Source organism: Algoriphagus iocasae (assembly GCF_014206875.1).
In the GTDB taxonomy this organism is placed as follows: Bacteria; Bacteroidota; Bacteroidia; order Cytophagales; family Cyclobacteriaceae; genus Algoriphagus; species Algoriphagus iocasae.
Map to the genome: position 1 here is coordinate 57,672 of NZ_JACIJO010000002.1, position 115,343 is coordinate 173,014.

General features: G+C 39.8%; 110 protein-coding genes and 4 tRNA genes (2 of these 114 cut by a window edge). 42 read left to right on the plus strand and 72 right to left on the minus strand.

The genetic code is table 11. The features are described 5' to 3' along the window. Both FHS59_RS07630 and FHS59_RS07635 read left to right on the plus strand, forming a co-directional pair. On the plus strand, positions 1-603 hold the 3' end of the coding sequence (locus tag FHS59_RS07630; protein ID WP_184494571.1) for a hypothetical protein. The gene continues 2,103 nt to the left of window position 1, outside the view; the window shows 603 of its 2,706 coding nt (coding positions 2,104-2,706); its start codon lies beyond the left edge, outside the window; its stop codon occupies positions 601-603. A gap of 60 nt (positions 604-663) precedes the next feature. Further along, positions 664-2,325: a mechanosensitive ion channel family protein gene (locus FHS59_RS07635; protein WP_184494572.1), complete on the plus strand. Its 1,662-nt coding sequence runs from the start codon at positions 664-666 to the stop codon at positions 2,323-2,325. Between the two features lie 13 nt (positions 2,326-2,338). On the opposite strand, the gene FHS59_RS07640 is transcribed toward FHS59_RS07635, so the two are convergent. From FHS59_RS07640 to FHS59_RS07655, 4 genes are read right to left on the minus strand one after another with little or no spacing between them, the layout of a single operon-like run. Continuing rightward, on the minus strand, positions 2,339-3,937 hold the full coding sequence (locus tag FHS59_RS07640; protein WP_184494573.1) for a hypothetical protein: 1,599 nt from the start codon (positions 3,935-3,937) through the stop codon (positions 2,339-2,341). Position 3,938: 1 nt separating this feature from the next. After that, a complete protein-coding gene (locus FHS59_RS07645) occupies positions 3,939-5,096 on the minus strand; it encodes a DUF4249 domain-containing protein (protein WP_184494574.1) in 1,158 nt (385 codons plus the stop codon). Then, the gene (locus FHS59_RS07650) at positions 5,096-7,834 is read right to left on the minus strand and encodes a TonB-dependent receptor (RefSeq protein ID WP_184494575.1); all 2,739 of its coding nucleotides are present in this window, start codon (positions 7,832-7,834) and stop codon (positions 5,096-5,098) included. The genes FHS59_RS07645 and FHS59_RS07650 overlap by 1 nt, the downstream gene beginning before the upstream one ends. Beyond that, a complete protein-coding gene (locus tag FHS59_RS07655) occupies positions 7,831-8,553 on the minus strand; it encodes a hypothetical protein (protein ID WP_184494576.1) in 723 nt (240 codons plus the stop codon). Before FHS59_RS07655 ends, FHS59_RS07650 begins: the two co-directional genes overlap by 4 nt. A gap of 109 nt (positions 8,554-8,662) precedes the next feature. Between FHS59_RS07655 and FHS59_RS07660 the strand changes: the two genes are divergently transcribed. Then, complete coding sequence (locus FHS59_RS07660; protein ID WP_184494577.1) at positions 8,663-9,571, plus strand: sugar phosphate isomerase/epimerase family protein; 909 nt, start codon at positions 8,663-8,665, stop codon at positions 9,569-9,571. On the opposite strand, the gene cysM is transcribed toward FHS59_RS07660, so the two are convergent. The 40 genes from cysM to FHS59_RS07860 form a co-directional block, all read right to left on the minus strand. After that, a complete protein-coding gene (cysM, locus tag FHS59_RS07665) occupies positions 9,572-10,450 on the minus strand; it encodes a cysteine synthase CysM (protein WP_184494578.1) in 879 nt (292 codons plus the stop codon). It lies immediately after the preceding gene. Then, positions 10,437-11,282 carry a serine O-acetyltransferase EpsC gene (gene epsC, locus FHS59_RS07670; protein ID WP_184494579.1) on the minus strand — a complete coding sequence of 282 codons (846 nt, stop codon included), beginning with the start codon at positions 11,280-11,282 and terminating at the stop codon, positions 10,437-10,439. The genes cysM and epsC overlap by 14 nt, the downstream gene beginning before the upstream one ends. Positions 11,283-11,304: 22 nt before the next feature. Beyond that, positions 11,305-11,850 carry a hypothetical protein gene (locus tag FHS59_RS07675; protein ID WP_184494580.1) on the minus strand — a complete coding sequence of 182 codons (546 nt, stop codon included), beginning with the start codon at positions 11,848-11,850 and terminating at the stop codon, positions 11,305-11,307. Beyond that, complete coding sequence (locus FHS59_RS07680) at positions 11,831-12,118, minus strand: FtsB family cell division protein (RefSeq protein ID WP_184494581.1); 288 nt, start codon at positions 12,116-12,118, stop codon at positions 11,831-11,833. The genes FHS59_RS07675 and FHS59_RS07680 overlap by 20 nt, the downstream gene beginning before the upstream one ends. Positions 12,119-12,212: 94 nt before the next feature. Beyond that, positions 12,213-13,490: a phosphopyruvate hydratase gene (gene eno / locus FHS59_RS07685; protein WP_184494582.1), complete on the minus strand. Its 1,278-nt coding sequence runs from the start codon at positions 13,488-13,490 to the stop codon at positions 12,213-12,215. A gap of 22 nt (positions 13,491-13,512) precedes the next feature. Continuing rightward, on the minus strand, positions 13,513-14,610 hold the full coding sequence (gene carA, locus FHS59_RS07690) for a glutamine-hydrolyzing carbamoyl-phosphate synthase small subunit (protein WP_184494583.1): 1,098 nt from the start codon (positions 14,608-14,610) through the stop codon (positions 13,513-13,515). Between the two features lie 118 nt (positions 14,611-14,728). Beyond that, positions 14,729-15,259 carry a 50S ribosomal protein L17 gene (gene rplQ / locus FHS59_RS07695; RefSeq protein ID WP_184494584.1) on the minus strand — a complete coding sequence of 177 codons (531 nt, stop codon included), beginning with the start codon at positions 15,257-15,259 and terminating at the stop codon, positions 14,729-14,731. 6 nt (positions 15,260-15,265) lie between these two features. Next, on the minus strand, positions 15,266-16,255 hold the full coding sequence (locus FHS59_RS07700; RefSeq protein WP_184494585.1) for a DNA-directed RNA polymerase subunit alpha: 990 nt from the start codon (positions 16,253-16,255) through the stop codon (positions 15,266-15,268). 38 nt (positions 16,256-16,293) lie between these two features. Beyond that, positions 16,294-16,899: a 30S ribosomal protein S4 gene (gene rpsD, locus FHS59_RS07705; protein WP_074226896.1), complete on the minus strand. Its 606-nt coding sequence runs from the start codon at positions 16,897-16,899 to the stop codon at positions 16,294-16,296. 18 nt (positions 16,900-16,917) lie between these two features. Then, positions 16,918-17,316, minus strand: a complete 399-nt coding sequence (gene rpsK / locus FHS59_RS07710; RefSeq protein WP_074226895.1) for a 30S ribosomal protein S11 — start codon at positions 17,314-17,316, stop codon at positions 16,918-16,920. A 14-nt stretch (positions 17,317-17,330) separates the two neighbouring features. Next, on the minus strand, positions 17,331-17,708 hold the full coding sequence (gene rpsM, locus FHS59_RS07715; protein ID WP_008202997.1) for a 30S ribosomal protein S13: 378 nt from the start codon (positions 17,706-17,708) through the stop codon (positions 17,331-17,333). Positions 17,709-17,712: 4 nt separating this feature from the next. Further along, a complete protein-coding gene (rpmJ, locus tag FHS59_RS07720; RefSeq protein WP_184494586.1) occupies positions 17,713-17,829 on the minus strand; it encodes a 50S ribosomal protein L36 in 117 nt (38 codons plus the stop codon). Between the two features lie 6 nt (positions 17,830-17,835). Continuing rightward, complete coding sequence (infA, locus tag FHS59_RS07725) at positions 17,836-18,054, minus strand: translation initiation factor IF-1 (protein ID WP_008202999.1); 219 nt, start codon at positions 18,052-18,054, stop codon at positions 17,836-17,838. A gap of 1 nt (position 18,055) precedes the next feature. Beyond that, a complete protein-coding gene (gene map / locus FHS59_RS07730; RefSeq protein ID WP_184494587.1) occupies positions 18,056-18,829 on the minus strand; it encodes a type I methionyl aminopeptidase in 774 nt (257 codons plus the stop codon). Position 18,830: 1 nt separating this feature from the next. Then, the gene (secY, locus tag FHS59_RS07735) at positions 18,831-20,153 is read right to left on the minus strand and encodes a preprotein translocase subunit SecY (protein WP_184494588.1); all 1,323 of its coding nucleotides are present in this window, start codon (positions 20,151-20,153) and stop codon (positions 18,831-18,833) included. 4 nt (positions 20,154-20,157) lie between these two features. Beyond that, on the minus strand, positions 20,158-20,604 hold the full coding sequence (gene rplO, locus FHS59_RS07740) for a 50S ribosomal protein L15 (protein WP_184494589.1): 447 nt from the start codon (positions 20,602-20,604) through the stop codon (positions 20,158-20,160). A 2-nt stretch (positions 20,605-20,606) separates the two neighbouring features. Beyond that, positions 20,607-20,786, minus strand: coding sequence for a 50S ribosomal protein L30 (rpmD, locus tag FHS59_RS07745; protein WP_074226890.1), 180 nt, complete (start codon positions 20,784-20,786; stop codon positions 20,607-20,609). A gap of 5 nt (positions 20,787-20,791) precedes the next feature. Further along, complete coding sequence (rpsE, locus tag FHS59_RS07750; RefSeq protein WP_184494590.1) at positions 20,792-21,310, minus strand: 30S ribosomal protein S5; 519 nt, start codon at positions 21,308-21,310, stop codon at positions 20,792-20,794. A 6-nt stretch (positions 21,311-21,316) separates the two neighbouring features. Further along, positions 21,317-21,667 carry a 50S ribosomal protein L18 gene (gene rplR, locus FHS59_RS07755; protein WP_184494591.1) on the minus strand — a complete coding sequence of 117 codons (351 nt, stop codon included), beginning with the start codon at positions 21,665-21,667 and terminating at the stop codon, positions 21,317-21,319. Between the two features lie 6 nt (positions 21,668-21,673). Beyond that, positions 21,674-22,231, minus strand: a complete 558-nt coding sequence (gene rplF / locus FHS59_RS07760) for a 50S ribosomal protein L6 (protein ID WP_184494592.1) — start codon at positions 22,229-22,231, stop codon at positions 21,674-21,676. Between the two features lie 9 nt (positions 22,232-22,240). Further along, positions 22,241-22,636 carry a 30S ribosomal protein S8 gene (gene rpsH, locus FHS59_RS07765; RefSeq protein ID WP_184494593.1) on the minus strand — a complete coding sequence of 132 codons (396 nt, stop codon included), beginning with the start codon at positions 22,634-22,636 and terminating at the stop codon, positions 22,241-22,243. 83 nt (positions 22,637-22,719) lie between these two features. After that, entirely contained in the window at positions 22,720-22,989 is a 270-nt protein-coding gene (gene rpsN, locus FHS59_RS07770; RefSeq protein ID WP_008203013.1) for a 30S ribosomal protein S14, read from the minus strand. 2 nt (positions 22,990-22,991) lie between these two features. Then, positions 22,992-23,552 carry a 50S ribosomal protein L5 gene (gene rplE, locus FHS59_RS07775; RefSeq protein WP_184494594.1) on the minus strand — a complete coding sequence of 187 codons (561 nt, stop codon included), beginning with the start codon at positions 23,550-23,552 and terminating at the stop codon, positions 22,992-22,994. Beyond that, positions 23,545-23,889, minus strand: a complete 345-nt coding sequence (gene rplX / locus FHS59_RS07780) for a 50S ribosomal protein L24 (protein ID WP_221444475.1) — start codon at positions 23,887-23,889, stop codon at positions 23,545-23,547. The genes rplE and rplX overlap by 8 nt, the downstream gene beginning before the upstream one ends. A gap of 2 nt (positions 23,890-23,891) precedes the next feature. Beyond that, the gene (gene rplN / locus FHS59_RS07785; RefSeq protein WP_057939449.1) at positions 23,892-24,260 is read right to left on the minus strand and encodes a 50S ribosomal protein L14; all 369 of its coding nucleotides are present in this window, start codon (positions 24,258-24,260) and stop codon (positions 23,892-23,894) included. Between the two features lie 2 nt (positions 24,261-24,262). Next, the gene (gene rpsQ, locus FHS59_RS07790) at positions 24,263-24,526 is read right to left on the minus strand and encodes a 30S ribosomal protein S17 (RefSeq protein ID WP_074226883.1); all 264 of its coding nucleotides are present in this window, start codon (positions 24,524-24,526) and stop codon (positions 24,263-24,265) included. Between the two features lie 19 nt (positions 24,527-24,545). Next, positions 24,546-24,728, minus strand: coding sequence for a 50S ribosomal protein L29 (gene rpmC / locus FHS59_RS07795; protein WP_184494595.1), 183 nt, complete (start codon positions 24,726-24,728; stop codon positions 24,546-24,548). Between the two features lie 7 nt (positions 24,729-24,735). Continuing rightward, positions 24,736-25,155: a 50S ribosomal protein L16 gene (gene rplP / locus FHS59_RS07800; protein WP_184494596.1), complete on the minus strand. Its 420-nt coding sequence runs from the start codon at positions 25,153-25,155 to the stop codon at positions 24,736-24,738. Between the two features lie 24 nt (positions 25,156-25,179). Then, positions 25,180-25,911, minus strand: coding sequence for a 30S ribosomal protein S3 (rpsC, locus tag FHS59_RS07805; protein WP_184494597.1), 732 nt, complete (start codon positions 25,909-25,911; stop codon positions 25,180-25,182). 9 nt (positions 25,912-25,920) lie between these two features. After that, a complete protein-coding gene (gene rplV, locus FHS59_RS07810; protein ID WP_184494598.1) occupies positions 25,921-26,313 on the minus strand; it encodes a 50S ribosomal protein L22 in 393 nt (130 codons plus the stop codon). 2 nt (positions 26,314-26,315) lie between these two features. Next, complete coding sequence (gene rpsS / locus FHS59_RS07815; protein WP_074226879.1) at positions 26,316-26,594, minus strand: 30S ribosomal protein S19; 279 nt, start codon at positions 26,592-26,594, stop codon at positions 26,316-26,318. A gap of 2 nt (positions 26,595-26,596) precedes the next feature. Further along, positions 26,597-27,421 (minus strand): 50S ribosomal protein L2, encoded by an 825-nt coding sequence (gene rplB, locus FHS59_RS07820; RefSeq protein ID WP_184494599.1) that lies wholly within the window; start codon positions 27,419-27,421, stop codon positions 26,597-26,599. 13 nt (positions 27,422-27,434) lie between these two features. Further along, positions 27,435-27,722 carry a 50S ribosomal protein L23 gene (rplW, locus tag FHS59_RS07825; protein WP_184494600.1) on the minus strand — a complete coding sequence of 96 codons (288 nt, stop codon included), beginning with the start codon at positions 27,720-27,722 and terminating at the stop codon, positions 27,435-27,437. Positions 27,723-27,726: 4 nt separating this feature from the next. Next, entirely contained in the window at positions 27,727-28,356 is a 630-nt protein-coding gene (gene rplD / locus FHS59_RS07830; protein WP_184494601.1) for a 50S ribosomal protein L4, read from the minus strand. A gap of 4 nt (positions 28,357-28,360) precedes the next feature. Then, on the minus strand, positions 28,361-28,993 hold the full coding sequence (gene rplC, locus FHS59_RS07835) for a 50S ribosomal protein L3 (RefSeq protein WP_184494602.1): 633 nt from the start codon (positions 28,991-28,993) through the stop codon (positions 28,361-28,363). 237 nt (positions 28,994-29,230) lie between these two features. Further along, positions 29,231-29,536, minus strand: coding sequence for a 30S ribosomal protein S10 (gene rpsJ / locus FHS59_RS07840; RefSeq protein WP_008203035.1), 306 nt, complete (start codon positions 29,534-29,536; stop codon positions 29,231-29,233). A 12-nt stretch (positions 29,537-29,548) separates the two neighbouring features. After that, positions 29,549-31,669, minus strand: a complete 2,121-nt coding sequence (gene fusA / locus FHS59_RS07845) for an elongation factor G (protein ID WP_184494603.1) — start codon at positions 31,667-31,669, stop codon at positions 29,549-29,551. Positions 31,670-31,674: 5 nt separating this feature from the next. Beyond that, a complete protein-coding gene (rpsG, locus tag FHS59_RS07850) occupies positions 31,675-32,142 on the minus strand; it encodes a 30S ribosomal protein S7 (protein WP_074226873.1) in 468 nt (155 codons plus the stop codon). Between the two features lie 22 nt (positions 32,143-32,164). After that, positions 32,165-32,548, minus strand: a complete 384-nt coding sequence (gene rpsL, locus FHS59_RS07855; RefSeq protein ID WP_014772291.1) for a 30S ribosomal protein S12 — start codon at positions 32,546-32,548, stop codon at positions 32,165-32,167. A gap of 97 nt (positions 32,549-32,645) precedes the next feature. Then, positions 32,646-33,338: a protein kinase domain-containing protein gene (locus FHS59_RS07860; protein ID WP_184494604.1), complete on the minus strand. Its 693-nt coding sequence runs from the start codon at positions 33,336-33,338 to the stop codon at positions 32,646-32,648. A gap of 62 nt (positions 33,339-33,400) precedes the next feature. Between FHS59_RS07860 and FHS59_RS07865 the strand changes: the two genes are divergently transcribed. From FHS59_RS07865 to FHS59_RS07880, 4 genes are all read left to right on the plus strand, one after another. Then, on the plus strand, positions 33,401-33,628 hold the full coding sequence (locus FHS59_RS07865; protein ID WP_184494605.1) for a hypothetical protein: 228 nt from the start codon (positions 33,401-33,403) through the stop codon (positions 33,626-33,628). A 79-nt stretch (positions 33,629-33,707) separates the two neighbouring features. Further along, a complete protein-coding gene (locus tag FHS59_RS23425) occupies positions 33,708-34,343 on the plus strand; it encodes a DUF4221 family protein (protein WP_317168197.1) in 636 nt (211 codons plus the stop codon). Further along, a complete protein-coding gene (locus FHS59_RS23430; RefSeq protein ID WP_184496075.1) occupies positions 34,315-34,842 on the plus strand; it encodes a DUF4221 family protein in 528 nt (175 codons plus the stop codon). Before FHS59_RS23425 ends, FHS59_RS23430 begins: the two co-directional genes overlap by 29 nt. Positions 34,843-34,858: 16 nt before the next feature. Continuing rightward, complete coding sequence (locus tag FHS59_RS07880; RefSeq protein WP_184494606.1) at positions 34,859-35,236, plus strand: hypothetical protein; 378 nt, start codon at positions 34,859-34,861, stop codon at positions 35,234-35,236. Positions 35,237-35,363: 127 nt separating this feature from the next. Here FHS59_RS07880 and FHS59_RS07885 read toward each other — a convergent pair whose 3' ends face one another. The 15 genes from FHS59_RS07885 to FHS59_RS07955 all read right to left on the minus strand — a co-directional run bounded on the left by FHS59_RS07885 (position 35,364) and on the right by FHS59_RS07955 (position 51,610). Continuing rightward, the gene (locus FHS59_RS07885) at positions 35,364-35,684 is read right to left on the minus strand and encodes a DUF3467 domain-containing protein (RefSeq protein ID WP_184494607.1); all 321 of its coding nucleotides are present in this window, start codon (positions 35,682-35,684) and stop codon (positions 35,364-35,366) included. Positions 35,685-35,747: 63 nt separating this feature from the next. Beyond that, positions 35,748-40,058, minus strand: coding sequence for a DNA-directed RNA polymerase subunit beta' (gene rpoC, locus FHS59_RS07890; protein WP_184494608.1), 4,311 nt, complete (start codon positions 40,056-40,058; stop codon positions 35,748-35,750). A gap of 50 nt (positions 40,059-40,108) precedes the next feature. Further along, the gene (gene rpoB, locus FHS59_RS07895) at positions 40,109-43,984 is read right to left on the minus strand and encodes a DNA-directed RNA polymerase subunit beta (RefSeq protein ID WP_184494609.1); all 3,876 of its coding nucleotides are present in this window, start codon (positions 43,982-43,984) and stop codon (positions 40,109-40,111) included. A gap of 156 nt (positions 43,985-44,140) precedes the next feature. Beyond that, complete coding sequence (gene rplL, locus FHS59_RS07900; protein ID WP_184494610.1) at positions 44,141-44,521, minus strand: 50S ribosomal protein L7/L12; 381 nt, start codon at positions 44,519-44,521, stop codon at positions 44,141-44,143. A gap of 50 nt (positions 44,522-44,571) precedes the next feature. Then, positions 44,572-45,114 carry a 50S ribosomal protein L10 gene (rplJ, locus tag FHS59_RS07905; RefSeq protein ID WP_184494611.1) on the minus strand — a complete coding sequence of 181 codons (543 nt, stop codon included), beginning with the start codon at positions 45,112-45,114 and terminating at the stop codon, positions 44,572-44,574. A 2-nt stretch (positions 45,115-45,116) separates the two neighbouring features. Further along, positions 45,117-45,815: a 50S ribosomal protein L1 gene (gene rplA / locus FHS59_RS07910; protein ID WP_184494612.1), complete on the minus strand. Its 699-nt coding sequence runs from the start codon at positions 45,813-45,815 to the stop codon at positions 45,117-45,119. 10 nt (positions 45,816-45,825) lie between these two features. Next, positions 45,826-46,269 (minus strand): 50S ribosomal protein L11, encoded by a 444-nt coding sequence (gene rplK, locus FHS59_RS07915; RefSeq protein ID WP_074226865.1) that lies wholly within the window; start codon positions 46,267-46,269, stop codon positions 45,826-45,828. Between the two features lie 3 nt (positions 46,270-46,272). Then, a complete protein-coding gene (gene nusG / locus FHS59_RS07920; protein WP_184494613.1) occupies positions 46,273-46,830 on the minus strand; it encodes a transcription termination/antitermination protein NusG in 558 nt (185 codons plus the stop codon). An 18-nt stretch (positions 46,831-46,848) separates the two neighbouring features. After that, positions 46,849-47,037 (minus strand): preprotein translocase subunit SecE, encoded by a 189-nt coding sequence (gene secE / locus FHS59_RS07925; RefSeq protein ID WP_091652792.1) that lies wholly within the window; start codon positions 47,035-47,037, stop codon positions 46,849-46,851. Positions 47,038-47,051: 14 nt separating this feature from the next. Continuing rightward, a tRNA-Trp gene (locus FHS59_RS07930) sits at positions 47,052-47,125 on the minus strand. A gap of 111 nt (positions 47,126-47,236) precedes the next feature. Beyond that, positions 47,237-48,424, minus strand: coding sequence for an elongation factor Tu (gene tuf, locus FHS59_RS07935; RefSeq protein ID WP_184494614.1), 1,188 nt, complete (start codon positions 48,422-48,424; stop codon positions 47,237-47,239). 60 nt (positions 48,425-48,484) lie between these two features. Continuing rightward, positions 48,485-48,556, minus strand: a tRNA-Thr gene (locus tag FHS59_RS07940). Between the two features lie 33 nt (positions 48,557-48,589). Continuing rightward, positions 48,590-48,662, minus strand: a tRNA-Gly gene (locus FHS59_RS07945). Between the two features lie 67 nt (positions 48,663-48,729). Further along, positions 48,730-48,815, minus strand: a tRNA-Tyr gene (locus tag FHS59_RS07950). A gap of 152 nt (positions 48,816-48,967) precedes the next feature. Then, complete coding sequence (locus tag FHS59_RS07955) at positions 48,968-51,610, minus strand: M1 family metallopeptidase (protein ID WP_246388369.1); 2,643 nt, start codon at positions 51,608-51,610, stop codon at positions 48,968-48,970. A 65-nt stretch (positions 51,611-51,675) separates the two neighbouring features. On the opposite strand from FHS59_RS07955, the gene FHS59_RS07960 reads away from it, so the two are divergent. The 3 genes from FHS59_RS07960 (at position 51,676) to frr (ending at position 53,583) form a co-directional block, all read left to right on the plus strand. Continuing rightward, positions 51,676-52,170 (plus strand): acetyl-CoA carboxylase biotin carboxyl carrier protein subunit, encoded by a 495-nt coding sequence (locus FHS59_RS07960; RefSeq protein ID WP_184494615.1) that lies wholly within the window; start codon positions 51,676-51,678, stop codon positions 52,168-52,170. Positions 52,171-52,301: 131 nt separating this feature from the next. Next, positions 52,302-53,012, plus strand: a complete 711-nt coding sequence (gene pyrH / locus FHS59_RS07965; RefSeq protein ID WP_184494616.1) for a UMP kinase — start codon at positions 52,302-52,304, stop codon at positions 53,010-53,012. A 10-nt stretch (positions 53,013-53,022) separates the two neighbouring features. Then, positions 53,023-53,583 carry a ribosome recycling factor gene (frr, locus tag FHS59_RS07970; RefSeq protein WP_184494617.1) on the plus strand — a complete coding sequence of 187 codons (561 nt, stop codon included), beginning with the start codon at positions 53,023-53,025 and terminating at the stop codon, positions 53,581-53,583. A 108-nt stretch (positions 53,584-53,691) separates the two neighbouring features. Here the strand turns inward: frr and FHS59_RS07975 are convergent, their stop codons facing one another. Then, positions 53,692-56,343 carry a DUF5686 and carboxypeptidase regulatory-like domain-containing protein gene (locus FHS59_RS07975; RefSeq protein WP_184494618.1) on the minus strand — a complete coding sequence of 884 codons (2,652 nt, stop codon included), beginning with the start codon at positions 56,341-56,343 and terminating at the stop codon, positions 53,692-53,694. Positions 56,344-56,866: 523 nt separating this feature from the next. Here FHS59_RS07975 and FHS59_RS07980 point away from each other — a divergent pair. The 8 genes from FHS59_RS07980 to FHS59_RS08015 all read left to right on the plus strand — a co-directional run bounded on the left by FHS59_RS07980 (position 56,867) and on the right by FHS59_RS08015 (position 75,687). Beyond that, the gene (locus FHS59_RS07980; RefSeq protein ID WP_184494619.1) at positions 56,867-59,860 is read left to right on the plus strand and encodes a SusC/RagA family TonB-linked outer membrane protein; all 2,994 of its coding nucleotides are present in this window, start codon (positions 56,867-56,869) and stop codon (positions 59,858-59,860) included. A gap of 19 nt (positions 59,861-59,879) precedes the next feature. Further along, positions 59,880-61,370, plus strand: a complete 1,491-nt coding sequence (locus tag FHS59_RS07985; RefSeq protein WP_184494620.1) for a RagB/SusD family nutrient uptake outer membrane protein — start codon at positions 59,880-59,882, stop codon at positions 61,368-61,370. Between the two features lie 66 nt (positions 61,371-61,436). After that, the gene (locus FHS59_RS07990; protein ID WP_184494621.1) at positions 61,437-64,721 is read left to right on the plus strand and encodes a VCBS repeat-containing protein; all 3,285 of its coding nucleotides are present in this window, start codon (positions 61,437-61,439) and stop codon (positions 64,719-64,721) included. Further along, positions 64,690-65,274 carry a hypothetical protein gene (locus FHS59_RS07995; RefSeq protein ID WP_184494622.1) on the plus strand — a complete coding sequence of 195 codons (585 nt, stop codon included), beginning with the start codon at positions 64,690-64,692 and terminating at the stop codon, positions 65,272-65,274. The genes FHS59_RS07990 and FHS59_RS07995 overlap by 32 nt, the downstream gene beginning before the upstream one ends. Continuing rightward, entirely contained in the window at positions 65,271-68,573 is a 3,303-nt protein-coding gene (locus FHS59_RS08000) for a VCBS repeat-containing protein (RefSeq protein WP_184494623.1), read from the plus strand. Before FHS59_RS07995 ends, FHS59_RS08000 begins: the two co-directional genes overlap by 4 nt. A 5-nt stretch (positions 68,574-68,578) precedes the next feature. Further along, positions 68,579-71,833, plus strand: coding sequence for a VCBS repeat-containing protein (locus FHS59_RS08005; RefSeq protein WP_184494624.1), 3,255 nt, complete (start codon positions 68,579-68,581; stop codon positions 71,831-71,833). 137 nt (positions 71,834-71,970) lie between these two features. Then, complete coding sequence (locus FHS59_RS08010) at positions 71,971-73,314, plus strand: vanadium-dependent haloperoxidase (RefSeq protein ID WP_184494625.1); 1,344 nt, start codon at positions 71,971-71,973, stop codon at positions 73,312-73,314. Between the two features lie 198 nt (positions 73,315-73,512). Beyond that, a complete protein-coding gene (locus FHS59_RS08015) occupies positions 73,513-75,687 on the plus strand; it encodes a bifunctional alpha,alpha-trehalose-phosphate synthase (UDP-forming)/trehalose-phosphatase (protein ID WP_184494626.1) in 2,175 nt (724 codons plus the stop codon). 39 nt (positions 75,688-75,726) lie between these two features. Here FHS59_RS08015 and FHS59_RS08020 read toward each other — a convergent pair whose 3' ends face one another. Then, entirely contained in the window at positions 75,727-76,623 is an 897-nt protein-coding gene (locus FHS59_RS08020; RefSeq protein WP_184494627.1) for an N-acetylmuramoyl-L-alanine amidase, read from the minus strand. A gap of 252 nt (positions 76,624-76,875) precedes the next feature. On the opposite strand from FHS59_RS08020, the gene FHS59_RS08025 reads away from it, so the two are divergent. Beyond that, a complete protein-coding gene (locus FHS59_RS08025) occupies positions 76,876-77,232 on the plus strand; it encodes a DUF6567 family protein (RefSeq protein WP_184494628.1) in 357 nt (118 codons plus the stop codon). A 45-nt stretch (positions 77,233-77,277) separates the two neighbouring features. On the opposite strand, the gene FHS59_RS08030 is transcribed toward FHS59_RS08025, so the two are convergent. The 6 genes from FHS59_RS08030 to FHS59_RS08055 all read right to left on the minus strand — a co-directional run bounded on the left by FHS59_RS08030 (position 77,278) and on the right by FHS59_RS08055 (position 82,756). Then, positions 77,278-79,062 carry a glycoside hydrolase family 15 protein gene (locus FHS59_RS08030; RefSeq protein WP_184494629.1) on the minus strand — a complete coding sequence of 595 codons (1,785 nt, stop codon included), beginning with the start codon at positions 79,060-79,062 and terminating at the stop codon, positions 77,278-77,280. A 114-nt stretch (positions 79,063-79,176) separates the two neighbouring features. Beyond that, positions 79,177-80,262 carry a BF3164 family lipoprotein gene (locus FHS59_RS08035; protein ID WP_184494630.1) on the minus strand — a complete coding sequence of 362 codons (1,086 nt, stop codon included), beginning with the start codon at positions 80,260-80,262 and terminating at the stop codon, positions 79,177-79,179. 466 nt (positions 80,263-80,728) lie between these two features. Continuing rightward, positions 80,729-81,295, minus strand: coding sequence for a nicotinate (nicotinamide) nucleotide adenylyltransferase (gene nadD, locus FHS59_RS08040; RefSeq protein WP_184494631.1), 567 nt, complete (start codon positions 81,293-81,295; stop codon positions 80,729-80,731). Between the two features lie 4 nt (positions 81,296-81,299). Beyond that, positions 81,300-81,872: a guanylate kinase gene (gene gmk / locus FHS59_RS08045; protein ID WP_184494632.1), complete on the minus strand. Its 573-nt coding sequence runs from the start codon at positions 81,870-81,872 to the stop codon at positions 81,300-81,302. 2 nt (positions 81,873-81,874) lie between these two features. Continuing rightward, complete coding sequence (locus FHS59_RS08050; RefSeq protein ID WP_184494633.1) at positions 81,875-82,144, minus strand: anti-sigma factor; 270 nt, start codon at positions 82,142-82,144, stop codon at positions 81,875-81,877. 12 nt (positions 82,145-82,156) lie between these two features. After that, on the minus strand, positions 82,157-82,756 hold the full coding sequence (locus FHS59_RS08055) for a sigma-70 family RNA polymerase sigma factor (RefSeq protein WP_184494634.1): 600 nt from the start codon (positions 82,754-82,756) through the stop codon (positions 82,157-82,159). Between the two features lie 118 nt (positions 82,757-82,874). Here FHS59_RS08055 and FHS59_RS08060 point away from each other — a divergent pair, with 118 nt between their 5' ends. From FHS59_RS08060 to FHS59_RS08120, 13 genes are all read left to right on the plus strand, one after another. Further along, entirely contained in the window at positions 82,875-83,711 is an 837-nt protein-coding gene (locus tag FHS59_RS08060; RefSeq protein ID WP_184494635.1) for a lysophospholipid acyltransferase family protein, read from the plus strand. Positions 83,712-83,938: 227 nt separating this feature from the next. After that, positions 83,939-86,209, plus strand: a complete 2,271-nt coding sequence (locus FHS59_RS08065) for an ATP-dependent helicase (protein ID WP_184494636.1) — start codon at positions 83,939-83,941, stop codon at positions 86,207-86,209. 66 nt (positions 86,210-86,275) lie between these two features. Beyond that, positions 86,276-86,935: a DUF4290 domain-containing protein gene (locus tag FHS59_RS08070; RefSeq protein ID WP_184494637.1), complete on the plus strand. Its 660-nt coding sequence runs from the start codon at positions 86,276-86,278 to the stop codon at positions 86,933-86,935. After that, positions 86,935-88,242 (plus strand): UDP-N-acetylglucosamine 1-carboxyvinyltransferase, encoded by a 1,308-nt coding sequence (gene murA / locus FHS59_RS08075; RefSeq protein WP_184494638.1) that lies wholly within the window; start codon positions 86,935-86,937, stop codon positions 88,240-88,242. The genes FHS59_RS08070 and murA overlap by 1 nt, the downstream gene beginning before the upstream one ends. Positions 88,243-88,386: 144 nt before the next feature. Then, positions 88,387-89,364: a glycosyltransferase family 61 protein gene (locus FHS59_RS08080; RefSeq protein WP_184494639.1), complete on the plus strand. Its 978-nt coding sequence runs from the start codon at positions 88,387-88,389 to the stop codon at positions 89,362-89,364. Between the two features lie 78 nt (positions 89,365-89,442). Next, a complete protein-coding gene (locus FHS59_RS08085) occupies positions 89,443-91,161 on the plus strand; it encodes an IlvD/Edd family dehydratase (RefSeq protein WP_184494640.1) in 1,719 nt (572 codons plus the stop codon). A gap of 6 nt (positions 91,162-91,167) precedes the next feature. Next, complete coding sequence (locus FHS59_RS08090; protein WP_184494641.1) at positions 91,168-91,929, plus strand: SDR family NAD(P)-dependent oxidoreductase; 762 nt, start codon at positions 91,168-91,170, stop codon at positions 91,927-91,929. Between the two features lie 848 nt (positions 91,930-92,777). Beyond that, complete coding sequence (locus FHS59_RS08095) at positions 92,778-93,419, plus strand: hypothetical protein (RefSeq protein WP_184494642.1); 642 nt, start codon at positions 92,778-92,780, stop codon at positions 93,417-93,419. Between the two features lie 429 nt (positions 93,420-93,848). Beyond that, positions 93,849-94,817 (plus strand): restriction endonuclease, encoded by a 969-nt coding sequence (locus FHS59_RS08100; protein WP_184494643.1) that lies wholly within the window; start codon positions 93,849-93,851, stop codon positions 94,815-94,817. Between the two features lie 162 nt (positions 94,818-94,979). Continuing rightward, a complete protein-coding gene (locus FHS59_RS08105; RefSeq protein ID WP_184494644.1) occupies positions 94,980-96,200 on the plus strand; it encodes an AAA family ATPase in 1,221 nt (406 codons plus the stop codon). Then, positions 96,197-96,841, plus strand: a complete 645-nt coding sequence (locus FHS59_RS08110; RefSeq protein WP_184494645.1) for an HNH endonuclease — start codon at positions 96,197-96,199, stop codon at positions 96,839-96,841. The genes FHS59_RS08105 and FHS59_RS08110 overlap by 4 nt, the downstream gene beginning before the upstream one ends. Before the next feature lie 86 nt (positions 96,842-96,927). Then, positions 96,928-97,422 (plus strand): nuclear transport factor 2 family protein, encoded by a 495-nt coding sequence (locus FHS59_RS08115; protein ID WP_246388371.1) that lies wholly within the window; start codon positions 96,928-96,930, stop codon positions 97,420-97,422. 544 nt (positions 97,423-97,966) lie between these two features. Continuing rightward, complete coding sequence (locus tag FHS59_RS08120; RefSeq protein ID WP_246388372.1) at positions 97,967-98,860, plus strand: Nif3-like dinuclear metal center hexameric protein; 894 nt, start codon at positions 97,967-97,969, stop codon at positions 98,858-98,860. Between the two features lie 647 nt (positions 98,861-99,507). Here FHS59_RS08120 and FHS59_RS08125 read toward each other — a convergent pair. Together FHS59_RS08125 and FHS59_RS08130 are read right to left on the minus strand one after the other, a co-directional pair. Further along, on the minus strand, positions 99,508-100,101 hold the full coding sequence (locus tag FHS59_RS08125; RefSeq protein WP_184494646.1) for a gluconate 2-dehydrogenase subunit 3 family protein: 594 nt from the start codon (positions 100,099-100,101) through the stop codon (positions 99,508-99,510). A gap of 3 nt (positions 100,102-100,104) precedes the next feature. Beyond that, complete coding sequence (locus FHS59_RS08130) at positions 100,105-101,811, minus strand: GMC oxidoreductase (protein WP_184494647.1); 1,707 nt, start codon at positions 101,809-101,811, stop codon at positions 100,105-100,107. A gap of 146 nt (positions 101,812-101,957) precedes the next feature. Here FHS59_RS08130 and FHS59_RS08135 point away from each other — a divergent pair, with 146 nt between their 5' ends. From FHS59_RS08135 to FHS59_RS08150, 4 genes are all read left to right on the plus strand, one after another. Further along, complete coding sequence (locus FHS59_RS08135; RefSeq protein ID WP_184494648.1) at positions 101,958-102,413, plus strand: DinB family protein; 456 nt, start codon at positions 101,958-101,960, stop codon at positions 102,411-102,413. Between the two features lie 75 nt (positions 102,414-102,488). After that, positions 102,489-103,775: a M20/M25/M40 family metallo-hydrolase gene (locus FHS59_RS08140; RefSeq protein ID WP_184494649.1), complete on the plus strand. Its 1,287-nt coding sequence runs from the start codon at positions 102,489-102,491 to the stop codon at positions 103,773-103,775. 42 nt (positions 103,776-103,817) lie between these two features. Next, positions 103,818-104,612: a glycoside hydrolase family 25 protein gene (locus FHS59_RS08145; RefSeq protein WP_184494650.1), complete on the plus strand. Its 795-nt coding sequence runs from the start codon at positions 103,818-103,820 to the stop codon at positions 104,610-104,612. 39 nt (positions 104,613-104,651) lie between these two features. Then, complete coding sequence (locus tag FHS59_RS08150) at positions 104,652-106,154, plus strand: sulfatase family protein (RefSeq protein ID WP_184494651.1); 1,503 nt, start codon at positions 104,652-104,654, stop codon at positions 106,152-106,154. A gap of 5 nt (positions 106,155-106,159) precedes the next feature. Here the strand turns inward: FHS59_RS08150 and FHS59_RS08155 are convergent, their stop codons facing one another. Beyond that, complete coding sequence (locus FHS59_RS08155; protein WP_184494652.1) at positions 106,160-107,806, minus strand: sulfatase family protein; 1,647 nt, start codon at positions 107,804-107,806, stop codon at positions 106,160-106,162. A 113-nt stretch (positions 107,807-107,919) separates the two neighbouring features. Here FHS59_RS08155 and FHS59_RS08160 point away from each other — a divergent pair, with 113 nt between their 5' ends. The 6 genes from FHS59_RS08160 (at position 107,920) to FHS59_RS08185 (ending at position 112,640) form a co-directional block, all read left to right on the plus strand. Next, on the plus strand, positions 107,920-108,876 hold the full coding sequence (locus tag FHS59_RS08160; RefSeq protein ID WP_184494653.1) for a Na/Pi cotransporter family protein: 957 nt from the start codon (positions 107,920-107,922) through the stop codon (positions 108,874-108,876). Between the two features lie 135 nt (positions 108,877-109,011). Beyond that, complete coding sequence (locus FHS59_RS08165) at positions 109,012-110,526, plus strand: Gfo/Idh/MocA family protein (protein WP_184494654.1); 1,515 nt, start codon at positions 109,012-109,014, stop codon at positions 110,524-110,526. Between the two features lie 45 nt (positions 110,527-110,571). Further along, on the plus strand, positions 110,572-111,522 hold the full coding sequence (locus FHS59_RS08170; protein ID WP_184494655.1) for a sugar phosphate isomerase/epimerase family protein: 951 nt from the start codon (positions 110,572-110,574) through the stop codon (positions 111,520-111,522). Positions 111,523-111,579: 57 nt separating this feature from the next. Next, positions 111,580-111,942, plus strand: a complete 363-nt coding sequence (locus FHS59_RS08175) for a VOC family protein (protein ID WP_184494656.1) — start codon at positions 111,580-111,582, stop codon at positions 111,940-111,942. Positions 111,943-111,971: 29 nt separating this feature from the next. Beyond that, positions 111,972-112,358, plus strand: a complete 387-nt coding sequence (locus FHS59_RS08180) for a VOC family protein (RefSeq protein WP_184494657.1) — start codon at positions 111,972-111,974, stop codon at positions 112,356-112,358. 51 nt (positions 112,359-112,409) lie between these two features. Further along, the gene (locus FHS59_RS08185) at positions 112,410-112,640 is read left to right on the plus strand and encodes a VF530 family protein (RefSeq protein WP_184494658.1); all 231 of its coding nucleotides are present in this window, start codon (positions 112,410-112,412) and stop codon (positions 112,638-112,640) included. 161 nt (positions 112,641-112,801) lie between these two features. Here FHS59_RS08185 and dnaN read toward each other — a convergent pair whose 3' ends face one another. Continuing rightward, positions 112,802-113,926 carry a DNA polymerase III subunit beta gene (gene dnaN / locus FHS59_RS08190; protein ID WP_184494659.1) on the minus strand — a complete coding sequence of 375 codons (1,125 nt, stop codon included), beginning with the start codon at positions 113,924-113,926 and terminating at the stop codon, positions 112,802-112,804. 120 nt (positions 113,927-114,046) lie between these two features. After that, positions 114,047-115,343, minus strand: the 3' portion of a protein-coding gene (gene gldG, locus FHS59_RS08195) for a gliding motility-associated ABC transporter substrate-binding protein GldG (RefSeq protein WP_184494660.1). It continues 392 nt past the right edge of the window; the window shows 1,297 of its 1,689 coding nt (coding positions 393-1,689); the start codon falls outside the window, past its right edge; it ends in the stop codon at positions 114,047-114,049.

The window sequence follows — 115,343 nt, forward strand, 5'->3', positions numbered from 1 at the left end:
GGAAATGGCGATTTCATGGCCGCATTAGGAGAAAAAGGTAATCTTTTCCTATTCAACCGAAGAGGAGAAAAACAAAGTGGAACGCCGATTAAACTGGGCGATGCAATCAAATCGGGTGGTATGGTTTGGAGAGATCCAAAGTCAAGATCTTTCAAATTTGTTACGATCACTTCCAATGGAGAGATCATTCACACAAATTTCAATGGGGAAGTAACCTATAGAAATCAATTGGTCAAAGAAGACCGAGACAGTGAATTTATGCTGGTTCCTGACCAAAAAGAGAATGACTTCATTTTCGTTTCAAAACAATACAATGAGGTAGCTGTTTTGGATCGATCCGAGCAGGAATTGATGAAAATACGAGTTGCAGGCGATGATCTCATTTACCAATATTTTGATTTCGGTGCTGACCGTCAAATCTTCGCTTTGACAGACAAAACTCAGGAATTTAGCTACTTATATGATTTGAATGGAAATTTATTGACCACTATGCCACTGGAAAGCAGCAATGCAGTTCAAATCACCTATCAATCTGCAAAAAGTCAATATCTAATCAGGACGATCAATGGTTCTAGAGTCACAGAATTCCTTCTGGCAGACTAAGAATTATCAATCATTTGGGCTGGGAAAATTGAAAAGCTAACTTGCGAAAAATCACAATCCATGTTTAAAAAGCAATTCCTATTTGTTTGGTTCTTTTCTTTAATTACTTCTGTCGCATTTGGACAGTTGATTACAGAGCAGGATGATTTACGGGAAATATCTGAAGAGGTTAATTTAAGTTCTCCTTATCATACGACGTTGAGCTTTTTTCACAATCTGGAAGAAACCAATTTCCATCCGGATAAAGCTTCGAAAACCCTGAATTTAAAAGGAGTTGACCCTGCAAAGGGAAATCAGATGAGCATCAAGCTCAAGCAGATTTTGGAAGGGAAAGGGATCATCATCCGAACCAGTGATATTCCAAATGAAAACAACTATAGGGATACCTCTTCTAATTCTGATCAGATTTTCTATTTTGATAAGCAGAAAATCCCAGGTGTTTTTTTAGAAAAAGTGGGGAATCAGTGGAAATTCTCTGCATTCACGGTGGGACAGATCAACAACCTTCACAGAGAGACCTATCCTTACAGCACCGCCAAATTATTGGATCTTTTACCTAAGATCGGGAATCAGGAATATTTTGGATTCCATCTATGGCAGCTAATCGGTTTCCTGATTTTAATTTTCCTTGTTTTCCTCAGTCATGCCTTATTTACTTTTCTGGTGGACAAAGGACTGCTTTACCTCCTAAAAAGAACCGGGTATGGATATATAGGAGAAAATTATTTGTTGCCTGTTGCCAGGATTACAAGTTTCTATCTGATAGTCTTAATGCTGGCTTTGTTTCTACCAGTATTACAGTTGCCGACAGAAATCTGGGCTTGGATTGTCGTAATCATCAACACGCTGAAACCATTCTTAATCACAGTGATCTTCTACAAGATCGTGGATGTGGTAGCTGCGTACTTCTCTAAGCTGGCCGAAAGAACCGAGTCTACTCTGGACGATCAATTAGTGCCATTGATTAGAAAAAGTCTAAAGGCAGTGGTCGTAGTGATCGGAACGCTCTTCGTCCTTAAGGAGGGATTAGACTTGGATATTATTCCATTCCTTACAGGATTATCCATTGGTGGTGTGGCAATTGCCTTGGCAGCCCAGGACACCATCAAAAACTTCTTTGGATCCATCATGATCTTTTTGGATAGACCCTTTCAAGTCGGTGACTGGATCACATCCGGAGACTTGGATGGAACTGTAGAGGAAGTGGGATTCAGATCAACAAGAGTTAGGACATTTCGTAATTCTGTCATGTACATTCCCAATGGGAAAATCGCAGATGCGACGATAGACAATCATGGATTGCGTCAATACAGAAGGTTCTATTCAACTATCACAATCACCTATGATACGCCTCCTGAACTGATCAATGAGTTTGTCAAAGGCTTACGTGAGATTGTGATTTCGTATCCTAAAACCAGAAAAGATGCATTCCACGTCTATTTCAACAATCTTTCTTCATTTAGCCTAGACATTATGTTTTACGTCTTTTTTGAGGTTCCAACCTGGGGCGAAGAACTGGAATGTAGACATGAAGTATTAATTCAAATCATGAAGTTGGCTGAAGCTTTGGGAGTAAGATTCGCTTTCCCTACTCAAACGGTACACATGGAAACGTTCCCAGAAAAGAAAAGTCTTTCACCGGAATTCGATCCAGACGCAAAAACCTATCAGGCAAAGTTGAATCAGTTTTTGCAACAAGAATTGAAAAAGAAGGATAATTAAACTAGCGAGTCGGCTATTTCACCTCAAAAGTTCTGGAATAAGTTCCGTTTGGCGATTTTACAGTTACTTGATAAGTCCCTTTCAGTTCAGGTGCTTTCAATTCTATTTTATTGGATGTTGGAGTTGTTTCAGGGACTTTTGACCAGAAAAGAATCGTTCTCCAATCCATTGTTAAATCGTCTGCTGGCGGATTGAACAAAGTCGAAGCCTCACTGATTTCGGGCTGAATCCCCTGATAATCCAGATAAATCCCATTTGACGGAATAGGAAAACCTCCAAAATCATTCTTGTAAGAGGTAAAGCTCAAAACGCCTGGATAGGCCTCTTCATTTAGATAAAAAGTCCGGGTCAAAATCTCCAGTGTTTTAAATCCTTTCGGATCAAAAGCCGCTAATTCATCCGAATCAAATATAGGCATTGCATCCACCAACATAAGAGGGTTGGAATCAAAAGCAAAGCTCCTTAGAGCATTGATCGCTCTAAATTCTTTTTTCTTCTGAATAGTCTTGACAGAAACTTCCGGGACATATTCTTTAATGACAGTCTCAACCGTTTCAAATCGGGTATAGTCATCCAATTGATAAACGCGATCCTCCACAAACCCAGTCACTACAGGGAAATCAAACGCCTCAAATTCATGGACAAAATAACCTTCTACTTGTCCTCCTTTTAGAAGCTCTCTAAGAATTGGCTCATCTGAAGGCATTATTTCCAACACTGGAATTTTAAAATCAGATTTAAAATGCGTTTTTGGCGCAGGAGATACGATATTAAAATCTATCAAACTTTTATTTCCTTCAGCCTGAGCCACTAGATACTTCCAGTTTTTCATCCCTCCAGCATCAAAAAACATACTTCCATCCGCATCAGGTTTATCTGTAAATAGCGCAGATTTCTCTCCATGAACAGAAATGTAATAGAGTTGGGTAGTATCCAAATCCGCAGGTTCTACTTTTGCTTCAATGATATGCCCAAATAACTCAGGCAGCATTTGTTTTGGATCGATTGATTCATAAATCAATGAGGAAGAAACCTTCTCAGCATTTGACAAAAATGGATTTACAACTGCGATTCCCACTTCACTAGTACTGAATCCCTCTGGAACTTCCACTTGAAAAACACTTCCTGAACTCAGACTTTCTTGAGAAATCCTGATTTTGTCAGAATTACTGTTGGGTTGGGTTGGGTAGACAGTTCTTTTTTCTACAACAGCAGGTGGGGCTACTCTATTGAAAACTGTCACAAACTGTTGTGACAATCCAGATTCAAGATCCTGATAAGGACTTACTCTAGTAAATACTCGTAGCAGGTAATTGTCGGAAGGCAAATCAGTAGGAAGCTCCAAAAAATTGAAACTTTCTCCATCTATCAAAGGCATTTTGGCTATCGCCACAGATTCATTGTATCTGTTCAACAGCTCTGCGTAGATAATTTTAGAGCTTATTTTGTCACTTTCACTAGTCACATTTCCAGAAACCCATATTCTTTCACCCCCAAAATAAATCGTTTTTGGAATGGAAAAACTCACTGATTCGGTGGATTGTGAGTAAGCAACCTCTGAAAAATTCAGAATCAATACTGCCAAAAGTAAATATCTCAATAACTTTCTCATCCTACTCTTCCCAGAAATCAGGTTTTACATTTGATCCTCTTAGTGTGCAATCCACACATCTCCTTTCAGCCTTTTGAAACCCTATTGGATCGTAGCAGGTATCACAAAATATTGGAACTGCGGGCATATACCCTCCAGATTTAAAAGCCACTTCATAGTCTTTAATTAAAATTGTATCTGGTTCGACAAGACAACCAAAATATTCAGGAACATCTAGCTTAGACCAAGGAATTACATCTCTGAAGTCGATCCAAAGTCTTTCTTGTTTCACTGTCCCCAAACTCACGAACCCAACTACAGGGGCATCTGGATTTTGATCATTCTTGATGTTGCCACCTATATTTGATGGCAAAGGGCTAAAAATAGAACCAAGGTCATCCGTATTTTTTCTCATGACTTCCCAGAATTCGGAGGCATTTTTATCTAATGCTTTTTGGGAAATCAGGATACTATATCTTACTGTTAATCGCTCATCTCCTGTAGGTATTTGAGCAATAGATTGTCTAAATACAAATTGATCCTCAAATCTTGAGGATGTCTCCAAAATTAAATCCGAACTCAGTTGATCCCGATAGCAAAGACTCGTTTGATTTTCTTCTGTTGCCAATACCACTGTTTTAAGATCTGGATCATATCGATAAGCTGTAGGGAATTTTGGTCGGAAAGCATAGGTTTCCTGATAAGTCCAGAGAAAATCATCTGCATTTTCATCACCTTTTGTAGTCAGGTAGACCTCTATTCCATTTTCGTTTCTTTCAAAACCCACATCGATGATTTCCGGTGTCAAAATCGGCTTTAGCAAATCTGATGAATAGCTATTTCCATCATTGGTGAAGATTCGCAATCGATAATTTTCTTGTTCCGAAATGTCTTGAGCAAACTCAAACCTACCACTATCTAATGGGGTCAGTGAAAATTGATTTCCAGATTCAGATTCCAAAAACACATTCGCCTCAGGAAATGTCTGTACAAAGCCTTCTTCAGTATTGATATTTCTGGTATAACTCAATTTCAGGACACTCGGGATTCCTTCTGTATCCAAATACCCTTCGACCACCAAAACCTTCTCATCTGTTGGCTCTATTTCAGGCTCAAAAGGCTCCCGGCAACTAACAGCCAAAATCAATATTATCCAGTATAAACGTGAAACCTTCATCATCAAAACCTAAAATTATACGTGATAAATGGGATTGGCCTTGCAAAAATAGAAAGCTGGTATCCTCTTAATTTTCCTCCTTCTGGCACATAATAGACAGAATAAGGGTTGCTTCTTCCCAGCAAATTGTAAACTCCAAAAGACCAAGAAGCATGAGCCAATTTCCTTACTTTATGATTTCCTTCCAGATTAACTGAAAAATCCATTCTGAAATAATCCGGAATTCTATAAGCGTTTCGATCAGAGAAATAAACTCTTTCTGATCCGGCATAATCAAATTTAGAAATCGGTAGTGTTATCGGACGACCTGTGCTATAATTCAGGTTGAGCGAAGTATTTATCCTTTTACTCAATTCATAATTTGCAACTAACACCACATGGTGCGGCTGGTCAAAATTGCTGGAATAAAAATCCCCATCATTAATCTTTTCCACACTTGGTTCATCCGAGGTTTTCATGAGAGACCTAGAATAAGTGTAGGCCAAAGATCCCTTTAAGGCACCGGTGTTCTTTTTAAGTAAAAACTCAACCCCATAAGCTTTGCCATCAGAATTAAGCACATCCTGCTCGATGTCATCGTTCAGAACAATTTTTGCTCCTGAGCGATAATCAAGCAAATTATTCATGTATCGATAATAAACCTCTGTAGAAAACTCCAACTTGTTATTTGCCAGGTTTCGGTAATACCCAACAGAGCCTTGTCCACCGGTCTGAGGTTTAATATAGCTGTCACTTAACTTCCAGGAATCAGTAGGTGAAATCGAAGAAGAGTTAGACAAAAGGTGAATATTTTGGCGCATGGTGTTAAAGCCAATTTTCACAGAAGACTTATTATCCAATATATATCTCGCAGATGCTCTGAATTCAGGGCCATGATAGGTTTTGACATTTTCACCTTTCCCAAAAGTCTTTTCACCGATTACGTTACTTTCCGTGATAGGAGCTCCATCCACATATTCATTGATGGTCATTGGTCCCAACATCTGGTATAACATATACCTACCACCATAACTCAAAGACAGCTTATCACTCAATGTAAATTCATCTCCAAAATACACGGAGATTTCCCTTGCATTTTCTTCCTGAAGTTGATCCTCGATGACAATCGATTCTGGGCCATATGGTTTATTGACTCCAGGGTTGATGGCGTATTGGATCCCGTGAATACCGAATTTAAAAATATGATTGCTGTTTTTCCTGTATTCAAAATCCGCTCTCGCAAATAGCTGGTTGACATCAAACCCAAAATCAAATGAATTTAAAGGATTATCCTGTCCAATGATTCCGAACTGGTAGCCATCTTTTCCAACAGTGAAATTCCCTTCCAACTGGTCATTAAAGAAGTGTCTCCAACCTAAAGACAGGTTTAAATTTTTGTAGGAATATGCTGTATCTGGATCAAAACGGAAATCATCCTGACTTAGATAGCCAGAAAACTCTAGGATGTTTTTGTCATTTAGATTATGCTGCACATTGAAATTCACATCATAAAAGGAAATTTTGCTTCCGTTTAGGTCAGCTTCGTCTTCCAGTAATTTCAGTGCCCAATCTGAATAGGTCGTTCTTGCTCCGACAATAAAGGTAGTTTTATCTCCTACCGGGCCTTCAAGGCTTAGTCTGCTTGTTAAAATCCCTATACCTCCGGAACCACCGATTTTGTCTTTTCTACCAAATTTCGGATCGACTTGAAGAACGGAAGATAATCTTCCACCATAATTAACCGGAATAGAGCCTTTATATAACTCTACACCTGATACTATATCAGCGTTGAATGCTGAGAAGAAACCAAAAGCATGAGTTGGATTAAACACTGTAGAATTTCCGTAAAGAATCAGGTTTTGATCTGCAGCTCCACCTCTCACATTAAAACCTGTTGTGGCTTCACCAACGGTATTTACTCCAGGCATGGTAAGAACTCCCCTCAAAACATCCACCTCGCCCATCACGGCTGGTAATCTTTTCACTTCTGCAATACTGATCGATTGCACTCCCATGTCCAGTTTATTGATGTTGGAAAGAGCTCCTGAGCTTACTACTACTTCATCTAAAGACATGATGGTCTCTTCAATACTCATATTAAGGACTCCATCTCCTCTTAAATCTATTTGTCGCTGCTCTTGAAATCCACCGATATTTTGTACCCAGATCGTATGTCTTCCTTTTGGAAGCGTCAGTTGGTAACGGCCATTTCTATCTGTGGCTACTTGTGTATACTTTACTTTTTCCAAAACCACTGCTCCATTCATAGGATTCCCAGACTCTATACTGGTTACGACCCCCGAGAGCACCGCTGTGCTGGATTCTGGATTATCAGAAGCTTTACCAATTACAAAACGCTTGTTTTTTTCAAATTCGCCTAAGGAATCTCCGGCGTTGACCAATAATTCTTGTCGCTCTTGAATCTTAAAATACTCCTCCGGAAAATCAATTAAAATCCGATTCCCTTTTGACACCCAAATTCTTTTGGAGCTATCAATTGAATAGGTTAATCCTGAGTTCAAGAAAATCTCATCCAAAATCAAACGAATCTCGGAATTAGAAGCTTGGAGGTTTACTTGGATATTTTCAACATCAGATTCTTTATAAAAAAACTTATAGGGAGTTTCAGATTCCACTTTCTCCACAAATCGCTCAAAGGACATTCCCAGGTAAGTGCCAGTTAGCTTAGTAGATGTATTGGTTTGTGCAAAACTTCCAAATGTCAACAGGATTCCAAAAAACAGCAGGTAAAGATGTTTCATTTAACAAATCCTTTAAATTCCTCCGCTTGATTTTCCCTAAAATCCGCCAATTCCAAAATGTATTGTTCCTTCTCCAAGGCAAAATAAACGTCTATTTGCTTCATGTGCTTTTTTACCTCTCTTTTGCTTAATCCAAGACTTTTAATAGCTTGTTTCTTTTTTCTAATCGGGACAAATTCCCCATTGAACCAATAAAAATATTCGTTATCCTCAACGAATTTGTAGGGGTATTTTCCCACCTCTTTGGTAGCTTCTATGATTTTGTAGTGCTTTTGTAAGACTTTAATCTCTCCGTCTTTCTTTACTTGATAAAACCCATTATTATGATGGGGATAGGAATTATTTCCTTCAAACCTCCTGAAGATATGATCCTTGTCCAGCTGAAACTCTTCGATTTTTTCGGATTTGATCAAAATCTTCTGTTTGTAAATAGGGTGAAAAGTGACAACTACGTCGGCATTTTCATCATATAACAACTGTACATCTGTATAATCAATCTTATTGATAGAAAGCAAGCCCTCTTCAAATACTCTTTTTTCGAAATACGGATGACCTTCATAATTGAGAGGAGCTTCTCCATATTGGCCACCAGTAATTAATTCCTGAAAGTATGGGAGTTGTTCTTTATACAGGGAAATAAAAGGCTTGGACTGAGCAGAAATTTCTGCAGTCCATATAAAAAACAATATAAAAGGCCCGAAAAAGTTTATTTTTAGCATAAGATCACTACGATACTAATTCTGTTTTGATTCTGATTTTCAGGGAATAATATAAGCGGTAAATTAAAAAGATAATCGGAAGTAATTTGACTAAAACCATAAACCTAAAATGAAACGAAGAAACCTTCTAAAATCCATTGCCCTCGCCCCACTTACGTTGACTACCGGAGTCACTTTGGCAAATCCAAAACCAAAAAAGAAGGCTGATTTTAAATATTGCCTTAATACCAGCACTATTAGGGGCCAAAAACCAACTCTACCCGAAATGATCAATATCGCTGCTGAGGCAGGATATGATGGGATGGAAATATGGATCAATGAAATTGAAGGATATGTATCCTCAGGCAAAAGCCTGGCTTCATTAAAAAAGCTTTTTTCAGATGCGAAAATTTCACCTTTCAATGCAATCGGATTTGCACCTTGGATGGCACAAGATCCTGAAAAGTCCAAACAAGGGTTTGCTCAGATGGAAAGGGAAATGGGCATGCTTGCAGAAATCTCCTGTGTAAGAGTTGCTGCACCGGCAATTGGCGCAGAAGGACAGATTAATGTTGAAGATTCAGCTGAGAAATTTAATCGATTGATCGACCTTGGAAAAAGAATGGGTGTTATGCCCCAACTGGAATTCTGGGGTTCTTTTGGCCCATTTCATAATTTAAGTCAATGTCTATCAGTGGCCGTGGCAGCTAATAATCCTGATGCAAAAATACTTCCTGACGTTTATCACCTTTATAGAGGTGGATCAGGATACAACGCTTTAAAACTTCTGAGTGGAGATGCTTTTGATGTCATCCATGTGAATGATATCCCTTCAGGAAAACCACGCGAAGAACTTGCTGATAAAGACCGTGTTTATCCAGGAGATGGCATTGCTCCTTATCAGGAAATTGCAGATTTGCTTGACCAGATGGGAGGAACAAAGATTCTTTCTTTGGAGCTATTCAATGAAACTTATTGGGCTCAAGATCCCCTAGCAGTCGCAAAAACCGGTATAGAAAAGATTAAGAAGTTTTTCTAATTAACCAAAAAGATCAGAACTCAAATATCGATCGCCACGATCACAGGTGATGCAAACGATTAGTCCTTCCTTCAAATTTTTGGAAAGTTCTATAGCTGCATGAAGTGCTCCTCCGCTGCTCATCCCAGCGAGAATGCCTTCTTCTTTGGCCATTCGTCTAGTCATCTCCGTGGCCTGATCTTGACTGACATCTATCACTTGATCTACTCTAGATGGATCGAATATTTTTGGAAGAAACTCAGGAGACCACCTTCTGATACCAGGAATACTTGATCCATCTGTAGGTTGGGTACCTACAATTTGGATGGAAGGATTCATTTCTTTCAAATACATGGACACTCCCATAATAGTACCTGTTGTTCCCATTGCTGAGACAAAATGAGTGATTTCCCCATCCGTCTCATTCCAAATCTCAGGACCAGTGGTTTTATAATGGGCGAGATAATTATCAGGATTAGCAAATTGATTCAACATAAAATACCCTTCCTCCTCTTGCATTTTTTCAGCTAAGGTTCTGGAATATTCAATTGTTTTAGCCGCAGGAGTCAAAATCACTTTGGCACCATATGCCTCCATGGAAAGGACACGCTCCTTGGTAGAATTATCAGGCATGATTAAGGTCATATCCAAACCTAGAGTTTTGGCCACCATAGCCAAAGCAATTCCGGTATTTCCACTAGTAGCCTCTACCAATTTATCACCTGCTTTAATGTCACCACGCTCCAGAGCGGATTTAATCATATTGAATGCTGCCCGATCTTTTACAGACCCTCCCGGATTTTGGCCCTCCAGTTTGCAGAGGATCTGAACATTGGGATTGGTAGGGATTTGATCAAGTGAAATAAGTGGGGTATTTCCAATCAGTTCAAATAGCTTCATCCTGGTCATTTTTAAAAATGTATAAATCGGTTACCGCAGTATCAGTGTGATACATTTGAGTTTGATAGTAAACTTTGCTTCCTGCAGGCACACTTTTCGTCAACCATACGTTTCCTCCGATTACGCTATTCTCTCCTATGATGGTCTTTCCTCCTAGTATTGTCGCACCAGAATAAATCACAACATGGTCCTCGATGGTTGGATGCCTTTTGATATCTGCATCTGCCTTATTCACACTCAAAGCTCCCAGAGTTACCCCCTGATAGATTTTGACATGATTTCCAATGACAGTGGTTTCTCCTATTACTACGCCAGTTCCGTGATCAATGCAGAAATATTGACCTATTCTCGCACCTGGGTGAATTTCAATTCCAGTTTTACTGTGAGCAAACTCTGTAATTATTCTGGGAATCAATGAAACTCCGAGTTGATGAAGTAAATGCGCAATTCTATAAGCTGCAATTGCATAAAATCCCGGATAGCTTCGCAAAATTTCAGTTCGTGATTTTGCAGCGGGATCTCCAGCGAAAATCGCTTCTACATCCTCCTGTATCCAATCGTAGACCCTTTCCAAACCTTTAAAGAAATCCCTTGCGATATGGTCACCATCCCCTGAATGTAAGTGTAGATTGCGAGAGAGAATAGAGGCTAAAGTCTTTTCCAGATTTGAAAATTTCTCTTCAATCAGCTCTTTATCTTTTATTTTCTCAGGAGCAAATTCAGGAAAAAGAAGTCCCAAAACTTCCTCAAAAAACTTCTGAATCACCTTAGGGGAAGGGCAATCTGAACATTCCAGATGAGCTTGGTGAATTTTGGAAATAAAGGAATTCATAGTTGAGGATTTTGCCCACTAATTAAAGTACAAAACCAACCCTTATCACATAAGGTTCACTGTAAGGTGATCTTAAGTTATCGTGAAGGACATTGTATAAAAAGGTGAAGTTGGCACCTCCTCTAGGTCCAAATGGAGCAAAATAACCACCTCCAAGGAAAAGAGAATTAGCCCAGATCCGTTCAAAACGATCCGCTAAAATATTATAATTATCAAAATTGATAGTCTCTAATTCGGCATGAGCAAAGATATTGGGAAGTACATTGTAGCGGGAAAACACCCTACCTCCATAAGAGGAAGTCTCTCCTCCAATATATCTTCGATCATTAAAGTATTGATATGTCAAGCCAACTCCGGATGAAAACCTGGGAGTAATCATCACTCCTACCAAAGGGGACACATCTAATAAAGTGACAGTACCAAACTGCATTCCGAAATTACCTCCGAAGTACAAACGATCTTTAAACGCGATGGAATCTTGGTAAATCTCCCGTTGGGCAGTTGCCACAAAGTGCAGCGAAAAAACTAATAGAAAAGTGACAAAAAACTTATTTTTCAACAATAACATAGAGATCTTCAGTCTTCTTCTTCATGAGATATTTTTCACGTGCAAACTTCTCCAAAAGTTCAGGATTACTCATCAATTCTTCCCTTTCAGCTTTTATTATCTCTTTTCTTTCCTGATAAAACTCCTTTTGATCCTCTAATTCTCCCAACTTACTGCTTAACCTAAACTGATTTACAATATTATTGGAATCAATAAAGGACATCCAAAAAATGAAAAAGATCATTCCTAGCACGTAGAAGTTTTTGGTGTATTTGAGGTATTTACTCATGAGTTTTCAAAAAGATTATCTTTTAGCCAAGGTACAAAAATGATGCAAAAAAAAGCAGTCCAAAAAGGACTGCTTTAAACTTGGTTATTGAACCTTATTTTTTTGGAAAATAAGCTGTATCAGCAAGTAATTCCTCGATTCTTAACAATTGATTATACTTAGCCATTCTATCAGAACGGGAAGCAGAACCAGTTTTGATTTGACCACAGTTACAAGCTACTGCTAGATCAGCGATGGTTGAATCTTCAGTTTCACCAGATCTGTGTGACATTACTGCAGTGAAACCTGCCTTGTGTGCCAAATCAATAGCATCCAAAGTTTCAGTTAAAGTACCGATTTGGTTTACTTTGATCAAGATAGAGTTTGCAGACTTCTCTTCGATTCCTCTTTTTAGGAATTTCACATTGGTCACGAAAAGGTCATCTCCTACCAATTGAACTTTATCACCAATTTTAGCAGTCAACATTGCCCATCCTTCCCAATCTTCTTCAGCACAGCCGTCTTCGATGGAATCGATTGGATATTTCTCAGTCAATCCAGCCAAGTAATCAACTTGCTCAGCTCTTGATCTAACTTTTCCAGTTTCTCCTTCGAATTTAGCGTAGTTATATTTTCCGTCTTCAAAGAATTCAGAAGAAGCGCAATCTAGAGCGATAGTGATGTCAGATCCAGCTTTGTAACCAGCTTTTTCGATAGCATCTAGGATACAAGCCAAAGCTTCTTCAGTACCACCAGAGAAATTTGGTGCAAAACCACCTTCGTCTCCTACTGCAGTACTCAAACCTTTATCATGAAGGATTTTCTTCAAATTATGGAAAATCTCAGCACCCATTCTCATCGCTTCAGAGAATGAAGGAGCGCCAACTGGGCGGATCATAAATTCCTGGAATGCGATTGGAGCATCAGAGTGAGAACCACCATTGATGATATTCATCATTGGTACAGGTAGAGTTTTCGCGTTTACACCACCTACATATCTAAACAAAGGAATACCCAAATCATCAGCTGCAGCTTTGGCTACTGCCAAAGAAACACCAAGAATTGCGTTTGCTCCTAATTTTGATTTTGTATCTGTGCCATCCAATTTGATCATCAAATTGTCTATTCCTCTTTGATCAAAAACTGATTCACCGATCAATTCAGACTGGATGATTTCATTTACATTTTCAACTGCTTTCAAGACACCTTTGCCAAGGTATTTACTTTTGTCTCCGTCACGAAGTTCTACGGCTTCATTGACACCTGTAGAAGCACCACTAGGTACTGCCGCACGACCAAAAGCACCAGAGTCTGTCAGTACATCTACTTCGATAGTAGGGTTCCCTCTGGAGTCTAAAATTTGTCTTGCATGAATTGCTTGAATTAATGTCATAGTATTAAAAGGTTATTGAGATTTAATTTTTATTGATTAAAGAAATAAACTCATCAAAAAGATAACGTGAGTCGTGAGGACCTGGAGAGGACTCCGGGTGATATTGGACAGAAAATGCAGGTTTGTTTTTCAACTTGATACCAGCCACGGTATTGTCATTTAAATGAACATGCGTGATTTCTACATCCGCATTATTCTCAGCATCTTCTCTAGTGATATTGAAACCATGGTTTTGAGAGGTTATCTCACTTTTACCAGTGATCAAGTTTTTGATTGGGTGATTCAAACCTCGGTGACCGTGGTGCATTTTGTAGGTAGAAATACCGACTGATTCTGCCAAGATCTGGTGACCTAAGCAGATTCCAAAAACCGGCTTACCAGTATTCAGGATATCTTTTGTAGTTTCTACTGCATATTCCATCACAGCAGGATCACCTGGACCATTTGAAAGGAAATAGGCATTTGGAGACCAAGCTTCCATTTCAGCAAGTTTAGTTTTTGCTGGGAATACTTTGCAGTAAACACCGCGATCAGAAAGATTTCTAAGAATATTCTTTTTGATACCAAAATCAAGGCATGCTACTTTAATGCTGGAGTTTTCATCGCCGACAAAATAAGGCTCCTGAGTACAAACCTGAGAAGATAATTCCAAGCCATCCATGTTTGGAACTTTATCAAGTTCTGCTTTTAAGCCATCAAGGTTTCCTTCAAATTCAGAACTGATGATTGCATTCATTGCACCTTTGGAACGAAGATGTCTTACCAGCTTTCTGGTGTCCACATCTGCAATTCCAGTGATTTTATTTTTCACCAAATAATCCTGAAGAGACCCTGATGCATCTATTCTTGAATAGATATCAGAGAAATTATTCACCACGATTCCGGCTACTGTAGGGAAATCTGATTCCACTTCAGAGTCGATCACCCCATAATTTCCAATATGAGGAGTGGTAGTTACTACAATTTGCCCGGTGTACGATGGATCGGTGTAAATTTCCTGGTAACCAGTCATACCAGTATTAAAGCAAATTTCGCCGCCATTGGTACCGGCATTTCCGATGAGGGATCCATGGAACACAGTTCCATCCGCTAAGAGTAAAGTCGCTTTTTGTCTAATCATTTTCTAGAAAGTTGCCCAAAGTTAAAGATTTATTGGGAAGGAGAATAAATGGATGGGGTATAAAAAAAGGATTGAACGAAAGTCCAATCCTTTTACAATATCTAAGTCGTTAATCAACTTATTTTTCTTCAGTTTCACCTTCAGTTGAATCAGCAGAAGCTTCTGGAGCTTTTGGCTCTTCAGTTTTAGCTTCAGCAGCTGGTGCAGCAGGAGCATCAGCAGATTTACCAGTACCTCTACGAGATCTTCTGGTAGTCTTCTTAGCTGGTTTCGCATCCTTCAACATTAATTCATTAAAGTCTACAAGCTCAATAATACACATCTCAGCATTATCACCTAGACGGAATCCAGTTTTGATAATACGAGTATAACCTCCTGGACGTGTACCTACTTTAGAACTGATTTCACCGAAAAGAGCGATGATAGCCTCTTTGCTTTTCAGGTAAGAGAATGCAATTCTTCTGTTATGAGTAGTATCTTCTTTAGATCTTGAAACCAATGGCTCCACATATTTCTTCAATTCTTTAGCCTTGGCAAGCGTAGTTGAAATACGCTTGTGAAGAATCAGGGAAGTTGCCATGTTGGAAAGCATGGCCTTCCTGTGAGCGGCTTTCCTACCAAGGTGGTTAAATTTCTTACCGTGTCTCATCGTTATTTATTCTTCATCAAGTTTATACTTAGAAATATCCATCCCGAAGGTCAGACCTTTCTCTTGGATCAGTTGCTCCAGCTCAGCAAGAGATTTCTTACCGAAGTTTCTGAATTTCATCATGTCAGAAATTTCAAGTTTGGCAAGATCTCCTAGAGTCTTCACATCAGCAGCTTTCAGACAGTTGAATGCACGAACAGATAGATCTAGATCGCCCAAAGATGTCTTCAACAATTTTCTCATGTGCAAGAACTCCTCGTCAATTGGCTCTGGTTCAGCGATTCCTGTGGAGTCAAGGACCATAGTTTGATCAGAGAACAACATGAAGTGTTGGATCAGGATTTTAGCAGACTCCTGAAGTGCTTTCTCCGGGTGGATAGAGCCATCAGTAGATACTTCCAGAATCAACTTTTCAAAGTCAGTTTTCTGTTCAACACGGGTATTCTCAACGCTGTACTTTACATTTTTAATAGGAGTAAAGATTGCATCGATGGCGATTTGCCCGAATACCTGCTCTTTTGGTTTGGATTCTTCAGCTGGTAGATATCCTCTTCCTTTTTCGATAGTGATCTCGATCTCAAAGTTTTTAGTCTCGTCGATATGACAGATAACCAAATCTGGATTTAAGATTTCGAAAGAAGAAGTGAACTTAGCAATGTCCCCTGCGGTGAACACAGACTGATTTTTGATTTCCACTGTGATTTTTCCGTCAAATGCTTCATGCACTTTCTTGAATCTCACCTGCTTCAAATTCAAAATAATATCGGTCACATCTTCAACAACACCTTCGATGGTAGAAAACTCATGCACCACTCCTGGGATTTTGATAGAAGTGATGGCATAACCCTCCAGCGAAGAAAGCAAAATTCTTCTTAGGGCGTTACCTATAGTAACTCCATAGCCTTTTTCTAGTGGTTTGAAAGTAAACAAGCCATGGAAGTCGTCGGCCTTTTCCATCACCACTTTTTCGGGCATTTGAAATGCTAGTATGGACATATATCTTGTTCTTTTTTTAAAAGCTGAAAATAGTAAAATTACTTAGAGTAAAGTTCGACAATGAGTTGTTCCTTGACATTCTCTGGAATATCATCTCTGGAAGGTACACTGACGAATTTGCCGGACAAAGAAGCGCTATCCCACTCTAACCAGGAATATTTATTAGCACCTCTACCAGCCAAACTATTGGTAATAGCTTCCAAAGACTTAGATCTTTCTCTTACGGAAACAATATCACCAGGCTTCAAAGAATAGGAAGGAATGTTTACTACTTCACCATTTACAAGCACGTGCTTGTGAGAGACCAATTGTCTTGCACCTCTTCTGGTTGGAGCGATTCCCATTCTGTAAACAGTGTTATCTAATCTAGCTTCAAGAAGCTGAAGTAGGTTTTCACCGGTAATTCCAGATTTTCTGGAAGCAATATCAAACATCTTAGCGAATTGTCTCTCCAACACTCCGTAGATGTATTTTGCTTTTTGCTTTTCAGCAAGCTGAATAGCATATTCTGATTGCTTCTTTCTTCTACCTCTACCATGTTGTCCTGGAGGGTAGTTTTTCTTTTGAAGCGCTTTGCTATGCCCTTCGATAGGCTCACCAAATTTTCTGGCGATCTTTGCTTTAGGACCTGTATATCTAGCCATTCTATTACAAATTTAAAATTAAACTCTTCTACGCTTAGGAGGACGACAACCATTGTGCGGCATAGGAGTTACGTCTGTAATAGTCGTTACATCCAATCCTACATTTTGCAATGTTCTGATCGCTGATTCACGACCAGATCCTGGACCTTTTACAAAAACTTCGATTTTTCTCAAACCTAAGTCATAAGCCACTTGTCCGCAGTTTTGCGCAGCCATCTGTGCAGCGTAAGGAGTATTTTTCTTAGAACCTCTGAATCCCATTTTACCGGCAGAAGCCCAAGAGATCACTTGACCTGCATTATTGGTAATAGAGATGATGATATTGTTGAAGGAAGCTCTGATGTGAACTTGCCCTACAGCTTCTACCTTAACAACTCTTTTTTTACCTTTTGCTTTATCGTTTCTTTTCTGAGCCATAATCTAATCAGGTTTTATTTAGTTGCTTTTTTCTTGTTAGCAACTGTCTTTCTCTTACCCTTCCTTGTTCTGGCGTTGTTCTTGGTATGCTGACCACGAACTGGAAGTCCTTTTCTGTGTCTCAAACCTCTGTAACAACCGATGTCCATCAGTCGCTTGATGTTCAATTGGATCTCTGACTTCAAAACACCTTCTGTTCTGAATTCTTCGGCAATAATGTTACGGATAGCAGTTGACTCATCGTCATCCCACTCACCTGCTTTTTTGTCGAAGGAGATACCGGCTTTGCTCAGGATCGCCTTGGCGGAGCTTCTTCCAATTCCGAAGATATATGTAAGCCCGATTTCGCCTCGCTTATTGTCTGGTATATCTACACCTGCAATTCTAGCCATAATCTTAACCTTGTCTTTGTTTAAACTTAGGATTCTTCTTGTTGATGACGTAAAGTTTTCCGTTTCTTCTGATCAACTTACAGTCAGCACTTCTCTTCTTAATAGATGTCTTTACTTTCATATCAGTCTATTTATAACGATATACAATTCTACCTTTTGATAAATCATAGGGAGACAACTCTAATTTGACACGATCTCCAGGAAGGATTTTGATGTAATTCATTCTCATCTTACCTGAAATATGCGCGATCAACTGATGTCCATTTTCTAGTTCCACTTTAAACATTGCGTTTGACAATGCTTCGATAATGGTACCGTCTTGCTCTATAGATGTCTGTTTAGCCATATTAGAATTTAAAATTCTCTTCTATGTATTTATGGGTTGTCAAAACCTCTGTTTTATCTTCAAATATTGCCACTGTGTGCTCATAGTGTGCAGAAGGTTTACGATCAGCTGTGCGGATCGTCCATCCATCGCGCTCCTGTACAATATTTCGTGTACCTAGATTCACCATTGGCTCAATTGCAATCACCATTCCTGCCTTTAACAGGGGCCCGCTACCTTTTTTGCCATAATTGGGAACTTCGGGGGATTCGTGAAGATTACGTCCAATGCCATGTCCTACAAGCTCTCTGACTACTGTGTAGCCTTTAGCTTCTACGAATCTTTGGATGGTATTCCCAACATCTCCTATTCTATTTCCAAATACAGCCTTTTCAATACCCAGGTACAATGAATCTCGGGTGGCTTTAAGTAATGCTAAGACAGAAGGGGAAACCTCACCAATTGGGTACGTATAAGCGGAATCGCTATGAAAACCTTGGTGAAAGACTCCACAATCTACTGAGATTATATCGCCATCTTTCAATTCATAATCGCTGGGAAAACCATGAACAACTACTTCGTTCACAGATATACAGAGTGAAGCAGGGAATCCATTGTATCCTTTAAATGAAGGAACTCCTTGGTGATCCCTGATAAACTCTTCAGCAACTTTATCCAGGAATGAGGTCTTTACCCCTTCCTTGACATACTTGGCTACTTCCCCATGGGCTCTGCCAAGTATATCGGCACTTTCTTTTATTATATGAACTTCTTCTGAAGTCTTATAATGAATCATATTATGCTACTTGGTAATTAGAAGGATTATTCTTCATATTACCGCTTTTCATCATTCCTTCGTAATGACGCATCAACAAGTAGCTTTCGATTTGTCTCAATGTATCAAGGATAACACCTACCATAATCAATAGGGAAGTTCCTCCATAAAATTGAGCAAACTCTCCACCTACACCAGCGATGATTGCCAAGGCAGGTAAAATAGCTACTGCAGCTAAAAGGATAGATCCTGGCAACGTGATTTTAGAGATGATGCCATCAATAAACTCAGATGTAGGAGCACCTGGCTTGATACCCGGTACAAATCCTCCATTTCTCTTCATATCTTCTGCAATTTGCTCAGGGTTAACTGTGATAGCAGTGTAGAAGAATGTGAAAAGGATAATTAAGACTGCGAATAGGAGATTGTACTGCCAAGACGTAAAGTCACTGAACGTATTCCCGATGTAGTTAGCGATATCACTTTCTGAAGCCCAGATTCCTGAAATCAATGCAGGTAGGAACATCAATGATTGAGCAAAGATAATCGGCATTACCCCAGAAGCATTCACCTTAATAGGGATATACTGTCTCTGGCCACCGTAAACTTTACCGCCAACAACTTGCTTGGCATACTGAACAGGAATTCTTCTTGTCGCTTCAGTAAGTGCAATAACACCAACCACCACAAAGAACAATACAACTGCTTCTATAATCAAAAGTAACATGCCTGAAGTCCCTTTCTCTAAACCTTCAGCGATAATAGCGCCTGGGAATCTAGAGATGATACCAATCATGATTAGCATAGAGATACCGTTACCGATACCTTTCTCAGTGATTTTCTCTCCCAACCACATACAAAACATGGTTCCGGCAGATAATAATACCAATGAACTAAACATGAAAAGGGAAGTACTAACCATCACAGCACCTGTAGGAAGAATAGTGGCACTTACGTAACCAATACCTTGCGCAATAGTGATAAGAATTGTCAATACTCGAGTAATCTGGTTGATTCTTTTTCTTCCAGACTCACCCTCTTTCTGCATTTTTTGAAAGTAAGGTACTCCGACAGTCAACAGCTGCAACACAATTGAAGCAGAAATATATGGCATGATGCCAAGTCCGAAGATGGAAGCATTACTAAATGCACCACCTAGGAATGTATCTATCAGTCCGAAGATGCCTTCAGCGGAACCTTCACCAAGACGGGAAGGGTCAACACCTGGAAGTACAACGTAAGAACCCAATCTGAAGATAATTAGGAACCCGACTGTGTTCAGGATCCTAACTCTCAGATCTTCGATAGAGAAAATATTCTTAACCGTCGAAATAAACTTTTTCATTTACTTAAATCTTGTTTACAGAACCACCGTTTTTCTCAATTGCTTCTGAAGCAGAAGCGGAGAATTGATGAGCGGTTACGTCTAATTTGGCTTTCAATTCACCTCCACCGAGGATTTTGATTTTGTCGTTCTTAGAAGCAACACCATGAGCTACTAAAGCTTCCATGTCAATCGCCGCTAAGTTAAACTCCTCAGCAAGTTTTTGCAAGGTATCCAAATTTACTGGTTTGAACTCAACCTTGTTCAAGCTTTTGAAGCCAAATTTAGGAACTCTTCTCTGAAGTGGCATCTGACCACCTTCAAATCCAGCCTTAGACTTATATCCAGATCTAGATTTAGCACCTTTGTGACCTCTTGTAGAAGTTCCACCTCTTCCAGAACCAGTACCTCTACCGATTCTTTTACGATTTTTTGTAGACCCTTCTGCTGGTTTTAATGTATGCAGTTTCATAATTAAGCTTCCTCCACTTTTACAAGGTGATTAACTTTATTAACCATACCAGCGATCTGTGGAGTATTTTCAACTACAACAGACTTACTGATTCTTCCTAGACCCAAAGCAGTGATAGTTGCTTTTTGATCCTTCGGACGGTCGATAGTACTTTTAGTTTGTGTGATTTTGATCTTTCCCATGATGATTATCCGTTAAAGACTTTAGACATTTTCACACCTCTTTGCTGAGATACTGCAATAGCATCTCTTAATTGAGTCAAAGCATCGATTGTTGCTTTCACTACGTTGTGAGGGTTTGATGATCCTTTAGATTTTGCCAATACGTCAGTAACGCCGGCACTTTCCAATACAGCACGCATTGCACCACCAGCGATAACACCGGTACCTGCCGCAGCTGGTTTGATCAATACAAAACCTCCACCGAATTTACCAATTTGCTCGTGAGGAATGGTTCCTTTCAAAACTGGTACTCTTACCAAATTCTTTTTAGCATCTTCGATACCTTTGGTGATTGCGTCAGTTACTTCGTTAGCCTTACCTAAACCGTAACCAACCACTCCAGCACCGTCACCTACTACAACTATTGCAGAAAAAGAGAATCTTCTACCACCTTTCACCACTTTGGCTACTCTGTTAATAGCAACTACTTTTTCTTTAAGTTCTGTATCTGTAGCCCTGATAGGCTTTTTTCTTAGTTGAGACATAGTTGATTAAAATTTAAGGCCTCCTTCTCTGGCACCATCTGCCAAAGCTTTCACTTTACCATGGTACAAGTAGCCGTTTCTATCGAATACTACTTCGCTAACTCCATTTGCAACAGCTCTTTCAGCTAATTTCTTACCTACTTCTGTAGCAATTGCAATGTTGGTGTTGGCTTTCGCTCCTAATTCTTTGGAAGATGCCTGAGCCAATGTCTGACCTTTAAGGTCATCAACAAGCTGAGCATACATGCCAGTATTACTTTTGAAAACTGACAAACGAGGTCTGGAATCAGTACCAGAAATCTTTCTTCTGATACCCTGCTTGATTCTAAGTCTTCTGGAATTCTTATTAAATGCCATAACCTATTATTTTTTACCGGCAGTTTTACCAGCCTTACGTCTAACTTGTTCACCCACGAAGCGCACACCTTTACCTTTGTAAGGCTCAACTTTACGAAGTCCTTTGATTTTGGCAGCAACTTGTCCGATCAGTTCCTTGTCAATTGCCTCCAAAGTAATGATCGGGTTTTTACCTTTAGGAGTTTCTGTCTTCACACTTACCTCAGCAGGTAGCGCAAAGAAGATATTGTGAGAATAACCTAGGGAAAGTTCAAGAACTTGACCCTGATTAGTAGCCTTATAACCTACACCCACAAGCTCCAAGTCTTTCTTGTAACCTTCAGACACTCCAATAATCATGTTATTGATAAGAGATCTGTAAAGTCCGTGCATAGACTTGTGTCTTTTGGAATCAGTAGGTCTGGAAACAACAACATTGTTGTCTTCCACTTTAACCTCAATATCGGGATTCACATCCTGAGTGAGCGTACCTTTTGGACCTTTAACAGTGACCAGCCCGTGAGCTGACACGTCTACAGTAACACCGCCAGGTAGATTTATTGGTTTTTTACCTATTCTAGACATGATAGTAAATTAATATACGTAGCAAAGTACTTCGCCCCCAACGCCTTCAACGCGGGCTTCTTTGTCAGTCATTACACCTTTTGAGGTGGAAATAATGGCGATACCTAGGCCATTGATAACTCTTGGAAGAGAGTCATGCTTAGCATATTTTCTCAAACCTGGAGTACTTACTCTTGTAAGATTTACAATTGCGTTTTGCTTTGTAGAAGGATTGAATTTCAAAGCGATTTTGATTGTTCCCTGAGGACCATTCTCTTCAAACTTGTAATTCTGGATATATCCTTTGTCGTGCAATACTTTTGTAATCTCCTTCTTAATGTTAGAAGCAGGTATCTCTACGATTCGGTGTGATGCTTTAATCGCATTTCTCAACCTAGTCAGATAATCAGCTATTGGATCAGTCATGATATTTTATAAGTCTAGCTCCACCCTATTTGGGCGTGCAAAGTTACGAATTGATTTTTAGAATAAAAACTACTGTCGTTATTTTACCAGCTGGACTTAGTCACTCCAGGAATTTTGCCTGATGAGGCCATTTCTCTGAAGGTTACCCTGTTGATACCGAATTTTCTCATGTAGCCTTTTGGACGACCGGTCAATTTACATCTATTGTGCAATCTTACCGGAGAAGCGTTCTTTGGCAATTTGTCAAGTGCTTCGTAATCGCCAGCTGCTTTTAGCTCAGCTCTTTTCTTAGCATACTTGGCTACCAGACGTTCTCTTTTTCTCTCACGAGCTTTGATGGACTCTTTTGCCATGACTATTCTTCTTTATTTTTGTTAACGAACGGCATTCCGAAAGCCTTCAATAACGCGAAGCTTTCCTCATCTGAATTTGCGGAAGTCACAAATGTAATATCCATACCAGAGATTCTATTCACCTTTTCGATGCTGATCTCAGGGAAGATAATTTGCTCAGTTACACCTAATGTGTAATTTCCTCTTCCGTCGAATCCTTTATCAGAGATTCCTTTGAAGTCTCTTACACGTGGAAGAGCTACAGTCATCAATCTGTCTAGGAATTCGTACATTTTCTGACCTCTCAAAGTAACTTTAGCTCCGATGGGCATGCCTTCTCTAAGCTTAAAGTTAGACACAGAAGTCTTCGCTTTAGTAGCGACAGCTCTTTGTCCAGTGATCAAAGAAAGCTCTTCAACACCTTGGTCAACCAATTTCTTATCTGCTACAGCAGCACCAATACCTTTGTTCAAAACAATTTTGGACAATTTTGGTACTTGCATTACAGAAGAGTATTGGAACTTCTCCTTCAAAGCTGGGACGATTTCGTCCACATATTTTTGTTTGATTCTTGGATTAGCCATTGATCACCTCCCCAGTTTTCTTAGAGTATCTCACTAGTTTACCATTTTCACCTGCCTTACGACCTGTTCTGGTAGCTTCACCAGTCTTAGGATCTACAAGCATCAGGTTACTGATATGCAAAGCAGCTTCTTTCTTTTCGATACCACCTTGTGGTTTTGCAGCAGTAGGCTTCACGTGTTTGGTAATCATATTGATTCCTTCTACGAAAGCTCTTCTTTTAGCTGTATCTACAGAAAGTACTTTGCCAGTTTTGCCTTTGTCATCACCAGAAATCACCTTTACAGTATCGCCGGTTTTGATATGCAGCTTAGGCTGCTTATTGAATTTTCTTTCCATGATTACAATACTTCAGGGGCCAAAGAAACGATTTTCATAAACTGCTTCTCTCTCAATTCTCTTGCGACAGGGCCGAAGATACGAGTGCCTCTAGGCTCATCGTTGTTATTCAACAATACAGCAGCGTTGTCCTCAAATCGGATATAAGAACCGTCTTTTCTTCTAATTTCTTTTCTGGTTCGTACGATAACCGCTCTTGAAACGGTACCTTTTTTCATGTTGCTGGAAGATAGGGCTGACTTTACAGTCACGACTACTTTGTCACCAATTGAAGCGTAACGCTTCTTGGTTCCTCCCAATACACGGATCACCAATACCTCTTTGGCACCGGAGTTGTCCGCCACACTTAGTCTGGATTCTTGTTGTATCATGATTATTTAGCCCTTTCAATAATTTCAACTACTCTCCAACGTTTGTTCTTACTCAGCGGACGAGTTTCGCTTATTTTAACAAGGTCACCTGGGTTACACTCGTTTTTCTCGTCATGAGCCATAAATTTGGTTGTTTTGGCAACAAATTTACCGTACATGGCATGCTTCACGCGACGCTCAACTGCAACGGTAATGGATTTATCCATTTTGTTACTTACCACTTTACCAACTCTTTCTTTTCGAAGATTTCTCTCAATCGTAGCCATTTCTTTTTCTGTTAGCTAGTTATTTGGCAGCCAATGCAGTCTTCAATCTTGCGATCAGACGCTTGGTCTCGCGGATTCTATTAGGATTCTCTATAGGAGATATCGTATGCGCAAACTTAAGTTTGGATAGATTCCCCTGCTCAGCGACAATACGCTCGGCGATTTCACTTGCAGCAAGTGCTTGGATCTCAGTATTTTTCATAGTCATTCTATTCTACGTAATCTCTACGAACGATGAAATTTGTACTTACTGGTAGCTTCTGTTGTGCTAATCTTAACGCCTCTTTAGCAGTCTCCAGGCTCACGCCTGTAGCTTCGAAAAGGATCGTTCCTGGTTTGATAACAGCTACCCAATATTCTGGAGCACCTTTACCCTTACCCATACGAACCTCTGCGGGCTTTTTGGTTATAGGTTTGTCAGGAAAAATCCTGATCCAAACTTGACCTTCTCTTTTCATGGCTCTTGTCATCGCGATACGAGCTGCCTCGATCTGACGAGAAGTAATCCATCCTGCCTCCAGGGATTTGATGCCAAAGTTGCCAAAAGAAAGCGTATGCCCTCTTTGTGCAATGCCTTTGACACGGCCCTTTTGCATTTTCCTATATTTAGTTCTTTTTGGCTGTAACATGAGTTCTCACTTAGTCGGTGAAAATTAGTTATTTCTTTTTCTGCGTCTTGGACCGTCGTTTCTCTTAGGGCCTGCATTACGTCCGCCTTTTGGCTCGTTAGCTGCTCCCTGATTTGGAGAAAGGTCTCTTTTACCGTACACTTCACCTTTGAAGATCCAAACTTTGATTCCGATGATTCCGTACACTGTAAGTGCTTCAGAAAGTGCGTAATCGATGTCTGCTCTCAATGTGTGAAGAGGAATTCTTCCTTCTTTGTACATTTCGGATCTTGCCATTTCGGCTCCACCCAGACGTCCAGAAAGTTTTACTTTGATTCCTTCTGCTCCCACTCTCATGGATGCTGCAATGGCTTGTTTCATTGCTCTTCTGAAGGAAATTCTAGCTTGAAGTTGCTGAGCGATAGATTCACCTACCAATTTCGCATCTAATTCAGGACGCTTAATTTCGAAGATATTGATTTGAATATCTTTGCTGGTGATCTTCTTAAGTTCTTCTTTCAGCTTGTCTACTTCGGCTCCACCTTTACCAATAACAACACCTGGTCTGGCAGTATGAATGGTAAGAGTGATTCTCTTAAGCGTACGCTCAATGATCACCTTAGCAATCCCACCTTTAGGAATTCTGGCAAGGACGTACTTACGGATTTGCTGATCTTCGTATAGTTTTTCAGCGAAGTCTTTCCCACCATACCAGTTGGAATCCCAGCCTTTGACTACACCAAGTCTAAATCCTATTGGGTTGATCTTTTGTCCCATAGTCTGTTCTTAATTTGCCTTTTCGTTAGTTTCTACTACATCAGCGGTAACATCACCTGCATCGAATGAATCGATTACGAGAGTTACATGATTGGATCTTTTGCGAATCCTGTGACCTCTACCTTGAGGAGCTGGTCTCAATCTCTTAAGAGATCTGCCTTCGTCAACCATGATGGTTTTGATAAACAAATCTGCTTCTTCAAGTTTCGCGTCAGGATTCTTTGCCTGCCAGTTGGCAACGGCAGAAAGCAATAACTTTTCTAATCTTAAAGCTCCATGATTAGGAGTAAACTTTAAAATACTAAGTGCATTCCCAACTCTCTTGCCTCTGACAAGGTCAGCCACAAGGCGCATCTTACGCGGAGAAGTAGGAACATTATTTAATCTTGCGATAGCTTCCATGATTATCTCTTTCCTTTATCTTTTTTGGCAATGTGGCCTCTGAAATTTCTGGTTGGAGCAAATTCACCTAGTTTGTGACCTACCATGTTGTCAGTCACGAATACTGGGATAAATTTATTTCCATTATGCACAGCGAAGGTATGTCCTACGAAGTCTGGAGAAATCATAGATCTTCTTGACCAAGTCTTGATGACAGATTTCTTGCCGGACTCGTTCATAACATCCACTTTCTTCACCAGGTGATGTTCGATATAAGGACCTTTTTTTAATGAACGTGCCATGATTATTTAGATCTTTTGCTGATGATGAACTTGTTTGAATACTTCTTAGGTGATCTGGTTTTCTTACCTTTAGACAATAGACCTTTTCTAGATCTTGGATGTCCACCGGAAGAACGACCTTCACCACCACCCATTGGGTGATCTACTGGGTTCATCGCAACACCCCTTGTACGAGGTCTTACACCTAACCATCTCTTACGACCAGCTTTTCCAAGTACTACGTTCATGTGGTCTCCGTTAGAAACAGTTCCTACTGTTGCCATACAAACACCTAAAACGAGTCTCATTTCGCCGGAAGGAAGTTTTACAGTTACGTATTTACCCTCACGAGCTACGATCTGCGCATATCCACCAGCACTTCTGGCCATTACTCCACCCTTTCCTGGCTTCAATTCCACATTGTGTACGATAGTACCCAAAGGAATATTTGCCAAAGGCATAGCATTACCTACTTCTGGAGCAACTTGCTCACCGGAAATCACTGTTTGTCCCACTGCCAAACCTTCCGGGGCGATAATGTAGGCCTTAGCACCGTCTGCATAATAAAGCAGGGCAAGACGTGCTGTTCTGTTTGGATCATACTCGATAGCCTTTACGGTAGCAGGTACACCAAACTTATTTCTTTGGAAGTCTACAATTCTTAGTCTTCTCTTATGACCACCACCAATGTAGCGAGCAGTCATTTTGCCTTCATTATTTCTTCCGCCTGATTTCTTCAAAGGAGCAAGAAGAGACTTCTCTGGCTTTGACTTGGTGATCTCGTCAAAAGCTGGAGCTACTCTAAATCTTGTCCCTGGAGTTACAGGCTTCAATTTTTTAATTGCCATGATATTGATTCAATTAAATTTCTCCGTAAAAATCAATTACCTGTCCGTCAGCTACTTCTACAATTGCTTTCTTGAAAGCATTGGTAAAGCCTGACACCACTTTGTTCTTGGTGTATCTAGTTTTATGCTTCGCAGCATATCTCATGGTTCTGATAGAAACCACATTCACACCGTATGTTTTCTCTACTGCATTCTTGATCTCTGGCTTTTTCGCAGTTTTCTCTACGATAAATCCATAAACTCCTTTTTCGTTCATGGCAGAGACTTTCTCAGTAATTAAAGGCTGCTTTAGAATATCCATTGTCTTATTTCGATAAAATGGTTTCCAACATACTTACAGAACCTTCACAAATCACTAAGTGGTCAGCGTTAAGAACTTGGTAAGTATTTACATCATTTACAGTCACTACTTTGGACTTTGGAAGGTTTCTGCTTGACAAGTAAACATTCTTGTTCTCCTCAGGAAGAACTACCAATGTTTTCTTATCTGCAAGAGATAAACCGTTCAACAATGCCAAATAGCTTTTAGTCTTAGGAGCCTCAAAAGAAAGGTTCTCCAATACTAGTAGGCTGTTATCTTTTGCTTTGTAAGAAAGCGCAGATTTTCTAGCCAACTGCTTTAACTTTTTATTCAATTTGAAGGAATAGTTTCTTGGCTTAGGACCAAATACTCTACCTCCACCTCTGAAAAGCGGTGACTTCAAAGATCCAGCTCTTGCACTACCAGTGCCTTTTTGCTTTTTGATCTTCTTAGTAGAACCAGCGATTTCATTTCTTTCTTTTGACTTGTGAGTACCTTGTCTTTGGTTCGCCAAGTACTGCTTCACGTCCAAATAGATCGCGTGATCATTTGGCTCGATTGCGAAGATCTCGTCAGAAAGGTTCACCTTTCTTCCAGTATCTTCTCCTTTATGATTTATTACTGCTAATTCCATGGACTTATTTCTCTAGAATAACGAAAGAATTTTTAGGACCTGGTACTGAACCAGAAACCAACAGCAGGTTTTGCTCAGGATAGATTTTCAACACTCTTAGGTTGATTACCTTCACTCTGTCACCGCCGGTTCTTCCTGCCATACGCATTCCTTTGAATACTCTTGATGGCCAAGAACAAGCACCAATGGAACCTGGGTGTCTCTGTCTGTTGTGCTGACCGTGAGTTTGACCACCCACACCACCAAAACCGTGACGTTTTACTACACCTTGGAATCCTTTACCTTTTGAAGTACCGATAGCATCCACGAAGTCACCTTCGATGAATACTTCACCTGCCTTCACAGTAGCCCCTAGATCTACCTGGCCTTCAAACTCGACCCGGAATTCTCTGAACTCAACAACTTTTTGCTTTGGCGTAGTACCGGCCTTTTTAAAGTGACCGATCAATGGCTTTGGCGTATTTTTTTCTTTACGCTCGCCATATGCCAACTGCACTGCGTTGTACCCGTCTGTTTCAACGTTTTTTACTTGCGTCACTACGCAAGGACCAGCTTCTATTAGCGTGCATGCGACATTACGCCCATCGGCACTGAAAATGCTAGTCATTCCTACTTTTTTACCTATAATACCAGACATCTATAATAAGATAATTTGATAATTCACAAGCGTTTATACGCATGAGCCCTTTTAAAGGACTGCAAAGTTACTGAAATAAAATTCTGCAACAAATGCCAACTCGTATATTTTCAAACATTTAGAGAGTTTTTCGAATCTTTAAACATTTAAATACTCCTGAGAAATATCAAAAAGGTGAGAAAATAAAAAGACCTGCACGGATGCACAGGTCTTTTTTATAAAATTTAGAAGAGCAGATCAAACTTTGATCTCAACATCTACTCCACTTGGAAGCTCGATTTTCATCAAAGCATCCACAGTTTTAGAACTGTTAGAGTAGATATCAACCAATCTCTTGTAAGTACAAAGTTGGTACTGATCTCTTGCTTTTTTACTTACGTGTGGAGACTTCAATACTGTGAACTTCTCCTTTTTAGTAGGCAATGGAATTGGTCCCACTACTACTGCACCAGTGGCTTTAACTGCCTTTACGATTTTCTCTGATGACTTATCCACCAGGCTATGATCGTATGATTTTAGTTTTATTCTAATTTTCTGATTCATCGCAAATATTGATTAGTCTTTCTGACCTTTTACTTTAGCAATTACGCCCTCTGCTATGTTATTTGGCACAGGCTCGTAGTGAGAGAATGTCAAAGAAGCTGTTGCTCTACCAGAAGAAATCGTTCTAAGGTCAGTAATATAACCGAACAATTCTGACAATGGCACTGCTGCTTTCACCACAGATGAAGTACCTTTAGTATCCATCCCTTTCATCAAACCTCTTCTTCTGTTCAAATCACCAGTAATTGGACCAGTATATTCGTCAGGAGTAACTACGTCTACAGACATGATTGGCTCCAACAACTGAGGTCTACATTTCTTAGCTGCTTCTTTGAATCCAATTCTAGCTGCCAATTCGAAAGAAAGTGCATCTGAATCGACATCGTGGAAAGAACCGTGGAACAATCTAACTTTCATAGACTCTACTGGGTATCCAGCCAAAGGTCCATTCTTCATAGATTCTGCAAATCCTTTCTGGATCGCTGGGATAAATTCCTTAGGAATTACACCACCTACGATACCATTGACAAAGTCAAGTCCTGGCTTGATCTCACCAGTTTCAGGATCAGCATCTTTCGGTCCGATTTCGAATACGATATCAGCAAATTTACCTTTACCACCTGACTGCTTCTTGTAAACTTCTTTGTGCTCTACAGAACCAAACAAAGCTTCTTTGTAAGCAACCTGAGGAGCACCTTGGTTGATTTCAACCTTGAATTCTCTCTTAAGACGGTCGATAATGATATCCAAGTGAAGCTCACCCATACCTCTCAAGATAGTCTGACCAGTTTCATGATCAGTATTTACTTGAAGTGTAGGATCTTCTTCTACTAGCTTGGCAATCGCCATACCCAACTTATCAACATCCGCTTGAGTTTTAGGCTCAATAGCATATCCGATAACCGGCTCAGGGAATACCATAGATTCTAGAACAACTTTACGGCTTTCAGCACAAAGTGTATCACCGGTTTTGATGTCCTTAAATCCAACTACTGCACCAATATCACCTGCTCTTAAAGCATCGATTTGGTTTTGTTTGTTAGCGTGCATCTGGAATACTCGGGAGATACGCTCCTTGTTGCCAGAACGGCTATTGAATACGTAAGATCCAGAATCCAATCTACCAGAATATGCTCTTACAAAGCAAAGTCTACCCACGAATGGGTCAGTAGCAATTTTAAATGCCAAACCAGCAAATGGCTCGTCTTCGCTAGGTGAAATCGCTACTTTCTTATCTTCATCATCAAGAGCAGAAGCAATGATATCATCCTTATCCATTGGAGAAGGAAGCAATTCCATCACCAAATCAAGCATGGTCTGAACACCTTTATTTTTGAATGAAGATCCACATACCATAGGGACAATTTTCATGTCGATGGTAGCTTTTCTCAAAGCAGTAAGAATTTCTTCTTCTGTAATTGAATCTGGATCATCAAAGAATTTTTCCATCAATGACTCGTCGTACTCAGCAACAGCCTCAAGCAAATGCTCTCTCCACTGCTCTACGTCTTCAGTCATATCTTCAGGAATAGGAACTTCTTCGAAAGTCATTCCCATATCTTCCTCATTCCATACGATAGCTCTGTTATTGATCAAGTCAACAACGCCACGGAATTTGTCTTCAGCTCCGATAGGAAGTTGCAATGGTACCGCATAGCTACCAAGCATTTCCTTCACTTGCTTACAAACTTCAAGGAAGTTAGCACCAGCACGGTCCATTTTGTTAACGAAACCAATACGGGCTACTTTGTAATTATCAGCTAATCGCCAGTTAGTTTCAGACTGTGGTTCAACACCATCCACAGCACTGAATAGGAAAACCAAACCATCCAATACTCTCAAAGAACGGTTTACTTCAACTGTAAAGTCAACGTGTCCCGGAGTATCGATGATGTTAATTTGATATTTTTGATCTCTGTAGTTCCAGAATACGGTAGTTGCAGCGGAAGTAATTGTAATACCTCTCTCCTGCTCCTGCGCCATCCAGTCCATCGTAGCAGCACCATCGTGCACCTCACCGATTTTATGGGAAACCCCAGAATAAAAAAGAATTCGCTCAGTGGTAGTTGTCTTACCAGCATCGATATGAGCGGCAATACCGATATTTCTGGTATATTTTAAGTCTCTTGCCATCCTAATTAAAATCTAAAGTGGGAGAATGCTTTGTTAGCCTCGGCCATTCTGTGCGTATCATCTTTTTTCTTCACTCCGGCACCTTCGCCTTTGGAAGCAGCAATGATCTCACCTGCAAGTCTATCCATCATAGTTTTCTCACCTCTTCTTCTAGCATAAGTGATCATCCACTTGATACCTAGAGATAATTTTCTTTCCGGACGAACTTCCATTGGAACCTGGAACGTAGCACCACCAACTCTACGACTCTTCACCTCTACGGATGGAGCAATATTGTTAAGCGCTTTTTTCCAAACTTCAAGACCATTCTCACCTACTTTTTCCTCAACTTTTTCTACTGCATCGTAGAAAATTCTGTAAGCAATACTCTTCTTCCCGTCTACCATCAAACAGTTCACAAACTTGGTTACCAAGGTATCGTTGAACTTCGGATCAGGAAGAATATATCTCTTCTTTGGTTTCGCTTTTCTCATTTTTTCTAAATGTTATAAAGTATTATTTCTTTGCCGCTTTCGGCCTCTTAGCACCATACTTAGAGCGACCTTGCTTACGGTCTTTAACTCCTGCTGTATCTAGTGCACCACGGATGATGTGATATCTTACACCTGGTAGATCTTTCACACGACCACCCCTGATCAATACGATAGAGTGCTCCTGTAGATTGTGACCTTCACCTGGAATGTAAGCGTTCACTTCTTTTCCATTTGTCAATCTCACCCTCGCCACTTTTCTCATTGCTGAGTTAGGCTTCTTAGGGGTGGTAGTATATACTCTGGTACAAACCCCTCTTCGCTGAGGACATGCATCCAAAGCTCTAGATTTTGATTTTGTCTCCAGTGTAGTTCTACCTTTTCTTACTAACTGTTGAATAGTAGGCATTAACTGATAAAATTTAGTTTTCCTGTAAACTGTTAAATTTTGGACTGCAAAGGTAACCAAAGTAATAAGATGAACAAAATTAAGTAGTTATATTTTATTATGAAAAATCCAACCATTCTATTAATTCTAAAGCAGAAGGTCTGTTTTTAAGTTCAGGCTCTAGACAAGCTTCAATTAAAGTACTATAAGGCACAGGAATATCTTGGACTTTAAAAGTTTGAAAAGAGTAATTTTTAACATTTTCTCTAATTTGTTCAAAAGTAAAAGTATCCCTATGACCAAATGGGTAATCCCCTGTGAAAATCCTAAATAGCATCACACCAAATGACCAAACATCGACTCTTTCATCGATTATTCCTTTCAAATAGCACTCAGGAGCCATGATCTCCGGGGTATAAAATCCTTGCAAAGAAAACTTACTTGGGATTGGGCGGGCCGTATCCAGATCTCCGAGCTTAACTACCAGCTGATCACGTTCTTTGGCAAGCAAAACATTTGAAAGCTTTAAATCCCCATGGACAAATCCTCGTGAGTGGAGATAGGCCAATCCACTTAGGAGGTCTTTGATCATCAGATTGACGAACTCACTATCCACATCTCTCTTCTCCAGGATCTCTCGCAAAGAATAAAATTCGCAAAACTCCAACTCAAGCAAGCACCACTCATCAGTCCATTGAAAGGAGATTACTTTCATCAGATTTCTATGGGAAAAAGTCAACATTTTCTGACAAAATTTCCTAGATACCGAATGGGTTTGAGTCAGGTCTATTTTTTTCTGAAAACTTTTCATTTTTTTTCGATTAAAAATTTTGAAAACTAATCTGTTTTTTTTCCTTTAAAAATCAACCAGTTATGAAAAAGAACCCAAAATTTCCCCAGAAGCAAGTCCTTGCATTAGGCGCGTCTGCGCTGACGGTAGCTACTGGCTTTGTGATGGCACCTCAAAGTCAATCCGAATCTACCAAGTATTCAATCCTTCAGAATTACCAAAATTCGGATATGAATGAAGTAAGCATTACAAATTGTATTATCCCAGGCACAAGATGCTTCATTATGCCAACTGTTACGATTAAGCAATAAGGGTCGTACTTGTGAAAAAAAACTGAGTCTTCTCCCCGCAATTTTAATTCTTGGACTACTCTCTTGTGAAAAAAATACAATAACAAATCGAGAGGCTTGGAAACTTGTACAGGGAGAAGACCTACTTCTAAATTTAGATCATCGCACTGCTCCCAATGAAAATTACTATCAATACGTAGAAAACTTCCATGGATCAGAGTCAATGGTTTTTCATGTCCGTAAAGATCATTCTTTTAAGATATATGACCTACAATCAGGACAGCTAAAAGAGGAGATCAACTATCCTGTCAATGGACCTGGGGCTCTTCCTTCGGTCTATGGCTTTTATATTCACAACGAGGACAGCATTTTTCTCAGCCAACAATATCATTACCGAGTTCTTTTGACTAATGGAAACCTTGAAGTAGTAGATCAGTTGAACCTAATACCTGAAGAAATCAAATTTAAAAACTCCGGTTATTTACCAGAGGAAAGCCATACAGTTCAGTCTACCAATTTTTCAAGCCGTTCTTTACCTTTTATCAATAACGGAAATTTTATTTTTCCAAGTCTTTATGTTGGTTATGCTGATCGAACAGATTATACTATCAAGGGACGCATTTACACAGATTATGACTTAATCAACAAAGAATTCCATTACAGATTACCCTTCCCAAAGTCTATGCAAGAAAAACTCTGGGGGGGGGATGTTAATATTGAATTATGGTTGTTATAACCCTAAAACAGAAAAAATTGTTACCAGTTACTCAGGTTTTGAATACATCTCAGTCACCAGTCCTTCATTTAATGATACAGTCAAATATTTCAAAGCTACTTCTGAAAAATTCCAGGAAATCAGGCCAGCTCCAAAACCCTACGAAGTAGTTGAGGAGGAAATCGATCACTACATGAACGTCCCTACTTTCGGGGGGATCTATTATGATAAGTTCAGGGATGTCTATTATAGAATCGGAAAATTTCCGAAACCTGAAGGGTATGACGGTTTCAAAAGTGACTACCTCGATCCAATGGCCAATCCTAGGGATTGGGCGATTATCGTTTTAGATAAGGATTTTAAAAAACTGACTGAATATACACTCAAACAACCGAAAGAAGGGGTTTATTTCGAAAATTGTTTTGTAAACAAATATGGATTTTATGTGGCTTACGTGGATTATTCAAATGAAGACAAACTGGTTTTCAAAGGTTTTGTTTTGGAAGAAAACCAAAATTAAGCTCCTATTTTATGCCATGTTATTTACTCTGATCGCTTGCTCCCAAATAAGGAATGAAGACAAAGAATTAGTTGAATATATAGCAAAAATAACAGCCTCTAAAAGCCCGGAAGGCAACTTTATAATTCTTGCAGACAATGGATGTTCCGGATGTAGAAAAATAGTCCAACAATATTCTCTCTCTCATCCCCAGGAAGAATTTGAAACAACTTTGATCATTCGAGACATTAAGACTTTGGATATGGTCAAGGATGATTTTTGGGACTTTTCTGGCAAATTATTTATTGATAGCCTCCGAGTTTATGAAAAGACAGATCTAAATCTTCCTCCTGCTATCAGTTTTGGTATCCAAAATAGCAAAATTAAGCATTTACCTCTAGATTTGGACATTTAAAAATTGAAAATAATATTCTACAATCTGATACTCTTATTTTATAGAATCAGGATAACATATTCAAAAAAAGTCCTGTGAGGACATTACACAGGACTTTACTGATTAATGAAATCTAGTTATATTTTTGTTACGCTTCTCCCGGTGTACCAAAGCTAATTGGGAATTGTGGGGCTCCCCCACCTTGGTTTATTTTCCCAAAAGCATCTTCGTATTTCTCAATATTATCTTTCAATGCTGCCAAAAGACGTTTTGCATGCTCTGGCGCCACAATGATCCTGGATTTTACTTTTGCTTTTGGTACTCCCGGCATCAATCTGATAAAATCAATTACAAATTCAGAGTTGGAATGTGCGATCATTGCCAAATTTGAATAAACTCCCTCTGCTACTTCCTCAGATAATTCCACATTGATCTGTTGATCAGGTCTTTTTCCTTTTTCGTCTTGCATTTTCTTTGGATTAAAAAAGGCCTGTACGAATACAGGCCCTTTACTATTTTTTAATTCAAACCATTATAGAATGGCCTCGCTTGATTTTCTAGAAACTCTTTCCATGTTATCGGAAAGCTTATCATACTCTTCTTGAGAACCTACGATGATATTTTGGATTCTTCTCTGTCCTGTACCAGCTGGGATCAAATGTCCAACCAATACGTTCTCTTTCAATCCTAATAATTCATCTCGCTTACCTCTGATAGCAGCTTCGGAAAGAACTTTAGTAGTCTCCTGGAAGGATGCTGCAGAAAGGAAGCTTTCTGTACCCAAGGAAGCAGCAGTGATACCTTGTAGTGTAGGTTTAGAAACCGCAGTTTCTGCGTCTCTCACCTGTACCAACTTAAGATCTTTACGCTTCAAGCTTGAATTTTCATCTCTCAATCTTCTAGCAGTAATGATCATACCTGGCTTCAAAGTAGAAGAATCACCAGCTTCCATGACCACTTTCTTGTCAAGGATGTTATCATTCTCTTCTCTGAAAGCCCACTTGTCCACTACTTGGTTTTGAAGGAAACCAGTATCACCAGCATCCAAAATCTCAACTTTCTGCATCATTTGAGATACAATCACCTCGATGTGCTTATCGTTGATTTTCACACCCTGAAGTCTATAAACTTCCTGGATTTCATTTACCAAATATTCCTGAACAGCTGTAGGACCTTTGATCGCTAGAATATCATTTGGAGTAATTGCTCCATCAGACAATGGCTCACCAGCACGGATGAAGTCATTTTCCTGAACCAAGATGTGCTTAGAAAGAGATACCATGTATTTCTTAATCACACCATCTTTAGATTCAATGATGATTTCTCTGTTACCACGCTTGATACCTCCGTAAGTTACAACACCATCGATTTCAGAAACCACAGCCGGATTGGATGGGTTACGAGCTTCGAACAATTCAGTAACTCGAGGAAGACCACCCGTAATATCTCTTGTCTTACCAACAGATCTAGGGATTTTAACCAATACCTGACCAGCTTTCACTTTTTCACCGATTTCAACGGCCAAGTGAGCACCTACCGGAATATTGTAAGACTTAGACTCATCGCCATAGTTTACAACAATCGCAGGGTTTTTGGTTCTATCTTTTGTATCGATAATAACTTTCTCACGGAAACCTGTCTGATCATCGGCAACTTCCTTATAAGTGACACCTTCTACGATTGCTTCAAAATCGATCTTTCCATCAAATTCTGAAAGGATAACCGCATTGTATGGATCCCACTTACAAAGTGCTTCGTTTTTACCGATTTTCTGACCGTCTTTCACGCTCAATAATGCACCATAAGGAACATGGTTAGAAACTAAAGTTTTTCCGGTTTTTGCATCGTTGATTTTGATCTCTCCGGATCTACCCATTACTACAGTAACTGGCTCTCCGTCTTTGTTGGTTGTTTCCAACATTCTCAATTCCTCGTCAAACTCAACAACACCTTCAAACTTCGCAGTGATGCTAGCCTCAACTGCCATGTTTGATGCTGTACCACCTACGTGGAACGTTCTCAATGTCAACTGAGTACCTGGTTCACCGATAGACTGTGCAGCGATAACACCAACAGATTCACCGTTTTGTACCATATAACCAGTTGCCAAGTTTCTTCCGTAACACTTAGAGCAAACTCCTCTTCTGGTTTCGCAAGTCAATACTGATCTGATTTCAACTTCTTCGATTGCAGACTCATCAACTCTAGCTGCAATTTCGTCAGTGATTTCGATTCCAGCAGGGATGATTAACTCATCTGTTAAAGGATCATATACATCATGAACAGAAACTCTACCTAGAATTCTTTCAGAAAGTGGCTCAACGATTTCGTCATTGTCTTTCAAAGGAAGAACATTCAATCCTCTCAAAGTACCACAATCTTCTTCAGTCACAATCATATCCTGCGCCACGTCAACAAGACGACGAGTCAAGTAACCCGCATCCGCAGTTTTCAATGCAGTATCGGCAAGACCTTTACGTGCACCGTGAGTAGAGATAAAGTATTCCAATACATCTAGACCTTCTTTGAAGTTAGATAGGATTGGGTTTTCGATGATTTCACCTACTGAACCCTGAAGGTTTTTCTGTGGCTTCGCCATCAAGCCTCTCATACCACCCAACTGACGAATTTGTTCTCTAGAACCACGAGCTCCAGAGTGCATCATCATATAGATAGCATTGAATCCTTGCTTATCTTCTTCCATCTGCTTCATAAGATTATTAGTCAAATGAGAGTTGGTACGAGTCCAGATATCAATTACTTGATTATATCGTTCGTTGTCTGTAATCAGACCCATCAAGTAGTTATTCCAAACCTGATCAACTTCTTCTTTCGCTTTGTTGATCATTGGCTCTTTTTCCTCAGGAATGATAACGTCATTCAATCCCATGGACAAACCACCTTGATATGCACTTTGGAAACCTAGGTGCTTAATATCATCCAAGAATCTAGCTGTACGTGCAATACCACATACCTTCACAACTTGAGCAATAATCTGCTGAAGTTTCTTCTTGGTCAATAGTTCGTTTACATAACCTACTTCTTCAGGAACAAACTGGTTGAAGATCAATCTACCGGCAACAGTATCAATGATTTTTTCAACAATCTGTCCATCAGCCTCACGTACATTCACCTTACACTTGATGTTTGCATGCTTGGAGATAACGCCTTCGTTCAATGCAATCACAACTTCCTCAGTACTGTAGAAAGTCATTCCTTCGCCTGGAACTGGCTCTTCTGGAGTAGATTTTTTGCCTTTTGTTACATAATAAAGACCCAAAACCATATCCTGAGACGGTACAGTAATTGGAGCACCATTCGCAGGGTTTAGAATATTATGTGCAGAAAGCATCAAAGTAGAAGCTTCCAAAATAGCCTCGTGTCCTAGAGGTACGTGAACCGCCATCTGGTCACCGTCAAAATCGGCGTTGAATGCAGTACATACCAATGGGTGAAGCTGGATTGCTTTTCCTTCGATCAATTTTGGCTGGAATGCCTGGATACCTAATCTGTGAAGAGTAGGAGCACGGTTAAGAAGAACAGGGTGTCCTTTCAATACGTTTTCCAAAATATCCCAAACAACTGGATCTTTACGATCCACAATTTTCTTGGCTGATTTTACAGTCTTAACAATACCTCTTTCGATCAGTTTTCTGATGATAAATGGTTTGAAAAGCTCTGCCGCCATATTTTTAGGAAGACCACACTCGTGAAGCTTCAATTCTGGACCTACGACGATTACAGATCGACCGGAGTAATCCACACGCTTACCGAGCAAGTTTTGACGGAAACGACCTTGCTTACCTTTCAACATATCAGAAAGGGACTTCAAGGCACGGTTACCATCAGATCTTACCGCATTTACTTTTCTTGAGTTATCAAACAAAGAGTCAACAGCTTCCTGAAGCATTCTCTTTTCGTTTCTCAAAATCACCTCTGGTGCTTTGATATCGATCAGACGCTTCAAACGGTTGTTTCTAATGATTACTCTTCTATAAAGGTCATTCAAATCGGAAGTCGCAAAACGACCACCATCTAAAGGAACCAATGGACGCAATTCAGGTGGAATTACAGGAACCATTCTTACTACCATCCACTCAGGACGGTTTTCAATTCTGGTTCTAGCATCACGGAATGCTTCTACTACTTTCAGTCTTTTCAGTGCTTCTGCTTTTCTCTGCTGGGAAGTATCAGTTGCAGCCTGATGACGAAGTGCGTATGAAAGCTCATCCAATTCAATTCTAGCCAATAACATTTCCAAAGCTTCAGCACCCATTTTGGCGATGAATTTATTTGGATCGTCATCATCTAGCATGTGATTCTCCTTAGGGAGTTTATCCATGATATCCAAGTATTCATCTTCAGTAAGGAAATCCAAATATTGGATGCCATCTTCAGCTTTGATACCTGGCTGTACTACAGCGTAACGCTCATAATACACAATCTGGTCAAGCTTCTTAGTTGGAAGACCAAGAAGGTAACCGATTTTATTAGGAAGAGATTTGAAATACCAAATGTGAGCAACTGGAACAACCAGTTCGATGTGCCCCATTCTCTCTCTTCTTACTTTCTTTTCTGTAACCTCTACACCGCAGCGGTCACAGATAATACCTTTATACCTGATGCGCTTGTACTTGCCACAATGACATTCCCAGTCTTTTACCGGACCAAAGATTCTCTCACAGAACAAACCGCCCATTTCAGGCTTGTAAGTTCTATAGTTGATAGTCTCTGGCTGGGTCACTTCACCGTTTGAACTATCCAGAATTGATTCTGGAGAAGCCAAACTAACGGTGACTCTGGAAAAGTCGATGTTAAGTTTTTTATTTTTTCTGAACGCCATAGTTTTTTGAAAGATATGTAAAGGGCTCTTTCGAGCCCTAATGAGCTAAATTAATCCAGGGTAATTTCAAGAGCCAAACCTCTCAATTCATGAACCAATACATTGAATGATTCTGGAATGTTAGGTTTAGGAAGGTTTTCACCCTTCACTATCGCTTCATAAGCTTTAGCTCTACCGATTACGTCATCTGATTTAACAGTCAGGATTTCCTGAAGTACGTGAGATGCACCGAATGCCTCGAGTGCCCAAACTTCCATCTCTCCGAAACGCTGACCACCAAACTGAGCTTTACCACCCAATGGCTGTTGCGTAATCAATGAGTATGGACCGATGGAACGCGCGTGCATCTTATCATCCACCAAGTGACCTAGTTTCAACATATAGGCAACACCTACAGTTACTGGCTGGTCAAATTTCACACCTGAAAGACCATCGTATAGGTAAGTTCTTCCATAAGCTGGAACACCTGCCAAAGCCAATTCTTCAGACACTTCTTCCATAGAAGCCCCATCGAAAATTGGAGTAGCATATTTCTTACCCAATACCTGACCGGCCCAAGCAAGTACAGTTTCGAAAATCTGTCCGATGTTCATACGAGATGGTACACCAAGTGGGTTCAATACGATATCCATTGGAGTTCCGTCTTCTAGGAATGGCATATCTTCGTCTCTTACGATACGAGCGACAATACCTTTGTTTCCGTGACGACCCGCCATCTTATCACCCACTTTCAGCTTACGCTTCTTAGCAACGTAAACTTTGGCAAGCTGAACAATACCAGCAGGAAGTTCATCTCCAACTTCTAAAGTAAATCTATCTCTCTTGAATAGACCTGAGATCTCATTTCGGGAATTGGTGTAGTTTTTCACCAATTTCACAATCAGATCATTAGTGTGAGCATCATCAGTCCAATCATCCAAAATGATATCAGAAATCAAGTTTGCTTCCTCAGGAACGTTATAGTTACTCTCGTCTCTATAAGGGTTCTTAGCAGGGAACAAGTTGTTTTCGATATTCTTCAAATTGAACTTCACTCCTTTGCTGATGATTTCATCACCAAATTTATGCTTCACGCCTTGAGATGTCTTTCCATCAAGAATTGTCACCAATTTATTGATCATTCGGGCTCTGATACCCAATAGATCTTTGGAGTATTTCGCTTTTAGTTTTTCAACTTCAGCTTTTGCTTTTGCTCTTACATCCTTATCCTTTTTAGGTCTGGAGAAAAGCTTGGTTTCAATAACAACACCATTTAAAGAAGGAGAAGCTTTCAAAGATGCATCTTTCACATCTCCGGCTTTATCACCAAAGATCGCTCTCAATAATTTCTCTTCTGGAGTTGGATCAGTTTCACCTTTTGGAGTGATTTTACCGATGATGATATCACCTTCTTTCACTTCCGCTCCGATTCTGATCACACCGTTTTCATCCAAATGCTTCACAGCTTCTTCAGAAACGTTAGGGATTTCAGAAGTCAATTCCTCTTCCCCACGCTTGGTGTCTCTTACTTCCAATTGGAATTCTTCAACGTGGATAGATGTAAAGATATCTTCGCGAACTACTCGTTCAGAAATTACAATCGCATCCTCAAAGTTGTATCCTTGCCATGGCATGTAAGCCACTTTCAAGTTTTTACCTAGAGCAAGCTCACCTTCGTTAGTAGAATATCCTTCCACAAGAACTTGACCTTTTACTACTTTCTGACCTTTCAACACCAAAGGTGTCAAGTTGATCGTAGTATCTTGGTTTGTTCTTCTGAATTTGATCAAGTCATAAGATTTGTATTCGTCAGTAAAGTTGACAAGCAACTCATCATCCGTTAAATCATATTTGATCGTGATTTTTCTAGCATCCACATAGTCAACTACACCATCAGCCTCAGCAATAATCAAGGATCTTGAATCTACAGCAGCTTTTGCTTCAAGGCCAGTTCCTACGATAGGAGATTCGGCTTTCAACAATGGAACTGCCTGACGCTGCATGTTAGATCCCATCAAGGCTCTGTTTGCATCATCATGCTCCAAGAATGGAATCAAGGATGCCGCAACAGATACAATCTGGTTTGGAGCGACGTCCATGTAGCTGATTTCAGTTGGTTCAAGAACTGGGAAATCACCTTCAAATCTTGCTTTTACCTTTTCGTTAATAAAGTTTCCTTTTTCATCCAAAGGTGCATTTGCCTGTGCAATGTTATTATCATCCTCTTCTTCAGCAGTCAAGAATACGATATCATCCGTATCCATACCTACTTTACCCTCTTTTACTTTTCTGTAAGGAGTTTCAAGGAATCCCATTGAGTTCACTTTCGCATGAACACAAAGAGAAGAAATCAATCCAATGTTTGGACCTTCAGGAGTTTCAATGGTACAAAGACGACCATAGTGTGTATAGTGAACATCTCGAACCTCGAAACCTGCTCTTTCTCTAGAAAGACCACCTGGACCCAAAGCTGAAAGTCTTCTCTTGTGAGTCAACTCCGCCAATGGATTGGTTTGATCCATAAACTGAGAAAGCTGGTTAGTTCCAAAGAAGGAATTAATAACAGAAGAAAGCGTACGAGCATTGATCAAATCGACTGGTTTAAAGTCTTCATTGTCACGAACGTTCATTCTCTCACGGATTGTTCTAGCCATTCTGGCAAGACCTACACCGAACTGGCTATAAAGCTGCTCTCCTACTGTTCTTACTCTTCTATTACTTAAGTGGTCAATATCATCGACTACTGCTTTTGAGTTGATCAATCCGATCAAATACTTCACAATAGAGATAATATCTTCTTTGGTCAATACGATCTTTTCAGATTCAATATCAAGACCTAGTTTTTTGTTGATTCTGTAACGACCAACTTCTCCAAGATCATAACGCTTGTCTGAGAAGAACAAGCTGTGAATTACTTCTCTTGCAGTAGCTTCATCTGGCGCTTCAGTATTTCTCAACTGACGATAGATAACCTCAACAGCTTCTTTTTCAGAGTTGGAGTTATCTTTCTGTAATGTATTATAGATGATTGAGAAATCGGCAATATTCACATCTTCCCTATGAAGGATGATGCTTTTAGAGCCAGAATCCAAAATCATTGCGATATCTTCATCTGTAAGTACGGTATCACGCTCAAGCAATACCTCATTTCTATCGATGGAAACTACCTCACCGGTATCTTCATCTACGAAATCTTCTACCCATGTTCTAAGAACTCTCGCAGCCAATTTTCTGCCTGCTGCCTTTTTCAAAGCGTTCTTAGTAGCTGCCACTTCTTCAGAAAGTCCGAATAAATCCAGGATATCTTTATCAGAACCATATCCAATGGCTCTAAGCAAGGTAGTCACCGGGAACTTCTTCTTACGGTCGATATAAGCATACATGACATTATTGATGTCAGTAGCAAATTCGATCCACGAACCTTTGAAAGGAATAATTCTAGCAGAATAAAGCTTAGTTCCGTTTGTATGCTTGCTTTGCGCAAAGAATACACCTGGAGATCTATGGAGCTGAGAAACGATTACTCTTTCTGCACCATTGATCACGAAGGAACCCTTCTCGGTCATGTACGGAAGGTTACCTAAGAAAACTTCTTGCTCGATAGTCTCGAAATCCTCATTATCCTCATCGTGACAAAGAAGTCTAAGTTTTGCCTTCAGAGGGACAGAATATGTCAAGCCTCTATCAATACATTCTCCTACACTATACTTAGGAGGATCTACTGCATAATCAATAAACTCCAAAGTGAAATTTTCTCTGGAATCACTGATTGGGAAGTTTTCGGCAAATACTTTAAATAACCCATCTGCCCGGCGCTTTTCTGCTGGAGTATCCAATTGAAAAAAGTCTTTAAAAGACTGCAACTGAATATCTAGAAAATCCGGATAGTCTTTGACCACCTTAATGGAGGAGAAACTTTTCCTTTCGGTTTGATTCTTGATAGCCAAGGTAGTATATGTTTATAGTGAAATTAAATAACGAAATGCGACAATTTTCGCTTAAAATAATGCAATTTTATACCTGTGCATAAACAGGAAAAGACCTGACTATTTTAGTCAGGTCTTATGGGCTAAACCATAACCTAATGGTTCTGGCTTAGCAAATTATTTGATCTCTACTTCAGCACCAGCTTCTTCCAAAGACTTCTTCAAGCCTTCAGCTTCGTCCTTAGCGATACCTTCTTTCAAGGCTTTAGGAGCAGAATCTACTAGGTCTTTAGCTTCTTTCAAGCCAAGTCCTGTCAATTCTTTTACCAATTTAACTACTGCCAATTTAGATGCACCAGCAGCTTTCAAGATAACGTCGAATGAAGTTTTCTCTTCTTCTGCAGCAGCTTCTCCTGCACCAGCACCACCAGCTACTACTGCTACACCAGCAGCAGCAGGCTCGATTCCGTACTGATCTTTAAGGATATCTGTCAATTCTTTAACTTCTTTTACAGTCAAGTTCACCAACTGATCTGCAAGTTGCGTAAGATCTGCCATTGTATTTGAAATTTATTTTTTGTGATTTTTTTGATTAATAATTTTTGTTCTTATGCTTCTTCTTTGTCAGCAAGGGTCTTAAGCACACCAGTGATGTTGTTTTGACCACTCTGCAAAGCAGATATAAGATTCATAGCTGGAGATTGAAGCAATCCGATAAGGTCGCCCAAAAGCTCCTGCTTAGATTTAAGATTAGACAACATTTCTAGGTTAGCCTCGCCGATAAAGATATCAGCATCAATAGAAGCACCTTTGAAAACAGGTCTAGTCTCTTTTTTACCTATTTTTTTTCTGAAATCCAGCAAAACTTTTGCTGGAAGATTACTAGTCTCTTTTGAGAATATAATTCCAGAGAATCCTTTTAGAGCAGTTGAACTTAGTTGCGAAAAATCCGCATCTAAATTTTCCAATGCTTTCTGAATCAATGTGTTTTTGTACACTTTGTACTCAACACCTTTTTCAAAACAAGTTCTTCTGAATGCATTCACTTGAGCTACAGAGAATCCTGAAGCGTCAGTGATATAGAAGAAAGGGTTTTCTCTAAATTTCTCAGTAAGACCGTCGATTATTACTTTCTTTTCGTCTCTAGTCATGATTAAATTCCTTGAATGCTACCCTTGTCCACTGCAATACCAGGAGACATTGTACTTGATAAATGAATACTCTTGAAGTAAGTACCTTTAGATGAGCTAGGCTTAAGCTTAGAAATAGTAAGCATTAATTCTCTTACGTTATCCTGAATTTTTTCAGGGGTAAAAGATACCTTACCAACGCTAGCATGGATAATTCCAAATTTATCAACTTTGAAATCGATCTTACCAGCTTTAACTTCTTTAACAGCTTTTGCTACATCTAGAGTAACTGTTCCTGATTTCGGATTCGGCATCAAGCCTCTTGGGCCCAATACTCTACCCAATCTACCTACCTTCGCCATTACGTTAGGCATAGTGATGATGACATCAATGTCAGTCCATCCACCTTCGATTTTTGCGATGTAGTCGTCCAAGCCCACATAATCTGCACCCGCTTCAGTTGCTTCTGCCGCTTTGTCAGGAGTACAAAGTACAAGTACTTTGATATCCTTACCAGTACCATGAGGAAGCGCAACAACGCCTCTCACCATTTGATCTGCTTTACGCGGATCCACACCCAAACGGATGTCAAGATCTACAGAAGCATCAAACTTTGTAGTGGTAATTTCCTTCACGATAGAAGAAGCTGCCTCAAGGGAGTACTCTTGGCTTGGGTCGTACTTAGAAAGAGCTTCTTTTTGCTTTTTTGTTAACTTAGCCATTGTTTTTTATTTATACTTCCCAAGGGGCTTGTCCAGATACTGTGATACCCATGCTTCTAGCTGTACCAGCTATCATTTTCATAGCTGACTCTACTTTGAAAGCATTCAGGTCAGGCATTTTAACCTCTGCTATTTCTTTAACCTGATCCCAGGTTACTGACCCTACCTTCTTACGGTTAGGTTCAGCAGATCCGCCTTTCAACTTCGCCGCCTCTAACAACATGTTTGCTGCAGGAGGAGTTTTAACTACGAATTCAAAAGACTTATCCGAGAAAATTGTAATCAATACAGGAAGCACTTGACCCATTTTATCTTGGGTACGTGCATTGTATTGCTTACAAAACTCCATGATGTTCAAACCCTTGGAACCAAGAGCTGGACCTACTGGAGGCGACGGGTTAGCCTGGCCACCTTTCACTTGTAGTTTTAAATAACCAGTGATTTCCTTAGCCATTGCTTAGTCTTGTTTTTCTACTTGTATAAAGTTTAACTCTACCGGAGTATTCCTTCCGAAGATCTTGACCATAACATTCAATTTCTTCTTCTCGTCGAATATCTCCTCTATTGTCCCGGTAAATCCACTGAATGGGCCGTCCATTACCTTTACGGCTTCTCCTACTATAAATGGGGTATCTAACTTCTCAGCAAACTCATCAATCTCTTCAACCTTTCCTAAGATACGGTTGACTTCTGATTGGCGTAATGGTTCAGGGGTTTTGGAAGCTCCCCCCTGGTTTGATCCTAAGAAACCGATAACACCCGGGATACTTGTAATTACGTGATTGGCCTCACCATTAGAAAGATCTGCATTGACTAAAACGTATCCGGGAAAGAAGTTTCTTTCTCTGACACGCTTTTTGCCGTTTCGCATCTCATACACCTTCTCGGAAGGTATTAGTACTTCAGGAATGTACTCGTCAATCTTCTGCCTGGATATTTCATTATCCAAATAGGTCTTTGTCTTTTTCTCCTGCCCAGCTACTACCCTGAGTACGTACCACTTATGTTCAGCCATTCTGTAACGTCAATTCAATTAAAATAAATCATAAAACCATGTCATGATGTTTTCGAATCCCAAATCGATCACCCCGATAAACAAGGCAAAGATTAAAGATGCTACTAGCACCAACACTGCACTATTTTGAAGAAAAGAAAACTTCGGCCATGTGACCTTATTTTTCATTTCATCATACGACTCCAGAACAAAGTTTTTTAGATTCATAGTGTAATACTTACTGGCACGGGCAGAGAGATTCGAACTCCCATCAACGGTTTTGGAGACCGCTATTCTGCCATTGAACTATGCCCGTGTAAATGAACGCACCGCTAATGGGAACGCAAAATTAGGTATTGTTCAATAAAGAAACAAATGCGATCCCAAAAAATTTCAGGATCGCATTGTTCAATATATCAGAAATTGATTAGTCTAGGATTTCTGTAACCTGTCCAGCACCTACAGTTCTACCACCTTCACGGATAGCAAAACGAAGTCCTTTCTCAAGAGCAACTGCATTTAGCAAGTTAACTTCGATAGTTACGTTATCACCTGGCATTACCATTTCAACGTTTTCTGGAAGTTTGATCTCTCCAGTTACGTCTGTAGTTCTAAGGTAGAACTGTGGACGATACTTGTTGAAGAATGGAGTGTGACGTCCACCTTCTTCTTTAGAAAGAACGTAAACTTCAGCTTTGAAGTGAGCGTGAGGCTTCACAGATCCTGGCTTACAGATGATCATACCACGCTTGATTTGTGCTTTTTCAATACCTCTAAGCAACAAACCTACGTTATCACCAGCTTCACCTCTGTCAAGAATCTTACGGAACATCTCAACACCAGTTACTGTAGACTTAAGTCCTTCAGCACCCATACCGATGATATCCACAGGGTCACCAGAGTTGATAACACCTCTTTCGATTCTACCAGTAGCAACAGTACCACGACCAGTGATCGAGAATACGTCTTCTACAGGCATCAAAAATTCTTTATCTACAGCACGCTCAGGAAGAGGAATGTACTCATCCACTGCGTTCATCAATTCCATCACAGTCTCAACCCACTTCTCTTCACCGTTCAATGCACCTAGTGCAGAACCAGCGATTACAGGGATATTATCACCGTCGAATTCATAGAAAGAAAGCAATTCTCTAACTTCCATTTCTACAAGTTCAAGAAGTTCTGGATCATCCACCATGTCCACTTTGTTCATGAACACTACTAGAGCTGGAACACCTACCTGGCGAGCCAAAAGGATGTGCTCTCTAGTTTGTGGCATTGGTCCGTCAGTAGCTGCTACCACAAGGATAGCGCCGTCCATCTGGGCTGCACCCGTTACCATGTTCTTAACGTAATCGGCGTGACCTGGACAGTCTACGTGTGCGTAGTGTCTTTTGTCAGTTTGATATTCTACGTGAGAGGTGTTAATGGTAATACCTCTTTCTTTTTCTTCTGGAGCGTTGTCGATAGAAGAGAAATCTCTTAATTCAGATAGACCCTTACTAGCCAAAACGGTAGTGATGGCAGCAGTCAAAGTGGTCTTTCCATGATCTACGTGACCAATCGTACCGATATTAACGTGCGGCTTGGAACGGTCGAATTGTGCTTTTGCCATGCGTGAAAATCCTCAGTTTAAGTTTAAAGATATGTTTATTTAATTTATTAAAGCCGTATGAGCCAACGACGGGATTTGAACCCGTGACCCCTTCCTTACCAAGGAAGTACTCTACCCCTGAGCTACGTCGGCTTAAGCCCGATACTTTTCCTAAGAAAAGTATAGAGCGGGAGACGAGGCTCGAACCCGCGACCTGCAGCTTGGAAGGCTGCCGCTCTACCAACTGAGCTACTCCCGCTTATTTCCGGCTAAGCCGAATTTTTTAAAGCCCTGCAAAACTAAGAAAAAAATTTTGCATTCGGCAATGGTGGGGGAAACAGGATTCGAACCTGTGAAGACATAAGTCAACGGATTTACAGTCCGTCCCAGTTGGCCGCTTTGGTATTCCCCCAACTTTTCGTCACTTCTAACAGCTCTCTTTCGATGACCTATCTGTCGTAACGGATGGCAAAATTATAGCCTTTTCTGAAAGTATCAAAGCTTGTTTTTCAAATTTGATGAGATTTTATTCACTATTCTCACAAATAACTAAAAATCAATAGATTAATTTTCATCTAAAAGAGCCTCCATGAAATAATCATAGTAACTTTTTAATTCCGGATCCTTTTCCCTTGATGCAATTTTAGAAATCTCTTCTACCACTTGCTGATCATCCGAAAAGGCCAAAATAGCCTGGAAAGCCCCTAATCGGATGAAATTCATCGATGAAAACTCCATTTTTTCTTTCAGCTTTTCAACAGCCATCGCTTTTCCCTCTTCTGGGAATCTACTGAAATACTCCCCATAATATCCCAAGAAGAAATAAAGTCCCTCCCCAGAAAGTTTTTCCATTTTTTCATGAAACCACTCTCCTTTACCCATCACAGGCTTGGATATAAAATATTCTGAAACCGGAATGACATACCTGAAATTATCTTCCTCAGAAAATTTCTCAACCAATTCCTCACTCAATTCATACCCTTCTATGGCTGTCAAACCCATCAAAGCAGAACTAGACACCAATACAGAAGGATCATTTGCCAGTTTCAGTAATTCATCCAGATATTTTTCTGCATCAAACGCAGCCAAAACATCTATCGCTCCGGCTCTCACCGAATTTTTGGTCTGAATCTGAATGATTTGATTCAATTGATTTTCAAGTTCAGGATTTTCTGAAATCCATTCTGTATGGCTTTGCAATACTCCTAAAGCAAATTCCCTGACTGACCAAAAATTATCCTGAATAGCTTTTGGTATCAAATTTTTCAACTCCTCAGTAGCTTCTTTGGCCACCAAGCTGTCCAAAGCTTCATACCTGGCAATTCCCAATTCTGATCTTTCAAATTGCCTTACCCATTGTTCTTTGGAAACATCCTGCACTTTTTTCGTTAACAGATCTTTTCCCTCGTCAAAGAAAACCAAGTCCGTCGGGGTACCATTTTCCAGTGCAAATTGCTGGAATGATTCCTTGAGCAAAAAACTTTTTACCTTTCTAACATTTCCTTCGTACCAACTCACTTCAAATGGTATTTGGTACAATGGTGTAGAGCCTAAATCCTGTAATTGGGTAATTGAGACCAAAATGTTTTCAGGAACTGAATAGTCAATTTCTACAAAAAGCTCAGGATGCCCTTTGGCCATAAACCACTGATTAAAAAACCAATTCAAGTCCTCCCCTTTCACCTCCTCAAATGCTTGTCTCAAATCGTGAATTTCTACACTAGAAAAGGCGTGTTCCTTCAAATAAAGATTTAATCCTGTAAAGAATGCTTCATCTCCCAAGTATTTGCGCAGCATATGTAATACCACTCCGCTCTTTGCATAGCTATGAGAATCAAACATGTCCTCAGAATCCTCATATTGGTATCGAATCAAATCGACTTGCTTACTCAAAGCTTCCTGAAAATAAGTTTCCATTTCAGCCACCAATTTTAAAGCGGCTTGGTCCTTTCCGTAATAATGTTCATTCCACAGATACTCACTGTAGTTCGCAAAACCTTCATTTAGCGGGAGGTTGGCCCAGGACTCTGTGGTGACATAATCGCCAAACCACTGGTGAAAAAGCTCATGAGCAATTATGTAATCCCACTCCGAATCAATTGCCTCATTTTCGTTCAACCGCAATTCTTCCATGAAAATGGAAACAGTGGTATTCTCCATTGCTCCTGAAACAAAATCTTTCACTACCACTTGATCATATTTAGGCCAAGGGTAATTCACTCCTAATTTTTCTGAAAAAAACTGAAGCATTTTTGGAGTGTTCTTAAACACTATCTCTGCTCCTTTTTCATAGCCTTTCTCTACAAAGTACCGTACAGGGATCCCATTCCATTCAGTTTCCACTTGACCGAAATCCCCCATTGCAAATGCAGCCAAATATGGTGCATGTGGTTTTTTCATTTCCCAATAATCAACATGAGATCCATTTTCCAAATCCACCTGATCCACTAATTCCCCATTTCCAATAGAAATCATCGAATCCGGAACTGTCAATTTGAAGAGCTGAGTCATCCTTTCGTTGGGATGATCTATCGTAGGAAACCACTTAGAATTATGCTGCGTCTCTCCTTGCGTCCAAATCATCGTAGGGCGCAATGGATCTTCTCCCTTCGGATCAATAAAGTACAAACCTTTTGTATCTGTGATCGCAGTGCTTCCATTTCCTGAATTCATTTCTGGAAAGGCATTATATGAAAAAGCAAGGTTAAACGTGTCTTCTTTTTCCATCAACCGGGGAAGTGGGATCATCAGTTGCTGGCCGTCATAGGTATACCCAACGCTTGCACTATCTCCTTGATAGACAACATAAACTTTACCTACTTCGAAATCCTGGGCGTCAAGCGTCACTGACTTTATTGCCGCGAAATATGGCTTCATTGTCAAAACAGCTTTCCCTAGAACTGTTTGATTTTCAAAATCAAAATCCAACTCCAAATCAGTATGAATCAGATCAACTTCTCTCTTAGCTGAACCTTTGTAGTTTGCAATTTCAAACTCTTTTGCTTGAATCTGTTGGATCAGTTGAAGTGTGTCAATCCCTTTTTCTTCTTCTATTTCAATTCCTATTTCTTCATCAGGCTCATCTATTTCTGTATCAGGAATATTTTCTGAAGACTTACATGAACTCATCAAAATCAAAAGGGAAGTAAATCCAAACAGGGTGGACTTTTGCAAAATTTCTTTTGCCTTAGTTTGCAATTGTTTCATATTTGAGAAAAAAAGGAAATGCCGAAAAGTTCGGGATTTGTAATTTCAGCTTCAAATTAACAGGAATGTTTTCAGTATCTATCCAAGATGAAATCTATTCGGTCGAAAAGAACGATGATTTGACACTCATTAACGGCAAATCAATCGATCTGGATATCGAGTGGGTTTCAGCAAGAAAAGTCCATTTAATTCGGGACAATCAATCCATAGAAGCAGAGTTGATTTCCTTTGAAAAGGAAACGAAGACCATCCAAATCCGCCTAGGAGATAAAATCGCTTCGCTTCAGGTGAAGGATCGATTTGATCTTTTGCTGGAAAAAATGGGTATGAATAATCTTAGCGCTGCTGCAGTAAAAGACATCAAAGCCCCAATGCCTGGGTTGATTTTGGAACTCAAAGTAAAAGCAGGTGACGAGGTAAAAAAAGGGGATGTAGTCTTGATTTTAGAGGCAATGAAAATGGAAAATATAATCAAAGCCCCTGGAGATGGAACGGTCAAAGCTGTCAAAGTGAAGCTCAAAGAAAGTGTCGAAAAAAATCAGGTTTTGATTCAATTCTAGCCATTCGAGGGAAATTCCAAAGGGCAAAAATGACATTTGCTCTAGCATAATGAGATGAAGGAATTATATTTGTCGGATTATTTAATCTAAAACATTCCAATCAACCAACTCCTTTGCAAATAAATCCATCTATGAAATACAAGAGAATACTGCTCAAACTAAGCGGAGAGGCACTAATGGGCGAGAAAAATTACGGAATCGATCCAGATAGACTTCAGCAATACACCCAGGAAATTTTGAAAGTGAAGGAAATGGGTGTTGAAATTGCAATCGTAATCGGTGGGGGCAACATTTTTAGAGGAGTTCAAGCAGCTCAATCAGGCATCGATCGTGTTCAGGGAGATTATATGGGCATGTTAGCCACCTTGATCAATGCAATGGCTTTGCAAAGCGCCTTAGAAAAGGGTGGAATGTACACCAGACTGATGTCCGGGATCAAAATCGAAAGCGTTTGTGAGCCATTTATCCGTAGAAGAGCCATCCGCCACTTGGAAAAAGGAAGAATTGTGATTTTTGGAGCAGGAATAGGTAATCCTTATTTTACTACTGACTCTACTGCCAGTTTGAGAGCAATTGAAGTAGAAGCTGATGTCGTTCTTAAAGGAACCCGTGTGGATGGAGTTTATACCGCAGACCCTGAAAAAGACGCGACAGCAACAAAATATAAGACTATATCTTTCACCGAAGTGTATGAGAAAAACTTGAATGTCATGGACATGACGGCTTTTACACTTTGTCAGGAAAACAACCTGCCAATCATCGTGTTTGACATGAACAAAGCAGGGAATTTGAGTAAACTCGTAGAAGGAGAGGAAGTTGGAACATTGATTACAACACTTTAAGCTTAAGAAAATGGAAGAAATCGAATTATTCTTAGATGAGGCCAAAGAATTGATGCAAAAAGCAGTGGACCATACTGCTTCAGAATTATTGAAGATCCGTGCTGGTAAAGCCATGCCGAACCTTTTGGATGGAATCATGGTGCAATACTATGGTGCTCCCACCCCACTTTCTCAAGTGGCTTCTGTCAACACTCCTGATGCAAGAACGCTTTCTATCAAGCCTTGGGAAAAGAACCTAATCAGTGAAATAGAAAAAGCTATTATCAACTCTGATTTGGGTCTTGCACCGCAAAATAACGGGGAGTTGATCATTTTGACGATTCCGGCACTTACTACAGAGCGAAGAATCAACTTGGTAAAACAGGCTAAAAACGAGTGCGAAAATGGTAAAATCTCTATTCGAACAGTTAGAAAAGACACCAATGACTCATTGAAAAAACTTCAGAAAGAAGGTGCTTCTGAAGATGAAATCAAAAGAGCTGAAGATCAAGTTCAAAAATTAACGGATCAATACTCTTCCAAAGTGGATGACTTGTTTGTGAAAAAGGAAGCAGACATTATGAAAGTCTAATAGAAGATTGATTCAAAAAAAGCGCTGAAATAGTTAATTCAGCGCTTTTTTTATTTGTGAAAGACTTACAAAAGAATTGGATAAATTGAGTTCAGCTTTCCCTTCAAATCAATTCACTTGGATAAAAGTGGCTATTCCGAACCTGACTCCCCCTCTGAGATAATTCCCGTTTTCAAAACCAGCTCCCATTTCTAATCTGAAAATCCTGAATAGATTATCCAAAGAGTATCCTGCCTCCCAATAACTCGGTGAATTTTCAGTCTTTAAATAATTGAAAAACAAGTTCTCTCTAACTCCGGAAAATCTCAACATAGGAAGTTGGGTTAAGAGAAACTTCCTGAACTGGTAATGGAAAATTCCCGACACATAGGAAGTGTTGGTACTGTATTTATAATAATCCATAAACCGGTAGTTTGACGCCGGACCAAAATTTGAAAATATGGTTCTATTTCCTCCGAAATGCTGGTAATCCTGGAAATAGACCTGTTTATTACTCAGGAATGTTCCTGCAGACACATTAAAATCCAGCTTTCCACTTACTCCAAATTCAAAGAAATGCTCGATCCCCAATTCCAAATGATCAAAGTCAGCCGCATTTTCCGAGTTTAAAAGTCCACCAAATGCTTTGGTATAATTGAAGTTTATCAATGGTGCTTTACTGGTGATGGGATATTTCCTCCCATTGCGAATACCATATTTCACGCCCGGCCTCCAAGAGATAGAAGTATTGAACTTCACTATATCATGATCTGAAAATGATGATTCAGTAGTTTCTACATTTTCGGGCTGGTTTGCGGTATATTCTCTTCCTTCTTTGTTGTACCAACTGTAATTAGAAGTATTGAAAAGCTCTTTACGGGAAGCTGCAGTAAGGTTTACTCGATAAGTAAATCCATAATTTACTCTGTGAGCCCAATATGCTCTGACGAAATCCTGCTCATATAACTTCATGTAGTTTTGCCGGAATAAAAGAGAGTAAAATGCATTTACCTGCTCATTGATCGGTTCGCCACCATTAAACTGGTAAATGTACCTTCCCCCCTCTACACCAAAAGTGCTGCCTGATATCGGCTTAGTCGTAGACCACCTGACATCCAGCTTGCCGTAAAACCTATTGCTCGAAAATCCATACCTGAGTTCAGGCTCGATGTTGAAGCTTTTACGAATTCTGTTGACAGAGTCGGCCAACTTGATTTCTTGTTCTTTTCTGTAAAACAAACCCATTCCGAGCTTGAATCCCTCGACTGTATTAAAGGATATTTTGGTCCAATTCTGTTTAAACCCAATGGATTTTCCTTTACCAAAATGGTAAGTAGCTCCATTCATAAAGTCCAAAGGCTTATATTTTTTTCTGGCTTTCTTCGCCACAGAATCGACCTCACTGACTTTTGCAGCTTCGATGACGGCTAAACTATCATCTCGCTTGTATCCTTGTATTTCTTTTTCAGTCAAAGGAACTGGCCTGATGCTATCCCAGTAAGACAATGCTCGCTTTTTGGCCAATGAATCCACGCTATAATAGCTTTCGCGAATTACATCTGGCTCGTCTCGTTCCTTCATCGCTTCCTTCTCATACTCATTGATCAGCTTTCGGTATTCCTTTCTGGTCGTAGGTTGTTCCTTTGCCAATTGCTCTAATGCAGACTCAGTTTTTTTGAATTCCGCTACTTCTTCAGGCACTTCCTGTACTTTCTCATCGATGATTTCTGGAACGTAAGCCAAATCAGGATTGAGAGTCACCTCGTATTCCCGGGTAGAAGCCAAATATTTAAACTCTCCTTCAAAACCAAAAAACTTCCCGCCAAACCGATAGGTGTGAGTCAGTGGCATCCATACATTTTCGGCCACTGGCGCATATTGCTGGGTTGCCTGAATATCAAAGCCAAGAAGCGATGTTTTTAAGTTGAGTGAATGAATGGCCCAGAGATCCTCGATGATATAAATATATCCTTCAAAAACCCGCTCTCCCCGGGATCTTGGTGTAACCCGGATTTTATTGACCATCACATCCTGATCAAAAAAGCTCCCTTCGTAGGTAAACCGGTAGTAGGCAAAAGCAGATCTGGAAAGAGGGGAAATAATGTCGTTGATTTTTTCCTGGTAGAAACTAGTCTGGATATAAGGTGCTGGTGAGGTAGACTGATTATCTCCATTGGTTCTGATAGAAATTACTTTCTCCTCAACCTTATTGGGTTGGGTAAAAGTGATTCTGGAAACAGACTCACTGGTATAGGCTTCATTAAGTTTTAACCCTTCTTTTTCCAGCGTTTTTTTCAGAAAAAATGGTGCATCGGTCAGCTGGCCTGTGCCTTTTAAATACACCGTCATGCTATACTGCTGTAGTTGGAGTCGATGGAATTTTGCTTTTGAAATCGCCTTTCGCATAATGGTCAGTGCAGGATCTTCTTGTCCAGCCCTAACCTCCACTTCACTCAGGGTATAAACTTGAGGTTCCAAGGTAAAATCCATCTCTACCCATTCGGTTCCGATTTCAACAGTTTTGATTTGAGATTTATACCCCAAAAACTGAATCAAAACATCGTAAACACCAGCTGGTAATTTGTATTCATACCTCCCGTCTTGATTGGTAGGTACTCCATCTCCTAGATTTCTGATATAAACTGAAGCATAAGGCAAAACCTCTCCTTCTGTGGAGACCACTTTGCCCCGAATACCTTGTGCTAAAACAGAACTTTCAACAACAATAGAGATTAGAAATAAAAAAACAGACCGAATAAAAATCTTAAAGTAGAATCGCATAAATTATATTATGACATTAAATATATCTTATTATCAATGTTTAAAATAACCTCTTAATATGATTTAAGAATTAAACAACACAAAACAGGGGTATTATATATAAGGCAAGACCATTTTTCACTACCTCCCCATCTTGTCCTTTACACATTTGCAAATACGGAAAAGAGCAATTATCGAAGAGATTTTTTTTAATCTTTCTTCAAAGACTTTTAAAAAAAAATTAAAAATGTCTCTCGAGGCTATTTAAAGGGATTTTAGGAATGTTCAATTTTTTAAAAAATTTAATAAAAATCGAAAATTTTAAGTATTCACAAAAGGAAAACGATTTCCATTGCTATTAATTATACAAACAAAGCTATTTAATAATTATTCACTAATAGATAGATAGATCTTTTAAAAAACATTTTTTGTATGTTGAGTGTAGGCGTTTGTTAAAAATTGCAAAATCGATTTTAAACAATCACATTAGGTTCGAAATCAAGTACTCATACCTATTTCGCTTTTTCAAAAAACAAAAAACCCTATGAGAAATTATTTACAAAAACTCAAGTCGTTTCTACTTGCTATGACACTTTTACTAAGTGTCACGATGGTAGCAAATGCACAAAGTAGATCTGTGACGGGTACAGTCCTGGATGCTACTTATGGAGATCCTGTCCCAGGAGCTACGGTGCTGGTAAAAGGCACTACTCGTGGTGTGGCAACTGATCTTGATGGTAAGTTTTCGATTGATCTTCAATCGGGAGACCAGATCTTGGTGATTTCGTTTGTTGGGTATCTTACCCAAGAAATAGAAATCGGAAACCAATCATCTATTACTGTTAACCTCGAAGAAGACATTCAAAGTCTTGAAGAGGCGGTCGTGATCGGTTATGGATCACAGGACAAAAAAGAAATCACATCTGCTGTAGTAGGTGTGAAGCCAGAAGATTTCAACAAAGGTAACGTGTCAAACCCTGCTCAACTCTTACAAGGTAAGGTAGCTGGTTTATCGATTACACGTCCAGGTGGAAACCCAAATTCAGGGTTCAATGTAAGATTGAGAGGTCTTTCTACTTTTGGAGCTAACTCCTCCCCTCTAATTGTATTAGATGGTGTAATCGGTGCTTCACTTGAAAACGTCGATCCAAATGACATCCAGTCTATCGATGTATTGAAAGATGGATCTGCAGCAGCTATCTATGGTGCTAGAGGGTCTTCTGGTGTGATTTTGATCACTACAACCAGAAAAGGAAACAAAGATGGTAGAACCAATGTCGCTATTAATGCTTTTGGAACTTTGAATCAGGCTACCAATCTTATTCCAATCCTTTCTGCTGAGGAATTTGTAGCAAGAGGTGGAACTGATTTCGGTAGCAATACTGACTGGAGAAGTGAGTTGATCAATGACGCATATTCCTACACTACCAATGCTAGTATTTCTGGCGGTTTCAATAACACGAATTACATGGCCTCTGTTAACTACAGAGATAATCAAGGTATTGTAAATGGAGTTTCCAATCAGCGTCTGAACACAAGATTGAACCTTCAGCAGGGTGCTTTTGACAACAAATTGAGATTCAATATCAACCTTTCATTTACGAATGTTGATTCTGAATCAATCAATGATGCGGCATTCAGATATGCTACCCTTTATAACCCAACCGCTCCTGTTTTTGAAAACACAGAGGATGCAATGAGCCGTTTCGATGGATACTTCCAAAGAGACTTGTTTGACTTCTACAATCCAGTAGCATTGGCAAATCAGCAGAAATTCATCGGAGAGACTAAAACTGCTTTGACTTCTTATAGAGCGGAATACGATATCCTTCCAAATTTGACAATCTCCGCTCAGTATTCTCAGGACAGAAGAAACACGCTTTCCGGATCTTTCTGGTCTCAGTATGACTTCCAGGTTGGTTTAGGTGCTAGCGGATCTGCTGCAAGAAACACATTCGACAGAGCTCAGAAGATTTTCGAATCTACTTTGAGATATGAAACAGATTTAGGAAATAACCTAAACATGACTTTGCTAGGTGGTGTGGCTACTCAGTCCACTAAAAACCAAGGCTTCAATGCTCAGGTAAGACAATATCTATTTGATCTTGGATGGGATAACTTAGGAGCTGGATCAGTAAGACTAGGTAACAACACAGACGTTTCTTCCTTTGCTAATGAAGATCAATTAAACTCTTTGTTTGGTAGAGCTAATTTCAACTACAACAACACCTACTTCTTCTCTGCATCTGTAAGAGCTGAAACTTATTCAGGTTTTGGACAAAACAATCAAACTGGTGTTTTCCCTGCATTCAGTTTAGGAGCGGATTTCACTCAGATTTTCGACATGGGAATCTTCAGCCAGTTCAAGCCTAGAGCTTCTTACGGTATCACTGGTAACCTTCCTCCATCTCCAACCTTGGCACTTGGTGCTTATGGAAACGGAAACAGAATCGATTTGGATGGTGATCCTTTGACAACCAATGATGTGTTTGTAGGGATTGTTCAAAACTCCAATCCAAACAAGGATCTGAAGTGGGAAACCAAAAATGAAATGAACTTCGGTGTGGACTTTGGAATGTGGAACAACAAAGTAACTGGTAGCATGGATTACTACGTCAGAAATATTTCTGATCTACTTTTCAACGTACCAGTTGCAACGGGTGCTCCAAACCCATTTGATCCAGGAAGATTTAATACTGCTTCTTCTACTTGGGTAAACCTTGCAGATCTAAGAGCAGCAGGTTTTGAATTTGCACTTGGTGTTTCTGACATTTCTTTAGGTCAAGTGAAATGGCATCCAAACTTCAACTTCACCATTTATGACAAAACAACCATTGAAAGTTTATCAGCTGGTGAACTTGGTTTTGAGGAGTTGAGATTTGCACCTCCAGGATCTCCAGGACAGAATAACAATCCAATGATCTACAACAGAGTAGGTCAGACTTTGGGTGATTTCTACGGACCAAGATTAGAAGGTTTGACAGATGGCGGAGAGTATATCCTTTCTACTACTGACCCTAACGAATTTGAGAAAATCGGTAATGGTCTTCCTAAAGGAGAGTTTGGTTTTGCCAACAACTTCGTATATGGACAGTGGAACTTGAGTTTCTTCTTTAGAGGTGCTTGGGGACATGATCTGTACAACTCTTACAGAGGTTTCTACGAAAATGCTGACCCAGGATCTAACACTTGGAACTCAGTGGTAACTGATAAAACTTCAACTTCACCGTTGATCGTTTCCACACCTACATTCAACAGCTCTTATATCGAAAACGCTTCTTTCATAAGATTGGATAACATGGAATTGGGTTATAATCTTAAAACCAATTCTCCTAACTTGAGTTCTTTCAGAGTATACTTTGCAGCACAGAATCTGTTTACAATCACAGATTATACAGGTATCGATCCTGAAGTAAGAGTAACAGATTCTGAAAATGGAAACGGTTTTACTACTTCTTTATCTCCAGGTATCGAAAGAAGAAACACCTACTTCCAGACGAGATCGTTTACGTTAGGTGTAACTGTAAACTTTAAATAATCAATCAAAAATCAGAGACATGTTAAAATATATAAGTAAAATCTGTCTAATGGTACCAGTGGTTTTCTTGCTGGGATCATGTTGGGAATTGGATCAGGAAGTCCTCGACGGAGTTACTCCTGAAGATGTGGCTAATAGTAACAACCCAGAATTGATTGACGTTTTGAAAGCTTCAGCTTATTCAAGAATCGTAGGAAGCTGGGGTGGCCATAACAGTATCTGGTCTATCTATGAGATAGCATCTGATGAAATGGCAATTCCACAAAAAGGTGCTGACTGGGAAGATGGTGGACTTTGGCTAAGAATGCACAGACATACTTGGTCTCCATCTGACGAAGCGTTCAACAACTCTTGGAACTATTGCTTTACTGCAATCGGTGAAATCAACAACTTGATTACTTCTTTCCCTGATGTAGAAGCTTTGGTAGCTGAATTGAAAGTTCTTCGTGCTTTAAATTACCTTTGGTTAATCGATAGCTTCGGTAATGTTCCAATTGTAACTGAAGCATCTACAGGTGGTAACCCTACTAATAACTCCAGACAAGAAGTATTTGACTTCATTGAGTCATCCATCATGGATAATGTGGATTTGTTGACTAAGGCCAACACCAAAACCACTATCAATTATTACACAGCTCACGCAATGCTTGCGAAGCTTTATCTAAATGCTGAAATCTATACTGGCACTGCGAGATGGGCTGATGCAGAAGCGGCAGCTGACGTAGTTATCAATAGTGGAATGTATTCATTGTCTTCTAACTTCTTCAGCAACTTTGCTACAAGAAATGGTGGATCTACTGAAAACATTTTGACTCTTCCTTATGATGAGAACAATGCAGGTGGTTTCAACTTGGTACAGATGACTCTTCACTACCTAAGCCAGAACACTTACAACTTGCAAGAGCAGCCATGGAATGGTTATGCTTCTTTGGAAGAGTTCTACAATGGTTTTGATGATAACGACGTAAGAAAGCAAAGCTTCTTGGAAGGCCCTCAGTTTGCTGCTGATGGTACTAGATTGAATGATATTTCTGCAGAAGCAAATGATCCTGATGGAGAGCCATTGACTTTCACTCCAGAAATCAACATGTTGGCTCCAAACGCCTTAAGACAAGCTGGTGTTAGAGTTGGCAAGTTCGAATTTGCTTCAGGTTCACCATCTAACATGAGTAACGATTATCCGTTGATCCGTCTATCTGACATTATTTTGATCAAAGCAGAAGCTGCTTTCCGTCAAGGTAATACAGCAGAGGCATTGACAGCAATCAATCAAGTTAGAACTAGAGCAAACATGCCTGAATATACTTCCTTGACTTTGGAGGATATCTACAATGAAAGAGGGTATGAATTATTTGCTGAAGCTTCTAGAAGAACTGACATGATCAGATTCGGGAAGTGGAATGAACCTTGGTGGGAAAAAGGAGCATCTGAGCCTTTCAGAGCATTATTCCCAATTCCATTACAACAAATTAATGCTAATCCTAACCTGACTCAGAATCCAGGTTATTAATTAACATGCTATTTATTACCTTAAAGGAAGTACACGATCGTGTACTTCCTTTTTTTCAAACCCACCATGATCACTAGGACTTACATCCTATTCCTTTGTTTAGTACTTATTTCTTGTTCTCAAGACCGCAAGGAAAGCACTGCTTTATTTCAATTATTATCAGCATCTGAAACAGGAATAGATTTTCGTAATGACCTATCATACACTGAAAAGATCAACCCTTATACTTTTAGGAATTTTTATAATGGAGCTGGTGTAGCTCTCGGGGACATCAACCAAGACGGGTTAATCGATATTTATTTCGCAGGCAATCAAACTTCCAATAAACTTTACCTAAATCAGGGAAATTTAAAATTCAAAGACATTACCCAATCTGCAGGATTGGAATCCATCAATGTATGGTCAACAGGAGTAAGTATGGCCGATGTCAACGGTGATGGCCTGACTGACATTTTTGTTTGTAAATCTGGCCCTCCCGGTGGAGCAAAAAGACATAATGAACTTTTTATCAATAATGGGGATCTCACCTTTTCTGAAAAATCCACCCAATTCGGATTAGCTGATGAGGGGCTTTCCCAGCATGCGGTATTTTTTGATTTTGATAAAGACGGAGATCTTGATCTTTACCTTTTAAGCAATTCCACCAGATCTGTAGGTATTTACGATCTCAGAGAAGGACAAAGAGAAATCCGAGACGAAACAGGAGGCAATAGACTGTATCGAAATGATGGAGAAAAGTTTACAGATGTAAGCGTAGAAGCAGGGATCTATGGGAGTGCAATCGGCTACGGACTTGGAGTCACTGTCGCTGACCTCAATGCAGATGGCTGGCCAGACATGTATGTTTCCAATGACTTTTTTGAAAGAGATTACCTGTATTTAAATAATCAGGATGGTACTTTTCGGGAACAATTACCTGATCTCGTTTCTGAAATCAGTATGGGGTCCATGGGAGCTGACATTGCCGATCTTGACAATGATGCCCGTCCTGATATTTTTGTCACAGAAATGCTTCCTGCAGAACTTTCACGCGTCAAAACAAAAACTCCACTAGAGGATTGGGATAAATATCAGGCAAACATCAAATCCGGCTATCATCATCAATTCACAAGAAATACTTTACAAAGAAATCTAGGTTTTCAGCCGGGGTCAAATCAACCGATATTTTCTGAAGTCTCCCGCCAAACAGGTATGGAAGCAACGGATTGGAGCTGGGGCGCTTTGATTTTCGATGCGGATAACGATGGTCTAAAAGATGTTTTTGTCGCCAATGGAATTGTCAAAGATCTCACTGATTTTGACTTTGTCGACTTCTATGTCAACAACCAGGGAAATATAGATGAATACAAAAAAGATTCTGTGCTCCTCACAAAAATGATCGATGAGTTCCCTTCCAACCCACAACAGAACTACTGGTTCAAAAACCTTGGAAACTGGAAATTTAAAAACTTGGCTGATTCTATTGGAATGCAGGAAAATACCTTCAGCACGGGTTCAGCTTACGGTGATTTAGATAATGATGGCGACTTAGACTTAGTTGTAAATAATCTGAATGACCGAGCATTTATTTATAAAAACACTAGCACTGATCAATCCAACTCCAACTACCTAACATTAGACTTGGGGCAGGAATTTGGAAGCCAGGTAACCTGCTATGTCGGAGATCAAATGCTTTACCAGGAATTCCAGCCAGTTAAAGGATATATGTCTTCCGTTGATCCGAGAATTCATTTTGGACTTGGCAATGCAAGCAACGTAGACTCGATAAAAATTCTATGGCCCAATGGCTCTGTCCAAAAACTCAAAAACATCGCAGTAAATCAGATTTTGGAAGTAAAGAAAGACGAGCAAGAACTTGAAAAAGAAATCAATCTAAGAGAGAATTCTATCTTTTTAACTTCAGAAAAAATCATCCCTTTTAAGCATCAGGAAAGTGACTTTATTGATTTTGACAGAGACAGATTGCGGTTTTGGATGATCAGCAATGAAGGGCCAAAAGCTGATAAGGCAGATGTGAACGGAGATGGTTTGGAAGACCTTTTTATTCCTGGAGCCAAAGGGCAAAGTTCTGCGATCCTCCTGCAAAATTCTTCTGGTGAATTTAAAAGAAGTTCGGAAAGTGTACTCAATCAAGATAGTTTATCTGAAGATGTTTTAGGGCACTTCTTTGATGCCAATGGAGACGGATTTCAGGATTTGATCATTGGTGCTGGTGGAATTGAATTTGCCAATGGAGCTTCGAGTTATCAGGACCGTCTCTACATAAATGATGGTAAAGGGAATTTCACTCTTTCAAATTCAAGCTTTGCCACCTTGTCAACAGGATTTATCCTTTCTGAGGATCTGGATCAAGATGGCGATGAGGACCTCATCATCGGTTTTCGGTCTATTCCATTTGCCTATGGACTTCCTGCTCCGATCAAGTTTTATGAAAATGACGGAAAGGGTAATTTCACTGATATTTCTGATTCTTTTGGTTTTGACTTCTCCGAAATCGGCATGTTGACAAGTGCAGCTTGGACGGATTTAGATTTGGATTCTAAGCCTGAATTGGTTGTAGCAGGAGAATGGATGCCAATCCGGATTTTCACTTTGAGCGATGGTACATTTGCTGAAGAAACTGAAAAGTTTGGATTTGCGAACTCGAATGGTTTATGGAATGTCCTTCTCTTGGAAGACATCAATGGGGACAGAAAGCCGGATATTCTCGCCGGCAACTTAGGATTGAATAGCCGCCTGAAAACTTCCTCCACAAATCAATTGCAGCTTTACATCAATGACTTCGACCAAAATGGAGCGCTTGATCATATTTTGGTAAGTTCTGATGGAATGAAATCCATTCCCTGGTTGATGAAAAACACCCTTCTCCGCCAGATACCATCTTTGAGAAAGCAGTTGCCAACTTATGCCTCCTATCAAAACAAGAGTTTGGAAGAGCTATTTCCAAAAGATGTCTTGGCAAAATCTTTAATTTTAAAAGCTGATATTCTAGAGACCAAAGCATGGTTGAACAATGGCAAAAATAGCTTTGTAGAATTGAAATTGCCTCAGGAAATACAATCAGCACCTGTTTATGCGATCCGTTCAATTAAGACAAAGGAGCAAGAACAAATGTTGGTTTTCGGAGGAAATCAAAGTAAAATAAAACCAGAATTAGGAAGTCAAATGGGTAGTTTTGGTTGGGCAATTAAACGCGATAACCAAAACCATTGGAAGGCATTACTTCCAGAGCAAAGTGGCATTTACGTGCCGGGAGAAATTAGGGACATCCTAACCTTATCAATTCAAAATGAAAATCATTTACTCTTTTTGAGAAATAATGAAAATACAATTGCTTACAAAATACAGTAGTTTTCTTGCCTTGATTTTACTTGGCTTGATTGGCTGCAAATCCGATTATCAGAAAATGGTGGATGAAGAAATGGCTTCAGGAAAAACTGTAAACGAGCTTTTTCTGGGGTTGGAGTTGGGAATGAATAAAAAAGACTTCTTCGACACTTGTTGGGAATTAAACAGTGAAGGGGTTTTGATGAACGGACCTACGGAATTGTCTGTTGAATACGAAGTCAACTTACCTTCAGGAAATCCTGCCAAAATGAGGTTTTACCCGAAATTTCAGGATGACAAAATTTATATGATGCCTATGGAGTTTTCTTATAATGGCTGGGCACCTTGGAATGAAGAACTTTCTGTGGAAAATTTGAGGGAAGATGTATTGGAGTTATTAAAAGAGTGGTATGGCCCTGGATTCATTGAAGTTTCCAATGAAGACAAAAGTCAAATCGCATTTGTGAAAGTAGACGGAAACCGAAGAATCAGAGTATTCAAGAAACACATTTCCACCGTTCGAGTAGAAATTTTAGATTTAGTAGTGCAAGAAAAAATAGAAGAGAACCCATCATGAAAAACAGATTCCAATTCTTATTCTTGATCACCGTTCTTTTCTCTTGTCAGGAAGAAAAACCAGAGACTCCTACCCTGTTTGAAGAAATCAGTCCATCTGTTTCCGGAGTGGATTTCCGAAATGACCTCTCATTTGACGAAAGCTTCAATATTTTCACTTATCGTAATTATTACAATGGTGGCGGCGTGGCCTTGGGTGATGTAAATAACGATGGACTGCTGGACATTTATTTGACATCTAATCTTGGGGAGAATAAATTATACCTGAACAAAGGCGATTTTAAGTTTGAAGATGTGACCTCAAAAGCTGGGGTTGCCGGTTCAAGGGCTTGGAGTACTGGAGTCGCCATGGCAGACATCAACGGCGACGGTTTTCTGGATATTTATGTCTGTAATTCCGGAGATATTTCTGGTGACAACAAGCAGAATGAACTCTTTATCAACCAAGGTGACGGTACTTTCTCGGAGGAAGCTGAATCTTATGGTTTAGCAGATCAAGGATTCTCTACCCATTCTGTATTTTTTGATTATGACAAAGACGGAGATTTGGACGTTTACCTTCTTAACAATAGCTATCAGGCAATTGGAAGCTTCAATAAGATGCAAAATGAGCGACCAAATCGAGACCCTGTGGGCGGAGATAAATTATTCAAAAATGAGAATGGAAAATTTATCGATGTCAGTGAAGAAGCTGGAATTTATGGGTCGATTATCGGCTTTGGATTAGGAATTACCATTGGAGATGTAAACCAAGATTCTTGGCCTGACATCTTTATTTCCAATGACTTTTTTGAAAGAGATTACCTCTATATCAACAATCAGGATGGCACATTTACAGAATGTCTGGAGAAATCCATGCGCTCTATTTCAGCTGCCTCGATGGGTGCTGACATAGCGGATATCAATGGAGATGGCTTATTGGATATCTTCGTCACAGACATGCTTCCTGAGCCTCAACAACGCTTAAAGCAAGTAACCACATTCGAAAACTGGGATAAATTCCAATTCAATAAATCCCATGGATACCATTACCAACTATCCAGAAATATGCTTCATGTCAATAATGGTGACGGAACATTCAGTGAAATGGGGAGAATGGCCAATATCGAGGCAACAGATTGGAGTTGGGGTGCTTTGATTTTTGATATGGATAATGATGGGAAGCGGGATCTTTTCGTCGCCAATGGCATTTATCAAGACATCACGGATCTGGATTATCTCAATTTCATCGATAATGAAGAAACGAAGATTAAAATCATTTCTGAACAAGGCGTGGATTACAAAGCCTTAATTGATCCAATTCCTTCCAATCCTGTTTCAAATTATGCCTATAAAAATCTTGGTGATTTGAAGTTTGAAAATATCACGGATACTTGGGGACTTGGAGAAGCAAAGCATTCAAATGGTGCGGCGTATGGGGATTTGGATAATGACGGAACCTTGGATCTGGTAGTAAATAATGTCAATAACCCAGTCTCCATCTTTAAGAACAAGGGAAAAATTCTAAATACAGAAAACCATTCTATTCAGCTTAAGCTGGTGGGAAAAGGAATGAATACCCAAGCCATCGGTGCTCAGATTAAAGTATTGGCAGGGGATGAAACATTTTATGTGGAGCAAATGCCAAACCGGGGTTTTGAATCTTCTGTAGATCCTAAAATCACAATTGGACTTGGTAAGAATACGAGTGTCGATAATGTATTGGTTTTATGGCCTGATGGAACAATGTCTTCAACAGGTCAGACCCAAACAGATCAATTACTGACCTTAAAGTGGGAAGATGCTTTGCCAATGGATTCTTCCCAACACTTTTTCGAAAAACCCTCTCCTGCATTCTTCCATTTAGAGTCAACTGATGAAATTGATTTTGTTCATCAAGAAAACCCAATGGTGGATTTTGACCGGGACAGACTGACTTTTCATATGTACTCGACCGAAGGACCAGCCTTTGCTCAAGCAGATGTAAATGGCGATGGAGTTGATGACTTATTCTTTGGTGGAGCAAAAGGTTTTCCGGGCAAATTATATTTAGGAAAAGCAGATGGCAGTTTCGTTTTTAGCGATCAGCCAGTTTTCGCAGATGATGTGACTTCAGAAGATACAGATGCGGTGTTCTTTGATGCTAACGGAGATGGCGCATTGGACTTGGTGGTAGCTTCAGGTGGAAATGAATCCGGGCTTGGAGCAATTGAATTAGCCAACAGATTATACCTCAATGACGGTAAGGGAAACTTCAGCAAAAGCAGTCAATCTGATTTTGAAAGTACCCGAGGAAGTAGCTCAGTGGTTAAAATCATTGATTTGAATAAAGATGGAGCTCCAGATTTATTCGTCGGAGGCCGGTTGGTACCATTTGTCTATGGAGCTCCGGCAAGTAGCACTATTTTCATAAACGATGGCAAAGGAAACTTCACAGATCAGACAAGTTCTCTGGCTCCTTCACTGACTGAAATAGGCATGATTACCGATGCAACAGTGATTGATTGGGATCAGGACGGAAGTGATGATTTGGTTTTAGTAGGTGAATGGACAGCACCGATTTTCCTAAAAAATAACAGCGGTAAATTAGAAAAGATCGAAATGCCGGAATTGGAAAATCTAAAGGGATGGTACCGAGCTGTGGAAGTGGCTGATTTAAACAAGGATGGTCTGCCGGATTTGATTTTAGGAAATAATGGCTTGAATTCTCGATTCAAAGTTTCACCTGAATCTCCCGTAAAAATGTTCTTGAATGATTTTGATCAAAATGGATCTGTCGAACATATTTTCGTTCATGAAGTGGGAGGAATTCAAGTTCCGTACACTTTAAAGCATGAATTGGAGCGTCAAATTCCATCGATCAAAAAGAAATACATGCGCTACAGCAATTATAATAATGAAACGATCACAGATATTTTCCCTTCTGAAACTGTCAATCGATCCATCATCAGCGAAGTGAATAATCTGGAGTCCGGCGTTCTTATGAATGAAGGAAATGGAAAATTTTCATGGAAACCATTCCCTAGAATGGCTCAACGCTCTTACGTTTTTGCAATTGCTGTTTTAGACTTAAATGAGGACGGAAATTTAGATTTGATTTTGGGTGGAAATTTATTCCAGGCAAAACCGGAAGTTGGAAAATACGATGCCAGCTATGGAGATGTGCTTTTGGGCAAAGGAGATGGCACCTTCGACTATTGGAAAAATGCTGAAAATGGTCTGAAAATAGATGGGGATGTCCGCGCATTTGGGCTTCTCAAAAACAATAAGCTTCTGGTAGTGAAAAACAGTGCAGCAGCTGAGATTTGGGATTACAAATGAGATTCATGAAAGTATTCAATTATTTCTTTCTATTCCTTTTGGTCTCTTTAGTTGCTTGTGATGAAAAGTCTGAGGAAACACTTTTTGAATTACTACCAGGAGACCAGACAGGAATCCAGTTTGAAAACTCGCTGACCTCTACTAACGAACTGAACATTTTAGAATACCTGTATTTCTACAATGGAGGAGGTGTGGCAGCTGGTGATATTAACAATGACGGCTTGATAGATCTCTATTTTACCGGGAATCAAGTTTCCAATAAACTATACCTCAACAAGGGGGATTTCAAATTTGAAGATATCACCGAGCAAGCTGGTGTAACTGGTTCTGAAGGATGGTCAACAGGGGCAAGCATGGCTGATGTGAATGGTGATGGCCTTTTGGATATCTATGTTTCACAGGTCGGCGATTATCTTGGCCTTCAAGGAAAAAACAAGTTATATATCAATCAAGGTGATGGTACTTTCATCGACCTTGCATCAGAATATGGAGTTGACTTTGTAGGCTTCAGCACCCAAGCAGCATTTTTTGATTACGATCGAGATGGAGATTTGGACATGTATTTACTGAACCATTCCATCAAATCTCCAGAGGTATTTTCACCTTCTAAAAACCGAATAAATCCCGATGAGAAAGGCGATAAACTCTTTAAAAATCTTGCTTCTGAAGGCGAAAGAGGATTTATAGAAGTGACAGAAGAAGCTGGAATTTATTCCAGTATTCTTGGATTCGGCTTAGGTGTAGGGATTGAAGATTTCAACAATGACGGGTGGCCGGATATTTACGTTTCGAATGACTTTACAGAAAACGACTACCTCTATCTCAACCAGCAGGATGGAACCTTTGTAGAGTCTTTGGAAAATATGATTTCCAATACCAGCCGGTATAGCATGGGAAATGATTTGGCTGACCTCAATGGAGATGGCTTACCTGAGATTTTTACAACGGATATGCTTCCTGAAGATCCTGAAATCTGGATGAAGTCTGTGGGTGAAGACAAGTCCGAAGTCTATCAAATCAAAAAACAATTTGGCTATAATGACCAATATGTCCGCAATCACCTTCAGGTGAATTTAGGCAATGGTGATTTCAGTGAACTGGCATTATTCTCTGGTGTTTCGGCTTCAGATTGGAGCTGGTCTCCTCTGATTTTCGACATGGATAACGACGGATTACCTGATATCCATGTCACGAACGGAATTGTGAAAAGGCCAAACGACTTGGACTTTATTCAGTATAGCCAGGAAGTGGATCCCAACACCAATATGGATCAGTTACGGCGGAAGCAAATTGACATGCTACCTTCTGTTTTATTGCCAAACTATGCTTTTCAAAACACTGGGGATCTCCAATTTGAAAACAAGGCCACTACTTGGGGACTCGATCAACCTAGCTACTCAAACGGCTCCACATACGCCGACCTTGACAATGACGGTGACTTGGATTTGATCGTCAATAATCTGAATCAGCCTGCTTTTATTTATAGAAATAGTACTGAGAAAAGCGGCAATCATTTCCTAAGTGTTGACTTGAAAGAAAACTCTTTAAATACCTTCGGGATTGGATCAAAAGTCAGTCTGTTTGCGAAGGATAAAACTTGGTCTCAAACAGTTAGTAATGCCAGAGGATTTCAATCTGCCGTTTCTCCAAATTTAGTTTTTGGCCTTGGCGAGGTTTCACAAATTGATTCTATCGCTGTCCGTTGGTCTGATGGAAATATTGAATCCTTTCCAGCGGTTTCGGCAAATCAGAGACTTACTATCAAGCAAGGCAGTGGAAAATCAATTCAGAATGAAATAGAGATCAATTCTCACTCTGATGATTTCCCAGTTATCGCTTGGGAGCATCAGGAGAAGACAGATGTGGATGAAGTTAAAAGAGAATATTTAATTCCTAGGTCATTTGCTGCAATTGGCCCGGCCTTGGCCGTTGCCGATATCAATAATGACGGATTGGAGGATGTATATCTTGGTGGTGCAAAAGACCAAGCCGGAGCAATTTTTCTTCAGAATAGCACAGGAGAGTTTGAGCAAGTGCAAAACCAAATTTTCATTCAAATGGCAAAGGCAGAAGATGTGGTTGCCGACTTTGCTGATTTTAATAGAGATGGAATCTTGGATTTGTATGTCGGCAGCGGAGGAAATGAAAATGAGTCTGGAAATTTATTCTTATTTGATAGAATCTATTTTGGAAAGGGAAATGGCCAGTTTCAGTTCTTTCCGAATGCACTTCCTCCGATAGGTGAAAACACCTCCACTTTGGCTATCCATGATCTGGACCAAGATGGAGATTTAGATATTTTCGTAGGAGCCGCAGTAGTTTCTGGAGATTATGGAGCTTCTCCAAAAAGCTCGATTCTTATCAATCAGGGAAATGGTCAATTCCGTGATGCAACTGATAAATGGTTGGGATCCTCAACCCAGCTGGGCATGGTCAATTCTGCAGTTTGGGAGGATTTGGACAATGACGGAATCAATGAATTGGTTTTAAGCGGTGACTGGCAAAAGATTCGGGTTTTTAAAAATTCTCAGAATCAAAAACTCGAGGAAGTTCAGATTCGAGGTCTCGAAAATTCAGCAGGTTGGATTCAGACATTGGAAATAGCAGATATTAATGGAGACGGCTTAAAGGATATTTTCGCAGGAAATCTAGGGCTGAACTCAAAGCTGAAAGCAAGTCGGGAAAAACCACTTTGGCTATATCATCAGGATTTCGATTCCAATGGGCAAGCAGACCCATTGATCTTTCACTACATGGAAAATAAACTGGTGCCTTTTGCAACAAGAGACGATCTGATCAAACAAATTCCCAGTTTGAAAAAACAGCATAACAGTTATCTCCAATATTCCCAGACATCAAAACCTGAAGATTTGCTGAAAAATTTAGACCCGGCAAATTCCTTTGCTGTTTACGAATTACGATCCGGAGTTTACTTTCAAAAGCCCGATGGAAGCTTCCAATTTGAACCTCTACCCTATTCCGGGCAATGGTCACCAATCATGAAAAGCTACTGGGATCCAGAAAGTAAACGCCTCCATTTGGCAGGGAATTTTTCCGGATTTAGAGTGGATCTCGGAAAAAACAATGCACTTTCTGTCCAATCTTGGAGTTATAATCAAGGAGGTTGGAAAAAATTAGAGGTTGCTTCTAATGTTTCCAATCATAAAGAAATCAGGCAAATCGCACCTATTTCAGTTGCAGGAAAGGAATATATTATCCTCCCTACAAACAATGGATCGGTGTATTGGATGAAAAGGTGAGCAAAATCATTTGCTTCGTTCTTTATTTCCAATACTTTTATGATCCCAAAAAAGGTTATCATTTCTAAAAAAACTTGAGCTTGGCTCCTGATTACCTTAAATTTACACCCCATTCATCAAATCTGAGGAAAAATAAAATGCGTTTATTTAAAACCATGATTGGCATTTGCTTGCTGTTCTCTGTGATCTCATGCCAGAAAAAAGTTGATTATTCCAATGCTATTACAGATGGAACCTATTTGGCGGATGCCCAGAATAGAATTACTGAAGTAATCATTCATGATATTTTTTCTCCCCCTGTAGCAGCTAGAATTTATTCTTATTCCAGTTTAGCGGCCTATGAAGTGGCAGCTAGCACTGATCCAAATTATGTTTCTCTTTTGGGCCAGTTAAATGGTTCCGAGAAAACAACATTCACACCAAGTGAAGAAGTGTACCTGCCTTTGGCTTCATTGGCAGCATACTATTACGTGGGTACAAGCCTGATCTTCTCTGAGGACATGATGAACGAGCATCGTGATGCAACCTATGCGGAGCTAAAAGAAAAAGGAATTCCAGAAGATGTATTTGAGGCTTCTATCGCATTTGGTAAAGAAGTCGGTGATGCCATCAAAGCATATTATGCAAAAGACAATTACCACCAAAGTCGCTCTTTTCCAAAGTTTACCGTAACTGGAGAAATCGGGACTTGGGAACCAACTCCTCCAGCTTATATGGAGGCTATTGAGCCACATTGGAACAAAATCAGAACTTTCGTTTTGGATTCGGCAGCTCAGTTTAAGCCATTGGCTCCGCCACCTTTTTCTACAGACCCAAATTCTGAATTTTATAAAGTTGCGAAAGAAGTCTATGATGCTGCGGTGAATGCCGGAACAGAGCAAAAAGAAATCGCTTTGTTTTGGGATTGCAACCCATATAAAATGAATGTCAAAGGACATGTGATGTTTGCAGAGAAAAAGATCACTCCAGGTGGACACTGGATGAGTATTGCAGCTATTGCTAGTAAAGCAGCCGGAAAAGATTGGAAAGGAACTGCTGAAACTTTTGTACTGACCGGAATTGCCCTAAATGAGGCATTTATTTCCTGTTGGGATGAAAAATATCGCAGCAACCTGATCCGACCAGAAACTTATATCAATCAGTATATCGACGAAGAATGGGTTCCGCTTTTGCAGACTCCCCCATTCCCGGAACACACCAGCGGTCATAGTGTTGCATCTTCTGCAGCAGGCTATACCTTAGGTCAATTACTTGGGGATGAATTCCATTTAGTGGATAGTTCAGAAGTAGCTTATGGATTACCGGTGAGAGAGTATAATTCCTTTAGCCAAGCCTACAAAGAAGCAGCAATCAGCCGTTTTTATGGTGGAATCCACTACATGCCTGCCATCGATTATGGAGTAACTCAGGGTCTTTCGGTAGGAGAATTTATCTGGAATAATATCAGTACCAAACCAGATCGTTTGGCACAATCAAATTAATAGAAGGCAGCTCCAAAAGAGCTGCTTTTTTTTGCCTTTGCTACTTAATAGAATTTGAATCTAATCTTAAGAAATCATGAACAATGGGGCTTTTAGCCCTGTTTTTGTTTTAAAAGACGGGGATAATCCCTATCTTCTCACATACGCCTAATTGAATGAAAATTATGTTCATTCTCGTTTTTCAACTTAATACCACCCATGGCAAAAACCATCATAGTATCCAATAGATTGCCCATTAGTTTGCGTCACCGCAACGGCAAATTTGAATTTAAACCAAGTGCTGGCGGACTCGCCACAGGTCTTGATTCCATCTATAAATCCGGAGAAAATATCTGGATAGGCTGGCCCGGAAACACCGTCGATGATGCCGAGCAAAGAGCTGAGATTATCATTGAACTTCATGATCTGAAAATGGCTCCGGTTTTTTTGACCAAAAAAGATGTGGAGCAATTTTATGAAGGTTTCAGTAACGAAACCCTTTGGCCGGCTTTTCACTATTTTACTCAATACATGGTTTACAATCCTGACCATTGGGATGCCTATGTGCGGGTAAATCAGAAATTTTGCGAAGCGATCATCAAAAAAGCTGATCCAGATGATACCATCTGGGTACATGACTATCAGTTGATGCTGCTACCGCAAATGCTGAGGGAGATTTTACCGGATGCGACCATCGCATTCTTCCAGCATATTCCTTTCCCTTCTTATGAAATTATCAGGATGATCCCTTGGAGGAAGGAAATTCTTGAAGGGGTTTGTGGAGCTGATTTGATCGGCTTCCACACCTATGATGACATGCGTCACTTCCTGAGTGCTGTCAGTAGGATCACTGGAATGTCTGGCGAAAGCGGCTATATCCAAGCTGAAAATAGAATCATCAATGTGGATTCGTTCCCGATGGGAATTGACTACAATAAATTTGCAAAGCAGGCAAAAAGTAGAAAAACTCAAAACATCGTCAAGGATTTCAGAACCAAGGTTGGCGAGCAAAAACTGATCATTACCATTGACAGATTGGATTATTCGAAAGGAATCCCTCAACGAATCCATGTATTTGACCAATTACTCAAGCAACACAAAGAACTTCGCGGGAAGGTTTCGATGATCATGATTGTGGTTCCTTCTCGAGACAGGGTTCAATCATACAAGGAATTGAAAGAAGAGATTGACTTACTAGTAGGTCGTATCAATAGTGAATATTCCACTTTGGACTGGGTTCCTGTTCATTATTTCTATCGAAGTTTTCCTTTTGAGGAGTTAAGTGCCTTTTACAGCATGGCCGATATTGCTTTGGTCACTCCATTGAGAGATGGCATGAACCTCGTTTGTAAGGAATTCGTAGCGAGTAAAACAGATCAAACGGGCGTGCTGGTACTCTCAGAAATGGCCGGAGCATCCAAAGAACTTCAAGATGCCATTCTAGTCAATCCAAATGACCGTCAAGGTGTCGTTGATGCGATTTACGAAGCTTTGTCCATGCCTGAAGAAGAGCAAAAAGAACGCATTACTGCCATGCAGGAAAGCCTGAAGAAATACGATGTATTCCAATGGGTGAAGGTATTTATGGATCGAATCGAGCATGTCAAAGGAAAGCAAGCCGAATTGACTTCGAAAGATGTGGATGCCAAAGTGATGACCGAAATCCAATCAAGCTTCAAAAAGGCCAAAAACCCAATTTTCTTTTTGGATTACGACGGCACATTGACAGGATTTAAAGCAAACCCTCAGGATGCCATTCCAGATCAAGAACTCAAAGGATTAATCAAAGACCTTAGCAGCAAAGCTCAGGTAGTGATCATTTCCGGTAGAGATAAAGACACCCTTGGGAAATGGTTTAAAGGACAACAAATCGATATGATCGCCGAACATGGCGTTTGGGTTCACAGAAAAGATCAGAGCACCGACTGGGAACTTTACGCTGAGGTGGATGATAGTTGGAAAGATGATATTCGATCGGTGATGGAATATTATGTCTTAAGAACACCAGGTGCATTTATCGAAGAAAAGCATCATTCTCTGGTTTGGCATTATAGAAAAGTGGAAAGCGGACTTGGAGATCTAAGGATGAGAGAGCTTTTCAGCCACCTGAAATACATGGCCAGAGGTCATAATTTACAGGTTTTGGAAGGAAATATGGTTTTGGAAATCAAGCGCCCAGATATTAATAAAGGAAGAGCAGCCAATTCATTGATGAAAGGTCATGAATTCGATTTTATCTTGGCTATCGGCGACGATTGGACAGATGAGGACACCTTTAAGGCAATGCCTAAAAATGCCTATTCTATCCGTGTTGGATATGCTTATACCAAAGCTAATTACAATATTAAATCCGTGAAGCAAGTACGGCAATTGCTTCACAAGCTAACTCAGTAAAAGAGTTTTGATTTCCACAAAAAATACCTGTAGGGATTCCTATAGGTATTTTTTATACAAATTTTTCAAAACCTTGATATCAAAATCAGTGAGCTCGCCTTCTATTTCATTCTGAATGAAATGAAGTTTAAAAGACTGGATTGCCAAATCCGGATTGCTGACATCATAACCGATTATCCGTAAAGCAATGATGGGATCAAATGAATCTTTCGGAAGGGAATCGGTAGTTTCTATCGGAATTGAATCCACTCCGTTTATTGGGTTTACAGCAGGAAAGACTTCCTCTTCATCATACCATAATCCATAACCTTCTTCAGCCAGTTTTTTCCAAGGGAAATTGGTGTTTGGATCTACTTTCCGTCCTGGAGCAATATCAGAATGCCCGATAAAATTGGCGGCTGGAATTCTGTATTTCCATTTAAGCCTTTTACACAAAACGAGCAGACTTTGAATCTGTGCCTCAGAAAAAGGCTCAAAGCCGTTGTTATCCAATTCTATTCCGATGGATACAGAATTAAGATCTGTCACATTCCCCCATTTTCCACTTCCTGCATGCCAGGAGCGCAGGTAGTCATTCAGCATCTGAACAATTGTTCCATCTCTGCCAATTACATAATGTGAACTGACTTGGGTTCTCGTCAATGTAAATGTCTTTATCGTCTGCTCCAAAGAGTCCTGAGCGGTATGGTGAATGATCACAAAATTGGGTCTTCTGATACTAAAATTTGTGGTACCCACCCATTCATCTGTGATACTTAAGGTGTCATAATTTAATTGCTCTTTTGTTTTTGGGATCTCACTGTATGCTTTCGCAATTTCTTTGACATTTTTTCGATGCTCTTTATTGACCTTCTTATATGGATTGGATGCGCAGGAGGCGGTTAGGAATAACAATCCAATTAAGAAAGAATTTACCAAGGATTCAGCAAACTTCATGTTCTCTATTTTTTCGACAAGCTTGACAGCCAGTCATTATTTAACGGGTCAATATCCATAGTATTTGATAAAAGAGCCAGCAAGATTACATCAACGATTCCGAAAACATCCATTTAATTTTTAGAAATCAAACCAGAAAATTTATCAATCTATTGATCAAGCACTTAGAAAAACAACCTTTTGAAAAATGAAAAAAAAGAGCTCGAGCGAAAACTAATTTTTTATCTTCGAGAATAAACTAAACCAATTAGTATGAAAAATTTTCTCTTTATTGCATTAGCAACCATGCTCCTTTCCAGTTGCGCCATGCATAATTCCTATACTGGAAATCTAAATGCCCATCAAACCAATGTGGTTCTTTCTGAAAGCAATTATGTGGTGAAAGATCAGGTTACCGGCAAAGCTGAGGCAACTTATGTTTTTGGAATCGGTGGCATTGGAAAAAAATCTTTGTTCAATGCGGCTCGCCAGGATATGTATATGAACGCCGATCTAAACGGAAAATCCAGAGCGCTTATCAATGAGACTTTTGAAACCAAAACTTCCTTCTTTTTAATTGTCTGGAAGAAGCAAATCACGACTTCAGCTCATGTGATTGAGTTTAAGTAGAAATAAAAAATCCCGCAAAATTCGATTTTCGCGGGATTTATTTTTTTAAAGGAAATTTGGTCTATCCAGCTTTTTTCCGATTCGGAAAGCTGCATTCATCAACCCAACATGGGAATATGCCTGAGGGAAATTTCCCCACTGACTTCCAGTTTTTTGATCCACATCTTCCGAGAATAGCTGTAGATGATTGCAATATTTGGTTAAGGTCTCAAAGCCTTCTACTGCCTCATCGATTCTGCCTACACATGCCAAAGCCTCAATATACCAAAATGCACAGATCAGGAATGTCGTCTCCGGCACACCAAAATCATCCATGTGCTTGTAGCGGTAAAAGAGAAAATCCTTTGCCAAAAGCTCTTCTTCCAGAGCTTTTAAATGTTCATTTGCACGCTCTAGATCATCACCGAAATAGCCCATTGTAATCAACTGCAAAGTGGAAGCATCCATATAGGTAGAACCCAAAGCCTGCCCATAGGCTTTTCTATCCGGCAGATAACATGATTCTATCTTTTTGGCAGCTTCATCTCTGAGATAAATGGCTTTTTGGTACATGTCATCGCTTTTGAGGCGAATCCCGATTTTTGCTGCTGCACTCGCTCCAGCCCAGTGAAATAAGAAAGTATAACAATGCTCCTGAGCCAGATTTCTGAATTCCCAAAGCCCGGCATCTTTCTCATTCATCGTCGCTTCGATTTTATTCAGAAGATTCATGATCATCGGCTTCGAATTACTTCTTTCTTCCTCTGTAAATCGCTGATCAGAATACAGTGGCAAAAGCGAAACCAATACCTGACCATACAAGTCATTCTGTATGTGAGTGTAGGCTTGATTCCCGAAGCGAACAGGTTTATTTCCAAGATAACCATCCAGATCAGAAATCTCTTCTGTGAGCAAGGAATCGCCAGTAATCGAATACAGAGGTTGATATCGGCCATCTGCTCCTGGTCTCAGGTTATGGATAAACTCAAAATATTTTTCCAGCTCCTCAAAGTGACCTAAACTGTTGAAACAGGTTAAGGTGTAATAAGTATCCCGAATCCAGCAGTAGCGATAATCCCAGTTTCTTGTGGAATTGGGAGATTCAGGTAAACTAGTGGTCGAGGCAGCGATGATTGCTCCTGTATCTTCGTATTGATGGATTTTGAGGATCAAAGCAGATCTCAAGACCAATTTCTGATGGAAGTTTGGTATGCTGGTCGACTTCACCCATTCTTGCCAATAAGAGGTAGTGGCATGTAGAAATCGCTCCGAAGTTGTTTCAATCGGCGCTTCCAATGGTCGTCCATAGGTAAAAACGAGATAGATCGGACGATGCACAGCAAATGCTTTTTCGTCCATAATATAACTCATGGGCGCGTTAGTGGTCAATCTCAACTCCTGTTCCACACCCATGTATCGAATGTGATTACTTCCCAGACTTGGGCTGAGCTTCATTTTCCCATAATCAGCAGTCGGTTCACATTTGATCTTCACGCGTGGTGAACCACTCAACGCCTCTACTTTTCGGATCAGCATCAAGGGTTTATAGTACCGATCAAAATTCTTGAACCTAGGAGCAAAATCTGTCACCTTATAGCTATTGCCATCTCCATAGGTCACTGTAGTTTCCAAGATATTGGTGTTTTCCCGGTAAGCTTGGGTAGAATCAAATTCGCCTTCCTCTGGCAAGATGGTAAATTGACCTCCTCTTTCCCGATCCAGCATGCCACCGAAGATAAAGTCTGAGTCAAATCTAGGCATACACAGCCAAGAGATATTGGTATCCTTTTCAATATGGGCGATATAGGCACAGTTGCCGATCAACCCACTTCCGTAGGTATGTTTTTCCATTAAAGTCTTTTTTGATGAGTAATAAAAAATCTGGCTACCGGGTTTGACTTCAAGAAAAGAAAAAAGGGGACAGAATGCAAAAATCCTGTCCCCTAATGAAGTTTCGAAAAGAAGTTAATATTCAAACTTTACCAAATTTGGATCACGATCCACAGTTACCCCATAAATGGTCCTATTCTCTTCATCCACAGAAAATCCAAAAATGGGATAATCTAGTTGGTAGTGATTCAGGATATTTCCCTCGTAATCGAATTGAAATATCCTGTTTAAATCTTCCAAAGCACTGATCTGGCTATAGGGCTTCCCTCTAAATAAGACATAAAATGAATTTTCTCCAGCAAAAGCTCCTGCATATCTAGTGGTTTTGTCGTCATTATAAACAGGCATTTGGTAACCTGCCGAATATCTTACTTGAAAATCCTGAATATCATGGGAAGGTCCCAAGACAGTTTTTACGGTCTGGTTCTCTAAGTCAATAATGTCGATATAGTCTACATTCATACCCACCTTAATAAAATGTTTTTTATCCTTACTAGCTCTTAAGGGTCCCTGGAATAAATTGCTAATTAGGTTGGCATCAAGCTCATTTTCATTTATTCCCCTAGGAAATTGATTTCCCGAAACCATATCTTTCCAGTTTCCAAACAATGCCAAGGTATCGCCTGTCTTAGTCAAATGGAAATATTTGGTCCAACCATCCACAGCATTTCCCAAAAGTGTACTGTCTGATGTCCAAACCAATTCCGTCAGAAAGTGGACAGTCTGTGGTGCTCTAATCTGTTCTTCAGCTAATCTCGAAGTATCCGAAAGGTCAAACTTGGAATAAATCAATAATTCAGGATCAAATGTCCAAACTTTGTTATTTTGACCATCTACCGACTCTATCTGAGAAATCAATGAGATTTCTCCAGGTCCCATACCATCAATTCCTTTTGAACCAATGACTCGTTCATTTTCCAAATCAATAATATGGAATTTGTCATCTCCAACATTCTTTACTTCATAAACTAATGCAAGACCATTCATTAGGAAAACTCCATAGGGGTTCATGATTTCTTCAAAATTGAACTTACTCCCTTTAAGAAATACTTTTTCAGGTAAATCTTCCTCTTGAAAATAAATTGCTTTTAGATCCTTTTTTGAATTACAGAATGTAAATGTCACTAAAATAAAAATCCAAAGAATTAACTTGTATTTCATTTAAAATTAAGTTTAAAAATGGGAGGTTTCCCTCCCGTTTGGCTATTTAGTTTAAGAATCCACAACTGTACAAGTTGATCCTGCCTTAAGAGTTGATAAAAATACTCTCCCATAGATCAGGTGCTGACAGCTATCTTACGAGGCACAGCAAATGTCCTGCTGTGTTACTTCTGCATTTAATTGATTACTCTCCGGAAATTCAATCAGGACAAAACCGAGCAATACCAAACCTCCTAATAACTTTTTCTTAATATTAATTTTTAAATAATTAGAAAAATCCCGACCGGAATCAAAGTATCACTTAAGACTTGGTTGTAAGAAAATATTTTTTTTAAAATCGCAAAAGTTAGTTTGTAAAATAACTAAAAAATTATTTTAAGAGCAAATATTTAGTGTGTCATCTAACTTTTTCATGAATAGCAAAACACTGCGACTGCCAACTGTCAACTGAGAGTGAGACTGAAGCCTACTGATATAACTTCTTATCCCGGATATAATCCGCCACCCCATCAGGAAGCAGGTATTTGACAGATTTACCTGCTAAAATGGATTTTCGGATAAAGGTGGCTGAGATATCCAGCAATGGAGCGTCGATCATCTTGATATTGGGATGCTCAAAGGAGGTAGTTTCTCCGGGTCTTGGATAAACAAAAATCTCATAATTATCCAGAATGGTCTGGTAGTTTTTCCAGCGCTTGAGTTGCACAAGATTATCCGAACCTAAAAACAAACAAAACTGATGTTGAGGATATTGGTCTGTGAGATAAGCCAAGGTATCGATGGTATAACTCGGTTTTGGCATCCCAAATTCCACATCCGAAGCCCTGAAATGGAAATTATCTTCAATGGCAAGTTCCACCATCCTCAACCTATCAAACTCATGGATTAAGGACTGTCTTCTTTTTAAGGGATTTTGTGGGCTGACCACAAACCAAACCTGATCCAAATCTGTGCGATCATGCAAAGTATCTGCGATAATCAGATGGCCAATATGAATGGGGTTAAAGGAGCCGAAATAGAGTCCGATTTTCAAAATACTACTTGGCTAAAAAATCTCCTACCAATTTTTCTGCTTCTGCTGAGGAAACTGTAAAATCATCATTGACAATAGTCACATCAAACTGAGGTTCAAATTTCGCCTCAAATTCCGCTTTGAAAATCCTTCTGGAAAGGGATTCTTCTGACTCAGTGCCCCGATCATTTAATCTGGTTTTTAAAACCTCCAGCGAAGGGACTTTCACAAAGATCGCCAAAGCCTGATCTCCAAAATATTTTTTTAAGGCCAGACCACCTTTTACATCTACATCAAATATGACTGCTTTGCCAGAATCCCAGATCCGTTGGATTTCTTCTTTCAGTGTGCCATAAAAGTTGCCGGCGTAGACTTCCTCCCATTCGATGAAGTCATCATTGTCGATGTGTTGTTTAAACTGCTCCTGGCTTAAAAAGTAATAATCTTTGCCATGAACCTCATGTCTTCCTCTTTTATCACGGGTACAGGCAGAAATAGAAAATCCCAGATTTGGGATTTTTTTGATGAGGTGCTTCACAAGTGAAGTTTTGCCCGAACCGGAAGGTGCGGAAAAAATGATGGCCTTACCTTGGGTCATAATTATTTGATATCCTGTATTTTTTGGCGAATACAATCTGCCAATTCAGTAGGCACTTCCTGTTTGGTACACCTGGTCTTTAATACATCACGGATGGCCTGCTCCAGATGAAAATGCTCAAAACAAGGCTGGCATTTCGCCAATTTCTCCTTGAGTACTTCCTTCGAATTGTCCATTTCTCCGTCCAGAATACTTTCTAACAGCTGAAAGCACTTACTGGTATCATCGCACTTTAACTTTCGCGACTGAGATGTTTCTTCATTCATATCCATCAGTAATTCTCTTTAAATTTCCTCCTCTTCGTCTGTATCATATCCCATGTGATGGGCGTATCCTCTAAGCTTATCTTTCAGTAAATTTCTAGCTCTATGCAATCTGGATCTTACCGTACCGATCGGAATGTCTAATATTTTGGCCATTTCCTCGTAGGTAAAACCTTCCAAATCACAAAGAATGATCACTGTTCTGAAATCTACCGCCAAACTATTCAGTGCATTGGAGATTTCATCACCGAGCATTCCTTTTACTGATTCTGCCCGCAGGTCAGTAGTACTTTGATAGTCAACATCGTCAGAGTTATAATAAGTTTCAACTTCCTGATAATCTACTTTCGCAGGTTGCTTACTTTTCTTACGATACTCGTTGATAAAACTATTTTTCAGGATCCGAAACAACCAAGCTTTGGCATTCGTTCCCTGCTCAAAGGAATTGATAAATCGATAAGCTTTGAGATAGGTATCTTGCACAAGATCCTTCGCATCATCCTCATCGAATGTGAGCCGATAGGCAAAATTGTACATGGAGTCTATGTGTGGCATAAACTCACCATCGAATATGGTGTTTTTCTCTTCTTGAGAATATTTCCTTCGCTGTACTTCCGACATAAGTTTCAAAAGTAATAATTGAGTCAATTTATAACTAGGAATCGGGAACTTTTCCCTGCTTTTCCTTTATTTTGTTGGTCGAAAAGGCATTTATTGCCAAATCCCCCGCATTCTTTATATGTTTTTCTTCAGGCTGTTTTCAAGACTTCCCCTTTTTGTACTCTATTGGTTTACGGATGTGCTTTATTTCATTGCACGTTTTGTCATCCGATACAGAAAGAAAGTCATCGATGAAAACCTTTACTATGCATTTCCTGAGCTCTCAGACTCAGAGCGAAAAAAGATCCGAAACCGTTTTTACAGGAATTTTACTGACACATTTGCCGAAACCATCAAAATACTGACAATTTCGGAAAAAGAATTCAAAAGAAGGTTTGTCATAGTAAATCAGGAAGGCCTAGACCAACCAGTAAAAAATGGAGTGAGTTCTTTAATGGTCACAGGACATATTTTCAACTGGGAAATGGGTGTAGTTGGCACCAACTTATATTCAGAAGTCCCGATAGAAACTGTTTACCTAAAAGTCAATAATCCTTTTTTCAACGATTTAATTAAAAAAGTCCGGACACGATTTGGCGGGTATGTGACAGAAAAGAAGGAGTTCCGAAGAGCGATGCTTACTTTAGGGAGAAATCCCCGGATCGTCCTTTTGGGGTCTGACCAAAGACCACCGGCTTCAGAAAACCGATATCAACGCGATTTCATGAATAGACCGGCGGTTTTCTTTGAAGGCGCAGAATTCCTTTCCAAAAAAATGAATTTATACGTTCACTACGGGAAGCTGAAAAAAGTAAAGCGGGGTTATTATCATTACGAATTCATCCCTTTGGCGCAGCCTCCGTATGACAATGAGGAGCCTCATTCGATTACAGATAAATTCTGCAAAATGCTGGAGGAAAACATCCGGGAGCAACCAGACATGTACCTCTGGAGTCATAAGAGATGGAAAATTTAACCTAAGGAGTTAAAAAATTGGAAAATTGAAAAATTTAAAGATTCCCATTGTTGGAAATTGCCCAATGCCTTCTTCGATTTTCTAAATAAATTCCCAGATTATGAACCATATATCTAATAGCTCAATTCTTGGTTCTTAATACTTGGATCTTGATACTTGATACTTAACACTAGAAATTAATATTTGAATCTTGATCCTTTGACCATGTTTCTTGAATCTCAACAAAAATGGATTACCTAGAAAGTCTTAACCCACCCCAACGTGAAGCTGTAGAACATACCGATGGTCCTGTGATGATTATCGCGGGTGCAGGTTCCGGAAAAACAAGGGTGCTTACATATAGAATTGCACATTTGATTTATGCCAAAGGTGTGGATGCGTTTAACATACTGTCGCTGACTTTTACCAATAAAGCAGCCAGTGAAATGAAGCATCGAATTGAGTCCTTGGCTGGACTCGAAGCCAGAAACACCTGGATGGGTACTTTTCACTCTGTTTTTGCGAAAATTCTTCGGGTAGAATCTGAGAAAATCGGTTATCCTTCCAATTTCACCATTTATGATGCAGATGACTCCAAATCACTGATTCGATCTATCGTGAAAGGCATGCACCTGGATGATAAAGTCTATAAAGCAAACACCGTTCTTTCTAGAATTTCAGGTGCCAAAAACCGCTTGATTTCCTGGCAGGCTTATCAAAATGATCCTTTTGTCAAAGCTGATGATGAAGCTGCGATGAAACCTAAAATGGGTGAGATTTATCAGCGCTATCAAGAAAGGCTTTTCAAAGCCGGGGCGATGGATTTTGATGATTTGCTATTCAATACCAATATCCTATTCCGCGATCATCTGGATGTTTTGAACAAATACCAACAGCGATTTAAATACATTATGGTGGATGAGTTTCAGGATACCAACGTTTCCCAGTACCTCATCACAAAAAAACTTGCTGCAGTACACCAGAACATCTGCGTGGTAGGTGACGATGCGCAGAGTATTTATGCCTTCCGAGGTGCTGATATCCAAAATATCTTGAATTTCGAAAAGGACTACCCGGATCTATTCGTCGTGAAGTTGGAGCAAAACTACCGCTCCACCAAGACTATAGTAGAAGCTGCAAACTCCATCATTGACAAGAATAAAGCACAACTTAAGAAAGTCGTCTGGACCTCCAATCCTGATGGGGATCAAATAGAATTGATCAAAGCAAGCTCCGACAATGAGGAAGGCCGAATCGTAGCCAGCACCATTTTCGAAGAAAAAAACAACAAGAAACTCAGCAATAATGACTTCGCGATTTTGTATCGGACCAACTCACAGTCCAGATCGATGGAAGAAGCGCTGAGAAAAATGAATCTAACTTATAAAATCGTCGGTGGGCTTTCTTTTTACCAAAGAAAGGAAATCAAAGATCTCATGGCCTACATGCGATTTACTGTTAATCCTGCGGATGAAGAAGCTTTTAAGCGAGTGATCAATTATCCAAAAAGAGGTGTCGGTGATACTTCTGTGGAGAAGATGCTTGTTGCCGCCTATGAGCATGACATTCCATTGTGGGAAGTGGTAAGAAATGCCCACAGTTTCCTTCCGGGAAGAGCGGGTAATTCAGTGGATGATTTTGCCACGATGATTAAAGCTTTCCAAATCGAGGTGGAAAGAAAGGATGCTTTTGAGGCAGCAAATACGATTGCAAAGCAAAGTGGACTTCTTCGCGAACTTTATGAAGACAAAACGATTGAAGGTCTTAACCGCTATGAAAACGTCCAGGAACTCCTGAATGCCATCAAAGAATACGTGGATAATCCTGAGAATGAAGACAAAAGTCTGGGAGCTTTCCTTCAGGAAATCGCCTTGTTGACGGATAACGATCAGGATAAAGACCAGACCGAAGCAATTACTTTGATGACGATCCACTCCTCAAAAGGTCTGGAATTCAAACAGGTATTTGTGGTAGGTTTAGAAGAAGACTTGTTCCCTTCTCAAATGATGATGCAGAGCAGAGAGGATCTTGAGGAAGAAAGAAGATTGTTTTATGTGGCGACTACAAGAGCCATGGATAAATTATACTTTACCTACGCTTTGACACGTTATCGTTTTGGTAGATTGTTAAATTGTGAGCCTAGCCGCTTTTTGGAAGAAGTGGATCCAGCATGTATCAAAGTAAATAAACGTTTCGCCAGCAAAGATATGCCTGGAGCTTTCCGAAGGGAAGGATTGCCGGGAAGTTCTTCCTCCAATCCAGGATTTATTGGAATCAAAAAGAAACCAGAGACTAGGGTGCCAAGTACCATGAAGGTGCATACCCCAAGTCCTGATTTTAAACCTTCCAATACCAACAACCTAAGAGCGGAGCAGCTGGTAGAGCATCCCAAATTTGGATTTGGGAAAGTACAAAAAATTGAAACTGAAGGACTTAATAGAAAAGCAAGGATTCAATTCGAACATTTTGGAGAGAAAACATTATTACTTAGCTTTGCGAAGCTCAGAATTATAGACTAATCACCTGCCTTCCTGCCTTTTGGTATTTTTTTGCTACCTTTTACATATGCAAAAAAGGGAGGTCACATGGAGCAACTTGAACCTGACAAACAAAAACTCATTTTGAAAGAATACGGCAAAAACGTTCAACGTCTGGTTGATCATATCACAGGCATTGAAGACCGCGAAAAGCGCACCGCAAGTGCGTATACCGCTATAGAAATCATCAAGCAACTCAACCCATCTCTGAAGCAGGAAAATGATCAGAAACTTTGGGACGACTTGTACATCATGTCTGACTTTAAATTAGATGTGGACAGTCCATTCCCAATGCCTGAAAAAGAGCTTCTTGGAAAAAAGCCAGATCCTATCGGATATCCAAAAGGTGAAATCAAATTCAAGCATTATGGCAGAAACATTGAGAAGCTGATCGAAAATGCCATCGATATTGAAAATGATGAGGAGCAGGAAGCGGCGATTATTTTCATCGGCCAGCTGATGAGAAGTTTCCATTCTACCTGGAACAGAGACAATTTTGATGACGGGATTATCCTAGATGATATCAAAACCCTTTCCAAAGGAAAACTTCATATTGACTTGGAGAAAGTAAAGGAAAACGGACTTTTTGAATCCAATACCCGAAGAGATTTCAAACTTCCTTTGCAAGTGGAGCATACGCATAAAAACAAGCGTCCACACAACAACAAACGTCGCTCAAACAATCATAACAAAAAACGTAGAAATTAATGGCATCATTTCGGGTCAAAGGGGGAAATCACCTAAAAGGTGAAATCATCCCGCAGGGAGCGAAAAACGAAGCCTTGCAAATCCTTTGTGCAGTCCTTCTTACCTCTGAGGAGGTCACCATCCATAAAATTCCAAATATCCGTGACGTCAATAAATTGATCGAACTTTTAGGCGACATGGGTGTAAAAGTGACCAAACTAGGTCCTGAGTCTTATTCTTTCAAAGCTGACCAAGTAAATCTCGACTATCTGGAAACAGAAGATTTCTTGAAAAAAGCATCCTCACTTCGAGGTTCTGTGATGATTTTGGGTCCATTATTGGCAAGATTCGGAACAGGAAAACTGTCCAAGCCAGGAGGTGATAAAATCGGAAGAAGAAGGATGGATACCCACTTTTTCGGGTTCCAGAAACTCGGTGCAAAATTTCGCTACGATGCCAAAAATGAGATTTTCCATATTGACGGAAAAAACCTCAAAGGCTGCTACATGCTTCTTGACGAAGCTTCTGTAACCGGTACTGCAAATATCGTTATGGCTGCTGTCATGGCTGAAGGCACCACCACCATTTACAATGCCGCTTGTGAGCCATACTTGCAACAGCTTTGTGATATGCTGAATAGAATGGGTGCAAAAATCACCGGTGTTGGTTCCAATCTATTGAATATCGAAGGTGTAGATAAATTGGGTGGAACGGAGCATAAAATGCTTCCTGACATGATTGAGATCGGTTCATTTATTGGATTGGCTGCAATGACCCAATCAGAAATCACCATCAAAGATGCACAGGTTCACCGCTTGGGAATCATTCCGGAAACTTTCCGAAGAATGGGAATCAAGTTGGAAATCAAAGGTGATGACATCTTTATTCCAGCTCAAAAGCATTACGAAATCGAAACATTTATCGATGGATCTATTCTGACTGTTGCTGATGCCATTTGGCCAGGTTTTACACCTGATCTTTTGAGTATTGTTTTGGTGACAGCCACTCAGGCAAAAGGAACTGTTTTGGTTCACCAAAAGATGTTTGAAAGCCGCTTGTTCTTTGTCGATAAATTGATCGACATGGGCGCACAGATTATTTTATGTGATCCACACAGAGCAACAGTAATAGGATTGGATAGAAAATATCCATTGAGAGGCATAAGAATGACTTCGCCTGACATTAGAGCTGGGGTTTCATTGCTGATCGCCGCACTTTCTGCCAATGGCACTTCGATCATTGATAATATCGAACAGATAGATCGAGGGTATCAGTTTATCGACGAAAGATTGAATGCTCTAGGAGCTGAAATCGAAAGAATTCCATAAAAGAGGCTGTCTAAAAAGCCAAAAATTTGTCAGCCAGAGCGTAGTCGAAGGCTTAATTCATCGAAATTATTGACATTTCGACTTCGCTCAATGTGTCAAAAATCAATTATCAGACAGCCTCTTTGTTTTTAATTTTGCTGCGTTTTGTTGGAAGAAATTTACATTAAGAGAAACCCGCCAGTTAATCTTCGGAAAGAGGATGAGCCATTATTTGTAAATTCTTATGAGGTGAAATTTCATATTCGCCCCATCCACCATCTGGAAAACGTAGCAGTCCTACAGGATACAGTTTTTTCCCCTTCCCATTTTAGTTTTTACGCAACCCACACGCATGTGAATTCTTTGGGAAAACTTCCCTTAGGGAAACGCATCGTTTATTGTGCGCTGAAAAAATGGCGAACCATCCAGCATGGGATTTGGATCAAAGACGAATGGAGTGCCAACTATTTTCATTGGATGACTGATTGTCTTCCCAGACTTTGGCTAGGCCTAAACACCGGAATTTCAAACCGTGTCATACTTCATGACTCTTATCAAAGACTTCCTTACGTGACCCAAAGTCTTGAACTTTTGGGAATTCAACCTGTCTATTATAAATCCCATGAAAATCTATGGGTGAAAAATCTGGTTTTGACCCCGAGGACCTCCACGTTCCCTAATTTTCATGAAGAGCTAACCCGTAAAACCAGAGAGAAATTAAGTGTCAGCCCGGAAAAAGAACCTTTCCGAAAGGTGTATATCAGCAGAAAGTTTGCCCCTAAACGTAAAACCCACAATGAAATCGATGTGGAGCTGCTGATGATCAGGCATGGTTTCGAGGTGGTTTATACAGAAAAACTGAGCTTAAAAGAACAGATCAAACTCATGTCAGAAACCAAAATTTTGGTTTCACTTCATGGAGCGGCATTGACCAACATGCTTTTTCTCCCAAAGGGGAGTAAAATAATAGAGTTGAGAAATCAGGGCGATGCAGAAACCCAATGCTATTATAATTTAGCGAACGCTTTGAAACTCCCCTACTATTACACTCTAAATCAAGGAGATAGCAAAGACACAATCATGTGTGATTTTACAGTGGATTTAAAAGCCCTGGAAGAAACGCTTTTACAACTTAAGGATTAAATAAATTTCCCTTTCTCAATCCATCTTTCCTTCTCATTTTTTTTGGTAAATTCCTAGTCTCAATTGCCAAAATAACCTATGACGAAGAAAAAGCTCCGTAGCCAAGAATGGTACGGTAGAACCGGAAAAGACGGTTTCATTTATAGATCTTGGATGAAAAACCAAGGTTTCCCGCATCACCTTTTTGAAGGTGAAAAGCCCGTAATCGGAATCTGTAATACCTGGTCCGAACTCACTCCCTGCAATGCTCATTTCAGAGATTTAGCCGAAGCCTTAAAACGTGGAATCTGGGAGGCTGGAGGATTTCCTTTGGAATTCCCAGTGATGTCCTTGGGAGAATGCTCTATCAAACCCACGGCCATGCTATTCCGAAATCTTGCCAGTATGGATGTGGAAGAAAGCATCCGGGCAAATCCCATGGATGGGGTAGTCCTGATGTGCGGATGTGATAAAACGACTCCATCTTTGGTCATGGGAGCAGCTTCTGTCGATATTCCGGCACTGGTTGTATCCGGTGGACCGATGCTCGTCGGTCGATTTAAAGGAAAGAAAATAGGCACCTCCGATGTCTGGAGATTTGCTGAAGATTTTAAAACAGGAAAACTTTCTCAGGAAGATTTTATAGAAGCTGAGGCAGCCATGTCTCGTTCTGTGGGCCATTGTGCCCCGATGGGCACCGCCTCTACGATGGCAGCAATGGTAGAATCATTGGGTCTGGCACTTCCGGATAACGCGACAATTCCAGCGGCAGATTCCAGAAGAAAAGTTCTGGCTCATATGGCCGGAATGCGAATCGTGGAAATGGTCAACGAGGATCTGAAAATGAGTAAAATCCTGACAAGAAAAGCATTCGAAAACTCCATTATGGTCAATGCCGCTCTAGGAGGATCTACGAATTTTATCCTTCACCTGACTGCCATTGCAAAAAGAATCGGAGTAGAAATAGACCTCACTGATTTTGATCATTTCTCTTCCAAAATACCTTTGATCGCCAATGTCCAGCCATCAGGCGAACACTGGGTGGAAGATTTATTTTATGCCGGCGGACTTCCTGCTGTGATGAAAGAAATGGAGAAACATCTTCATACAGATGCCATCACTGTAAACGGAAAAACTATCGGTGAAAATATCAATAAAGCTGAATGTTATGACCGAAACCTGATTGGTACCATGGAAAAACCAATTAAGCCAGACTCGGGAATCGCTGTTCTGAAAGGAAATCTTTGTCCAAACGGTGCGGTAATCAAACCATCAGCTGCAAGTCCTCACTTATTGACGCATACAGGCAAAGCCGTAGTTTTTGAAACCATTGATGAGTACAAAGCCAAGATAGATGATCCAAATTTGGACATCGATGAAAACTCTATCATGGTCATGAAAAACGTAGGACCAAAAGGTTATCCTGGAATGCCGGAAGTAGGCAATATGACGCTTCCTAAAAAGATCCTAGATAAAGGAATTAAAGACATGGTCAGAATTTCTGATGGTCGAATGAGTGGAACAGGTTACGGAACAGTGATTCTGCACGTTTCTCCTGAATCTGCTATTGGCGGACCACTTGCCTTGGTCAAAACAGGAGATTTGATCGAACTGAATGTACCAAATAGAACCTTGAATCTGTTGATTTCGGATGAGGAGTTTGCAAAGCGTAAAGCTGAATTTAAGCCAACTCAGCTACCGTATGAACGTGGCTATGTGAATTTGTTCCTGGACAAAGTAAATCAGGCACATGAAGGCGTGGACTTCGATTTTCTACAGGGAAGCTCTGGTTCGGAAGTGAAAAGAGACTCGCATTAAATCAGTATGAGGACTAAAAAAACGGCAATCATCACAGGGGCAGGCCAAGGAATTGGCCTTGCCATTGCGGAAAAACTTGCCGCAGAAAGCATCAATTTAGTTCTAAATGACCTGGAAGAAGGGTTAATTACCGATGCCTGCAAAAGGATTTCGCATGTACATGGGATGAATGCTGTGGCAGTTCCTGGTGATTCGAGTAAGCAGGAAGTAATCAATGAAATGATAGAAGCTGCGATCACCAATTTTGGCACTGTGGATATTGTTGTGGCCAATGCAGGGATTACGCTCTTTGGAAATTTCCTGGAATACTCCCGCGATGATTTCATGGAAGTCATGCGTGTCAACCAAGCAGGAACTTTCTTTCTGACTCAGGCTGCTGCTTTGATTATGAAAAATCAGGAAAAGGGAGGAGCAATTCTTTTGACTTCCTCCGTGACTGCACATCAGAGTCATGAAAACTTGGCTGCCTATGCCATGAGCAAAGCTGCCATAGAAATGCTGGCCAAAAATCTGGTATTGGAGTTAGCTCCCTTGGGAATCAGAATTAATACCGTGGCACCGGGAGCCACCATGACCAACCGTACGGCCATGGATCCCAACTATGAAAAAACATGGTCGAATTTGACACCGATGGGAAGGCCTGCTTCACCTGAGGATATTGCAGCGGCCGCAGCATTTTTGGTTTCTGATAATGCCAGGCATATCACTGGACAAACTTTGGTAGTGGATGGAGGCTGGACGAGTATCAGTCCTTCTCCTTATGACTGAAAATCGGAATCTTGTTTCCATTCCCTCCAAAATTCAATTAGTCTAAAAACGCCATTTTGACCGTCATTGCGAGGAGGAACGACGAAGCAATCTCGTTTTATTCAACTGGATTGCCACGTCGTCTTACCTCCTCCCTGCCTACCGGAAGGCAGGCTCGCAATGACGGTGCTATTAAATTTCAAATTAAGAACGATCGTTCAGCCTCGGTTTGTGTCTTCACAAACCGAAACAATTTGCTCTGTGGAGACCCAGGCCACGGCTATTGGGAGGAGGTAATAGGTCGTTATTAACACAAGAATTGCTGACTTGGACTGATCGCCATTGGGGATATGTGGTTTTTGGTACGAAGCCGCAACCGTTAAGAAAATCGGCTAGCTCGCGAGCTTCGAGCGAGATCCGCCGATTTTTAGGTGAGGCAAGTACCAAAAATCAAATCAGTGAAGAATTGCCATTATTTCCTTTATCATTGACTGATTTGAAACATAGACCCTGGCAAAGGCTTTTGTTACTTTTTGCCTGTAAAAAGTAAATAAGAAACATGCTGAGATTGTTTAAAATTGAAATCCGGATAGTTTAAGGGAGTTCCTCCAAAATTCATTTCACCGACAAAACGACATTTTTTTCCATCATTGCGAGCCTCCCTGTCTACCGGAAGGCAGGCTCGCAATGACGGTGCTATCAAGTTTAGATTCCCTCAGCCTCGGTTTGTGTCTTCACAAACCGAAACAAATATGTCCTGTGAAGACACAGGCCACGGCAATAAAAACGGATTACATCAAATTATTTCGCTAATAATTAAAAACAAATCGAATTCATAGTAACTTATATACTTTGAAAAACAACACACTATGAAACAATTAAGCTTTGTAATCCTTTTAATCTGGGCATTGAGCTCTTGCCAACCCAAAGAAACCACTCCCGACACCCTCCCTATGAAAGTGGCGATGGCATACGGTTTTGATAAAATGGATCAGGTAAATACCATTGGTTTTACATGGAATGTTCAGCGGGATTCTGTGAATTCTATTGCCAGAACATATCTCTGGAACCTGAAAGATAAAACAGTTGATTACACTGACGCGGATACAACCTATTCTTACAGTTTGATGACAGATTCTTTGCCTCCGGCAGACAAAGCCTTTATCAATGATAAATACTGGGCGATGATGCCTTTCCAATTGGGTTGGGATTCCGGTTATACATTCGAGACAGAAGAAGGAGTAAGCTCTCCTTTAAAAGGAACCAACTCAACCAAATTGACTATAATCTATAACTCTGCTGATGGCTATACCCCAGGAGATGCTTACGATCTATACCTGGATGAAAATAATAAGATTCTTGAGTGGACATTCCGAAGAGGAAATGGGGAACAAGGTGCCACTTGGACTTGGGAAAATGAGAAGAAAGTAGGGCCGCTGACATTCGCCCAAGACCATATGGGAGCAAATGGAAAACGCTTTATCTGGATTTCCGGTCTCTCGGTAAATTAATTCTCATTCGAATGAATTCAAGCCGTTTGCTACTTAGTGAACGGCTTTTTTATGGGCGATTTTTTAGCAATCCATCTAATGAGTTCGTTAATCAACAAGACAACCTGCATTTTTTTTAATACAAAATGATAATTCGCTAGTGATTTTCTCAACGAGATTCTTAATTTAGACAGACAAAAAACCAATACCTCTGGAGCCAAAGATAAAAACTCAATAGTCTAGACTTTTTTGAGATTTATCCAGAATTTTTGGGGTAGGATTTAAGTATTAGCGATGAAAGGGATTCTTCAAAAGGGTTGAAATCTTTTTGAAGAAATTGTAAAAAAACTACCAAAGGTACATATATCTGCCCAAATCGGCTGAATAGATCACCAAAAAATATAGCAATAAACAAGTTAGCTACAATTTTAAAAACGATATAGATAACAAATGGAACAATACTTACAGACAGCAATAGGAATTTTCGTTTCAGTTTTCCTTTTTATTCTTGGTTATCGACAAACTATCGGTGCAAGAAAGGAAAGGGTAAAAACTTGTAATGAGAAACTTATCGAAACTATTCTTAGAAGAATAATTTTAGAAAAATACAATCCTAAAAAAGATGATGTAAAACGACTCATTGAAGGAAAAGCGCGAGACTATAAAGTAAAACAGAAGGACTTATTAAGTGAAGACCAAATATTAAATACAATTTATACACGGATTTTTGAAAATGATTTAATTTCTCAAGAACAACGTGATGAGAATATAGAAAGGTTATCAGCACTATTTGTTGTCGAGAAAAAGCAAATAAATCAAGACTTAGACATAAGTTTTTTAAACAATAAAGACCGCACAAGAAAGTTTATTAATACAATAACAATCTTATTAGCCTTTATCTCTACAACAGTTGGCGTTTTAGTAGTTTCATTTGACTCAGTGTTTAGCGTTGACAAAATATTTGACTCAAATATTTTGGTTACCGTTCTCGGAAGTATTGCAGCAATTATCACTGTCTACACATTTCTAAGAGTAAAAGACTATCAAGAAAGTAGCGAAGAAGTAGACTTGCCAAAAAATCCTTATCGAGATCATGTGAAGTTTGAGCGCGAAGTTGTGCTACAACTAAAGAAATTAAATATTGAAACAATAATACCTAACAGCAAAGATGTTGGGTTTGATCTAATAGCAATTATCAATGGCGAGAAAGTAGCAGTTGAAATAAAATATTGGAGACTGCGACCACCTTTTGTGTTTCTAAGACAAGTTCTAAATAGACTTAAATCCTCGATGGACAAAGAGAGAATCACTCGTGGTTTGGTAGTAACAAATGACAAGTTTGGACTTGATGAGAAATTAAAAATTGAAGATAATATTGACATAATTGATATTAAAGAATTAAAGACATTGAAAAAATAAAAAACTGTGGCTAATAGCACCTACCCAAAATTGGCTGTTCAGTGATTAAATGAAGCTTTGTGCTTTGTATAAAGTTCAATGCTGGCAGACAGTTTTCTGCTTCGAAATCGCAAACTTCTTAAAACTGCAAACCGTTATGTGTAATTATAACGACCAAAAAACATGAGAATAAAAAACTTAAACCTCAAAAACATTGGACCTTTTAAAGAGGCTAACTTAGAATTCATTACAAATGAATACGAGTTAGATTCTCCTCCGATTATTTGTATTACCGGTGAGAATGGAACAGGGAAATCTATAATAATTGACTCAATTCGATCTATCTTAACAGGTCGGTTTAACGGAGGTGTTGAAAGAGATATTGTAGCTTCAGATAGTTTTTTAGTCGACAGTACATTTCACATCAATAATAAAAACGTCAATATTAAAAGTACTAGCAAATACCAAAGTGGAACTCTAGATACAAATAATATGGAATTGAACAAATTGTTTCATTCTAATTTAGAAACTAGTTTTATAAAAGATTTCGTTTTTGACTATTGGACTTCTAAACTATCAAATGATAAATTTGAAATAACAAACATTACTGCTCTACAAACAGAAAAATACCTAGACAATACATTGAGTGGAATTCATAAAAATGTTGATTTAACTAAAGCTATTTCATTTTTTGATTATCTAAAGGATAGCAAAAACGAAAAAGAAAAAGCATTAGGAAATGAACTTTACTCAATATTAGAAGAAATTATTAACATTTCTATTTCCCATGGGAATTTATCACATGTATCAAGAATTAATTTAAGACCTATAATAAAAATTGGTACAAAAGAGCTATCTCTAGACAAATTAAGTAGCGGAAACTTATACTTGATTCAAAGGTTTACAAATCTAGTAAGCCAAATTTATTCTGTTTGCGTAATTAATAATATCCCTATATCTAAATACAAAGCAATAAAAGGATTAATACTTATCGATGAAGCAGAAAATCACCTACACCCTAAATGGCAGAAAGTGTTCTTAAGCAACATTATAAAAATATTCCCTAAACTTCAACTAATTGTATCAACACATTCTCCCTTTATTGTTTCCTCTGTAAAAAATTGCAAGGTATTTGTATGTAAAAGTGAAATGGATTTTTCGGTAGTTAAGGAAGAGACTGACTTTTATTCAAATAAACCCATTGAAGAAATACTACTCAGCCCATTATTTGATACAAGAAATTTTAATTCTGAAATATCTGACTTATTGCAGCAACGAAAAGTTGCTCATGAAAGCAAAAACTTAGATGAATTAAAAAGTATTGAAAGCAAATTGCTAGAAATAAATCCTGAATATTTCAACTATCTAAATATTGAACAAATAATTAAGTCTATCAAAAAATGAGAGGATTAACAAGACTACCTGAACCTCAAATTTTAGTGGAAAGAAAAACGAACTGGCTTGCCGATTTTTTAGCTTCAGGAAAAAAACGACCCGATTCTAGCAAATATGCACATAACCAAATAAAGACACAGTTAAATTCCATGAGTTTTAATAAGTGTTTTTATTGTGAAACTAAATTGAAAGGAAAAAGAAGCGAAGTTGACCATCATATAGAAGTTAGTGTAAACAGAAACTTATCATTCGATTGGGATAATCTTTGCTTAAGTTGTGACAGTTGTAATAATAAAATCCCTCACTCAGCTATTTCTATAGCTGATGCCTTAAATCCTATTACGAATACAGATGCAGATATTCAAGAAAACTTAACTTTTACAGACGAACTAATAGAACCTAAAAATAACTCTTTAATTGGATTGAATACAATTCAAAAATATAGACTTGATTCTGATATATTAGATACAAGAAGATTAAAGAGTCTTAAAACATTTTTACAATTAATTTATGAAATTAGTCAGAATCAAATTCAAGAAGCAAGAATAACTTTGACTGTGGACGAAATAAACGCTATACATCGATTCAAATCAATAGACAGCTCTTATTCACTAATGTATACTGTATTGATTGACAAATATGGACTATGACTACTCACAAGAGCACCTACCCAAAAGTACGATTCAATGGTAAAATCAGGCATTGTGCTTCTTTCAAAGTTTATGCTTGATTGACAATGAACAGTGAAGTGCTTCGAGATAACCACCTTCGTGTAGCTGCAAAGCGTTGGTGGTTATTGCTAAAAACATCTTGCTTAAATCTAAAAATTATGAAATACGAGAAAAGCAACAAAGAAATAATAACCAAAATTTTTTCAGAGCTTTCTAATGGCAATGATGAGCCACTTTTAGATGCAATGTCTGAAGATATGCAGTGGAATTGGATGGGTTCAGGTCAATGGTCAAAATCTTTTGTCGGTAAAAAAGAAGTCCTAAATGATTTATGGAAAAATGTAAGAACGACAATTAAACAGCCATACAAAGTTTTAGTACATCGAATCATCGCGGATGGTGAAAACGTAGTTGTTGAAATGACAGGACAAAACGAAACAACCACAGACCAAGAGTACAAAAACAATTATTGTTGGATTTGTCGACTTAAAGACGGAAAAATCTTCGAGATAAATGTATATATGGACACCGAATTAGTAACAAAAGCATTTAGCAAATAAGATTTAGAAATTACAGGGCAAAAGTAAATTGTTGATTTTGGATTTGAAAAATCTAAATCTCTTTACTTCTCCAAAACCATTTTTATAATCCTGCTTCGCAAAGAGCCAAAAGATCCACAACAAACTACCCAAAATCGAGACATAGCTTTTATGATTAATTCACCAAGACTAATTTTTTATATCGGAGTTGTAATATTCCTCATAGGGTACACATCAATCTTCTTTTCCTTTGGGTTTTTTCAATTTCTAGAAATTATAGGGACATTAATCTCAAGCTTTGCAATTATTAAATGGCTTAGAAAATCAAGCATAAGGGAGAAATTTCAAAGAACTGAAGGTAAAGATGGATTGACTTACTTTTGGAACAAACTTGTAATTAAATTATGGAGCCTTATACTATTCCTGTTTATGTTTTTTAATTCACTGTTCTATTTCTTACAACTAGTTTTAAAATGACAAATCCCCTATTTCACTTACATAGTTTTGATTTTTAAGACTCCCAAAATAAAAACCCTTCCTTATCTTTAGGTAAATCGATCTAAATATGAAGAAGCCTCAATCCAACCGACGTGATTTCCTTTTAAAAACCTCTGCCATTTTGGGAACTGGCATCTTCCTAAATCCATTGGATCTTTTTGCTGCTTCCAGTAAAGCAGAATACACCGTTGGAGAAATCATGGATCTCTTTATTTCCAAAGTTCCCAATTCGCCTTTCAGCCCTACGGTTGACACGCTGAAATCAGGGAATCGCGACCAACAAGTCACTGGAATAGTCACCACCATGTTTGCGACTTTGACAGTGATCCGAAAAGCCATTGAGCTCAAGGCGAACTTTATCATCGTACACGAACCCACTTTCTACAATCATTTAGATGAAACAGCCTGGCTGGATGGTGATCCGGTTTACGAATTCAAGAAAAACCTTTTGGAGGAACATGGGATTGCTGTTTGGCGAAATCACGATTATGTCCATAGCCTCCAAATCGATGGAGTACAAAAAGGGGTGGTCGATGAACTGGGTTGGAATGCGTATTACCGACAAAACGCCGTGTTAAACCTTCCCGAAACAACCCTGGGAAATCTTATCGAACACATCAAAGAAAAGATGGGAGTTCCTGCCTTGAGATATGTGGGAAATCTGGATCAAAAAGCCTCCAAAATACTTCTGTTGCCCGGCGCTATCGGTGGAAGAAGGCAAATAGAAATTATGATGCAAGAGAAGCCTGATGTGTTGATCTGTGGAGAAAGCCCGGAATGGGAAACTCCCGAATATGTCAGAAATGCGAATGAAATGGGCGAGAAATTAGGTTTGATTGTGATTGGGCATTCGGCCAGTGAAGAAGGCGGTTCGGAGTTTATGAAAACTTGGATTGAAGAGAATGTTCCGGGAATGCCGGTGACGCATTTTGCTTCGGGGAATTCTCTTCAGGTGAAGTAATGAAGTTGGTTCACAAATAATGTTTTGTTAGTCTGAATCATAAATGTTTTTCGATCATACAAAAAGGCAATAAGATGGGAATCCAAAATAGATTCTTCCATAACTCTTTCGCAATCGAATACCATTTCTAAAGAACAAAACGTAATACGTGTGGGCGCGTGGGGCTGACGCAGCAGCGGGCCAGCGTTTGGCCTTGTGCGGTTGAAGCTTTGCTGCGTCTTGAACTTTTGGTTCTTTTGCTTCAAGGCAAAAGAACAAAGAAAATAAAAGCAAAATGTTTATTTGGAGTAGATTTTCCTCCAAGGTCTGTGTCACCAAAGACATTTTTCAATCTTAGATTAGGTTACATCTTGCTGGCAAAAACATTCTGTCTCCGAAAGAAAATCCCGGGCCAGCGCTGGGGAAATCTATTCTATTTTACCCAGGGTTGAAACCCTGGGCTATATAGCTTTGACCCTGATGGGGTCTGGAATTAATTGATTTTATGTTATCCGCTTTATACAAGTAAATATCCAAAAGCATCATAAGGTTAGGAGAGCCGAAGACCTTTGGATTAACTTCCTGTATTTGCTCCAATATGGCCTTCGACTCCCTGCCTACCGGAAGGCAGGCGCTCAGGCTGACAAACATTTCTCAACTGAACATACTTAAAGACTCCAAGTATTCCCTACATCCGAAAGCGGAATACAACCTAAATATTCACCTGGAATCGGATCATAGCTCAGAATATTCTTCCCAACTTCTTCAGAGGAGAAATATGCCCAAAGCGCCATGGATTTCAATTGTCGGTAGAATGCTACAGGTTTTTGCTCGCCTACAGCTGTTCCCCAGACTCCAGGATTGAATTTGGCAGTTTCAGCCTCAGCCTTTTTCAAAACGGCAGTTTTGTCTTCTTCGCTTAGATCTGCGAAAACACTACCATATTCGTCCTTGCAAGCCGCGTTGAACTTATCAATTTCGGTTTTCACATATTCTTGTGCCGCTTGATCATAGGCTTTGGCATACATCAAATCCATGAAAATATCCACTTTCACATCCAAAGCTCCCGGGGTTTCTGTCCTCGGTAAAATTGTATCCACAAAGGAAGCCAAAAAGACTGCCTGCTCTTGATTCAAAAATTGTGGTATCCAATCCACTCGCTTTTGCTCTTTGCATGACTGAAGCAAAGACAACAAAGTCGGTGTTGCTACGGCCGATCCGGCCAATAAAGCGGTTCTTCTAAGTGCGTTTCTTCTGTTCATGGCTTATATGTTATTTTTCTTCAATTCGGACACTGCAAAATCTGCTGCTCTGGCTGTCAATGCCATATAGGTCAAAGATGGATTGACACAAGAGGATGAGGTCATACATGCCCCATCAGTGACAAACACATTTTTGGCTCCATGCACTTGATTGTTTCCATTCAAAACAGACGTTTTCGGATCTCTGCCCATTCTCGCTGTTCCCATCTCATGGATTCCGTAGCCCATTTCATGTTCATTGTCAAAATCCATGATATCCTGAAGTCCAGCTCTCTCGAGCATTTCCTTCGCATCGATTCTGATCTGCTTGTTCATCGCCAACTCATTCTCTCCCCATTCCGCATCGATTGACAAGGTTGGCTGACCCCATTTATCCAACACATCTTTATTGAGATAAACTTTGTTTTCATGGTTTGGCAGACATTCTGCAAATCCTGTAATAAAGAATTCCCAAGGTCCCGGCTTCATCAATCCGTCTTTGAAATCCGCTCCGAAATTCTCCTGATTTGATCCAGCACCCCAACCTGCTCTTCCTCCACTCCCTTGGAAACCAAACCCTCTGACAAATTTGTCTGTTCTGGTTTGCTCATCGAGGTTATAATATCTCGGAATATAAATCCCGTTAGGTCTTCTTCCCTTGTAATATTGATCTTCAAAACCATCCACTTTGCCCATGGCTCCTACCCGATAGGTATGATCCATCAGGTTATGACCCAATTCGCCACTATCATTTCCTAACCCATTTGGAAATCTATCCGAAGTGGAATTCATCAGGATCTGAGTAGAACTTAATGTGGAAGCATTACAGAAGATAATTTTAGCATGGTACTCCATGGATTCGCCAGTTTCAGAATCAATGATTCTCACTCCTGTTGCCTTGCCGCTTTCTTCATCATAAATTATAGATTGGGCAATGGAGAAAGGTCGGATGGTCAAATTCCCAGTCGCATTCGCAGCCGGAAGTGTCACTGCATTACTGCTAAAATAAGCTCCATAAGGACAGCCTCGGTCACATCGGTTTCTGAACTGACATTTGCCTCGACCATTGATCGGCTCGGTCAAATGTGCCACTCGGCCGATGATCATATTTCTGCCATTGTATTCTTTTTCGATCCGCTCCTTCACATGCTTTTCCACACAATTCAATTCCATCGGAGGAAGAAAATGGCTATCCGGCAACTGAGGTAAGCCCAATGCTTCCCCACTGATTCCGGCAAATTTCTCCACGTACGTATACCAAGGTGCTAAATCCTTATACCTGATCGGCCAATCGACTCCATGGCCATCTTTTAAGTTTGCTTCAAAATCAAGGTCAGACCAGCGATAACATTGCTTTCCCCAAAGCAAGGATCTTCCACCCATTTGATGGGCACGAACCCATAAAAATGGTTTTACTTCAGTATATGGGTTTTCGACATCATTGGCATGAAAATGCTCATTATTAGCACCAATAAATCCTGATCGAATGCCTTTCGGGTGTTTCGCTTTTTGTTCTGGAGTCAAACTACCACGAAGCTCGGTATCCCAAGGATCCAAGCTCATCGTTGGATAATCTTTGACATGTTCTACAATTCTCCCTCTTTCCAAAACGAGGGTTTTTAATCCTTTTTCACAAAGTTCTTTCGCAGCCCATCCTCCACTTATTCCCGATCCGATCACAATCGCATCGTAGGTCATTTCTTTTTTTGCGTCAATATTAAAATTGGCCATAGGTTTAGATTTAATTGGGGCATAAGTTAGACATTAAAATAAAAAATCAAGGGTATGAAATCGCAACAAATGGTATCCCGTTTGTTTCCTTCTTAATTTAGGATCGAATTACCACCGCGACTTATTCTTTTTAAAATCAACAATCTATGAACGCAACCCTTAAATCCTGGAAAACAGGCAGAAATTTATTTCTTAAAATTTTAGAGCAATACAGTATAGAGGATTTCAATAAGGTTCCAGAGGGCTTTTCAAATAATATTATCTGGAATATGGGACATATCATTGCCGCTCAACAAGGCTTGATTTACAAATCTTCAGGACATAATGGCTATATCACAGATGAGTTCTACAACAGCTATAAACCAGGCTCCAAACCAAAATCATTCACGACTCAAGAAGAAATCGATCTTATTAAAAGCCTATTGATCGAACTGGTCACGGTAACTGAAAATGACTTCGAAAAAGGGATTTTCACCACCTATAATGAAAGACAAACTGCCACAGGATTTTACTTGGCTAACATTCAGGATGCACTAGAATTCAATAATTTTCATGAAGGTCTTCACATGGGATATATCATGAGTATCCGCAAGTTTTTGTAAAAATCCAGCTTATTATTTGAATTGATTTTTTATGATTGGAAGTCATATGTCAGACAATTGGCTTAATTTTCACCTATGAAAAAGCTGATCCTTTCTTTTGCCCTGATGGGTTTTTATTGCTTTGGTTTTGCGCAGAAACTGACAAAAACCGAGGAGAAATTAATCGCTAAAGTAGAAAAAAACTATCAGGAAACAGTCGCTCTTTTGGAGGAAGTCACCAATATCAATTCAGGTTCTTTAAATGCTGAAGGCGTACAGGCTGTGGCCAAAGTTTTTGAAAGAGAATTCCAGAAAATTGGTTTCGAAACAGAATGGTTTAAGCTCCCGGCAGCGGTGAAAAGATCAGGACATTTTATTGCCACAAGGAAAGGCACCAAGGGAAAGAAAATATTTATCATCGGGCATCTGGACACGGTTTTCGAAAAGGACATGCCATTTTCCCCTTTTACATATATCAATGATTCTACCGCCACTGGTCAAGGAGTCAATGATATGAAAGGCGGAGATGTGATGGCTTTTGCCAGTTTGAAAGCGCTTCATGATCTAGGCTTATTGGAGGATCGGACTGTGACGGTTTACTTTACCGGAGATGAGGAAAGTTCGGGTGATGAGGAATTATCGAGACAGGACTTTATCGCTAGAGCAAAGGAACATGACGTTGCTTTGGCTTTTGAAACCACCCAAAGCTTCGGAATCGCTACAGTGGCGAGAAGAGGAAGCAGCGGATGGACTTTGAAAACGACAGGAAGACAATCTCATTCTAGCGGAGTTTTTCGTGAATCAGTAGGTTATGGAGCGATTTACGAAGCAGCTAGAATTTTGACAGAATTCCGTGAGGAATTGGCTGGTGAACAATATTTAACCTTCAATCCCGGCCAAATCATCGGTGGTTCCGACATCAGTTATGATTCAGAGACTGGCAAAGGTGAAGCTTTGGGAAAAACTAATATCGTCGCAAGAGAGGCTTTAGTCACTGGAGACTTGAGGTTTTTGGGAGAGGAACAAAAAGAAGCCGCCAGAAAAAAAATGCAGGTGATCGTTGATAGAAATCTGAATCAGACGGATGCAGAAATTATTTTTGAAGATGGCTTGCCATCAATGATTCCTACCGAAGGAAACTATGCCTTGGGAGAGCAATTAAATCAATTGAGTCAGGACATGGGTTTAGGTGAAGTGAAACCTGGTGATCCAGGAAGCAGAGGGGCCGGAGATATTTCTTTCGTTGCAGAATACCTGGACTGCTTGGATGGTTTGGGAGCTTCAGGATCAGGTGCGCATGCTCCAGGAGAAACCATCAATATGAAAGAGTATCCTGAGCTTATCAAAAGAAGTACTCTTTTCTTGTATCGATTGACTCGATAAATCAATTCATTCGATTTCTCATTTAAGATTTTGTCATTTCAAATGGCTAAAAAAAAGTCAAATACAACCCCACTCGGATTAATCTTATTGCTGGTTTTATTAACCTCAGGAGCAGGCTTTCTGGTAATTACTACCTGGAATAAACTGCATCAAAAACCTTATTATGCCAATCGGCCGATTTCTGAGCGTGAGGCTTTAAAATTCGATTACATTTTCAAAACCCAGTCCAATGGAATTCTGGGGATAGATATGTCCCACTATCAAGGGAAAATAACCTGGGAACAATTAGAACTTCAGATCAAAGATAGACCTGTGGAGTTTTTTATTTTCCGGGCTACGATGGGAGATGATCAGGATATGCTTTTCAAGGAATATTGGAATGCGCTGGATACAATGGATGTCGCCAGAGGAGCTTACCATTATTATCGGCCTAATGAAAACAGTACCCTTCAGGCCCATAACTTCATTAAATCAGTTCGACTTAGAAAAGGAGATCTTCGGCCAATTTTGGACATAGAAAAGCATTCTACTATCCAGTCTAAAAACAGACTGAGGGAAGGCGTTCAGAACTGGCTGAATATTGTGGAAGAACATTATGGAGTCAAGCCGATTATTTATACAGGCGACACATTTAACAGACATGTGCTTGTCGGGCATGGTTTCGAGGATTATCCATTATGGGTAGCGAATTATAATCCTATCAAAGAACCCGAAAGTGATTACTGGGTGATTTGGCAGTTTTCTGAGGAAGGTCGAATCAAAGGAATCAAAGAAAATGTGGACTTAAACATACTTAGAGGAGGGAAAGAAACCCTGAATACTTTGATATTGGATTAAAAATCAAAAGGTCTTAAATTCCTACTTAGACCTTTAAAAATGAAAAAGTTACTCCTCTTTATTTTTCTCCTTTCTTCCTCTGGTTTTAAATCTTTCTCTCAGCAGAACCAACCCAATATTTTATTTTTGATTGCCGATGATTGGTCCTTTCCACATGCTGGTGTTTATGGAGACAATTTGGTGCGAACTCCTACTTTTGATCGTTTGGCCAGAGAGGGAGCACTATTCACGAATGCATATACGGCTTCACCCTCCTGCTCTCCATCTCGAGCAGCAGTCCTTTTAGGTCGATATCCTCATCAAAACGAGGATGGAGGAAACCTCTGGTCGGAATTCCCAGCCCAGTTCCCAACATATGTATCTATCCTCGAAAGCGAAGGATATTTCACTGGATCTACCCGAAAAGGATGGGGGCCAGGTGATTTCAAAGTCAGAGGCTTAGAGCATAATCCAGCAGGACAATCTTTTGAGGATTTCGAGACATTTTTAGAGTCAAAGCCTAAAGGTCAACCTTTCACTTTTTGGTTTGGAAGCACAGATCCACATCGAACTTATGAAACCAATACAGGCATCAGATCAGGGATGTATTTGGAAGATGTCAATGTTCCTGGATTTTTCCCGGATAATGATTGTGTGAGAAATGATATTTTGGACTATTACTTTGAAGTTGAAAGATTTGACAGAGAATGTGCTCATTTGATCAAACTCCTGGAAGAGGCTGGGATTTTGGACAATACTATTATTGTGATGACAAGTGATAATGGCATGCCTTTCCCAAGAGCAAAAGCAAATCTATATGATTATGGTACCAGGATGCCGCTTGCGATCAGATGGCCCGAGAAAATAAAACCAGGAACAGTCATCGATGATTTTGTGAATTTCGTGGATTTCGCTCCCAGTTTTATAGAAGCAGCAGGTGCCGAACAGGAAACAATGAGTGGACAATCACTTTGGCCACTTCTCGCAGGTAAAAAGCAAGACAGAGAACAGGTTTATCTGGAGCGGGAAAGACATGCCAATGTCCGCAAAGGAGATTTATCTTATCCCATGAGAGCCATAAGAGACCATCAATATTTGTATATCAGAAATATGATGCCCGAAAGAAATCCTGCTGGAGATCCATCAGTTCATCAATCAGTCGGACAGTTTGGAGACATCGACAACTCTATTACCAAATTTCTGATGATGAACATGGAAGGAAAAGCCAAACCTAATCAGCCTGATTACTTCAAATTGGCTTTTGAAAAACGACCTGAAGAAGAACTTTATGACGTAATTTCGGATCCTTATCAACTAGTCAATCTAGCAAAGGATCCAGTTTTGGCCGAAGTAAAAGGTCAGATGAAACAAAAGCTTCAAAACTGGATGGAAGAAACTGGAGACAGAAGAGCTACCGATCCCAGATCTGTCTACTGGGATCAAGTAAGGTATACTCCTGATTATCAATTCGAGAATTACGATTTCAAAAAAGGAATCTTAGAATATAAAATTATGCCTCCATTTGGCAAGAATGCTAAATCCGGGATTCCCTGTCTCGATTAATAATTTTATTTGATGATGACTTCTTCAGGATATGGCTCAAAACCAATTCTATGAGCGACGACATACAAGGAGTCGCCGGCATTCCAAGGGAAAGGTCTTTGGTAAACAGACCAAACATCAGAAGTTGATTTTCTATAACCAATAGAAGCACTTGGCGTAGCTGAGCTTAATGTCACCATTCCATCTTCATAGGTAATCTGAGGACGTTCTGTGGTTGGAGCAATTCTATTTCCACCCCACCATTGCTCGACCATTTGCATTTCTGGTACCTCGCCATAATCTCCATAGTAATTCACCCAGTCCAAATGTGCTTTTCTTAATTCTTCCAGCTTTTCCTGATGCTCTGGACTATCCACTAGGTTATTGAATTCCCAAGGGTCCACCTGCGTATCATACAATTCTTCTTTTGGTTTGGTCTCATCAAACCAGCGTTCTTGTTCTGGAGTTAATTTTCCTTGCTCATGCAATTCCAGTAAATGAACCATCAATGGGTTATTCAAGCGATATCGAATATTCTGGTAATTTGGCTTGTTCGGCATATAATTCCTGATGTATTTATACCTGCCATCACTGACAGCTCTAACTCTATCAACTTCAGAATCCATTCTGTCCCTTGCGGCATAAACATATTTTCTTGGTGCTGATTTTTGAGGTCCTAAGAAAGCCTGACCTTGCATGGCGATAGTGATTTTTATCCCTGCAAGAGATAAGATCGTCGGCGCAAAATCCACGAAACTTACCAGTTCATTGTTTACAGTTCCAGGCTCTAAGAATGGCGCTTTAATCATCAAAGGAATTTTTAATCCTCGGTCATATAGCTCTCTTTTGAAATAGGGCATGCCATCGCCGTGATCAGAATAATAGAAAATGATGGTATTCTCATAAAGTCCTGCATCTTTCAGTTCCTGAATGATTTCCCCTACTTGGGTGTCCATCCGCATCACATTTGTAATAAATCTGGCGATAGTTCTTCTGGAAATGGAATCATCCGGATACACAGGTGGAACAGTCACTGAGTCTGGATCTACCAAAAGTGGCTCATTTTCCCTGGCCCAAACTTGAGATTCATGTGAAATATTCAGATTGAAAACAGAGAAAAACGGCTGGTCAGGATCAGGACGATTCTTCCAATGGGCCTTGTTGCTGCTTTCATCCCACATCGTAACAGGAGCTACAAATTGGTAATCTTGTTTTGAATTATTGGTGGTATAATAACCAATCATTCGTAAATATTCCGGAAATCCACGCATACCATCTGGCAACATTGCAGAGTAGGTTTTGAAATTCTCAGGATAAGCATCTTTCGCATTGGCAGACATTCCCAGAGTCCTCATATTATGTGCACCGATGGATGTTTGGTAAGCTCCCGTAATGATCGTAGCTCTACTTGGTGCACAGACACCTGCTGTAGAAAATGCATTGGTATAGCGCACACTTTCCTTTGCAAACTGATCCAAAACTGGTGTTTTCCCACCAGTTCCACCATATGCTCCGAGGTGCTCAGGAGACATATCCTCATTCACAATCCAAACTATATTCGGTTTATCAGGAAAGTTTTTGTTCGAAACTGATTCTTCTGGAGAGCTGCATGAAATCAAACAGGTACAAGCAAACGCAAATGCCAAAAGGAGGGTGTTAATCGATATTTTCATAGGGGGATTCAGATATACTGGGAAAAAGTTAAGTTAGGATTTTTAGAAGAAAAGCCAATATTTCTCTAGGGACAAAAGATGAAAATGAACTTTCTCTCCTTAAATTAATGCAAATGAATGAGACCGTTCTACCATTATTTTTAGGTGGGCTTACCATTTTTATTTATTCCATATCCCAATTATCGGGTGTCCTAGAAAGCTTTTTTTCAGAAAAAACCCGGATCTATATTCACCGCTATACCAGAAATAGTTGGCTGTCTCTATTGGTCGGAATCATGGTCACTATCTTGATGGGATCCTCATCTGCAGTGATTATTCTCACCATAATTTTGATCAATGCAAAAGCGCTTAATTTCAAGCAATCCATCGGGATTATTTTAGGAGCAAATCTGGGCACCACATTTACAAGTCAGCTCATCGCATTGGATATTTCCAATTATTCCTTTATCCCTCTTTTGATTGGGATGTTTATGCAGCTATTCATCAAAAAAAAGCCCTACTCCAGTTATGGTAAAATCCTCTTCTATTTTGGAATGTTATTCTTTGGGCTTTTCATCATGGAAGAATCCGTAATGCCTCTTCGGGAGAGTACACTTTTCGAAACTTGGGTAGCAAAAGTGGAAAACAATCCACTTCAGGGAGCTTGGGTTGGAGGTTTAATCACCTTACTGATTCAGTCCTCAAGCGCGACAGTCGGTATTGCCATTCTATTGGGAAAACAAGGCCTCATCAACTCGGCAGGAGGAATATCCCTGATGTTAGGAGCAGAATTGGGTACTTGTTCAGATACGCTATTAGCCACAATAAAAGGCTCAAGAGCGGCCATCAGGGCCGGAGTATTTCATTTGATCTTTAATTTGATCTGTATTTCCCTCGGCTTACTTTTCTTTGATCAGTTTATGGAGCTGGTAATTTTTATATCTAAAAGCCCGGACTTAGATCATGTTATCGCAAATGGACATATGCTCTTTAATGGATTAGGAGTGATTCTGTTTTTCCCTATGATCGGACTTTTCGAAAAACTTATGCTAAAACTGATTCCTGATAAAGCTATTCCCACTTCGCCCTAAAAAATTTTCTGTTGAAGAATCGAGGTCGCCCAAAATAATCCCCTCTTCAAACTGAAATAATCAATCCATTCAAAATATTTTGTATTCGATACAAGCTTTGGTAAATTATATCTTTTAAACAATAACCCCATCAATATGTCTTCGAAGGACAATCTCAACCGAAGAGAGTTTATCGGCACCGCCGCTACGATTGCAGCATCATTTTCAATCGTCCCATCACATGTAATCGCAGGTCTCGGTAAAGTACCGCCTTCCGATCAGATCACGGTAGCAAATATTGGCTGTGGAACCCAAGGACTTCGAGAAATGGGTGGGCTTTTATTAAACCCCAACATTCGGGTGGTGGCAGTTTGCGATTCAAACAAATACACAGAAGATTACATTGACTGGTCACCATACGGAATCAGAGATGACATCCGCAAGGTTTTAGGGGATGATTCCTGGTGGGAAAATGCGAAAGGAATTCCGGGCGGAAGAGATGTGGGTCAAGCCTTTGTAGAAAAATATTATGCAAAAAACAGCCCGGGAGGAACTTACAAAGGCTGTTCTTCTTATGAAGATTTCCGAGAACTCTTTGCAAAGGAAAAAGGAATTGACGTGGTCAAAATCATGACTCCGGATCACACCCATGCTTCCATAGCTTTAGCAGCTATGAATAATGGGATCAACGTAGTAACACATAAGCCCATATCCAACCGACTTTTGGAAGGCAGAAAAGTAATTGAGAAGGCAAACACTTCAGGTGCCATTACTCATTTACTGGCATGGTCTGACAGACCAGAATACCGACAAATGAAAGCTTGGATGGATGGAGGTTTGATCGGAGAACTCAAAGAAATCCACAATTGGTCTTATCGTCCGGTTTGGCAGCAATGGACCAAACGTCCAACAGACACCCCTCCTATTCCTTCAGGGTTTAATTGGGATCTTTGGCTCGGGCCTGTTCCTGACATGAACTATCATCCACATTACACCAATAATGTTTTTAGAGGATGGTATGAATTCGGCGGTGGATCGGTAGCTGACATGGGACATTATAGCTTGTTCCCGCTATTTGAAACGCTAGGCATCACCAAATCACCAATTGCGGCGAAAGCTTTTGGAACGACCACACGAGAGGAAATTGATCATGTGTATCACTGGGTGGATAATAATGTGGCATTTCCAGCAAGCTGCATGATCAAATGGAAATTCCCTGAACAGGAAAATCTACCAGGCTTTGATCTGTTTTGGTATGATGGAGGGATGAAGCCTTTTGCTCCTGAAGAACTAGAAATCGATGGAAAGGATACTCCAGAAGAAGGATTGATGCTAGTAGGAACGAAAGGAAAAATCCTTGGAGGTTTCAGGGGAGAAAACCCCGTTTTACTTCCGGAAAGTAAGATGAATGCCCGACCAGAATCAGAAAAAATTAATTCAAGAGAAGTGGATCGCGATACCGATATGTGGGTCGAAGCTGTGAAAACAAAAAAACAGACTCCGGGAAGTTTCACCCGAGCTCAAACCATCACAGATACCATCAACCTTGGAGCTATTGCATTAAGAGCTGGCAAAAGAATAGAATTTGATGCGAGCATCCCAAAAATCACAAACGATGAATCAGCAAATCAATACTTGACTAGGGAGTATCGAAAAGGCTGGGAAATATAAAGAACCAAACTCCAAATAAATTTTTTACCCAAAATTATCAACAACATGAAAAACAGAAGAGAATTCTTAAAATCAGCAGGACTTGCAACAGCAGTTGTTGGACTTGGATTGCCACAATTTGGCTTTGCTTCCAAAAAAGCAGCAGACCCACTTTTCAAAATCTCATTGGCCGAATGGTCCTTAAACAAGGCTTTATTCTCCGGAAAAATCGACCACTTGGACTTTCCGATCTTGGCAAAACAACATGATATCGATGCAGTGGAATATGTTAACCAATTTTTCAAAGACAAAGCCAAAGACATGGCTTATTTGAAAGAAATGAAAACCCGTGCAGATGGGGAGGGCGTCACCTCAGTTTTGATTATGGTAGACGGCGAAGGAATGCTCGGTGCTGGCACTTCAGAGGGAAGAAAGCAAACTGTAGAAAATCACAAAAAATGGGTGGAAGCAGCCAAGTTCTTGGGTTGTCATGCGATTCGGGTCAATGCCTACTCAGCCGTGCCATGGAGCACCAACCCTGCTGATGCCAAAACAGCTATGGACATCACAAGCTCTGGTTTAAGGCAACTTTGTGAGTTTGCGGATGACTTTGATATCGATGTCATTATCGAAAACCACGGTGGATTTTCAAGCAATGGAAAATGGCTCGCTGAAATGATCAAGGAAACAGCTCATCCAAGGGCAGGAACTTTACCGGACTTTGGGAATTTTAGAATTGCCACTGAGAATGACAAAAACATTTCCTATGATTCTTATCGAGGAGTGGATGAATTGATGCCATATGCAAAAGGCGTGAGCATGAAGCCAATGGTATGGGATGATGCCGGCAAGGAACATCCACTGGATTATACCAGAATGATGAAAATCGTACTTGCGCACAACTTCCATGGATATGTGGGAATTGAGCATGGAGTAGAAGGCAGGGAATGGGATAGTATTTTTGAGATCCGACGTGGTCTTGAGGATGTCCGGAGGACATTGGAAGCAGAAGGATAAAACCTTTTTCCAAGGATTCAGTAAACCTAACTGAATCCTTTTTTTTAAACCCAAAACATGAAAACCGAATTTTTATCCACAGTACCAGTTTTACCTTCCAGTGACATAGAAAGAGATTTGAAATGGTATGAAGAAAAGCTGGGATTTAAAAAGATTTTTGGAGATTCCATGTACGTAGGAATCCATTTCAAAACAGTCTGGCTCCACCTCCAATGGCACGCTGATACCGAAGACGACCCCTTATTGGGAGGTTCTGTTGTCCGGATTTTTGTCAAAAACATTGAAAACTATTTCAACTCATTGGTTGCAAAAGGAGTGGTTCCTAAAGACAAATTGAGAAAGAATACCCCTTGGGGAACGCATGAATTTGGATTGTATGATTTGAATAACAATGCGATCTTTTTTGTAGAGGATATTTAACTTCGATTTTATTAAGCCTACTTTTAAACATGAAACAACAATTGGGGCAAATCGCACTCTTGGTAAAAGAGTACGATGAAGCGATCGAATATTATACCAAGGTCCTAGATTTTGAATTGCTAGAGGATACTCCCATGAGCGAAACCAAACGATGGGTTCGTGTTTCGCCACCCGGATCTGATTGCCATTTATTACTTGCCAAGGCAGCAAATGAAACACAAACCTCTCAAATTGGATTTCAGGCTGGAGGGCGAGTTTTCCTGTTTTTATATACTGATGATTTCTGGAGAGATTATAAAAAGTATACCCAAAGAGGTGTAGAGTTTATCCGAGAACCGAGTGAAGAAGATTATGGGACAGTTTCAGTTTTTAAGGATCTGTATGGAAATCTTTGGGATCTGATCGAAAAGCGATAACCTCAAAAGCGAAAGATTACTTAATTTTAAACTCAACTTGATTATACCCTTTTGGAAACGCAACCCAACAATCCACTACACGGAGTAAAACTTGCCGACATGGTCACTCATTTAGTGGAATTTTATGGCTGGGAAGAATTAGGCCAGCGAATCACCATCCGTTGTTTCACCCATGATCCCTCCATTAATTCCAGCTTGAAATTCCTCCGGAAAACTCCTTGGGCGAGAGAGCGGGTAGAAGGATTGTATCTGAAAGCTTTGCGAGACGCGAAAAAGAAGTGACTTTTATTTAAACCACGAAGAACACAAAGAAATCACAAAGAAATGATTCTGTTTGGTTTAGTCCTGCTACTATAAAGATGTGGGACAATTAGAAAAAAAAAGCATGCACAAAAAAAGCCCGAAGGATTCTCCGGGCTTTTCGTTTTATGGATTGTGGTTGTTTATACGTAATTATTTAGCATCACTGGCATCACTAGCATCAGGATGTCTTCATTTTCGTCCTGCTCAGCAGGGACGATAAGTCCAGCTCTATTTGGAGCAGAGAACTTCAAGGTTACTTCTTTGCAGGAAAGGTTGTTTAACATTTCTACCAAGAATTTAGCGTTGAATCCGATTTCGATATCCTCTCCATCATGCTCGCAGGACAATCTTTCGTTCGCCTCATTAGAGAAATCCAAATCTTCAGCAGAAATCAACAATTCACTTCCAGTCAATTTCAATCTTACTTGATGAGTAGTTTTGTTCGCATAGATCGCAATACGTCTCAATGAACTCAACAACTCAGAACGGTCGATTGTCATCAAGTTTGGATTGTCCGCAGGAATTACATTTTCATAATCAGGGAATCGCTCATCGATCAATCGACAGATCATTTTGATACTGTTGAACTTGAAATAAGCATTTGACTGATTGAATTCTACAGTAACTGGTACATTTTCAGATGGCAAAGTCGACTTCAACAAGTTCAATGCTTTGCGAGGAATAATCAAACTAGCAGCATCGCCAGAAGCAATATCTACTCTTCTATATCTGATCAATCGATGTCCGTCAGTCGCTACGAAAGTTGTATTGGTTGGACTCAAGTTGATGTAAACACCTGTCATAGCCGGTCTTAGTTCATCAGAACTTGTAGCAAAGATGGTGTTAGAAACTGCGCTGGAAAGCACTTCAGTAGACATATCCACTGTCGAAGCGTTGCTTACGGTGGGGATTTTAGGGAAATCAGTAGCATTTTCACCTGCCAATCTATAGCGTCCGTTATCAGAACTGATCTCGACTGCATAGGTATCATGATCGATACTAAAAGTCACCGGCTGCTCTGGCAAATTTTTCAAAGTCTCAATCAAAATACGGGCTGGAACCGCAATATTTCCATCTTCCTTTGCCTCCACTGCGATTTCGGTAATCATCGAGGTTTGAAGATCCGAAGCAGTAATGGTCAATACACTGTCTTTAATCTCAAAAAGGAAGTTTTCCAAAATAGGAACAACAGGATTGGTAGTAACCACGCCGTTGATCGCTGAAAGCTGCTTGAGTAAGGCAGAAGAGGAAACAATAAATTTCATATCGAAGGGCTTATTAAATTTAATTCTTGCAATGGGGGTAAATTTATAAATAAAATCGATTCAGAACCGATCCTATTGGGAAAGACTCGAAATTATTATGAAGAAAACCTGTTTTTTTAGCTAGTTTATTTTTTTGGAAAATTTTTGATTGCGAATCCACCAGACAATTGCACCAATTAATAGCAAAATTACAACAGGAGCAACCACATTTACCAATTGCCAAAATGTCTTTTGCTGCGCAACTTTTACTTTATTCAATGGTCTAATCTGGAAAGTCCTCGTCCTTGAGGCAATTATCCCATCTGGATCCACCAGGTACTTCACCATATTTCGCAAAAGCAATTTGTTGGCAAAAGTTGTCTGACTAAATGGATCCTCTCCTAAGGCTAGCGGACTTCCATCTTGAAGGCTTTTTTGGCTTTGGAAAACATCGCCATCACCAAAAACAACCACTTTACCATTTCCAGAATCTTTAAATTCTTCTTTCGAAAAACCTTCTGGCAAAAATCTGTTTTTAAAAAGAGAGGTAAAATTACCTTCTAATAAATATCCCATCGGAAGATTTTTCATAGAAAAGCTCTCCACATCAGGCCCTTGCTCCATATCACTAAATGCCACCCGAACAGGTGCAGTCAACACTCTTGAATTATCGGATGAGAATATCAATGGAGTCTTTTTCACTCCTTCAGCCATTACTGTATCTAGGCTACTGACGAACCGATAGTAAACCACATCCAGTCCCTTGGTAATCGGATGAGCCTGCATTATTCCTGCCTGAATATAAAAAGGCCAAGGAAGAGGAACCATCTGTTCCTGATTCCCAAAATTTCCAGCCATCACAGGAAAATACCCGAAATTCAAATCCTGAATCAAATCTTTATTGACACGGATACCATACTTAAACAAGAGGTTTTCTAGCCCCGAATCTACAGGCATAGCAAAAGTACCTTCTCCCCCGGCTTGCGCAATGTCCACAGCCACACCATCAATCATCACAACCAGATTACCTCCATTCATGACGTATTGATCTAAGAGATAAATCTCTCTTTCGGAATAAATTTCCCGTGGACCTTCTATGAAAATGATTTTAAAATTGGAAAGATCAGAAGGCTTCTTCGCTTGCTCTAAAGGAACTTTAAACAACTCAAATTCCCCATCTAGTGCTTCCACCAATCCGTAGCCATCATCTTCTGCCATCTCTCCATGCCCCATAATCATCGCTATCGCTGATTCTTCAGGACTCACCAGTTTCTTGATGGCATTGCTCAATTCAAACTCTAAATTCTCAATGGATTGGTTCAAAATTTCATCTGGCCCCATCCCTCTTTCTCCTTTGAGCACCAATGCTCCAGTCTCAAACTCTGCATCACTGACCAATATTCCGGGGAAAATCAGGGTTGCCTGTTGTCCGGAGTTT

Coding starts and splice junctions, on each gene's coding strand:
- FHS59_RS07635 (WP_184494572.1), top strand. CDS start 664: ATGTTTAAAAAGCAATTCCTATTTGTTTGGTTCTTTTCTTTAATTACT.
- FHS59_RS07640 (WP_184494573.1), bottom strand. CDS start 3,937: ATGAGAAAGTTATTGAGATATTTACTTTTGGCAGTATTGATTCTGAAT.
- FHS59_RS07645 (WP_184494574.1), bottom strand. CDS start 5,096: ATGATGAAGGTTTCACGTTTATACTGGATAATATTGATTTTGGCTGTT.
- FHS59_RS07650 (WP_184494575.1), bottom strand. CDS start 7,834: ATGAAACATCTTTACCTGCTGTTTTTTGGAATCCTGTTGACATTTGGA.
- FHS59_RS07655 (WP_184494576.1), bottom strand. CDS start 8,553: ATGCTAAAAATAAACTTTTTCGGGCCTTTTATATTGTTTTTTATATGG.
- FHS59_RS07660 (WP_184494577.1), top strand. CDS start 8,663: ATGAAACGAAGAAACCTTCTAAAATCCATTGCCCTCGCCCCACTTACG.
- cysM (WP_184494578.1), bottom strand. CDS start 10,450: ATGAAGCTATTTGAACTGATTGGAAATACCCCACTTATTTCACTTGAT.
- epsC (WP_184494579.1), bottom strand. CDS start 11,282: ATGAATTCCTTTATTTCCAAAATTCACCAAGCTCATCTGGAATGTTCA.
- FHS59_RS07675 (WP_184494580.1), bottom strand. CDS start 11,850: ATGTTATTGTTGAAAAATAAGTTTTTTGTCACTTTTCTATTAGTTTTT.
- FHS59_RS07680 (WP_184494581.1), bottom strand. CDS start 12,118: ATGAGTAAATACCTCAAATACACCAAAAACTTCTACGTGCTAGGAATG.
- eno (WP_184494582.1), bottom strand. CDS start 13,490: ATGACATTAATTCAAGCAATTCATGCAAGACAAATTTTAGACTCCAGA.
- carA (WP_184494583.1), bottom strand. CDS start 14,610: ATGATTAGACAAAAAGCGACTTTACTCTTAGCGGATGGAACTGTGTTC.
- rplQ (WP_184494584.1), bottom strand. CDS start 15,259: ATGAGACACGGTAAGAAATTTAACCACCTTGGTAGGAAAGCCGCTCAC.
- FHS59_RS07700 (WP_184494585.1), bottom strand. CDS start 16,255: ATGTCCATACTAGCATTTCAAATGCCCGAAAAAGTGGTGATGGAAAAG.
- rpsD (WP_074226896.1), bottom strand. CDS start 16,899: ATGGCTAGATATACAGGTCCTAAAGCAAAGATCGCCAGAAAATTTGGT.
- rpsK (WP_074226895.1), bottom strand. CDS start 17,316: ATGGCTCAGAAAAGAAACGATAAAGCAAAAGGTAAAAAAAGAGTTGTT.
- rpsM (WP_008202997.1), bottom strand. CDS start 17,708: ATGGCTAGAATTGCAGGTGTAGATATACCAGACAATAAGCGAGGCGAA.
- rpmJ (WP_184494586.1), bottom strand. CDS start 17,829: ATGAAAGTAAAGACATCTATTAAGAAGAGAAGTGCTGACTGTAAGTTG.
- infA (WP_008202999.1), bottom strand. CDS start 18,054: ATGGCTAAACAGACATCTATAGAGCAAGACGGTACCATTATCGAAGCA.
- map (WP_184494587.1), bottom strand. CDS start 18,829: ATGATTCATTATAAGACTTCAGAAGAAGTTCATATAATAAAAGAAAGT.
- secY (WP_184494588.1), bottom strand. CDS start 20,153: ATGAAAAAGTTTATTTCGACGGTTAAGAATATTTTCTCTATCGAAGAT.
- rplO (WP_184494589.1), bottom strand. CDS start 20,604: ATGAAACTGCATACATTAAAACCAGCAGAAGGGTCTACAAAAAATCGT.
- rpmD (WP_074226890.1), bottom strand. CDS start 20,786: ATGGGAAAGATCAAAATCACACAAACTAAAAGTACTATCGACCGTCCG.
- rpsE (WP_184494590.1), bottom strand. CDS start 21,310: ATGTCTCAACTAAGAAAAAAGCCTATCAGGGCTACAGATACAGAACTT.
- rplR (WP_184494591.1), bottom strand. CDS start 21,667: ATGGCATTTAATAAGAATTCCAGAAGACTTAGAATCAAGCAGGGTATC.
- rplF (WP_184494592.1), bottom strand. CDS start 22,231: ATGTCTAGAATAGGTAAAAAACCAATAAATCTACCTGGCGGTGTTACT.
- rpsH (WP_184494593.1), bottom strand. CDS start 22,636: ATGACTGATCCAATAGCTGATTATCTGACTAGGTTGAGAAATGCGATT.
- rpsN (WP_008203013.1), bottom strand. CDS start 22,989: ATGGCAAAAGAGTCCATCAAAGCTCGTGAGAGAAAAAGAGAACGTCTG.
- rplE (WP_184494594.1), bottom strand. CDS start 23,552: ATGGCTAATCCAAGAATCAAACAAAAATATGTGGACGAAATCGTCCCA.
- rplX (WP_221444475.1), bottom strand. CDS start 23,889: ATGGAAAGAAAATTCAATAAGCAGCCTAAGCTGCATATCAAAACCGGC.
- rplN (WP_057939449.1), bottom strand. CDS start 24,260: ATGATACAACAAGAATCCAGACTAAGTGTGGCGGACAACTCCGGTGCC.
- rpsQ (WP_074226883.1), bottom strand. CDS start 24,526: ATGGCTACGATTGAGAGAAATCTTCGAAAAGAAAGAGTTGGTAAAGTG.
- rpmC (WP_184494595.1), bottom strand. CDS start 24,728: ATGAAAAATACTGAGATCCAAGCACTTGCTGCAAGTGAAATCGCCGAG.
- rplP (WP_184494596.1), bottom strand. CDS start 25,155: ATGTTACAGCCAAAAAGAACTAAATATAGGAAAATGCAAAAGGGCCGT.
- rpsC (WP_184494597.1), bottom strand. CDS start 25,911: ATGGGACAAAAGATCAACCCAATAGGATTTAGACTTGGTGTAGTCAAA.
- rplV (WP_184494598.1), bottom strand. CDS start 26,313: ATGGAAGCTATCGCAAGATTAAATAATGTTCCTACTTCTCCGCGTAAG.
- rpsS (WP_074226879.1), bottom strand. CDS start 26,594: ATGGCACGTTCATTAAAAAAAGGTCCTTATATCGAACATCACCTGGTG.
- rplB (WP_184494599.1), bottom strand. CDS start 27,421: ATGGCAATTAAAAAATTGAAGCCTGTAACTCCAGGGACAAGATTTAGA.
- rplW (WP_184494600.1), bottom strand. CDS start 27,722: ATGGATATTCTAAAGCAGCCTTTAATTACTGAGAAAGTCTCTGCCATG.
- rplD (WP_184494601.1), bottom strand. CDS start 28,356: ATGGAATTAGCAGTAATAAATCATAAAGGAGAAGATACTGGAAGAAAG.
- rplC (WP_184494602.1), bottom strand. CDS start 28,993: ATGTCTGGTATTATAGGTAAAAAAGTAGGAATGACTAGCATTTTCAGT.
- rpsJ (WP_008203035.1), bottom strand. CDS start 29,536: ATGAATCAGAAAATTAGAATAAAACTAAAATCATACGATCATAGCCTG.
- fusA (WP_184494603.1), bottom strand. CDS start 31,669: ATGGCAAGAGACTTAAAATATACCAGAAATATCGGTATTGCCGCTCAT.
- rpsG (WP_074226873.1), bottom strand. CDS start 32,142: ATGAGAAAAGCGAAACCAAAGAAGAGATATATTCTTCCTGATCCGAAG.
- rpsL (WP_014772291.1), bottom strand. CDS start 32,548: ATGCCTACTATTCAACAGTTAGTAAGAAAAGGTAGAACTACACTGGAG.
- FHS59_RS07860 (WP_184494604.1), bottom strand. CDS start 33,338: ATGAAAAGTTTTCAGAAAAAAATAGACCTGACTCAAACCCATTCGGTA.
- FHS59_RS07865 (WP_184494605.1), top strand. CDS start 33,401: ATGAAAAAGAACCCAAAATTTCCCCAGAAGCAAGTCCTTGCATTAGGC.
- FHS59_RS23430 (WP_184496075.1), top strand. CDS start 34,315: ATGTTAATATTGAATTATGGTTGTTATAACCCTAAAACAGAAAAAATT.
- FHS59_RS07880 (WP_184494606.1), top strand. CDS start 34,859: ATGTTATTTACTCTGATCGCTTGCTCCCAAATAAGGAATGAAGACAAA.
- FHS59_RS07885 (WP_184494607.1), bottom strand. CDS start 35,684: ATGCAAGACGAAAAAGGAAAAAGACCTGATCAACAGATCAATGTGGAA.
- rpoC (WP_184494608.1), bottom strand. CDS start 40,058: ATGGCGTTCAGAAAAAATAAAAAACTTAACATCGACTTTTCCAGAGTC.
- rplL (WP_184494610.1), bottom strand. CDS start 44,521: ATGGCAGATCTTACGCAACTTGCAGATCAGTTGGTGAACTTGACTGTA.
- rplJ (WP_184494611.1), bottom strand. CDS start 45,114: ATGACTAGAGACGAAAAGAAAGTAATAATCGACGGTCTTACTGAGAAA.
- rplA (WP_184494612.1), bottom strand. CDS start 45,815: ATGGCTAAGTTAACAAAAAAGCAAAAAGAAGCTCTTTCTAAGTACGAC.
- rplK (WP_074226865.1), bottom strand. CDS start 46,269: ATGGCTAAGGAAATCACTGGTTATTTAAAACTACAAGTGAAAGGTGGC.
- nusG (WP_184494613.1), bottom strand. CDS start 46,830: ATGGCTGAACATAAGTGGTACGTACTCAGGGTAGTAGCTGGGCAGGAG.
- secE (WP_091652792.1), bottom strand. CDS start 47,037: ATGAATCTAAAAAACTTTGTTCTGGAGTCGTATGATGAAATGAAAAAT.
- tuf (WP_184494614.1), bottom strand. CDS start 48,424: ATGGCAAAAGCACAATTCGACCGTTCCAAGCCGCACGTTAATATCGGT.
- FHS59_RS07955 (WP_246388369.1), bottom strand. CDS start 51,610: ATGAAACAATTGCAAACTAAGGCAAAAGAAATTTTGCAAAAGTCCACC.
- FHS59_RS07960 (WP_184494615.1), top strand. CDS start 51,676: ATGTTTTCAGTATCTATCCAAGATGAAATCTATTCGGTCGAAAAGAAC.
- pyrH (WP_184494616.1), top strand. CDS start 52,302: ATGAAATACAAGAGAATACTGCTCAAACTAAGCGGAGAGGCACTAATG.
- frr (WP_184494617.1), top strand. CDS start 53,023: ATGGAAGAAATCGAATTATTCTTAGATGAGGCCAAAGAATTGATGCAA.
- FHS59_RS07975 (WP_184494618.1), bottom strand. CDS start 56,343: ATGCGATTCTACTTTAAGATTTTTATTCGGTCTGTTTTTTTATTTCTA.
- FHS59_RS07980 (WP_184494619.1), top strand. CDS start 56,867: ATGAGAAATTATTTACAAAAACTCAAGTCGTTTCTACTTGCTATGACA.
- FHS59_RS07985 (WP_184494620.1), top strand. CDS start 59,880: ATGTTAAAATATATAAGTAAAATCTGTCTAATGGTACCAGTGGTTTTC.
- FHS59_RS07990 (WP_184494621.1), top strand. CDS start 61,437: ATGATCACTAGGACTTACATCCTATTCCTTTGTTTAGTACTTATTTCT.
- FHS59_RS07995 (WP_184494622.1), top strand. CDS start 64,690: ATGAAAATACAATTGCTTACAAAATACAGTAGTTTTCTTGCCTTGATT.
- FHS59_RS08000 (WP_184494623.1), top strand. CDS start 65,271: ATGAAAAACAGATTCCAATTCTTATTCTTGATCACCGTTCTTTTCTCT.
- FHS59_RS08005 (WP_184494624.1), top strand. CDS start 68,579: ATGAAAGTATTCAATTATTTCTTTCTATTCCTTTTGGTCTCTTTAGTT.
- FHS59_RS08010 (WP_184494625.1), top strand. CDS start 71,971: ATGCGTTTATTTAAAACCATGATTGGCATTTGCTTGCTGTTCTCTGTG.
- FHS59_RS08015 (WP_184494626.1), top strand. CDS start 73,513: ATGGCAAAAACCATCATAGTATCCAATAGATTGCCCATTAGTTTGCGT.
- FHS59_RS08020 (WP_184494627.1), bottom strand. CDS start 76,623: ATGAAGTTTGCTGAATCCTTGGTAAATTCTTTCTTAATTGGATTGTTA.
- FHS59_RS08025 (WP_184494628.1), top strand. CDS start 76,876: ATGAAAAATTTTCTCTTTATTGCATTAGCAACCATGCTCCTTTCCAGT.
- FHS59_RS08030 (WP_184494629.1), bottom strand. CDS start 79,062: ATGGAAAAACATACCTACGGAAGTGGGTTGATCGGCAACTGTGCCTAT.
- FHS59_RS08035 (WP_184494630.1), bottom strand. CDS start 80,262: ATGAAATACAAGTTAATTCTTTGGATTTTTATTTTAGTGACATTTACA.
- gmk (WP_184494632.1), bottom strand. CDS start 81,872: ATGACCCAAGGTAAGGCCATCATTTTTTCCGCACCTTCCGGTTCGGGC.
- FHS59_RS08050 (WP_184494633.1), bottom strand. CDS start 82,144: ATGGATATGAATGAAGAAACATCTCAGTCGCGAAAGTTAAAGTGCGAT.
- FHS59_RS08055 (WP_184494634.1), bottom strand. CDS start 82,756: ATGTCGGAAGTACAGCGAAGGAAATATTCTCAAGAAGAGAAAAACACC.
- FHS59_RS08060 (WP_184494635.1), top strand. CDS start 82,875: ATGTTTTTCTTCAGGCTGTTTTCAAGACTTCCCCTTTTTGTACTCTAT.
- FHS59_RS08065 (WP_184494636.1), top strand. CDS start 83,939: ATGGATTACCTAGAAAGTCTTAACCCACCCCAACGTGAAGCTGTAGAA.
- FHS59_RS08070 (WP_184494637.1), top strand. CDS start 86,276: ATGGAGCAACTTGAACCTGACAAACAAAAACTCATTTTGAAAGAATAC.
- murA (WP_184494638.1), top strand. CDS start 86,935: ATGGCATCATTTCGGGTCAAAGGGGGAAATCACCTAAAAGGTGAAATC.
- FHS59_RS08085 (WP_184494640.1), top strand. CDS start 89,443: ATGACGAAGAAAAAGCTCCGTAGCCAAGAATGGTACGGTAGAACCGGA.
- FHS59_RS08090 (WP_184494641.1), top strand. CDS start 91,168: ATGAGGACTAAAAAAACGGCAATCATCACAGGGGCAGGCCAAGGAATT.
- FHS59_RS08095 (WP_184494642.1), top strand. CDS start 92,778: ATGAAACAATTAAGCTTTGTAATCCTTTTAATCTGGGCATTGAGCTCT.
- FHS59_RS08100 (WP_184494643.1), top strand. CDS start 93,849: ATGGAACAATACTTACAGACAGCAATAGGAATTTTCGTTTCAGTTTTC.
- FHS59_RS08105 (WP_184494644.1), top strand. CDS start 94,980: ATGAGAATAAAAAACTTAAACCTCAAAAACATTGGACCTTTTAAAGAG.
- FHS59_RS08110 (WP_184494645.1), top strand. CDS start 96,197: ATGAGAGGATTAACAAGACTACCTGAACCTCAAATTTTAGTGGAAAGA.
- FHS59_RS08115 (WP_246388371.1), top strand. CDS start 96,928: ATGAACAGTGAAGTGCTTCGAGATAACCACCTTCGTGTAGCTGCAAAG.
- FHS59_RS08120 (WP_246388372.1), top strand. CDS start 97,967: ATGAAGAAGCCTCAATCCAACCGACGTGATTTCCTTTTAAAAACCTCT.
- FHS59_RS08125 (WP_184494646.1), bottom strand. CDS start 100,101: ATGAACAGAAGAAACGCACTTAGAAGAACCGCTTTATTGGCCGGATCG.
- FHS59_RS08130 (WP_184494647.1), bottom strand. CDS start 101,811: ATGGCCAATTTTAATATTGACGCAAAAAAAGAAATGACCTACGATGCG.
- FHS59_RS08135 (WP_184494648.1), top strand. CDS start 101,958: ATGAACGCAACCCTTAAATCCTGGAAAACAGGCAGAAATTTATTTCTT.
- FHS59_RS08140 (WP_184494649.1), top strand. CDS start 102,489: ATGAAAAAGCTGATCCTTTCTTTTGCCCTGATGGGTTTTTATTGCTTT.
- FHS59_RS08145 (WP_184494650.1), top strand. CDS start 103,818: ATGGCTAAAAAAAAGTCAAATACAACCCCACTCGGATTAATCTTATTG.
- FHS59_RS08150 (WP_184494651.1), top strand. CDS start 104,652: ATGAAAAAGTTACTCCTCTTTATTTTTCTCCTTTCTTCCTCTGGTTTT.
- FHS59_RS08155 (WP_184494652.1), bottom strand. CDS start 107,806: ATGAAAATATCGATTAACACCCTCCTTTTGGCATTTGCGTTTGCTTGT.
- FHS59_RS08160 (WP_184494653.1), top strand. CDS start 107,920: ATGAATGAGACCGTTCTACCATTATTTTTAGGTGGGCTTACCATTTTT.
- FHS59_RS08165 (WP_184494654.1), top strand. CDS start 109,012: ATGTCTTCGAAGGACAATCTCAACCGAAGAGAGTTTATCGGCACCGCC.
- FHS59_RS08170 (WP_184494655.1), top strand. CDS start 110,572: ATGAAAAACAGAAGAGAATTCTTAAAATCAGCAGGACTTGCAACAGCA.
- FHS59_RS08175 (WP_184494656.1), top strand. CDS start 111,580: ATGAAAACCGAATTTTTATCCACAGTACCAGTTTTACCTTCCAGTGAC.
- FHS59_RS08180 (WP_184494657.1), top strand. CDS start 111,972: ATGAAACAACAATTGGGGCAAATCGCACTCTTGGTAAAAGAGTACGAT.
- dnaN (WP_184494659.1), bottom strand. CDS start 113,926: ATGAAATTTATTGTTTCCTCTTCTGCCTTACTCAAGCAGCTTTCAGCG.